This window comes from Streptomyces sp. NPDC014907 (assembly GCF_055562975.1).
In genome coordinates this window covers 146,893-259,586 of sequence record NZ_JBVHEG010000007.1, presented here as the reverse complement: position 1 = coordinate 259,586, position 112,694 = coordinate 146,893, and the positions used below count along the sequence as shown (strand labels likewise).

Sequence of the window (112,694 nt, the reverse complement as noted above, 5' to 3'; positions counted from 1 at the left end):
GGGTAAGGGCGGCCCGCTTTCGTGTCAGGGACCGACGGCGCGGACGTGGTCGGCCGAGAGATGCAGTTCGTACGGGCAGCAGCAGTCGGAGCTGAGCGTGGCGACGAGGGTTCCGCAGGAACACAGCTGGTTCATTCCGCCGGTGGGGGTCGCTCCGCAGCAAGCGGGGGACGCGTGGTGACACTCCAGGCCGTGGGCGTCGTCCGGGTTGATGACGATGTTGCCTCGCGGGCCCCGTGACACGAGCCATTGCCCGTGCTCGTCGCTCATCGTCCCGTAGCGCGGCATCGCCTGTACGGGGGTCTTGGAGACCACGAGGGGTGCACCGTACGGCTCTGTCTCGACGGCATAACAGCCTGACGGCACGGTCGGCGGCGACGGACCGGGCTCCTGGGCATCCCACCACGCGTGGTACGGCGCCTCGGGAACCGCGGGCAGCCGAGTGAGTGGACCCGTCAGGGGGACTTCACAGGTCGCGCACACGAAGACCACCGCTTCGGCCCCTGTGATGCCTTCGGTAGCGGGGGCCCGGCGCTCGGGCGCCGCCTTGCCGGTGCCCCGACCCGGGTCTCGTCGGTCGTCCATGCGCCGACCGTACGCGGCGTGCTGCCCGGCTCCGCACGGTGGCGGAAGTTGTTCGACCGGGCCACGGCCCGGATCGTGGGCCGCTTCCGACGGGTGGAACGCGGAGGGGAGGTGCGGTGCCCGCCGGTCGTCGCGCGGGCACCGCACCTCCCCTCCGTTGCTCGGTTCCGGGTTCCTACTCGGCGCCGGTCGTGATCCGGGCGCAGGCCCGTACGACCTCGTGGAGGTCCATGCCCTCGTCCCGCAGGGCCCGCTGGCGGTCCGCCCCGCCGCCGTGGGCCAGGTGGGCGGCGATCCCCTTCCGCGCCTCGTCGAGGTCGCCGATGTCCTTCAGCGCCTCTTCGACGTGGTCGAGAAGGGCTTCGAAAGCCGTCTCGGCGGAGGTCTCCCGCAGGGTGACCGGGTGGAGGAGCGGCCCCTTGAGCCCCGACCGGGCGGCGCGCCAGGACGCCAGCCGCAGGAGGCCGGTGGGGACGGGGGCGGGCGGCTCCCCGGCGCGCCAGGCGCGGGCGGCGGTCTCCACGAGGCCGCGGGCGAGGGTGGCGATCAGGACCGTCGTGTCGGGTTCCAGGCAGACGTCGGCGACCCTGATCTCGACGGTCGGGTAGTTGGCGGAGAGACGGGCGTCGAAGTAGATCATGCCGGAGTCCCGCAGGACACCGGTCTCCACCATGGCGTCGACCCGCTCGTGGTACGTGTCCGGGTCGCCGAACGGTTCGTACGGGCCGGCCGACGGCCAGCGGTTCCACACCCGGCTGCGGTAGCTGCTGTAGCCGCTGTCCTCGCCCTGCCAGAACGGCGAGTTCGCGCTGAGCGCGTTCAGGAGGTAGAGCCAGGGGCGGATGCGGTCGAGGACGGCGACCCCCTCCTCGTCGGACTCCACGGCCACGTGGACGTGGCAGCCGCACGTCAGCTGTTCCCTGGTGGTGAGGGCGAACTGTTCCGCCATCCACCGGTACCGCGCACCCAGGTGCCGGGACGGTTCGACGGGAACGGGCGAGGTCGCGAGGGCCGCGACGACCGCGTCGGACTCCTGGGCGTACCGCAGGGCCTCGCCGCGCCAGCGCACGATCTCCTTCCGCAGCTCCCCCATGTCCGTCAGCGGCCTGGTGGAGAACTCCAGCTGCTCCTGGTGCAGCTCCTTCTCGAAGACCTCTCCCGCTTCGTCGCCGCGCAGGGCCGCCGACGCCAGTACCGCCGACGACACGGCGAACGGCTCGCCCGTCCTGGCGTTGACGAGCATCAGCTCTTCCTCGACTCCTACCGTGCGCATCGACTCTCCCTGCATCAGCGAATGCCCCGCCCCTCCGGCCCCTCCGGGAGGAGGCGTCGGACGGGGCGAGACGAGAACTTTCACGCGTATGCCCAGTTCCGCGCTTGCGAAGCACCCGGATGTGGGTTACGGGCTTTCCGGTGCCCGGCCGGCCGGGCACCGCCGTGTCCCCGGCCGGGTGCGGGTCCGGGCCGCCGGCGCGGGCCGGGCGCGGGGGCGGGCCGCCGGTCCGGGGTTCCGGGTTCCGGCGGGGACCTCAGCCGTAGGTGACGGTGACCCGCTCGAATCCGAGGGCGCGCAGGAGGCCCTGGAGCATGGTGGTGGTGTTGCGTTCCGCCCTGGCGGTGAGGTCGCTCTCCGCGGCGGCCCGTCCGATGTGGCGGGCGGCGAGGACGTGGACGGCGCGCTCGCTGCCGGGGTTGTCGGAGAAGAGGTCGCCCAGCCGGTCGAGGAGTCCCCTCTGTTTGGACACGACGTAGGAACGCTCGGGGTCGAGGGAGGGTTCGGCGAGCCGGGCGTGCGGCAGGCGGAGGGTGGCCGTGGTGCGTTCCCCGTCGACGGTGACGGCGTCCCGGCCGAGGCCCGCGAGGTCGACGTAGGCGCTGACGCTGCCGCCGGCCACGTACAGGGTGCGGGTGCCGCGGATCGCGTCCGGCAGGAACCGGGCGTCCTTCTCCAGGTCGACCACGACCTGGTAGGTGCCGACGGCTCCTTCGTGGCGGTTCATGTCCTGGATCGACTTCAGCAGGACGGGACCGGAACGGTCCTTGGTCTCGGTGCCGAAGAAGTCGCCCAGGACGGGCAGCCGGAGGAAGCGGCCCCCCAGGACCAGGATCAGGATCAGTGCGAGGAGGACGGCCACGACGACGGGCCACCTGCCGGGGGCTCGTTCGCGGCGGCGCTTCTCCTGCGCGGGTCTGTTCTCCGTGTCGTCTCCCATGGGCGTCTGGTGCCCGCGACGCCCGCGAGCATGCGGAACTCCCTTGTCGCTGAAGGCGGTTGGGGCGGTCGGGGCGCCCGTTGCGGTGGGCGCGCCGTTTCCGCGCGCGGGGCCGGACCCGCCCGCACCGGCGCCCCGGTCACGGGTTGTTCCGGCGCTCACCGGGTAACCGGACCTCCTCGGAGAAGTCCTGGTCTTCCTCGTCCGAGGAGACCCGGTGACGATGATGGGGGGCGGCACATGAGGATGTGGAGACGCGGCCGGAGCGGGAGCGAGGCGGCGAAGACGGACGGCGCGCCTCCCGAGCCGCCTCGGCCGCCCGGTCCGCCCCATCCGTCCGAGCCGCCCCGGCGGCCGGGGCAGTCCCGGTGGCCCAAGCCGTCCGCGTGGTCGAAGCCGTCCCGGTGGTCGCGGCCGTCCCGGCCTCCCCGGCCCGCTCCGGTGGAGGAGGGGGCGGTACGGCGCGGACCGGGTCCGGTGGTGCGGGCGCTGGTGGCGCTGGTCGCCCTCGCGGGCATGGTGGCCTTCGCGATCGTCCTGGCCAGACTCACCCTGAACGCGTCACCGGCCTCCGTCTCCCTCACCCACAGCAATCTGACGCCGGGCAGCTCCATCCGCGCGTATCTGCGGCAGCCGGGCTTCGTGGAGACGGTGAAGCAGGTGGGCGGCAACGTGCTGCTCGGCGTGCCGTTCGGCGTCCTGCTGCCCCTGCTCTCCCCCAGAACCCGCGGTCTGGTGCGCGTGGGCCTGCTCACGGTCGTGACGATGCTGCTCGTCGAACTGGTCCAGGGCGCCCTCATCACGGGACGCGCCTTCGACATCGACGACGTCCTGCTGAACACCACCGGTGCCCTGCTCGGCTACCTGCTCGTCGGCCGCCGCATGGGCCGCGCGGTGCACCCGCGCACCCGGCGCCGGTGGTGGTCGCGCGCTCCCCGTCCGGCGCGCTGACTGCGCCGTCCGGCCCTTACGGGGGTGGGCGGCGGGGGGGGGGGGGGGGGGGCGCCGGGCGGGGCGGCGGGGGGGGGGGGGGGCGGGCCCGCGGGGGGGCGCGGGCGCGGGGGGCCGGGGGCCCGGCGGGGGGGGGGCCCCCCCGCGGCGGGGGGGGGGGGCGGGCGGGGGCCGCGGCGGGGGGGGGGGCGGGCCCCCCCCCCCCCGGCCTGTCACCCCCCCTTGCCGTCGCGCCCGCCCGCACACCGGAGCGGTGCTTCCCGGGGCGGTACGGGTGGCGACGGCCGCGGCGTCCGGTCAGGACTGCGGGACACCGGAGCGGCGCTGGTCGCTCTCGTCGCGGAGGACCTCGGTGTGCCGGGTGAGCGTGTCGACGCGTTCGGCCAGGTCCGGGTGGCGGGGGGCCAGGTGGCGCCGGGTGCGGGCGAGGGGTTTCAGGAGGAGGGCGGGGTCGCTGTCCGCGAGGGCTTCGCCGAGGTCGTGCCGGAGGGCGGCGGGGAGGGCGTCGAGGGCGGTGATCTGCCCGGCGAGCTGGCGCAGGTCGAACGCGTTGTCCCGGGCCCAGGCGGTGACCGTGCGGTCGGCCGCGCGGCGGTCGCGGGTGGCCTGGACGCGCTGCTCCCCGGTGGTGCCGGGGTGCCCGGGGCGCACCCGCAGATAACGGCGCTCGGCCGCCTGCCGGCTGGTGACGCCCAGGGGGTGGGCCAGCTCGGCCCAGCTGGCGCCCGCGTCGCGGGCGGCCTCGATGAGGCCGGGCTCCCACCCGGCGAGCTGTTCGCGCAGCTCGCGCAGGAGCAGGAGGGCCGCGAGCGCCTCCTCGGAGGACGTGTCGGGGCGGGTGTCCGGGGGCGCGTCCGGAGCGGACCGGGCCTTCCGCACGGTCTCGTCCATCGCGGTGAGGGCCGTGAGGGCCGCACGGAAGGTGACGGGGTGGTCAGCTCCTGTCATGGGATCACGCCCTCTCCATCTGTCGTCGGTCCATTGACAATGATGATGTCGTCCATCCGTTGCTTCTGGAGTTGTCGTCCATCCGTTGACATGTTACAACGGAGTCAGGTGAAGCGCATTGGCAGTCACTGCCCGACCCGACTGGAGGTGTTTCGCGATGTTGATGCGCACCGATCCGTTCCGCGAACTCGACCGCCTCACGCAGCAGATGCTGGGGACGAACGGCACGTGGTCCCGTCCTTCCGCGGTCCCGATGGACGCCTACCGCGAAGGCGACGCGTACGTGATCGTCATGGACCTCCCCGGCGTGTCGACGGACGCCATCGACATCGACGTCGAGCGGAACATGCTGACGGTGAAGGCCGAGCGGCGCCCCGTCGCGAAGTCCGACGACGTCCAGATGGAACTGTCCGAGCGGCCCCTCGGCGTCTTCTCCCGGCAGCTGATGCTGGCCGACACGCTCGACACCGAGAAGATCACGGCCGACTACGAGTCGGGCGTCCTCACGCTGCGCATTCCGATCGCCGAGCGCGCGAAGCCGCGCAAGATCGCCGTCGGCCGGGGCGACGGCCGCAAGCAGATCAGCGGCTGATCCGCACGAGGCGGGGAGCGGAGGACGGGAACCCGCCCTTCCCTCCCTCCGCCCCCGCCACCCGCCTCCCCCACCCGAAGGAAGGGGCCGTGATGAGACTGCGGTGGCACGCGTTCCTCGACCGTGTCCAGGAGCGCGGTGACTACGACACGCCCCAGGAGGCCGAGCGCGCGGCCCGTGTCGTACTGGCGCTGCTCGGCGCCCATCTGGTCGGCGACGTGCGGGCCGCGCTCGCCGCCCGCCTCCCCGAGACCTTCGCCGTCGTCCTGCTCAACCCCCTCCAGGCCGCCGAACCGCTCTCGCCGGAACGCTTCGTGCGCGCGACGGCCGCCTGGATCGAGGGGGCCACCGAACGGACCGCGGCCTGGGACGTCGGCGCCGTCCTCAGCGTCGCCGCCGACGCCGCCGGAGAGGAACTGACCGACCGGATGCTCCTCCAGCTCCCACCCGGCTACGACCTCCTGTTCGGCCGGCCCCACCCGTCCCGGTAGAGCCGGCCCGCCCCGTCGAAACCTGTTCGCTCCGCCCGGCCCGAGCGGCCGGGCCCGAAGAGAACGGCGATTCCCGTCACCATGACCCTCCAGACCGAGACCACGCCCTCCGCGCCCGCGCCCGCCCGCGGCGGAACGTCCTACACCGGCCTGCTCGAACGCGTCCGCTACGAGGGCGCCTACCCCACCCGCGAACGCGCCGAGAAGTCCGTCCGCTCCGTGCTGGCCGCCCTGGGGCGGCAGCTCGTGGGGGACGAGCGGGTCGACCTCGCGGCCCGTCTCCCCGTCGAGGCGGCCCTGGCCCTCACCGCCCAGGTCCCCGCCACCACCCCCCTCACCGGCTGGGAGTTCGTCAAGGACCTCGCCCGGCGCACCGGCGGCAGCCCCGCCACCACCCGCTGGGACGTCGGCGCCGTCCTCGGCCCCGTCGCCCAGCTGGCGGGCACCGATCTGGTCGACCGCATCGTCGGGCAGCTCCCTCCCGGCTACGCCCTCCTCTTCGGCCGGGTCGAACTCCCGGCGCCCCAGCGTCCGGGCCGCGCCGCCCGCCCCCTCGCGGACCGGAGCGCCGCAGGACGCGGGGCGGGGACCGGACCGGCGTAGGACCGGGTGCCGGCACCGGTTCCGCCGCCCCCGGCGTAGAACCGGGTACCGGCACCGGTTCCGTCACCCCCCCCCCGGAGGCGGGCCGCGGTGCGGGAGTTCCGGCGCGGCGCGGCGTGGCCGCACGTCCCGCACCATGCCGCCGGGGCGGAGATCCACGACGCGTGGACGGCCCCGGGGCCCCGGGGCCGTACGCCCGGTCCGCGACGGGACCGGTGGAGGACCTGACCACCGGGATCGCGCCGGCGCGGCCGGAGGCGCCGGCGGACCCGTCCTGGCGGGGAACGCGCGGGTCCGGGCCGGGGGGAGCGGCGCCGGGGCGGCCCGGCCCGACTGGCGGGCGGAACGCGCCGGGGGATGATGGAGGGGTCCGGCCCCGCGCGGCGGAAGGCCGGACGCGACGTGAGGGAAACGCCCGGGCGAGTCCGCGCCGGAGTGCCGTGGCGCGCGAGGGAGGCAGAGCACGAGGTGGACGACCAGATCCCGCCCTTCGCGCCGGACCACCACGGACTGCCCTTCGCCGGTGAGGCCGCCGGGGCGCTGCTCGACGCGGAGGGCCGGATCATCGGCTGGACGCCCGCGGCTGCGGAACTGCTCTCCCTGCCCGCCGACCGGGTCTGCGGACGTCACATCCGGGAACTGCTGGAGGACCCGGGCCCCCGGTCCGCGCCCTCACCCCCACCCGAACGGCGTACGGAAGCCTGGTCCGGCGAGGCCGTGGTGCGCACGGGCGGGGGCGAGGGGCTGCGGGTCGACTTCCAGGTCCTGCCGCTCGCGGACGCCGGGGAGGGCACGGGGCCGGCGCGGTACTTCGTCCTCGCGGCTCCGGAGGGAACGGCGGCCCGCTGGAGACAGGACCAGGCGTTCACCACCGAACTGTTCCTCCAGGACCGGCTGGGCCTGGCCGTGTTCGACACGGAACTGCGGCTGGTCAGGACCAACACCCATCTCCTGCCGTACACCGGGCTCGGACCGGACCTGCGCGGCCTGCGGCTGACGGACTTCCTGCACGCCGAGGACGCGGCGGTCCTGGAGCGGCACCTGCGCGAGGTGCTGCGGACGGGACTGCCGCTGGTGCGGGCGGAGGAGACGGTCCGCACGCTCCAGGAGCCGGGGGGCGGGGTGGTGATGGCCGTCTCGGCGTTCCGGCTGCAGACGCCCGAGGGACAGGTGTTCGGCGTGACCGCGCTGTTCACGGACGTCACCGAACTGCGCCGCACCGGTGAGCGCCTCTCCGTGCTGCACCGCGTGACCGCGGCCGTGGGCGGCTCGCTGTCGGTCGTCGGCACCGCCGAGGACCTGGCCTCGGCGCTCGTGCCCGCGGTGGCCGGCCTGGCCGTGGTGGAGATCGCGGAGGCGGTGTTCACCGGGGAGGAGCCCGTCCCCGCCCCGGACGGCAGCATGCCCCTGCGCCGCACCGCCGTCGCCGGCCGCGGGAGCGCGGAGGCCCCGCTCGACCACGTCGTCCTGGCCAGGCCCGACGCCCCCGGCGCGCCCTTCGATCCGCTCACCTCGATGACCGTCGCGCTGCGCGCCCGGGGCAGCGTGCTCGGGCGCGTGACCGTCCACCGCGGCACCGGCGAACCGTCCTACGAGGCGGCCGACCTGCACCTGCTGCACGAGATCGCCGGGCACGCCGCCCTGGCCCTGGACAACGCCCGCCGCTACACCCGTGAACACCGCGCGTCCGTGGGGCTCCAGCGCAGTCTGCTGCCGCCGTCGCAGGCCGAGACCGTCGCCGTGACCACCGCCGGCGTCTACCTGCCCGCCGACACCGGAACCGGCGTCGGCGGCGACTGGTTCGACGTGATCCCGCTCTCCTCCGCCCGGGTCGCCCTGGTCGCCGGTGACGTCGTCGGGCACGGTCTCGCGGCCACGGCCACGATGGGGCGCCTGCGCACCGCGGTCCGCACCCTCGCCGACCTCGATCTGGAGCCGGACGAACTGCTGGTGCACCTGGACGACCTGGTCTCCCAGCTCGGCGTGGAGACCGGCGGGAGCGACGGGGCCGACGAGCCCGGCGACGCGGCGGAACCCGTCCGCCCCCGGACCGACCCCATCGGCGCCACCTGTCTGTACGCCATCTACGACCCGGTCTCCCGGCGGCTCGCCGCGGCCTCCGCCGGACACCCCCCGCCGGCCGTGGCCGCCCCGGACGGGCCCGTCTCCTTCGTCCCCGTGAATCCGGGTCCGCCCCTGGGCGTGAGCGGGCTGCCCTTCGAGACGGCCGAGGTCGACGTGGCGCCGGGGAGCGTCCTCGCCCTCTACACCGACGGGCTGATCGGGACCCGCGAACGCGACGTCGACGAGGGCATGGCCGAGCTGGCGCGCCGCCTGTCGGCCCCGGGGGTCTTCGACACCCCGCTGCGGGACCTCGGCCGCGAGATCGTCGCCGACCGTCCCTCCCGCCGCCTCACCGACGACGTCACCCTGCTGCTCGCCCGCACCCGCGCGCTGCCGCCCGGGGACCACGTCGCCTGGCCGGTGGCCTCCGACCCGGCCGCCGTGGGCGAGGTGCGCGAGGCGGCGACCCGGCAGCTGGACGCGTGGGGGCTGGCGGAACTGGCCTTCACCACCGAACTCGTCCTGAGCGAGCTGGTCACCAACGCCATCCGCTACGCGGGCGGCCCGGTCGAGGTGCGCCTGATCCGGGCGGGCCGTCTGATCTGCGAGGTGTCCGACCCGAGCGCCACCCAGCCGCGGATGCGCCGGGCCCTGCTCACCGACGAGGGGGGCCGGGGCCTGTATCTGGTCGCCCAGCTCACCACGCGGTGGGGCTGCCGCTACACCCGGCACGGCAAGACGATCTGGGCGGAGCAGGAGATGCCGGACGGCACGGTTCCGGTGCGGTAGCGGCGGCACGGGGCGGCGGGCGCCCGGCTCCCGCGTTCACGCGCCGCGCCGTCTCGCCCGGAAGGGCCGGAGGGACCGGAGGGACCGGGGCTGGTGCGGCGGTTCGGGGACGGGAACCTCCCGGGTGCCTTCGCGGACGGCCCGGTCGGCGGCCTCGGCGTCGACGCCCGCGAAGACCAGGACGTCCTGGGCGACCAGCCGTACGTTCTCCCACACGGCGACCGTGGGCGCGGGTCCGGCGTCGGGGGCGTCGCGGACGACGTCCAGGACCCAGCGGGTCGCGTGCCGGCGCACCGCGCGGCTCCCGGGGGCGGCGGCGAGGGCGCCCAGGACGCCCGACAGGGCCCGCAGCGTCGGGGCGAACTCCTGCCGGCGGCGGGTGTCCAGGGAGAGGGCGCGGCGGATGAGGGTGAAGCAGCTGTGGCCGAGCATGTCGAGCTGCAGCGCGGTGGCCGTCTCATGGGTCAGGGGTTCCCGGCCGCGCCTCCGGTGGAGGGTGCGGCCGGTGACGTCGAGGCTGTCGCCGCGCGCCCGGTCCAGGTCGCCGAGGAGCGTGTACACCGCGCGCACCTCGTCCCAGGTGCGGAAGGTCCTCTCGTCGTCCGAGGCGTCCAGTTCGCGCGCCGTGAAGTCGAGGGCGTTCGCCAGGCCGGTCAGGGTGGCGGACTCCGCCCTCCTGAGCAGGGCGAGGGGGTGCACGGGGAAGAGGAGCTGGCTGAAGACGAGTGCGACGGCGCCGCCGAGGAGGGCGTCCAGGACGCGGTCGACGCCCGCCTGCCGCCCGCCGGCGACGCAGATGACGGCCCCCACGGCGGCCTGGGCCATGGTGATGCGTTCGCCGTCGAGGACCAGCGCGACGAGGAGCGCGCACAGCACGGCCACGCCGATGGTGACGGTGCCCTGTCCGCCGAGGGCGAAGGAGAGCTCTCCGACGACGACCCCGGTGGTGACGCCGAACAGGACCCGTACGGTGTTGGTCCCGCGTCCGCCGAGGGGGGTGTTGAGCGCCACGAGGGTGGCGATCGGGGCGAACAGGGGCACGTGGTGGTCGATGATGTCGTCGGCGATCCACCAGGACAGGGCGGCGGCCACGGCCTGCTGGGCCACCGGCCACAGGTTGTCCCCGACGCGCCTCCAGACCTTGGCCATCGTCCCCTTTCCGTCCCGGGCGGCCCGGCCCGCCCGGGGTCCGGGCGGGGTGCGGGTCCGTCAGCGGATGTCCTCGAAGAGGCGCCGTCCCGGCTGGTGCCACTGTGCGAGGCCGGGGAGCCGGTCGGCCTGTTCCGGTCCCCAGCTCCCCGGGGCGTACCGCAGGGGCGGTTCGGCGGGGTCGAGGACGGGGGTGACGATCCGCCAGCACTCCAGGATCGCGGGGAAGAAGGCGAAGCACTCGGGGTCGCCGACGACGGCGCCCCGGAGGATGTTCTCGTACGGGAGTTCCTGTCGTCCGAGGACCTTGGCGAAGTCGACGCCGATGGGCACGGTCATCGGGTGCTTCACGCCCTTCTCGGGCTTGCGGAGCACCAGGTCGGCCCGGAGGCCGGTGTCGCCGTCGATGCGGAAGCGGATGAGGTTGGGCGGGGTGTCCGCGGCGCCGACGCCGAAGAGTTCCAGCGGGGGCGTGCGGAGCTGGACGATCACCTCGGTCGCGGTCACGGCCAGGGACTTCCCGCTGCGCAGGTAGAAGGGGACGCCGGACCAGCGCCAGTTGTCGATGAACAGGCGGGTGGCGAAGTACGTCTCGGTGGTGGAGCCCGGTTCGACGCCCTTGACGTCGAGGTAGCCGTCGTACTGGCCGCGTACGGTGGCGGCGGGGTCCATCGCGCGGGTGGCGTGCAGCACCCGCCACTTCTCCAGGCCCTGGGCGCGGGCGTCGGAGGCGCTGGGCGGGTCCATCGCGAGGAAGGCGAGGACCTGGAGCATGTGGTTCTGGACGACGTCGCGCAGGCAGCCCACGGAGTCGTAGAAGGAGCCGCGGTCGGCGACGTCGAAGTCCTCGGCGAGGGTGATCTGGACGTTGTCGACGTAGGAGCGGTGCCAGATCGGGGCCAGCAGGGTGTTGGCGAAGCGGGCGACCATCAGGCTCTCCACCGCGGTGTTGCCCAGGAAGTGGTCCACCCGCAGCAGGTGGTGGTCGTCGAAGCAGGTGTTCAGGTCCTCCTGGAGCTTCCGCGCCGATTCCAGGTCGTGGCCGAACGGCTTCTCGACCACCAGGCGGGAGTCGCGGTTCAGGCCCGCCTCGGCCAGGGCGTGGGCGACGGTGGTGAACAGGGTCGGGGGGATCGCCAGGTAGTGGACCACGAAGTCGTGTCCGGAGACGGCCTCGCGCAGCCGGGCGAAGGTGTCCCGGTCGGTGAAGTCGCCGGTGACGATGGAGAGGCCCCTCGCGAACCGGTCGAAAACGTCCTGGTCGAAGTCGGGGACGGCGGCGGCGATCGACTCCCGGGCGTGCCGGCGCAGCGCGTCGTCGTCCCAGTCGCCGGCGGCCACGCCGATGACGGGGACGGTGAGCCTGCCGTCCTCGGCGAGGCGGTACAGCGCGGGGAACAGCATCTTCTTGGTGAGGTCGCCGGTGATGCCGAAGAGCACGAGGGCGTCGGCGCGTTCGAGGTCGGCGGGACCGAGGAGGGTGTCGCTCATCGCGAGCGTCCTTTCTGCGGGGAGGTCGTCCCCCGGGGCCCGTCCGACCGGTCCGGGGCGTGCTTGAAGCGGGCGTCGAGGGCCTTCTCGATCTGCTCGGCGTTCCGGCCCCTGGTCTCGGGCAGGTACCGGCCGACGAAGAGGAACGCGAGCAGGCAGATTCCCGCGAAGATCCAGAAGGTCTCGCCCTGGCCGATGAGGTTGGCCAGCGGCAGGAAGACGAGGCTGACGACGAAGTTGGACACCCAGTTGACCGCCGTGGACAGGCTCGATCCCTCGGCCCGGACGGACGGCGGGAAGATCTCCCCGATCAGCGTCCAGAAGACGGGGCCGAGACCGCCCGCGAAGGCGGCGATGTAGATCACCATGAACATCAGGGTCAGCCCCGAGTTCATGCCCACGACGAACGCGAGGCCCAGCAGGAAGATCGAGACCGCCATCAGGCCGAGCGAGACGAGGACCATGGGCCGGCGTCCCACCCGGTCCACCAGTTTGATCGCCACCAGCGTCATGATCAGGTTGATCAGGCCGATGAACACCGAGTAGAAGATGGCGTTCGACGCGTTGAGGCCGGTCTGCTGGATGATGGTCGGCGCGTAGTAGATGATCGTGTTGATGCCGGCGAACTGCTGTACGGCCGCCAGGGTGAGGCCGACGATCAGGGCGGGCCGTACGTCCGGGGCCGTCAGCCGCCGGATTCCCTGCCCGCCCGTCGCCTCCTTCCGCTCCTGCTTCCGGCGCTCCGCGTCCATGCGTTCCCGGGCCCGCCGGACCAGTTCGTCCGCCGTCGCGTCGTCCGTCAGCGCGGCGATCCCCCGGCGTGCCGCGTCCGCCTGGCCGTGGGCGATCAGCCACTGGGGCGACTCGGGCAGCAGCCACAGCGTGGCCGCGACCATGAGCAGGGCGGGGATCGCGCCCACGGCGAACATCGCCCGCCACATCTCGCTGCTCGAGAAGGCGAGGTTGACGAGGTACGCGACCAGGATGCCGATCGTGATCATGAGCTGGTTCATGGTGAGCGTCCGGCCGCGGATCTTCGTCGGGGAGATCTCCGAGAGGTAGACCGGCACCGTCGCGGACGCCGCGCCGACGGAGAGGCCGAGGACGATCCGGCCCGCCATGAGCATCAGGTACCCGTTCGCCAGGGCCGCGATCGCGGTGCCGACGAGGAACACGAAGCCGATGAGGCGCAGGGCCTTGCGCCGTCCGAACCGGTCGGCGAGGCGGCCCGCCGAGGTGGCGCCGATCACCGCTCCGATGAGCAGGACGCTGACCACGCTGCCCTGCTCGAAGGAGTTGAGGTCGAAGTCGTCCTTGATGTACAGCAGCGCTCCGGAGACGACTCCCGTGTCGAAACCGAACAGGAAACCGCCCAGCGCGATCGCGGCCGCCCAGAAGGTGATCTTCCTGGTTCCCTCCGGTCCGACCTCGGTCAGCGGGCCGTGGGTTCCCGGCTCTCTGGAAAATCCCTGAACCATGCGACGCCCTTGTCTTCTCGATGGCCGATGCGGCCATCGTCACCGCCCGGTGGTGGTGACGACACCTGTGCGGGCGATCGGGTGAAGGGCGGCGCCGCCGTACGCGGGAGGAAGCCCTCCGGCCCGGGGCCCGGAGGCGCGGGGCCGGAGACCGGAGAGCCGGGGGGCGGTGGGCCGGGGCCGGACGGGGGCGGTGGGCCGGGGTCCTTCGGGTCCTAGCCGACGGTGGGGACCAGGGTGACGAGGCCGTACGGGTCGTGGAAGACGCGCACGCGGTTCTCGTCGTACTCCATGGTGACCAGGGCCCCCTCCGGGAGGTACACGACCCTCAGGTCGGGCCGGTCCCGCAGGATCACCCTTCTGGCCCAGGCCCTCGGCAGGCCGAGCGTCTCGGGCCACCGCGTCTTCGCTTCGGCGGTCTCCCGCGCACGGGCGTCGGACGGGGCGGCGGGCCGGACGGCGGCGGGAACCGCGGTGGCGGCGGACGGGGCGATCAGGGCCGTCACGGACGCGGCCACGAGGGCCGCCAGAAGCGTCTTCTTCACGTCCGTCAGCAACGACCGGTCCGTCCGGAGGTCACCGCCGGCGGGCCTCCGGTCACCCGTACCGGTCGGTCCCCGGGGCCGGACGGCGTAACCGGGGAGCGCCGGGCGCGGGCGGCGCCGGCGTCCGGGGACCCCGTCTCCGGCCGCGCCCGGGGGTTCAGATCCGGGTCGAGAGCGGGACCGTGACCTGCTTCAGCCAGCTGCCCGCGGCGAAGTCGCGCGCCTTGACGACGACCCGGTCGTGGAAGACCTCGACCTGGAGCCCCTGGTTGAACGTGCCGGGGACGGAGACCTCGCCGCCCTTGCCGTCGTCCGTGTAACCCGTCTGCACGGCCCCCGTGTTGATCACGGAGAAGCCGTCCAGGTTGGCGGTGCCGGGGACGACCCTGCGGACGTACCAGTCCGACAGGCCGAGGTCCCAGTGGGTGTGTCCGCAGAAGAGGAAGACGTCGCGGTGGCGGCCGAGGACGCCGAGCAGCCGGTCCGCCTGGAGGTAGTCGTGCGCGTACAGGCGGTTGTGGCTGCCGGAGACGGTGTTGGGGAGCGGGTGGTGCGTGACGACCATGACGGGCTTGCGCCGGCGGGCCCAGTACGCGAGGCGCTGTTCGAGCCAGGTGAGCTGCGCGTCGCTGAGCCACACCTCGTCCCAGAGCTTCGGGTCGTGGTAGTGCATGTACTTCTCGGTGCCGAGGCTCAGCACCGGAATCCCGCCGAACGAGTGCTCCGCGTGCACCGTGTTGCGGCCGGCGAAGCGGTAGAAGCTCCGGAAGAGGGAGTCCTCCGTGGTGCCGTTGGGCCAGGTCTCCTGGGAGAGGGTCGACGGGTCGCGCCACTTGGGGACGTAGAACTCGTGGTTGCCGATGGCCCAGGCGACCGTCCGCGCGTGGGTGTGGCGGGCGAGTTCGGCCGAGACCTCCGCGTACTCGGCGTCGTACCCGCGCGGCGTGATGTCGCCGGCGACGGCGAGGCCCGCGCTCCGGGGGTTGGTCCGGTTCATGTCCTCCAGGGCCACACCGAGGTCCCGCAGGTCGCCCTGGATGTCGCTGATGACGTTGAACACGCTGACCGGGTGTCCCGGCCCGGCGTGGGCGGGGGCCGTCGCGCTCGCCGGTGTCCGGGAGACGGCGGCCATGCCCACCGCGCCCGTCGCGGCGGTGAGCAGAAACCTGCGGTCCACGGGGAGTTCCTCTCGGTTGTGGCGGCGCCGTGGGCGGGCCCCTCGGTACCGGGGCCCGCCCGGGTACCGCGCACGCGCGCCCGGGGCACCGCTCTTCCATCTGGTTCCGTCATGGGTACGCGATCCGGACGGCCCCTTGGCCGGTTTCAGGTGTCCGAAACGTGAACGGCTCCCGACGGAGCGGCGGTTGCGCGGAGGGGGCCGGAGCGGCGGGGCCGTCCCGTCCGCCACGAACGGCGGAGCTCCCGGGGCGGTGCGGCACGGGCGGGGTCGCGGGATGTTTGGGGCACCGGCCGGGGGTGAGGCGTCCTCGCGAACCTGTTCGACTCATCGACTGGGGAGCACATGGAGAGCTTTCTTCGGACGGCGGCCTCCGTCGGCGGCTCCGCGCTGGCGGCGTTCGCCGTCGTCCGCGTGGCCGACCTGCTGGCGCGGCACGCGGACGCACGTCACCACCGGACGCCCCTGTGGGGACTGCTGAGGCGCTGCCGCACGCCGTTGTTCGTCGTACTGCTGGCCGCCCTGCTCCGGTGGACCTTCCCGGAGTCGGGCGTGCCGGCGCTGGAGGAGCACGCCCGGACGGTGGGTCACCTCCTGCTCCTGGGCCTGATCGGAGGAGGTGCCTGGCTGGCGGTCCGGGCGGCCTCGGCCGTCGTGGAGTCCTCGTACGCGCGTTACGCGGGGCGGGCGCGCGACGCCGCGCGGCTGCGCCGGGTCCGCACCCAGGTCACGCTGATCACGCGGGTGGTCTCCGTCGTCGTGGGGCTGGTCGCGGGTGCCGCCGCCCTCGTCACCTTCCCGTCCTTCCGGACCCTCGGCACGTCCCTGCTCGCCTCGGCCGGGATCATCGGCATCGTGGCCGGCGTGGCGGCGCAGTCGACGCTGGGCAACCTCTTCGCCGGGTTCCAGATCGCCTTCGGCGACATGGTCCGCATCGGCGACACGGTCGTCGTGGACGGCGAGTGGGGGCTCGTGGAAGAGGTGACGCTCACCTTCCTCACGGTCCGGACCTGGGACGAGCGCCGCGTCACGCTGCCCGTCTCGTACTTCACCTCCCGGCCGTTCGAGAACTGGTCCCGGGGCGGCGCCCAGATGACGGGCTCGGTCTTCGTCCACTGCGACCACTCCACCCCCGTGGCCCTCATGCGGGAGCACCTGCGCGCCTTCCTGGCCGCCTGTCCGACCTGGGACGGGCGGGGCTGGGACCTCGCCGTCACCGACACCTCGCCGACCTCCATCACGGTCCGCGCGATCGTGACCGCCAAGGACGCCGACGACCTGTGGACGACCCGCTGCGCCGTACGGGAGGAACTCGTCCGCTGGCTCGCGCGCGAGCATCCCGGCTCCCTGCCCCGGGTGTTCACCGCCCACGCGCCCGGCGGTTCCGGCAGGGCGGCGTGATCCGCCGCGCCCCGCACGGAAGGGGCCGGCCGCCCCGGTGCCGGGCCGGCCGGCCCTTTCGTCCCTTCCTCCATCCTTCTCGCATCAGCGAGGGAGGGACGCACAGAATGGTTGTACATGCGGGCCGAAACGCCCTACCGTGACGCACATGCAGCCCCTCACCACCGGTCCGGCGGCGCACGCGCCCGACACGGGTCCCGCCACGGCGCGCCGCCGTGCCGCCGCCGTCCTCGCCGCGGCCCTGCTCCTCCCGCTCGCCGCCTGCGCGGACGGCGGCGCGAAGGGGGCCGGCGGGTCCGCGAGCGCCGCGCCGCGGGTGCACCTGACCGTGCTGGCCGCCTCGTCGCTGACCGACGCGTTCAGGACGGCCGGGGCGGCCTACGAGAGGACCCACCCGGGGACGCGGATCACCTTCTCCTTCGCCGGCTCGCAGGAACTCGTCGCGCAGGTCGTCCAGGGCGCCCCGGCCGACGCCCTGGTCACCGCCGACACCGGGAGCATGGACAAGGTGCGGGCCGACACCGGGACCCCGGTGGTCATCGCCCGGAACCGGCTGGTCATCGCCGTCGGAAAGGGCAATCCGTTCAGGATCGACGCGCTGGAGGACCTCGCGGACACCCGGCTCAAGGTCGTCCTCGCCGCCCCCGGGGTCCCGGCCGGCACGTACGGCGCGAAGATCCTCGCCGCCCGGGGGATCACGGTGCGCCCGGTCTCCCGGGAGCCGAACGTCCGGGCCGTGCTCGGCAAGGTCGAACTCGGCGAGGCCGACGCCGGACTCGTCTACGAGACCGACGCCGAGAGCGCCGGGGACGAGGTCGACGCCGTCGGGATTCCCGACGCGCGGAACGCCGTCGCCGCGTACCCGGCAGCTACCCTCAAGCAGTCGGAGAACGCCGGGGAGGCGGCGGCGTTCGTCGCGTGGCTGAGCTCGCCGGAAGCGCAGAAGATCCTCCGGGGCGCGGGGTTCCTGAAGCCGTGACCGCCCTCGCGGCCCGGCGGCCGCCCGTACCGCGGGGAGACCGGCGGCCCGCTCCCCCCTCACCCTCCCGGGACGTCCGATGAAGCGACCAGGCACCCGCACGGCCGGAGCCCGCCCGCCCGCCGTGCTGGCCGTGCCCGCCCTCCTGGCCGTGGCGTTCCTGGTCCTCCCCCTGGCCGGCGTCCTGGCGCGGACGGAGTGGGGCGAGCTGGCCGGGCACCTCGGCGCGCCCGGAACGGTCCGGGCGCTGCGGCTCTCCCTCGTCGTGTCGTTCTGGGCGCTCGGCCTCTCCCTCGTACTCGGCGTCCCGCTCGCCTGGCTGCTCGCCCGGGTGCCGTTCCCCGGCAGGACGTTCGTCCGGTCGCTCGTCCTGCTGCCGATGGTGCTGCCGCCCACCGTCGGCGGGGTGGCGCTGCTTCTCGCCTTCGGGCGGCGCGGGCTCCTGGGCCCCTGGCTGGAGGACGCCTTCGGCGTCACGCTGCCCTTCCACACCTCCGGCGCCGTCCTCGCGGCCACGTTCGTCTCCATGCCGTTCCTGGTCATCAGCCTCGAAGGCGCCCTGCGGGGGCTCCGGCCCCGGTACGAGGAGACGGCCGCCTCGCTCGGCGCGCCGCCGGTGCGGGTCTTCCTCACCGTCACGCTGCCCATGGTCGCCCCCGGTCTGGTCGCGGGCGCGGCGCTGACCTGGGCACGGGCGCTCGGCGAGTTCGGCGCCACCATCACCTTCGCGGGCAACCTGCCCGGCACCACCCAGACCCTGCCCCTCCAGGTCTATCTGCTGCTCCAGGACGAGCCCGCGGCCGCCACCTCCGTCTCGCTCCTCCTGCTCGCCGTCGCCATGGGCGTCCTCGTCGCCCTGCGCGGCCGCTGGACGGGGACTTCCCCGGAGAAGCGCGTCCGGCCGGCCCCGGCCGCCCCGGACGAGGAGGCCGCCCCGCCCGTTCCTCCGGTGCCGGTGCCGGAGGAACGGGACGGGCGCTGGCCCCTGCACGCCGAGGTCACCGGGTTCACCCGGCTCACCCTGGACGCGGCGGCGGGCACCACCATCGCGGTGGTCGGCCCCAACGGGGCCGGGAAGACCACGCTCCTCCGGGCCCTCCTCGGCCTCACCCCGAGGGCGCACGCCGTCCTCCGGCTCGGCGACACCGACGTCACCGCCCTGCCCCCGCACCGGCGGCGGGTCGCCTGGGTGCCGCAGGACGGCGCCCTCTTCCCCCACATGAGCGCCCTCTCCAACACCGCGTACGGGCTGCGGGCCCGGGGCGTCGGACGGGCGGAGGCCCGCCGGGCGGCCCGGACCTGGCTGGACCGGCTCGGTGTCGGCCACCTCGCCCACCGGCGCCCGGCCCAGCTCTCCGGGGGGCAGGCCCAGCGGGTCGCCCTCGCGCGCGCGCTGGCCGCGCTCCCCCGGCTCCTCGTCCTCGACGAGCCCCTGGCCGCCCTCGACCAGACGACCAGGGCCCGTGTCCGGCACACCCTCCGCACCCACCTCGCCGGATTCGGCGGCGTCTGCCTGATCGTCACCCACGATCCCGTGGAGGCCGTCTCCCTCGCCGACCGCGTCCTCGTCCTGGACGAGGGGCGCGCGCTCCAGGACGCCTCCCCCGCCGAGGTCGCGCGGCACCCCCGCTCCCCCTGGGTGGCCCGGATGCTCGGCCGCAACGCCTGGCCCGGCACCGCGACCGCCGAGGGCCTGGCACCGGCGGGCGGGGGCGTCCTGGTCGCCGCCGAAACCCTGCCGGCGGGCACGGAGGCGCTCGCGGTCGTCCCTCCCGAGGCGGTGTCCGTCCACCGCGAGAAGCCCGGCGGCAGTCCCCGCAACGCCTGGCCCGGCACCGTGCGCGAGATCACGGCCGGCGGCAGTCGGCTGCGGGTCCTCGTCGCCTCGGACCGGGTGCCCGACCTCGTCGCCGAGATCACCCCGCAGGCCGCCGCCGAACTCGGCCTGGCGGACGGGGTGTCCGTCTGGACGAGCGTGAAGGCGACCGAGGTCACGATCGTCCCGCTCTGAACCCTCCCGGGGCCGCTCCGCCTCCTCCCGGGGCCGTGGTGACGACGACGCGCGCCCCGGCGGCGGCCGGGCTCCGGATGGTCTCCGGGCCGGGTCCGGGGGGCGGCCGGTCAGGGGGAGCGGGGTGTTCCGCGGGGCGTCTCCGCCAGGCGGTAGGCGGTGAGGGCGGTGCCTCCGAACACCGCCTCCCGTTCGGCCGGGCCGAGGTCCCGCGTGAGTTCCCTCGCCGTCGCCAGGGTCCGCCCGTACGGGGCCGCGAGGGTGCAGACGGGCCAGTCGGAGCCGAACATCAGCCGGTCCGGGCCGAACGCGTCGAGGAGGACGCCGGCGTACGGGCGGAGGTCCCGCACCGTCCAGGTCCGCCAGTCGGCCTCGGTGAGCAGTCCCGAGAGCTTGCAGAAGGTGCGGGGCAGGGCGGCGAAGGCGCGCAGACGGGTCGCCCACGGTTCGAGTTCCCCGGTGGCGACCGGCGGTTTCGCCGCGTGGTCCAGGACGAGGGTGAGACCGGGGAGCGCCGCCGCCATCGAGGTCGCGGCGGGGAGCTGGTGCGGGAGGATCACCAGGTCGTAGGCGAGACCGGCGTCGGCCACCGCCCGCAGGCCGCGCAGGACGTCGGGGCGCAGCAGCCAGTCCGGGTCCGGTTCCGCCTGCACCTGGTGGCGGATGCCCACGAGGTGCTCGCCGCCGGGGTGTTCGCGCAGCGCGGCCAGGGCGTCCGCGACGCCGGGCGCCGTCAGGTCCGTCCAGCCCACCACCCCGGCGACGAGGTCGCCGGCGCCGGCCACGGCCAGCATCTCGGGGGTCTCGCCGGCCACGGTCACCGTCTGGACGAGGACGGTCGCCGTCACCCCCGCCGCGTCGGTCTCGGCCCGCAGGTCGCTCTCCGAGAAGGTGCGGCGCAGCGGGGCGAGGGCGGGGCCGGTGATCCAGTCCTGGTCGCGTACGGCGAGGTCCCAGAGGTGGTGGTGGGCGTCGACGAGGGGCGCGCTCACAGTTCCCACACCACGGGCAGGCCGGCGTCCGCGCCCGCGCCGGAGTAGTCGTGCACGACGTCGAGGAGTTCGGCCATGCGCGCCTGCCAGGCGACGTTGACCGGCAGCTCCTCCAGTTCGGCCAGGAGCCGGGCGTAGTCCTCGCACTCCAGGAGGTGGAAGAGGTCCGTTCCGCTGCGCCAGATGGTCCAGGAGGTGCAGCCGGCCTCCCGGATCGCCCGGGTCAGCTCGGCGGGCACCTCGCGGTGCGCCTGTTCGTAGGCGGTGACGCGGTCCGTCCGGACCCGGGTGTGCAGGGCGATTCTCATCGGTCTTCGGCTCCGGGGGTGGGGTGGGGACGTGGCGGAGGGGTGGTCGTCATCGGGCCCGCCCGTCCGGGCCGGGGACGGGGGCGTGGGCGGGCAGGTGGCCCTCGCGGCGCAGCTCGTCCCAGAGCGCGGCGGGAACGTCGCGGTCCAGCAGGTCGGCGGCGTCCGAGGCCTCCGCCGCGCTGCGCAGCCCCAGCAGGACCCCCGCCACCGCCGGGTGTGCCAGCGGGAAGCGGACCGCCGCGGCTCTCAGGGGCACGCCGTGACGCCGGCAGATCTCCTGGAGCCGCAGGGCCCGCCGCAGGGTCTCCGGCGGCGCGGCGGCGTAGTCGTAGGGGGCGCCGGGGCGGGGGTCCGCGAGGAGGCCCGAGTTGAACACCCCGCCGGCGACGACCGACACGCCCCGGTCGAGGGCGGCCGGCAGCAGCCCGGACAGGCCGCTCTGGTCGAGCAGGGTGTAGCGGCCGGCGAGGAGCACGACGTCGACGTCGGTCTCGGTGACGAAGCGGGCCGGGAGCGCCGTCTGGTTCATGCCCACCCCGACGGCCCGGACGACGCCCTCGGCGCGCAGGCGCTCCAGGGCCGGGTACGCCTCGCGCAGGGCCTGGTCCGCATGGTCGTCCGGGTCGTGCAGGTACACGGTGTCGACGCGGTCGAGGCCGAGCCGCTCCAGGCTCTCCTCCAGGCTCCGCCGGACGCCGTCGGCGCTGAAGTCCCACACCCTGCGGTACGCGGCGGGGACCGCGAAGCCGTGGGCGAGGTCGTCACCGGTCGCGCCGGGCGCGGGGACGAGGAGGCGGCCGGCCTTCGTCGAGAGGGTGTACGCGTCGCGGGGCCGGTCCGCGAGGAACGCGCCGAGCCGCCGTTCGGACAGGCCCAGGCCGTAGTGCGGCGCGGTGTCGAAGGACCGGACGCCCCGGTCCCAGGCGGTCGCGAGGGCCCGTTCGGCGTCCTCGTCGGTGACGGGACCGTAGAGGTTGCCGATGCCCGCCGCGCCGAACGCGAGCCGGGTGGTCCAGGCGCCGGTGCGGCCGAGGGGGGCGCGGTCGGGGCCGGGACGGCCGGGGGGCACGCGGCCGGAGCCGGCGGGGCCCGGGGCTCCGCCGTCCGCTTCCCCGTTCACCGGCCGGCCGGGCGCGGTCGGAGGCCCGCCATGCCGCCGTCGACGGCGAGGGCGGTACCGGTCACGGAGCCGGCGGCCGGGGAGGCCAGGTACACGACGGCCGCCGCGACCTCGTCGGCGCTCACGAGCCGTCCGGTGGGCTGGCGGGCGCCGAGGGCCGCGCGTTCGGCCTCCGGGTCGTCGGCCGCGTCGAGGAGACGGGCGACCCACGGGGTGTCCACGGTGCCGGGGTTGACGCAGTTGACCCGGATGCCCTCCCGGACGTGGTCGGCGGCCATGGCGAGGGTGAGCGAGAGGACGGCGCCCTTGCTCGCCGAGTACAGCGCCCGTTGCGGCAGGCCCGCGGTGGCGGCGATGGAGCAGGTGTTGACGACGGCCGGGTGCGGCGAGCGGCGGAGGTGGGGCAGGGCGGCCCGGGTGGTGCGGACGACGCCGAGGACGTTGACGTCGAGGACGGCGTGCCACTGGTCGTCGGGGTTGTCCTCGACCGTGCCGACGGCGCCGACGCCCGCGTTGTTGACCAGGATGTCGATGCCGCCGAGCGCGGCCGCGGCGGCATCGACCGCCGTGCGCACCGAGGCGTCGTCGCCGACGTCCGCCCGGAAGGCGCGGAGCGGTCCGGGGACCGCACCGGGGTTCAGGTCGAGGACCGCGACGGCGGTGCCCCGGGCGTCCAGCGCCCGCGCGACGGCGAGTCCGATGCCGGAGGCGCCGCCGGTGACGACGGCCCGCAGTCCGGCGAGGGGCTGTGCGGTCATGCCGTCACCTCCGCGGTGCCGCGGAGGACCGCGGCGCCGTCCGGCGCCCCGTCCGGCGGGGGGACGGCTTTCGCGGAGACGGCCAGGTCGGCGGCCCAGAAGACGCCGTCGGGGTACGCGAAGGTGGCCAGCGAGGCCGCGTGCATGTCGGCGGAGAAGCCGGGGGCGAGGGGGGCCGTGTAGTGGCCGTTCCGCACGACGGCCGGGTGGGCGAAGTGTTCGTGCAGGTGGTCGACGAACTCGATGACCCGGTCCTCGGTGGTCCCGCTGAGCGCGACGTAGTCGAACATCGCCAGGTGCTGGACCAGTTCGCACAGTCCCACCCCGCCGGCGTGCGGGCAGACGGGGACGCCGAACTTGGCGGCGAGCAGCAGGATGGCGAGGTTCTCGTTCACCCCTCCCACCCGGGCCGCGTCCAACTGGACGATGTCCACCGCGCCGGCCTGGAGGAGCTGCTTGAAGACGATGCGGTTCTGGACGTGTTCGCCGGTGGCCACCTTGACGGGGGCGACGGCCGCGCGGACGCGGGCGTGGCCGAGGATGTCGTCCGGGCTGGTGGGTTCCTCGATCCAGTACGGGTCGAACTCGGCGAGCGCGCGGGTCCATTCGATCGCCTCGGCCACGTTCCACCGCTGGTTGGCGTCGACGGCCAGGCGGATGCCGGTGCCGACGGCCGCGCGGGCGGCGCGGCAGCGGCGGACGTCGTCCGCCAGGTCGGCGCCGACCTTGAGTTTGATCTGGGTGAAGCCGGCGGCGACCGCCTCCTCGGCGAGCCGGGTCAGCTTCTCGTCGGAGTAGCCGAGCCAGCCGGGCGACGTCGTGTAGGCGGGGTAGCCCCGGGCCCGCAGGACCTCCTCGCGTTCCTCCCGCCCCTCCTTGCCGCGCCGCAGCAGGTCGAGCGCCTCCTCGGGGGTGAGCGCGTCGGTGAGGTAGCGGAAGTCCACCTGCGAGACCAGCCACTCGGGGTCGGCGTCGGCGAGGAGCTTCCACAGCGGCAGGCCCCGCCGTTTGGCGGCCAGGTCCCAGACGGCGTTGACCACGGCACCGACGGCCATGTGCATGACGCCCTTCTCGGGGCCGAGCCAGCGGAGCTGGCTGTCGCCGGTGAGGGCGCGGCTGATCAGGCCGGGGTCGGCGCAGAGTTCCTCGACGGGGCGGCCGACGACGTACGGGCGCAGGGCTTCGATCGCGGCGACCTGGACGTCGTTGCCGCGTCCGATGGTGAAGGTGAAGCCGTGTCCCGTGGGTCCTTCGGGCTCGTCGGTGCGCAGGACGAGGTAGGCCGCGGAGTAGTCGGGGTCCGGGTTCATCGCGTCGGACCCGTCGAGTTCGCGGGAGGTCGGGAAACGGATGTCGTAGGTGTCCATCGCGACGACCCGCGTGATGTCAGTGGACAACGGGGTTCCTTTCACACCTGGGCTGCCTGCTCGGTGTCCGGCTCGTCTGCCCGGCCGGCGCGGGTCAGCCCCAACCGCCCACACAGATCGGGTGATTGGCCTGTCGAGCGAGAACGATACGGCGCTCCCGAGAGACGGGGCAAGTAGACATCCGATGTTTCTTGCGCCGGGCCCGGCGCCCGGCGGGCACACCGGGAGGCCGGCCCCGCCGGTCCGGAGCCGCGCGAACGGCACGCCGACGGCACGCGGACGGCACGCGGACGCCGCGCACCGGACGGCGCGCGACGGACGGGCGCCCGCCCCCGGGAGGTCCCCGCGGGGAACGGAGGCGCGGGGCGAGGCCTTCCGCCTCAGGTCCGGCCCTCCGCCGCGGGCCGGCGGCGGGGCCGCCTCACAGCGCGCCGTCGAGCCAGCGGACCACGTTGGAGATGTGGATGGTCGCCCACGCCTCCGCCGTGCGCGCGTCGCGCGCGGCGAGCGCGTCCAGGATCGCGCGGTGCTCCGCCACGGTCCTGGCCACGGCCGTGTCCTCGGTGATGCCCCGCCACAGCCGGGCCCGCACGGTGGCCCCGGAGATGCTGTCGAGGAGCGAGCACAGCAGGGGAATCCCGGAGGCCGCCGCGATCCGGCGGTGGAACTCCAGGTCGCTGGCGACGAGTTGGTCCAGGCTCGGCGCGTCGCCGAGACCGTCGAGGAGGGCGGCGAGTTCCCGGATCTCGTCCTCGCCGATCCGCTCCGCCGCCAGGGCGGTCGCCGCCGGTTCCAGGATGCCCCGCACCTTCAGCGCCTGGAGCGCCTGGTCGTCCTGGTGGAAGTCCAGGACGAAGGAGACCGCTTCGAGCAGCAGGGGCGGTTCGAGGCTGGAGACGTACGTGCCGTCGCCCTGCCGCACGTCGAGGATGTTCAGCAGGGAGAGCGCCTTCACCGCCTCTCGCAGGGAGTTGCGCGAGAGCCCCAGCTCGGCGGCGAGGTCGGCCTCCTTCGGCAGACGGTCGCCCGGGCGCAGCGCGCCGGAGACGATCATCTCCTTGATCTTCCCGATCGCCTCGTCGGTCACGGCCAAGGCGTCCTCCTCTGCGCGGCGAAATTCATCGGATGTGTCGGTCGTTCGTCAGCCTACTCCAGGGTACGGAGGGCCCTGCCCCGGGTCGGCGGCGGACGCGAGGCGCCGCAGCGCGGCCGCTTCCCGCGCCAGTACGGCGGGGTCGTCGCCCGGTACGAACTCCAGCAGGGCGTCCCGCGCCCGGGACCGGCCGGCGAGCAGCCGGAACGCCCGGGTCCACAGTTCCTCGCGGGCGGTCAGGGGCAGCCGGTGGTTGCCCGGCCACCAGGAGAAGACGTGCACGGCGGCGACCCGGCCGGCCAGGGCGGCGAGTCCGGCGAGGGCGTCCTCGTCGGGGACGTCCTGCGGCGGCTGCCAGTAGGCGGTGAGGTTGCCGGCGGCCGTCTCCTCCAGGAGGCGGACCGTGGAGGACACCGAGTCGGTCAGCGTCCCGGCGTGGAACTCCAGGGAGAGTTCCAGACCGTGGTCCCCCGCGATCAGCGCGGCCTCCCGCAGGCACGCGGTGGTCCGGGCGCGGTCCTCCGCCGTGGCGTCCGCCGATCCGGCGGTCCCCGCCCAGACCCGGACGCGGGGCGCCCCGAGGAACGACGCGGCGCGGGCGGTCTCCGCGAACCCGGCCGCCTCGCCGGGGAGGCAGCGGAAGTACGAACCGTACGAGCAGACGGCCAGGCCGTACCGCTCGGCGGCGTCCCGGGCCGCCCGGAGGGCTCCGGGCGCGCCGGGCGGCGCGTGCACGTCGGCTCCCCATTCGACCGCCTCCAGGCCCGCGTCCGCCGCCCGCCGGGCGACCTCGACGGCGGGCAGGTGCCGGAAGGTGACGGAACAGAGGCCGGGACGGAACGGGACGGCGGCCGTTCCGGGCGGCAGGGGGCGGGGCGGGTTCTCGGGCACGGGCGGGAACGCCTCCGGGGGAGCACGGGGAGGGAGGGAAGAAGGGGGTGAGGGAGGGGAAGGGGGCGGGGAGCGGTGGCGGGGACGGCGGCGAGGGAGGGGGAAGAGGGCGAGGAGCCGTGGTGGGGACGGCGGACGGACCGGAGACGACCCGGTCCGCCCGCCGTTCCCCACCGGGGCGCGGCTCAGGGCGCGTGGGGGCCCACGTCCGCCGGGGTCAGGGGCCGGCGCTTCGGCGTGCCGGTGGCGTACTCGTCGGCGCCGACGTCCCGCCGGCTTCCGCGCGGGTCGCCGTCGATGTCGTGGGTGACGGGCGGGTTCCTCAGGGTGGCCGCTCCGATCGCGGGGCTCGTGCGGGACAGGCGGTGGACCCCGTCGGGCCCCCGCACGAGCCGGGGGTCGGCCCGCCGGAAGCCGCCGGCGGGGATGTTCCCGTCGTTCGCCGCTCCGAACAGGATGTTGCCCTGCCAGGTGAAGCGCGTCGTCTTCGCCATCTCCACGAGGTCGCCGGTCCGGCCGACAAGGAGGTTGTCGGCGACGGTGACGTCCCGGGGCTCGTGCGGGCGCTGTTCCTCGCCCGAGAGGGTCCTCGCGTTGTCGAGGAACGTGTTGTGGGCGACGAGGACGCGGTCGGGCGCGTCGTTGCCCCGGCGGTCGGCGGGCGGTTCGCCGGGGAGGTGGTCGCGTTCCGAGCCGCTGCCGATCACCATGGCCCGGCCGGACAGGCCGGCCAGGTAGTTGTTGACGACGACGTGGTCGTTGCCGTAGATCCGGATGCCCTCCTCGCCGTCGATCAGGTAGTTGCCCTCGACGCGGGTGCCGTTGCCGTGGCGCAGGACGATGCCGCCGGCGCTGTTCCGGATGGTGTTGTACCGGATGACGTTGTCGGAGCTCTTGACGGAGATGGCCTCGGGATCGCCGTCGGCCCGTTCGAACAGGTTGTACTCCACGAGCGCGTGCGCGCTGGAGAGGGCGCGGGGGCTGACGCCGAGGCGGATCGGCTCGCCGCCGTTGGAGCCGGGGAAGGTGTGGTCGGAGAAGTGGTTCCGGTGCACGTGGACGCGCTGGGCCATGGCCTCGCCGCCCGCGCCCTCGATGCCGAGGTAGATGCCGAGCGTGGTCTTGCCGTGGAAGTGGTTGCGGTCGATCACGCTGTCGTCGCCGCGCACCATGACCCAGTGCAGGCCCTCGATGTCGGCGAGCCGGAAGTCGTTGCGGGTCAGCCGGATGTGCGAGCAGGTCGGCGGGATGTCCAGGGTGGTGCTCTGCCGGAAGGAGAAGCCGCTGACGGTGACGTGGGCGGAGTCCTCGAGGACGAAGCTCCGTTCGCCGCGCAGGACGACGCCGCCCCGGGACTCGGCGACGACGGTGATGGGGGCGGTCCGGGAGCCGCGCTTGCCCCGGACGACGAGGGGTTCGGCCGCGGGGACGGTGTAGTCGCCGTCGGCGACGACGACGCGGGTGCCGGGCGTGGCGGCGTCGATCGCCTTCCGGAGTTCGTCGAGCGAGGTGACGGAGAGGGTGCGGCCGGGACGGCGCGGGTGCCCGTGCCCGGCGGCACCCGCGTGCGCCGGGCCGGTCGGGAGCAGGGTGAGGGCCGCTCCGGCTGCGGTGCCGGTGAGGAACGTGCGCCTGTGCATGGTGCCTCCGTGGGGGTCGGGGTGGGGCGGAGGGACGTGGGTCACGAGGGGTCGTCCGCCGGGTCCGTCAGGAAGAGTTCGATGACGGGCACGGGCGTGTCGGGGCGCTGGACGGGGAGCTGGAGGGTGAGGGTGCCCGCCGGTTGTCCGCCCATCTGCGTGTTGACCGCCGGGCGGTCCGGGTCGACGTGGACCCGGACGATCTCGGAGGCGTCGTTCAGGAGCTGGGCGTAGCGCACCCGCCCTGCGAGGCCGGGCAGGTGCAGGTGGCGCAGCGGCCAGGCGAAGAGGTGGACGTAGAGGCGGTCGCCCCGCAGGGTGTACCGGCAGTCGGCGGGCGGGGTGAACGGCGCGGGGCCGCAGCCGCGCACGGACCGTTCGTGCAGGTCGAGCCAGCGGCCCACCTCCGCGAGGACGGCGGTGTCGCGCGGGTCGAGGTCGCCGCGGCCGGTGGGGCCGACGTTGAGCAGGAGGTTCCCGCCCTTGGAGACGCCGTCGACGAGCATCCGGACGATGAGGTCGGGGCTCTTGCGGTCGAGGTTGTCGCGGTCGTAGCCCCAGCTTCCGTTGAGCGTCTGGCAGGCCTCCCACGGCACGGGCCGGCCCTCCGAGGTCATCGGGGCGGAGGGCTGGTACTGCTCGGGGGTGACGAAGTCGCCGGGGAGGCCGGCCCGGTCGTTGACCAGGATGTGGGGCTGGAGCGCGCGGACCGTCTCCATGAGCCGGGGGGCGTCCCAGTCGTCCGGGCCCTTGCCGCCCCACCATTCACGGCCCTCGTAGGAGAAGTCGAAGAAGAGGTAGTCGATCCGCCCGTAGCCGGTGAGGAGTTCGCGGACCTGGCCGTGCAGGTACCGCTGGTAGGCGCGGATGTCGCGGTCGGCGTGGGCGGCCCTGAACTCCTCGTCGTCGCGCCGGGGGTGGGTGCCGTCGACGGGGAACGACGGGTGGTGCCAGTCGATCAGGGAGTGGTAGAAGCCGACCTTGAGGCCTTCGGCGCGGCACGCCTCGGCGAACGGCCCGACCAGGTCGCGGCCGTACGGGGTGTTGGTGACCTTGTAGTCGGTGAGGCGGCTGTCCCAGAGGCAGAAGCCGTCGTGGTGCTTGGTGGTGAGCACGGCGTACCGCATGCCGGCGGCCTTCGCCGTCCTGGCCCACTGGACGGGGTCGTAGCGGTCGGGGTCGAAGTGGTCGAAGTACACCTGGTACTGCTCGTCCGTCATCCGCTCGCGGTTCTTGACCCATTCGTGGCGGGCGGCGAGGGAGTACAGGCCCCAGTGCACGAACATGCCGAAGCGGTCGGTGGTGAACCAGGTCGTGTCCGGTGCCGCCGGTGCGGGGCCGGCCGGGGTGGTGGTCATGGGGCATCGTTCCTCGGCGCGGGGGTCCCCGGGGGGACGGGGCGGGCGGGTCGGGCCGGTTCGTGGACGTTCTCGCGCAGGCGTACGCCGGGGGCCGTTCGGGCCAGGTAGGCGGCGTCGTCGCGGCGGGTCAGGCCGCAGGCGAGGTACCGCTCGTGCAGCCGGGCCAGCGCGTCGCGGTCCAGTTCCACGCCGAGGCCGGGGCGGCGCGGCACGGTGACGGCACCGTCGGTGAGCCGCCAGGGGTCGGTGACGACGTCGTCCTCGGGCCGCTTCCAGGGCCAGTGGGTGTCCAGTACGTGGTCGACGGCGGGGGTCGCGGCGGCGAGGTGGACCATCGCGGCGAGGCTGATCCCCAGGTGGGAGTTGGAGTGCATGGACAGGCCGATGCCGAAGTGGCGGCAGCAGGCGGCCAGGTGCTGGGAGGCCTTCAGGCCGCCCCAGTAGTGGTGGTCCCCGAGGAGGACGCCGACGGGCCGGGAGACGACGGCCTCGGCGAGCTGTTCCCAGGTGACCACGCACATGTTGGTGGCCAGCGGCATCGGGGCGGTGCGGGCGAGGGCCGCCATGGCGGGCGCCCCCTCGACCGGGTCCTCCAGGTACTCCAGCACGCCGGCCAGTTCGTGGGCGACCCGGGCGGCGGTGGCCGGGGTCCAGGAGGCGTTGGGGTCGAGCCGCAGCGGATGGTCCGGGAACGCCTCGCGCAGTGCCCGGATCGCGGCGACCTCCTGGTCCGGGGGGAGGACGCCGCCCTTGAGCTTGAAGGAGCGGAAGCCGTACAGGTCCGCCATGCGCCGGGCCTGTGCCACGAGGCCGGCGGGGTCGAGGGCGGGCCCCCAGGGGTCCGGCTCCCCGCCGGGGTGGGCGGCCCACTTCGCGAACAGGTAGCCGCAGAAGTCGACGCGGTCGCGCACGGCCCCGCCGAGGAGGTCGGAGACGGGCCTGCCGAGGTGTTTGCCCTGGAGGTCGTGGCAGGCGACCTCGAACGGGGAGGTGACGCTCGCGACCGTCTTGGCGGCCCCTCCCCCGCCGATCAGGCCGTGCGCGTCGCCCGCGACGCGCCCGCCGACGGCTCCCTCGACCCGCCGGGACAGTTCGTTGAGGTCGAAGGGGTCGAGGCCGGTCAGTTCCGCGGCGGCGCCGCGCAGCAGGTCGAGGTGGGCGGCGTCGCCGTAGCTCTCGCCCAGGCCGTACGCGCCGGTGTCGGTCCGGACCTCCACCACCGTGCGCAGGGCGTACGGCTCGTGGACGCCGACGGCGTTGAGCAGGGGCGGGTCGGCGAAGGCGACGGGGGTGACGACGACGGAGGTGACCTTCACCGTGCCACCGCCACGGGGGCGACGGCGCGCCGGGGTCCCGGGGCGCGTCCGGCCGCGCCGGCCGGGGGGTGCCCGGCGGAGGGGGCGGCGGAGGCGCGGGCGGGCCGGTCCTGCGGGCGGGCGGCGGAGGTGTCCGGGGCCGCCTCGTCGGCGGTGGACGGTGCGGGCGGGCGGGGCGTCGGGCCGGACGGGAGCACGGGGTGGTCCTTTCTGGGTGCGGACGGCGGGCCCGGTCCGGGTCGCGGACGGCCGGCGCCGGCCGGGGTGCCGGGGGTCAGCCCTTGAGGGCGCCGCTGGACAGGCCGTGGACGAAGGAGCGCTGGAAGAGGAGGAAGACGACGACGGACGGCAGCAGGGCGAGCAGGGCCGCGGCCAGGACGACGCCGGGGGTGACGAGGGGGTCGACGCGCAGGGTGCGCAGGGCCAGCGGCAGCGTGTAGGAGGAGGAGTCCGTGGCCACGAGCAGGGGCAGCAGGTACTGGTCCCAGATCATCGTGAAGCCGAAGACGCCGATCACGCCGAGCGCGGGCCTGCACATCGGGAGGATGATCTGCGCGAAGATCCGCAGGTCGCCGGCGCCGTCGATCCGGGCGGCCTCCTCCAGTTCCCTGGGCACGTCCTTCATGAACTCGGTCATGACGAGGATGGAGAACGCCCAGGCCCCCAGGGGGACGATCATGCCGGCCAGGGAACCGATCAGGTTGACGTGGATCACCGGCAGGTCGGCGAGGAGCACGGACAGCGGGACGGCCAGGATCTCCTCGGGGAGCATCAGCGTCGCCAGGATGGCGACGAAGACGAGGGTCATCCCCCGGAACCGCTTCCTGGCCAGGGCGTACCCGGCCAGGACGGAGACGGCGACCTGGAGCAGCAGTCCGAAGCCGACGACGAAGAACGAGTTGAGCAGGTACGTCAGGACCCCCTGGTCGAACGCGACCGCGAAGTTGTCCAGGGTGGGGTCGGAGGGGACCACGCTGAGCTGGGTCGGGTCCTTGACGTGGTTGAAGGCGCTCACGAGCAGGGCCAGGAGCGGCCCCGCGAACACCAGCAGGACCAGGAGGTGGATCACGGCCTTCGTCACCCGGCCGCCCACGCTGCGGCTCTCGGTCAGGCCGAGGGCGGTCTCGGTCGGTGTGCTCATGCGTCGTCCCTCCGCCGGAACAGGTGGACGCAGAGGGTCAGGACCAGCGTCGCCAGGAACAGCAGGACCGCTCCGGCCGCGCCGACCCCGAGCTTGTTCTGCTCCAGGCCCAGCTTGTAGATCAGTGTCATGACGACCTCGGTCGAGCCGTCGGGGCCGCCGTTGGTGAGCAGGAAGACCTCGGTGAAGACGCGCAGGCCCCGGATGGCGGCGAGGACGAACAGGATGGTCAGCACCGACCGCAGTCCGGGGATCGCGACGTGGCGGATGCGCTGGAGCCGTGACGCGCCGTCGACCTTGGCCGCTTCGTACAGTCCGCGGTCCACGCCGGCCAGACCGGCGAGGAAGATCATCATGTCGTAGGGGGCGCCCCTCCAGACGCCGGTGAGCACGAGGGAGGCCAGGGAGGTGTCGGGGTCGTTGATGAACCCCGAGGGCCCGAACCCCACCAGGCCGAGGAGGGAGTTGATCATGCCGTCGCCGGTGGGGTGGTACATGATCCGCCACAGTTCGGCGACGACCGCGATCGGTACCACGACCGGCAGGAAGGCCGCCGAGCGGACGAAGCCGAGCCTGCGGCCCTGCCCCTCCATCAGCAGGGCGAGGGCGAGGCCGAGCGCCATCGACCCGGCGGTCTGGCCGACCGCGAGGACGACGGTGTGCCAGGCGGCCTCGCGGAATCCGTCGGAGGTGAGGACGGCGGTGTAGTTCGCGCCGCCGACCCACTGGTCGCCCAGGTAGGGCCGCACCTCCTGGAAGGACATGGTCAGCGCGCCGGCCATGGGGATGAACTTGAAGTACAGGAAGAGGACCAGCGCCGGGGCGAGGAAGAGCCACGGCGTCCACCAGCGGCCCGCGCGGCGGCTCGCGACGGGGCGGCTTCCGGTGCGGCGGGCGGGGCGGCTCGCGGCGGGGCCGGGCGCCCCGGCCCCCACCGGGGGCGGTACGGGGCCGGGGGCGGGCCGGTCCTCCGTGCGGGGTGCGGGGGCGGTCGCCGTGCGGGGGGCCGGTTCCGCCCGGTCGGCGCTCGTCATCCGGCGATTCCCTGCTCCCGGAGGATGCCGGCGAGCTTTCCGTCCAGCTCGCGCAGCTTCGCGCCGGCGTCGAGGGAGCAGTCGGCCATGAGCGCGTTGAGGGTCTCGGCCGCGGCCTGCCGCACCGGGGTCCAGTTCGGGATGGAGGGGGCGTAGCGCCCGGAGGTCCGGTACGCCTCCGCGTACGTCTTCCAGCGGGGGTCGGAGCGCACCTCGGTGACGTCCACCGTCCTGTTCACGGGGAGCTGGACGCTGGAGCCGTCCTCGCCCCGCATGCCGAGCTTCTGGCCCTCGGCGGAGATGGTGTAGCCGGCGAAGGCGTCCTGTCCGGCGCGGTTCTCCGACCCCGCCATGAGGTAGAGGGTGCCGCCCTCGGCGAGCACGGTGGCGTCCTCGGGGCCCTTGGGCATGGGGACGACCTCGTACTTGTCCTTGCCGAGCGACTTGTCGAACCGGGACATGAGGTAGGGGCCGACGACGTACATGCCGGCCCGGCCGGACTCGAAGGTCTCGTTGGTGGGCGGGGTGTCCATGGTGACGGCGCCGGGCTGGATCGCCTTCCGCTCGCAGCCGAGGGCGCGGAACCAGCGCACGGCCTCCGCCGACTTCGCGCCGGACATCGCCGGCTTGTACGTGCCCTTGCCGGTCGCGGTGATGAAGTCTCCCCCGGCGGCCCAGAGGAAGTTGGAGAAGTACCAGGAGGCGTAGCCGCGTTTGGTCGAGAGCGGGGCGGCGAGGCCGTAGGTGTCCGGCTTGCCGTTGCCGTCGGGATCGCGGGTGGTGAACGCGTCGGCCATGGCCGCGAGGTCGTCCCAGCTGCCGGGGGTCCCGAGCTTGAGCTTCTCGCGCCAGTCCTTGCGGATCAGCAGGGCGCCGGCCTGGGCGGAGTACGGGATGCCGTACTGCTTGCCGTCGACGCCCTTGCCGGAGTCCCGGCCCTGCTGGACCAGGTCGCCGCTGTTCTCGATCCGGCTCAGGTCGATCTCCCGCAGGAGGCCCTGGCTGTGCATGGCCCCGAGCTGGGTGACGTCGTTCATGACGATGTCGGGCAGGTTCCGCTGGGCGGCGCGCTGCTGGAGCTTCGTCTCGAAGTCGTCGAAGATCGCCGTGACCTTCACCTTGAAGCCGGTGGCCTTCTCGAACCCCTCCACGAGCCTCAGCGTCGCCTTCTCGCCGGGGCCGCCCGGTGTGGTCCTGGTCCACAGTTCCAGTTCCGCCTTGGAGTCCTGCTTGGCGTCCGCCCCGGCGGGGCCGGAGGTACAGCTCGTGAGGGCCAACGCCGAGGCGAGAAGTCCCGCACCGATCCACCGCGTTCTCTGCATGACAACTCCTGTTCGCCGCCTCGGCAGCTGGCCTGTAAGCGCTTGCCGGGGACGCTAACGCGCGGCCCGATCGGGGGTCAATACTCCGATGACTGAAAAGAATTGGGCGGAATTTCCGGGGTTCGACGCCCCTTCTTCATCCATAGATCGGATGAATGGCCGGTTCACGGGATTCCGGCCACCGGGGAACGAGCCAGGAAGTGGACCTCGGTTCGGGGGCCCGCGTCCCCTCGCGCGACGGGGCGCGGGCACGGCGGGGCGGCCGGCGGGGGGAGGCCGCCGGCCGCGCGAGACCGACGAGGCGGTCCGGTCGCGAGGCCCCCGGTGGGGGCGCGCACGGCCGGGGAGGGGCCGCGGACCGGGCGGGGAGGGACCACGGACCGGGCAGGACCTCCGCCCCGGGGACGTACCGAAAGGGGCGCCGTCGGGCGGGCGGCGTCGGGCAGGCGGCGCCCTCTTCGGCGCCCGCCCTAGGCCTGGGTCGCGGCCCGGGCGGGCTCGACGGCGTGCCGCAGGGGCTCGCCGCGCACCAGACGGCCCAGTTCGTCGCGGACCAGTTCGCCCAGGCGGGCGCGCTCCCGCCCCATGGCGCCGGCGAGGTGGGGGGTGAGCAGGACGTTCGGCAGGGTGAAGAGCGGCGAGTCGGGGGCGGGCGGTTCGGACCGGGTCACGTCGAGGACGGCGGTGAGGTCGGGCCGGGCCCTGAGGACGTCGATCACCCCCGGCTCGTCCAGCACGGCGCCACGGGCCGTGTTGATCAGGGTGGCGCCCTCGGGGAGCAGCGACACCAGCCGCCCGTCCACGATCCCCTCGGTCTCGGGCAGCAGGGGGGCGTGGACGCTGACGACGTCGCACGTCTCGAACAGTTCCTCGATGCCGGTGAGGCGGGCGCCCGCCTCCCGGGCGGCGGCCGGCTCGACCACGGGGTCGCAGGCCAGCACCTCGACGTCGAAGTGGCGCAGGTGCCGGGCGACGAGCAGACCGATCCGGCCGAGTCCGAACAGCCCCACCCGGGAGCCGTACCCTCCGGGCACCGGGGGGTTGCGCGGGTACCGGCGGCCGGCGGTCGTCTCGCGGCCGAGGCGGTGGACCTGTTTGAGGCCGAGCAGGATCTGGGCCAGGCTGAACTCGGCGACCGGCACGGCGTTGGCCGCCGCGGCGGAGACGACGGGGATGCCGCGGGCCCAGAAGTCCGGTGTCGTCAGGTGCCGCACCGAACCGGCGGCCACGAGCACCGCCGTCAGGTCCGGCGCGTGCGCGAGCAGCTCCGCGTCGAGGACGGGCGCGCCCCAGCCGGTGAGCAGGACGTCGACCCCTTCCAGGACGCCGGGGTCGCGGCGGAGGGCGTCCCGGGTGAGCGCGGGGGCCCGCCAGCGCGCCAGGCGCCCGATGTCCTCCAGGACGTCCGCCGGATAGACGTCGTCCCTGCGCTCCTCCTCCATGACCAGGAGAGCGGTGGGTTTCTTCGCGTCGTACGTCTCCGGGGCGGACGCCCGCGCGGTGGGTTTCCGCACGGTGGGCGTCCCTGTCGAATCCGCCATCGGCTCGGGCCTCCTGGGGTGCGATGGTGTCGGCGCCGGTCGGCGCGCCACACGATACATCGGATGACCGTTCCCGGCGACGGAAAGAACCGCATCGCTTCCGGACTCCGGGGCACTGGACCCCCTGGCCCTCCTTCCTCCTTTCGGATAGAGGTAGTTCACCGGCGCGTACTGCCACATCGCCCCCTCGGGATCGCACAGGACCCCTGGACAAGACGGCGGATGGTTGGTTGCATGCCCGGGTCGATACATCCGATGTCTCTCCAGAGGTGGTCAAGCATGCGCGTCATGAGGGTCGGTGAGCCCGGGGCGGAACGGCCCGTGGTCCTGGACGGGTCCGGCGGGTTCCTCGACGCTTCCGGCGTCGTCCGCGACATCGACCACCGCTCCCTCGCCGGCGGGGCGCTCGGCCGTCTCGCCGGGGCCGTGGCCGAAGGGTCCCTGCCCGCCTTGGAGGTCCCGGGCGGGCACGTACGGATCGGGGCGCCGGTGGCACGGCCGGGAAAGGTCGTGTGCATCGGTCTGAACTACCGCGACCACGCGGAGGAGACGGGCGCCGCGCTCCCGGCCGAGCCGGTGGTGTTCATGAAGGACCCGTGGACGGTCACCGGCCCGTACGACGAGGTGCTGATCCCCCGGGGCAGCCTCAAGACCGACTACGAGGTCGAGCTGGCCGTGGTGATCGGCAGGACGGCGCGCTACCTGGACGACGACGAGGACGCGCTCGCGTACGTCGCCGGGTACGCGGTCTCCCACGACGTCTCCGAGCGCGCGTTCCAGCTCGAACGCGGCGGCCAGTGGGACAAGGGCAAGAGCTGCGAGACGTTCAACCCGCTGGGTCCGTGGCTCGTCACCCCGGACGAGGTCCCCGATCCTCAGGAGCTCGCCCTGCGCCTGTCGGTGAACGGCGCCGTGCGGCAGGAGGGTTCCACCGCGGACATGGTGTTCCCCGTCGCCGGGATCATCCGCTGCCTGAGCCGCTTCATGGTGCTCCACCCGGGGGACGTCATCAACACCGGCACCCCCGCCGGCGTCGCCCTCGGCCGGCCCGAGCCCCGCCCCTACCTGCGCGACGGCGACGTCGTCGAGTGCGGGATCGACGGGCTCGGCACGATGCGGCACACGTTCCGGCAGGCCTGAGGACGCCGGGCCCCGTCGGCACCGGGCGCCGGCCGGGTGGCGCCCGGTGCCGGCGGTTCCCGGCGTCCCGCTTCCGCCCCGGCTCAGGCGGTGAAGGCCTCGCCCACGGCGTGACTGTCCTCGTACATGCGGTATCCGGTGATCCTGCCCCCGGCGGTCGTGATGTGGAGGGCGAAGTGGTTGGTGAAGGTCTTGCCGGTGGCCAGGACGCCGAAGCGGTTGCGGCCGACGACCACGGCGTGGTCTCCGTCGACGAGGGTGTGGGTGACGGCGTACTCCTGGGCGGGGGCGAGGTGCCGCCCGAAGGAGGCGAAGAAGGCGGCGATGTCGTCCCTGGTGGTACGGGTGCCGGTCCACGGGACGTTCGGGGCGCCGCCGACGTGGAAGTCGGCGCCGTCGGCGAACAGGTCCAGCAGGGCGGGCACGTCACCCGCGCCGAAGCGGGCGAAGAAGGCCTCGACGACGTCGCGGGTGGTGGCCGGGGCGGCGGGAGTGCTCGTGGTGGGGGCGGCGGTTCGGGACACGGGGACGCTCTCTTTCCGGGACGTGCTCGTTGCGGTTCGCGCCGGTTCTCCCGGGCGCGCCATCAGACTGCCGGGACCCGGGAGACCCCGGGAGTGGCCCGATGGCCGCCGGATGAAAACATCTGGCCATGCATCATGTGGGCGTTCTCGCACTGGACGGCGTCGTCCCCTTCGAACTCGGCATCCCGGCGCGCGTCTTCGGCGCCGCCCGCGACGCGGCCGGCCGCCGGCTCTACACCGTGACCACCTGCAGCCTCGACGGCGGCCCGGTGCGCGCCGAGGCCGACTACGGCCTCACCGTCACCCGTGACGCCTCCCTGCTGGCGGAGGCCGACACCGTCGTCGTCCCGCCCTCCCACGCCCTCGGCCCCATCCGCGAGGAGGGCCTCCTGCCGCGTCCGCTGCGCGACGCCCTGGACGCCGTCCGCCCCGGCACCCGGATCGTGGGCATCTGCACCGCCGCGTACGTCCTGGCCGCCGCGGGGCTCCTCGACCACCGCCCCGCCACCACCCACTGGCGCGAGGCGGAACGCCTGCGGCGGATGTTCCCCACGGTCCGCGTCGACCCCGACGTGCTGTTCGTCGACGACGGGGACGTCCTCACCTCCGCCGGCGTCGCCGCCGGCATCGACCTGTGCCTGCACCTCGTACGCCGCGACCACGGCAGCCGGGTCGCCAACGACGTCGCCCGCTCCTGCGTCGTGCCGCCCTGGCGGGACGGCGGACAGGCCCAGTACATCCAGCACCCCGTCCCCGACCGGACGTCCTCCGGGACCGCCCCGGCCCGGGCCTGGGCCATGGAGCACCTGCCCGATCCCCTCACCCTGGCGGACCTGGCCGCCCGCGCGAACATGAGCGTGCGCACCTTCACCCGCCGCTTCCGCGACGAGGTCGGCACCACCCCCGTCCAGTGGCTGATCCGGCGGCGCGTCGACCTGGCGCGCCACTACCTGGAGACCACCGACTGGCCCGTCGACCTCGTCGCCCACCGCACCGGGTTCGGCACCGGCGTCTCCCTGCGCCGGCACCTGCACGCCGTCATCGGCGTCACCCCGCAGGCGTACCGCCGCACCTTCCGCCCCACCGCCGCGCCCGGGACCGACGCGGCGTCCTCCGGCCGGGCACCGGCTGTCACGCCCGGATCACGGACAGGCGAATCCTGACAACGCGGCGCACGTATTCGGCCAAGACCGGTTCCGACCCGCGTGGGCGTCCGGTACGGGCGCCCCGGCCGGCCGGCACCGCGCATGGAGACCGCCCGGCCCTTTCCCCGGAAGGCCGGGCGCGACCTCGCCGCGGACAGGGGCGGCCCGCACGTTTTCCGCTCCCCTCTCCAATTCCTCTTTTCTCATACGCGAGTTGGCGAGAGACGGCACACTTCCCCGCCCCCTCGCGACCCGGCGCGCGGCCCCCGGTGCCCGGCCGCTCCCCCATGCCCACGACCCGCCAGGAAGGGGGCACTCCGCCCGGAGAGGGGACGCGCGTGACGTCCGGCGCGAATGTCTGAAAAAGTTTTCAGAGACTTGCGCAAGATCCTGTAATCGACCCAAGGTTCGGGCATGACGAATATGTTCACTCTTCGCCGCGCATCCCGTTCCCTCGCCCTCGCCGCCGCCGCCAGCGCGGCGGGCGTCCTGGCCTCGCTGGCCGCCGCCCCGACCGCCTCGGCCGCTCCGTCCACCCCGGCCACTTCGACCGCTTCGGCCACTGCGACCACTTCGGTCACCGAAGGCACCACTCCCCCGGCGTGCGTGGAGTACTACGCGAGCTGGCGCTACACCCAGGTCGCCAACGGCTGCGACACGGCCGTCGGCGTCAGCGTCCAGTACGCCGACGGCCAGACCTCTCCCTGCCAGACCCTCCAGGCCGGCGCGTGGGGCACCTTCGCCGGTTACGGCACCGACATGAACTACGTGACGGGCCTGCTGACCTGCGTCCCCGTCACCACCCCGACCGACGGAGCCTGATCCGCGGGTCCGTCGCGGCGGCCGACGCGCCGCTGCGGCGGACCACCGGGGAAACAACGGCGGGGCCGGGGGACGAGGTACGGCCCGGAGAGGTCGCCGACCGTGCCCGCGACGAGCGGCAGCGCGCCGCGCGCCGCGCGCCGAGTTCGGTGGGCGTCGTCCGGCCGGTCCGGGGCGCGCGGGTAGCGGTCCCGGCTCCGCTCGCCGCAGGACACGGGGTCGGGACGGACGCGGCCGGAACGCGGGGAGCCGGGTGCGTCGCGAACGCTCCGCCGGGCCCGCGTCACCGCTCTCGCGGCACGCCCTAGGGTGGGCGGGTTCGACACGACGACCACCGACCACGGGCCGGGCGGGGTCGGCCGACCCCGCCCGGCCCGGAGACGAACGGAGAACACACCCGTGCGGTTCACCCAGGACGACCGGCTCCTCTTCGTCGGGGACTCCGTCACCGACACCGGCCGCGACCGCGAGGACCCCGGTTCCCTCGGCGACGGCTACGTCCGGCTGATCGCCGAGGCGCTCCGCGCCGGGACCCCGGCGGACCGGACGCCCCCGACGGTCCTCAACAAGGGGGTGAGCGGCAACCGGCTCCGGGACCTGGAGGCACGCTGGGAGACCGACGTCCTCGCTCCCGCGCCCTCGGTGGTCACCGTCCTCATCGGCATCAACGACACGTGGCGCCGCTACGACCAGGGACTGGACAGCCCGGTACCGGAGTTCGAGGCCGCGCTGGGCCGTGTGCTCGCCCTCACCGAACGGCGGTGCGCCTCGCGCCTGTTCGTCATGACGCCGTTCCTGCTCCCGGCCGATCCCGGGCAGGAGACCTGGTTCGAGGACCTGACGCCGCGCACCGAGGCGGTCCTGCGCGCCGCCGGGGAGCGCGGCGCGACGGTCGTCCGGACGGATCTGGCGCTGCTCCGCGCCGCCGGGGAGCACGGCGCGGCGGCCCTCGCCCCGGACGGGGTGCACCCGAGCCCGCTCGGTCACCGCCTCATCGCGGAGGCGTGGCTGGCGGCGGCCGGCGCCGTGCCGGACGCGGGCACGCGCGAGGACACGGGCGCGCGTACGGAACCGGGGCCGGGCACGGGCCCGGAAGCGGGTTCCGCCGCACTCTCCGGCCCCGCCTGAGCGAACGCCTCGGGGCCGGTCCACCCGCCCCGGTTCCACCCCTCCCCCCTCCGCGGTCGGCCCCCAGGGCCGGCCGCGGTTTTCGTCGTGCCCCCGCGTCGGGCCCGATCCCGGGTCCGGCCCCTCGCAGCAGTTCCGGCAGCACTTTTCCCTGTGAGGTGCGCCACACGTTAAAAGTCCTTTAAGGAGCAAAGTCGCGGTGTTTCCGATTCATCCCTATTTGTTCACAGTTGACGCTTGCTTTGAACAGCGATCAATATCTCCACGACTTCACCACACCTCCCCACGGCGTCGCCTCACCTGGAGCACTCGATGCGCAACAGGGCTGCCCTGACCACAGCAGTCACTTCCGCCACTCGTGAAACAGCGGGACCGGAACACCGGGGCGACCGCGTGTTCGGAAAGGTCGCCGGGCCCGGCCTCGACGACACCGGGGCGCGGGGTCAGGACATCGAGCTCTTCGACGTGACCGCCCGGCTGCCGGTGATCCCCTCCCGGTCCGCCGCGTCCGCCCACCCGCCGCGGAAGGCGCGGCACGGCCGTACGGCGGGCGCGGTGTGGCGCTCCGTACCGCTCCCCCTCATGCTCGCGGGCGCCCTCTCCACGGGACTCGGCGCCGGACTGATGGTGTGGTTCTCCGCCGAGCCCGATCCCACGCCGCCGTCCGACCGGTCCTTCTCGCTTCCCGACCTCGTGACGGACGCCCCGTTCCCGGCCCAGGACGCCAACGGGGCGCCCTCCTCCCCCGGGGCGAACGCCACCCGGGCGACCCCGCCCGCCACCCCCTCGGTCCCCGCCACCACCACCCCGGCCCCCACCGCCACGACCGCGACCACGGCGCCGCCGGCCTCGGCTCCCGCCACGCCGTCGGCGCCGGCGTCACCGCCGGCGACCGTCCCGGCCACCGCCTCCCCCACCCCCGCGACCAGCGTCCCGCCCTCGCGGCGGAGCACGCCCTCCCCCACACCGACGTCGCGCGACCGGGACCGGACCCCGCCCGCCGGGCGGACCGACCTCGCCCTGGGAAGCACCGGCCCCGAGGTGGCCGACCTGCAGCAGCGCCTCCGGCGGCTCCACCTGTACTTCGGCCCGGTCGACGGGGTCTTCACCGCGTCCGTGGAGTCCGCCCTGATCCGCTACCAGATCTCCCGGTACATCCCGCAGGAGAACGGGGTCTACGGCTCCCTCACCCGCGCCGTCCTGTCGGCCGAGACCTCCTGATCCCGGCCCGTCCCTCCCCGAACCACCCGTCACATCGCAGGAAACCAGAAAGGTTCACGTACATGCGCAACACCGGAAGAGCACGCATACGGCTGAGCGGGGCCGTGGCGATCGGCGTCGTCCTCGGTCTCACCACCGCGGGCACCGCCCTGGCCGCGCCCCTCGCCCCCGCCGCGGGCGACACCCGGTCGTGCCCGGCCCCCGGCAAGGAGCCCCGCATCGGACACGAGCCGCGTTTCCTCGACGCCAACGTGGCGCTCTTCGCCGGCGGCGACTACACCGCGGACGGCGCGACCGCCGAGGCCGAGGGCCTCCTCGTCATCGGCGGGAACGCCACCTTCGCCAAGGGGTCCGGCGGCGTCTTCAACGTGGGCCGCGTCGGCGCCGGTTCCGGCATCCTGCCCGCCTCGGGCTCGGTCATGCTCTCCGTCGGCGGGGACCTGACGATCGCCAAGGGCACGAGGGTCGACGTGGGCCACGGCCTCACCGCCGGTCCCCGCTACGGCGGCTCCGTCAAGGTCGGCGGCACGATCGACGAGAAGGGCGACCTGGAGACGAACGGCGGCGAACGCGCGTCCGGCCTGGGCGCGCAGAAGGCCCTCACCCCGTACGACACGTTCGGCGACACCATCCGGGGCGAGTCCGCGGCCCTCGGCGCGCTGAAGCCCACCGGCACGGCCGTGCGTTCGGGCGGGACCGTCACCTTCAAGGGCGGGAGCGGCGACGCCTCCGGCCCGCAGGTGTTCGAGATCTCCGCCAAGGACCTCGACGGCACCTCGTCCTTCGACTTCAAGGACATCCCCGGGAATTCCTCCGTCGTGGTGAACGTGACGGGCGGACAGCCGGTCGGCATCTCCCCCCTGTCCGTCGGGTTCAACGGCGACCGCGTGGACGTGTACGACTCCGCGCACTTCGGCGAGGCCGCGTCCCGCATCCTCTACAACTTCGAGGCGTCCCCGTCGATCACCCTCGGCGGCGGCGGCAACTTCATGGGGTCCATCCTCGCGCCCAAGGCGTCCGCGGACCTGACGGCCAGCACCAACGGCCGCGTGTACGTGGGCGGCAGCCTGCGGACCCACGGCACGGGCAACGAGTCCCACAACTACCCGTGGAACGGCTCCCCGAAGTTCTCCTGCAAGCCGACGCCGGACAGCCCGGGCACCGAGCCCGTCCCCACGCCCACGGTGACGACGCCCGGCGCCGAGCCGTCCGAGCCGGCCCCGTCCGCCACGACGCCCACGGGCGAGGGCACCACCCCCGCCGCCCCGGAGACGACGGCGCCCGGGGCCGCTCCCTCCACGCCTCCCGCGGAGGACGCCTCGGCCCCCGCCGCGCCCGGTACGTCGGCGCCCTCGCCGTCCGCCACCGAGGCCGGCGACGGTTCGCTGGCGACCACGGGCGCGCAGTTCACCCCGTACGCGATCGCCGCGGGTGTCCTGGCCGCCGCCGGCGCGGGAATCCTCGTGCTCACCCGTCGCCGCCGGTCCCTCGGCCGGCACTGACCCGGTGATCCGGAGGGCCGGACCGACGGACGGGAACCGTCCGCCGGTCCGGCCCTTTCCCACGTCCCGGGCGGCCGCGGCCGTTCCGGTGGATTGGCCGAACTGTGCGTAGACCGGATAGGTGCCTGAGGCATGTAGTGGAGGCGGAACCGACGTCAGAGCTCCCGATGCCCCGAGCGAGGCCCCCGTGACGAAACCCGTGGCGTTCCCCCAGAGCCGTGCCTGTCCCTATCAGCCGCCCACCGCCTACCCCCGGACCGGGGACGGGGGCCCGCTGTCGCGGGTGACCCTCTGGGACGGGCGGGAGGTGTGGTTCGTCTCCGGCCACGGGGCCGCCCGGGCGCTGCTCGCGGACCAGCGGCTCTCCACCGACTCCACCCGGGACGACTTCCCGCTGCCGACCGAACGGGCCGCGAACCTGCGCAGGAACCGGCGCGCGGCGCTGCTCGGCTGGGACGATCCCGAGCACAACGTCCAGCGCCGGATGCTCATCCCGAGCTTCACCCTCAAACGCGCCGAACGGCTGCGGCCCCGCATCCAGGAGGTCGTGGACCGGCTGCTCGACGCGATGGTCGCCCAGGGCCCGCCCGCCGAACTGGTCGGCGCGTTCGCCCTGCCGGTGCCCTCGATCGTCATCTGCGACCTGCTCGGCGTGCCGTACGCGGACCACGAGTTCTTCGAGGAGCAGTCGCGGCGGCTGCTGCGCGGACCGACCGGCGCGGACATCGAGGACGCGCTCGCCCTGCTGGAGGCCTATCTCGGCGACCTGATCGACCGGAAGCGCGAGAAGCCCGGCGAGGGCGTCCTCGACGACCTGGTGGCGCGCGGAACGGCCGGGGACGGCGGACCCGACCGGCAGGAGCTGGTGCAGCTGGCCACGATCCTGCTGATCGCGGGACACGAGACCACGGCGAACATGATCTCCCTCGGTACGTACACGCTGCTGCGCCACCCCGAGCGGCTGGCCGAGCTGCGGGCGGACCCCGGGCTCGTGCCCGCCGCCGTGGAGGAGCTGCTGCGGTACCTGTCCATCGCGGACGGGCTGCTCCGGGTCGCGCGCGAGGACATCGAGGTCGCCGGGACGCTGATCCGGGCGGGCGAGGGCGTGGTGTTCTCCACGTCCGTCATCAACAGGGACGCCGCCGTCTACGGCGATCCGGACGCCCTCGACTGGGACCGTTCGGCCCGCCACCACGTGGCGTTCGGCTTCGGCATCCACCAGTGCCTGGGGCAGAACCTGGCCCGCGCCGAGCTGGAGATCGCGCTGGGGACGCTGCTGCGCCGGCTGCCGGGGCTGCGGCTCGCCGCCCCCGCCGAGGAGATCCCGTTCAAGCCGGGCGACACGATCCAGGGGATGCTCGAACTCCCCGTCACCTGGTGAGAGGAGTGACACGCGTGCACGTTTCGATCGACAGGGACGTCTGCATCGGAGCCGGGCAGTGCGCCCTGACCTCCCCGGACGTCTTCACCCAGGACGACGACGGGTTCGGGACGGTCCTGCCGGGCCGGGAGGACGGCCGCGGGACGCTGGTCCGCGAGGCCGCCCGCGCCTGCCCCGTACGGGCGATCACCCTCGGCGGCCCCGACGGCGGTCCCGGGGAGTGACCCCGGCCCGCGCCCCGGGCCGGTCCCCCGACGGCCGGGGCCGGAGCGGGTCCGGGGTGCGCCGCCGTGCCGGGGTGCCGCGTCCGCCGGGGCGGCGGCCGGGGCCTCCCCGGTGCCGGTCGCGGCGGGACGGCCGCGTACCCTCGCCTCCGGACGGCACGCCCACCCGGGCGTTTCCGGCCACGCGGCCGGCGGGGCCGGGGCGGGCCGTCCGGCCGGCGGGAACGGCGGCCGGACGCACGGTGAGCGGGGAACGGAAGATGAGCGAGGGACCCGGGCCGGGCACGCGGTCCGGCGGGGACGAGCGGGCCCGGTCCGCGACGGTGCGCGTGTTCGTCGCCCTCGCACCGCCCGACGACGCGAAGGACGAGCTGGCCGACGCGCTCCGTCCCGCCTGCGCCGCGTATCCGGGCATGCGGTGGAACCGCGTCGAGGACTGGCACATCACCCTGGCGTTCCTCGGGGAACTCCCGGTCGCGGCCGTTCCGCCCCTCCGGCCGCCGCTCGCGGACCTCGCGGCCTCGGTCCGGCCGGTCGAGCTGGCGCTGCGCGGCGGCGGGCACTTCGACGGGCGGGTGCTGTGGAGCGGGATCGACGGCGACCTCGAAGGACTGCACGCGCTGGCGTCCCGGGTGCGCGCCGTGGTCGGGGAGTGCGGAATCCCCTTCGAGGGACGGCCGCTGCGCCCGCACCTGACGCTGGCCCGCGCCCGTCGCACCGATCCCGACTCCGTGGTGGAGGCCGCCGCCGGGCTCGCCGGCTTCACCGGGCGCCGGTGGCGGGCCGGGCGTCTGCACCTGGTCGGCAGCGACTTCGGGCGCGGTCCGGGACCGATCCGCTACCGCGACATCGAGTCCTGGGCGTTCGGCGGTCCCCGCGACGGTGCCTGAGGGCACGCGGGCGGGACCGGGTCCCGGGCGTCCGGCGGGCCCTCCGAGGAGGACCGGGGGCGCGTCCGCGCACCGGGACCGCGGCCCCGTCCCGTCACCGGCCCGGAGTCAGCGGCCGTACATCCGGCGGCAGAGGTCGGCCGCGCCCATGGGGGCCCGGATGCGTTCGGCCTGACGGCAGAGCCCGCGCAGTTCGGGCCGCCGTCCGTCGGCCGGCGGGCGGGGCCGGAGCCGGGCCGGCGGGCGGGAGCGGAGCCGGGCCGGGCGGCTCTTCCGCGGGGGCCGGGGGACGGCTCCCGTCCGGGCCCTCCCCGTCTCCGGCCCCCGGGGCCGGGCCGCCGCCGGGCGGGGGCGCCCCGGGGGCCCTCCGCGCTCCGGCGACCGGGAGGAGACCGGTGCGCGGGCGGCTCCGGGCCCGGTGGAGGCCCCGGGTGCCGCCGTCCCGAGCTCCTCGCGCGGAGCCGCCTGGGTGGGGGCGGGCAGCGGCGAGGGGGCGCGGTCGTCGGCCGGGGCGAGGGCTCCGGGCCGGACGGGCGGGGAGGACGGGGCGGGGCCGTGCGGGACGGCCACGCAGCCGGCCGCGAGGAACGCGGCGAGCAGGAGGGACGCGGTGCGGCGGACGTGCATGGGGCCACGGTGCCCGAGTCCGTACGGACGGAGGGGCCGTACGGCCCGCGTCCACCGGGACGGGTGAACCGGCCCGGCCGCTCGCGTCGCGTTCGGGACGGTCGCGCGCGAGCGCCGCGGCGACGGACCCGGCGCGCCGTTCCGCCCGGTCCGCCCGGTCCGGTCGGTCCGGGCGGTCCGGGCGGTCCGGGCGACCGGCACGGCGACCCGGACGAACGCGCTCGCGCACGCCCCCCCACCTCTTCCTAGTAGGGCTTCGCGAGGACGTGGGCGGCGCCGGGGATGCCGACCTTCAGGAGTTCGTCCTCCTCGGGCGTCGTGGGCGCGCCCATCTCCTGCTTGAGGACTGCGCGCGACAGGGCCTGCACCCACAGGGCGCGGGGCCGCCGCCGCGCCTCCCAGCTCTCCAGGGCCTCCGGCACCGAGGCGGCCTCGTCCAGGGCCCCGGCGAGGACGAGCGCGTCCTCGACGGCCATCGCCGCGCCCTGCGCGAGGTGCGGGGTGGAGGCGTGGGCCGCGTCGCCGGCCAGCACCACCCGGCCCACGTGCCACGGCTCCTCGACCGTGACCTGGGAGATCCGGGAGTACACGACGGCGGACGGGTCGGTGACGGCGGCGAGTGCCTCGGCCACGGGCCCGGAGAAGGCGGCCAGCCGGTCCGCCAGCTCCTCGTGGGCGCGCTCCGGGTCCGGGCGGAAGTCCTCCGCCTCGGCGAACACGGCGCCCAGGTACATCAGTCCGTCCGTCATGGGGGTGAGCAGGGCCTTCGCGTCCCGGCCCGCCGTGGCCATCACCACGCCCCGCACGTCGGGGTGGCGGGGCACGGTGACCCGCCAGTTGGCGAATCCGGTGTACTCGGGGACGTACCGGTCCCCGTAGAGACGGGCGCGCAGCGGGGAGCCGATGCCGTCGAAGCCGACGACCAGGTCCCAGCGGCCGGAGGAGCCGTCGGAGAGCGTCACGGTGACGCCCGCGCCGTCGTCGTCGAGTTCGGTGACGGTCGCGGCGAACCGGACCTTCGCCCCCGCGGCGACGGCGGCGTCACCGAGGATTCCGGCGAGGGCCGGCCGGGGTATGCCGTTGCCCGCGGGCACCCCGTCCATGCGCGGCTGCGGTATGCGGGCCAGCGGGTTCCCCGAGGGGTCGGCGATCGTCAGGACCTCCCACGCGAACCCCGCCGCGAGGCAGGCGTCGAGCACGCCGATCTCCCGCATGACGTGCAGGGCGTTGGAGGGCTGGATGATGCCCACGCCGAGGGCGTCGAACCGGTCGCGCAGCTCGGCCACCTCCACGGTGTGGCCGCGCCGGGCGAGGGCGGTGGCGAGCGCGAGGCCGCCGATGCCTCCGCCGTGGATCAGGACGCGCAGGGGTGATGCCATCTCGGGTGTCTCCAGGGGGTGGTGGGCGGGAAGGGGACCGGCGGGGCCGCCGGACCGGGGAGGTCGGCCTCGGGGCGGCCGTCGGGGACGGCGGTACGCCTCCGGACGGTGCCGGGCGGGACCGCCGCGACGCGCGCACGCGCGGGCCGCGCTCCTCGGGGAGGGGCGGTCCGGTGCCCGCCCGGGCAGCGGTCCGCTCCTCCGCGTGCATGATAATCGCGCGGGGCGACGGGGACTTGAGCGGTGCGGACGGGGCCGGGCCTCCGGCGGGAGGCGGGCGTCGGGAGGAGCGGGAGCCTCCCGACCCGGTCCCTCCGGCGGGAGGCGGGCGACGGGGGGACGGGCGCGTTCCCGGTCCTTCCGCCCGTCCGGCGCCGGCCCCCTCGGAGGTGCCGGAGGTCCGGAAGGCCCGCGCCCGGCGCGACGGCCCCGGCGCGCGCTCCCCGGCTCCCCGGCTCCCCGGCTCCTCGGCTCCTCGGCTCCTCGGCTCCTGATGATCCCCACGTACCCACGTCCCCGCGTCCCCGTGTCCGGCCCGAACGGGCCCCGTGGGGGTGCGGCCGTCACCGCGGTCGGCTTGGCTGGCCGGGGAAGCGGAGGGGTGTTCCGCCGCGGCGGGCGCCCAACGACGAGGAAGGACACCCCGTGGCACGGGCCGACGCGAAGAAGACCACCTCCGACCTGATCGTCGAACGCCTGCTGGAATGGGGAGTCGACACCTGTTTCGGCATCTGCGGCGACCAGATCAACGGCTTCTTCGAGGCGCTGCGCACCCACCCCGAGATGAAGTTCGTGCACGTGCGGCACGAGGAGAACGCGGCGCTGGCGTGCGTGGGGTACGCGAAGTTCACCGGGCGGCCCGCCGCGTGCGTGGCGACCGCGGGGCCGGGCGCGATCCACCTGCTGAACGGCCTGTACGACGCGCGCGTCGACGGGGCCCCGGTCATCGCCGTCACCGGCCTCGCGTACCACGACACCGTGGGCGCGCACTTCCTCCAGGACGTGCCCTCCGACCGGCTCCTCGGGCAGGCGTGCATGTTCTCCGAGCGCGTGATGGGCCCGGCCCACGCGATCACGGCCACCGACCTGGCGGTGCGCAGCGCGCTGATGAACCGCGCCCCCTCGCACCTGGCGATCCCCATCGACGTGCAGTCCTGGACCCTGGACCAGGACACCGTCTCGGACAAGAACGTGCCCGGGCACACCTCGACGGCGGGACAGCCGTTCGAGGTGATGCCGCCGCCGGAACGGATCACGGCCGCCGCGGAGGTCCTGAACTCCTGCCGCCGGATCGCGATCTGCGCCGGTGCGGGCGCCCGGGGCTCGGGAGACGTGCTGGAGCGGGTCGCGGACGTCCTGGGGGCGCCGATCGTCAAGGCCGGCCTGGGCAAGGACTGCGTCCCGGACGACAGCCCCTACACCACCGGCGGCATGGGCCTGATCGGCACCCGCGCCTCGCACGAGGCGTTCGAGGACTGCGACGGGTTCCTGATCGTGGGCTCCTCCACCCCGTACTACGACTTCTGGCCCCGGCCCGGCCAGGCGCGCGGCGTGCAGATCGACCTGAACGCCGACCGCATCGGCATGCGCTACCCGGTCGAGGTGGGTCTCGTGGGCGACGCCGGGAAGGTGCTCCACGCCCTGCTGCCGCACCTGGAGCGCAAGGAGGACCGCGCGTTCCTGGAGCGGGCCCGGAGCGGCTACCGGGCGTGGTGGGACCTGATCGGCGAACAGGCCGCCTCCTCGGGCACCCCGATGCGGCCGCAGGTGGTCACCTGGGAACTGTCCAAGGTCCTGCCCGACCGCGCGGTGGTCACCGGCGACGCGGGCACCGTCACCGCGTGGGGAGGGCGGCTGCGGCTGCGCGAGGGCATGAACTACTCCTTCTCCGGCACCCTGTGCACCATGGGCGCCGCCCTGCCCTACGCCATCGGAGCGCAGCTCGCGCACCCCGACCGCCCGGTGATCGCCCTCACCGGCGACGGCTCGCTGTCCATGGGCATGGGCGAGCTGGTCACCCTCGCCCAGTACGACCTGCCCGTCAAGGTCGTCGTGCTCCACAACAACTCCCTGGCCCTGGAGGTGTGGGAGCAGACCGCCCTTCTGGGCAACCCCCAGTACGGGTGCGAGCTGCATCCGATCGACTTCCGGTCCGTGGCGGAGGCATGCGGTCTGCGCGCCTTCCGCGTCGACGACCCGGCCCTGGCCGGACAGGTCTTCGCCGAGGCCATGGCCCACGAGGGCCCGTGTCTGGTCGAGGCGATCACCGACCCCTACGAGGCGCCGTTCGGCGAAACCCTCAAGCCCGTCCACGCGGAGCACATCGCCCGGGCCTTCGGCAAGGGCGAGAAGGCGGCCGGAGCCATGGCGCGCAACCTCCTCCAGGAGCACCGGGTCGCCATGTCCCCCGCCCTTCAGCAGCACCGGAACGAGCTCGGGCGTCATCGGTGACGGGCCGGGACGCGCGAGCGGCCGGCGCGTCCTCGCCGGCGGGCGGTACGGCCCGGACGCGGTGAGGGCGGCGGGCCGGACGGTTCCCGCGCACCGGCCGCCCCGGCAGGGATTCCGGATGCCCCGCGCACCGGCCGCCCCGCGCACCGGCCGCCCACGGGGAGGTCCCCGGGCTCCCCGGTGCCCGGTGTCTCGCACGTTTGTCCCCGGGGCCCCGTGGAAGAGGTGAATCCGACGACCGGTCGGCCGAGTCGCGGCCGGGGCGGCCGGACCTCCTCGACGCCACGACACGAACAGGAGCCCTCCGTTGCGCTTCTACGCCCAGACACCCGCACGCCGGAACCGCCAGGTGCTCGTGGACCTGATCGCCGCCGCCCTGATCGCCGCCGCCGTGTGGGTGGCCCTCGCCGTCCGCGAGACGGTCCTGCTGCTGGCCGAACCGGGGCGCAGGGTGGAGAGCTCCGGCGACAGCCTCGCCGAGGAACTCGGGAAGGCGGGGGACGCGGTGTCGGACGTGCCGCTCGTCGGCGGCGTCCTGCGGAAGCCGCTCCGGTCCGCGGCCGACGCGGGCGCGGGCTTCGCCGACGCGGGGGTGTCGCTCCAGGAGACCGTCGGCCAGGTCGCCGACGTGGTCACGGCGGTCCTCGTCGTCGTCCCGGTGGTCTTCGTCCTGCTCCTGTGGCTCCCGCCGCGTCTGCTCTGGATCAGGCGCAGCGGCGCCCTGCGTCGTCTCGCCGGGACTCCCGGGGGCGCCGACCTGCTCGCCCTGCGCGCCCTCACCGGCCCCCCGGCCGTGCTCGCCGGGCTGCCGGTCCCGGACGGCGGGTGGGCCGACGCGTGGCGCCGGGGGGACCCGCGGGCCGTCGCCGACCTCGGCGCGGCCGCGCTCCGGCACGCCGGGCTCCGTCCCTGAGGAGCCGCAGGACCGGGACCGCCGCCCGCGTACGGGCTCCGTGCCGCGCGGGGGATGATGGGCACGGAAAGACGGAACACGAGGTCAGGAGCTTCCATGGCGAAGCGGGTTCACCAGCCCCGTGAGGACGCGGAGTTCGACTTCGTCCTCGGGATGAGCGGGGTCCCGGTCCTCGCGTACTTCGTCGGGACGTGGCCCAGGGCGATCGAGCCCTGCCGGGCGATGGACCTCGTCATGGCGGGCGTCGCCGACGCGTACGCGGGCCGCCTGACGGCCGTCCGCGCCGACATGACGCGCTGCCCGGCCGCGACCGGACGGTACGGGATCACCGAGGCCGCGTCCTACGTCCTCCTGAAGGACGGGGAGGTGGTGGCGCGCGGCACGGGGCCCGTGACCGGCTCCGGGGTCCGGGAGTTCCTGGACGCCCACCTCTGAGACCCGGTCCCCCGCCCGGGACGGGCGGGGCCGTTTGCCGGGCACCTGGGGCGAGGTGGGACAAGTCGCGTGTCGTAGAGGCGACATGTCGCAAGCCCGACACCCGAGGGGCTGGTGCGTCGATCATGGGGGCCCGACTCTGGAGCCGCACCGCGTGTCCGTTTCCTTGCCCCCTGGAAAGGTTCCGATGCACATACGGCTTCGCCCTGCCGCCGTTCTGGCGGCAGGGGTCCTCATCACCACCCTGGTTCCCCTGTCCTCCGGCGCGAGCGCCGTCCCGGCGCCCGTTCCCCCCGGCACGGACTTCGCCGGCCGCCCCCAGGCCGCCTCCGTCACGCTCGTGACCGGTGACCGGGTACACCTGGAGACCTTCCCCGACGGCCGGAAGACCGTCTCCGTCGAGCCGGCCCCGGGCACTTCGGAAACCGACTTCACCCAGACGGAGATCGACAAGCAGCTGTACGTGCTGCCGCGCGCCGCGCTCCCGTACCTCTCCTCCGGCAAGCTGGACCGGCAGCTCTTCAACATCACCTCCCTGATCGAGCAGGGTTACGACGACGCCCACACCCCCGCCATCCCGCTGATCGCCCGCTACACCGGCGGTACGGACCCCACGACCAAGGCGGCACCCGCCGGTTCGCGCAAGGGCCTGGTCCTCAAGAGCCTGCGCGGCTCGGCGCTGAAGGCGGACAAGAAGCAGGCCGGTCGCTTCTGGGAGGCCATCGACGACGACGACGCGCTCGCCGGGGGCGACGCGCGGAACGTCTCCGGGAAGTCCTCGTTCAAGAAAGCCGCCTTCGAGGGCGGCGTCGAGAAGCTGTGGCTGGACGCGAAGGTCCATGCCTCCCTCGACCGCAGCACCGCGCAGATCGGCGCGCCGGAGGCGTGGCAGGCCGGCTACGACGGGAAGGGCGCGACCGTCGCCGTCCTGGACACCGGCGTCGACGCCGCCCACCCCGACCTGGCCGGGAGGCTCGGCGAGGTGCGCAACTTCTCCACCAACCCCACCGCGAAGGACGGCCACGGCCACGGCACCCACGTCGCCTCCACCGTCGCGGGCAGCGGCGCCGCCTCGGGCGGCTCGCGCAAGGGCGTGGCACCGGGGGCACGGCTGCTGATCGGCAAGGTGCTCGACGACGACGGCTCCGGCAGGCTCTCCGCCATCGTGGCCGGCATGGACTGGGCCGCCCACTCGGGCGCCGACGTCGTCAGCATGAGCCTGGGCGGCCCCGCCACCGACGGCACGGACATCCTCAGCCTCACCCTCAACGACCTCAGCGAGAAGACCGGCACCCTCTTCGTCGTCGCCGCGGGCAACACGGGCTCCGACTACTCCGTGGGCTCCCCGGGCGCCGCGGAGAAGGCCCTGACCGTGGGCGCCGTCGACCGCGACGACAAGCTGGCCGGCTTCTCCAGCCGCGGCCCGCGCGTCGGGGACAGCGGCGCCAAGCCCGACCTGACCGCTCCCGGCGTCGACATCGTCGCCGCCCGCGCCGCCGGTACGTCCATGGGCCGTCCGGTGGACGCGTCCTACACCTCCGCGTCGGGCACGTCCATGGCGACCCCGCACGTGGCGGGCGCGGCGGCGATCCTGGCCGGGCGCCACCCCGACTGGGACGCCCAGCAGCTCAAGGACGCGTTGATGAGCACGACGCGTACCGCTCCCGACCGGACGGTCCACGAGCAGGGCACCGGCCGGGTGGACGTGGCCCGCTCGGTGCGCCAGCGGGTGCGCGCCACCGGCACCACCACCTTCGGCTCCCTGGAGCCGGACGCGGGCCCGCGGAAGGCGGGCGTCACCTACACCAACGACGGCGACGCGCCCGTCACGCTCACCCTGGCCGCCACCTTCGACAAGTTCCACGGCTCCCCGGTCCCGGCGGGCACCCTGGACGTCCCCGCGCAGGTCACCGTGCCCGCCCACGGCACCGCCGACGTGGCCGTGACCCTCGACACGCCCGCGCTCGCGGAAGGGGTCTACGGCGGCCGCCTCACCGCCACCTCGGCCGACGGGCAGATCGTCGCGCACACCGTCCTCTCCGCGGCGAAGAACCCGGTCACGCACAAGGTCACGCTGCGCGGCGTCGACCGCGCAGGGCAGCCGGCCGCGATCTCGCCGCTGATCATGCAGGGTTCGCGGAGTTCGATGAGCAACCCCGACATCTACGAGGAGGTGCCGGCCGGGCAGAGCCTGACGGTGCGCCTGCCGGAAGGCACGTACTCCCTGCAGGGCCTCATCTCGCAGTACACGGAGGAGAGCGCCGCATACAGCCTGGTGGTCGACCCCCGCGTGCAGGTGAGCGGAGACATGGACCTGGTGCTCGACGCGCGCAAGGCGGTCCCCGTGGAGGTCCGGACCCCCGAGCCGGCCACGCAGCGGGGCCCGCTGCAGTTCTTCACCCACTGGAAGGACGGCGACCACGAGGTCGTCAACTCCTTCGTAAAAGAATTCAGCGGCGGGCAGTCCCTCTACGTCACGCCCACCGAGAAGGCCCCCGGGGGAACGGTCTTCGAGTTCGCCTCCCGCTGGCAGCTGGCCGCGCCCATGCTCAGCGCACGCGCGGTCTCCGGTTCCGCCGCGGCCGGTGTCCCCGTCCGCCTGCTCCACAACTCTCCCGTCGTGCAGGGCGTGCGGCGCCTGCGGGTGGTCGACGCCGGCCCGGGGCGCCCCGAGGACTACGCGGCACTGCGCGCGCGGGGGACGGACGTCCGCGGAGCGGCGGTGATCGTGACACTGGATCAGCCCCTGTACGACGAGGCGGTGGCCGAGGCCGCCCGCGCGGGAGCGGCGGCCGCCGTCATCAGCAGCGCCGACGGTGACATGTACCAGCCCTCGACCTGGCAGCCGGTGGGCACGCGGCTGCCGGTGACCGCACTGTTCGCCCCCCACACCGCCGCACAGCGGCTGCGCGCGCGGGACACCGTCCTGGAGCTGAAGGGGACCCCCGACAGCCCCTACCTCTACGACGTCCTGCAGGTCTCCGAGCAGCGCGTCCCCGAGCGCGTGGTCCACCGGGTGGGGCCGGAGAACACGGCCACCGTGGTCTCGCGCTACCCGGACACGGGCGGAGCGGGCTACGTCGCGGAGAACCGTCAGGCCTACCGCCCGTGGGAGAGCACCGGCGTCGTCCTGATGTCCCGGTACGTCCGCACCGGGCAGGCACGGACGGAGTACCTGAGCGGTCCCGCCGACACCCGGTGGTTCCACTGGGTCAACCCCCGCAACGCCTGGGCGTTCCAGGCCGTGGGAACCGGCATGCTCGGCGGCCTGCGCACCTACCGGCCCGGTGAGCACACCACGGAGAGCTGGTTCGCGCCCGTGGTGCGGCCGGCGATCCCCCGGGGCGCCGAAGGGCTCGCCTACCGCAAGGGCGACCAGCTGGGCATCGGCATACCGGAGTTCGCCGACGCCGCGTCCGACCACTACGGCTTCGCCCTGCCCGGCGAGAACGCCAAGGCCCCCTACCCCGACGAGACCCGCGCCGTACTGCGCCGTGACGGCCGGGTCCTCGCCGAGGGCCCCCGGGCGTGGGGCCTGTTCCCCGCCGGCGGGGACGACGGCCGCTACCGGCTGGACCTGGACGTGAAGCGCACCAGCCCCGAGGGCACCCTCTCGCGGGCCACCAGCACCCGCTGGTCCTTCACCGCTCCCCGCCCGGCCGAGGGCGAGGAGGCCCTGCTTCCCCTCCTCCAGCTCGACTACGACGTGGCGACCGACCTCCGGGGCGCCGCCCCCGGCCCCGGGTCCTTCGCCTTCGGGGTGAGCGCCCGCCACCAGGACGGTCTGACGGGCCGTTCCGTGAAGGGCGTGGAGGTGTCCGTCTCGTACGACGACGGCAAGCACTGGCAGGCGGCGAGGACGTCCGGCGGGGGCGACGGCGCCTACCGCGTCCGGGTCGTCCATCCTCCGGCCGCCCGCACCAGCGGGTACGTCACGCTGCGGGTCCGCGCCTGGGACGACGCGGGCAATGAGGTGACGCAGCAGATCGAGCGGGCGTACGCGCTGAGGTAGTGACGCGAGATCCGGAAGCCGCGGCCGACCCCCGGTCGCGGCTTTCGCGCGTCCCGCGACGGCCGTACCGCGCCGCCCGCCCCACCGGCCGGGCACGCGTCGCCGGCCGGACGGCGCTCCGGCGGGCTCCCTCCTCGCCCCGGCCCACGTCACCCGGACCTCACAACCTACCCGCGTTTGCATGTATAGCGCGCATGCAACTATTGTTAAGGCGTGCAAAGGGATCGATCAATCACTTCTGGAAGGGGGCGGGCCATGCCGCTCGCGCTGCTCGCTCTTGCCGTCGGAGCCTTCGGCATAGGGACGACCGAGTTCGTGATCATGGGCCTGCTGCCCCGGATCGCCGCCGACTACGGCGTCACCATCCCCACCGCGGGCCTGCTGGTCACCGGCTACGCGCTCGGCGTCGTCCTCGGCGCCCCCCTGCTCACCGTCCTCGGGACCAGGGTCAGCCGCAAGCGGATGCTGATGCTGCTCATGGGCCTGTTCGTGCTCGGCAACCTGCTCTCCGCGCTCGCCCCGAACTTCGGGCTGATGCTGACCGGCCGCGTCGTCGCCTCGCTCGCCCACGGGTCGTTCTTCGGCATCGGGTCGGTCGTGGCCGCCGACCTGGTCGCGCCCGACAAGAAGGCCGGCGCGATCGCCACCATGTTCACCGGACTGACCGTCGCCAACGTCGTCGGCGTGCCGCTCGGCACCTTCGTCGGGCAGGCCGCGGGCTGGCGCACCACCTTCGCCGCCGTCGCCGCGCTCGGCGTGATCGGACTGCTCGGCGTCGCCCGGCTCGTCCCCGACGCGCCCCGCCCCGAGGGCGCCCGGCTGCGCGGTGAGCTCAAGGCCTTCCGCAATCCCCAGGTCCTGCTCGCGATGGCCATGACCGTGCTCGGCTTCGGCGGTGTCTTCGCCGCGATCACCTACATCGCGCCGATGATGACCCACGTCGCCGGTTACGCGGACGGTTCCGTCACCTGGCTGCTCGTGCTCTTCGGCGCCGGCATGTTCCTCGGCAACCTCCTCGGCGGCCGTTTCGCCGACCGCGCGCTGATGCCCATGCTGTACGTGGCCCTCGGCGGCCTGGCCGTCGTCCTCGCGCTGTTCACCGTGACCGCGCACCACAAGGTCCTCGCCGCGGTCACCGTCCTCCTCGTCGGGGCGCTCGGCTTCGCCACGGTGCCGCCGCTGCAGAAGCGCGTCCTCGACCAGGCGCACGGCGCGCCCACCCTGGCCTCCGCCGTCAACATCGGCGCCTTCAACCTCGGCAACGCCCTCGCCGCCTGGCTCGGCGGCCTCGTGATCGCCGCCGGTCTCGGCTACACCGCCCCGAACTGGGTCGGCGCCGTCCTCGCCGCCGGCGCCCTCGGGCTCGCCCTCTGGTCGGCCGCGCTGGAGCGCCGGACCCCCACGGCCGGCACCGGCGGCGGCGCCGTCACCGCCGACGTCCGCGTCCCCGTCCACCACTGACCCCCGTCACACCCCCGCACCCCCGCATCCCCGAGGAGAAGCGCCATGAGCACCACCCCCCGCGTCCCCACCGTCCCCCTCAACGACGGCACCCGCATCCCCCAGCTCGGCTTCGGCGTCTTCCAGGTCCCCGACGACGAGACCACCACCGCCGTCGCCCGCGCCCTGGAAGCCGGTTACCGCTCCGTCGACACCGCCGCGATCTACGGCAACGAGGCCGGCGTCGGCCGCGCGCTCGCCGCGTCCGGCGTCCCCCGCGAGGAGCTGTACGTCACCACCAAGCTGTGGAACGCCGACCAGGGGTACGACTCCACCCTGCGGGCCTTCGACGAGAGCCTCGCCCGGCTCGGTCTCGACCACGTCGACCTGTACCTCGTCCACTGGCCCGCCCCGGCCCGCGACCTGTACGTCGACACCTGGCGCGCCATCGGGACGCTGGTCGCGGACGGACGGGTCCGCACCGCCGGCGTCTCCAACTTCGGGCCCGCGCACCTGGAGCGGCTGCTCGACGGCGGCGGCCCCGTGCCCGCCGTCAACCAGATCGAACTCCACCCCGCGCTCCAGCAGCGCGAACTCCGGGAGCTGCACGCCGCCCACGGGATCGCCACCGAGGCGTGGAGCCCGCTCGCCCAGGGGGCCGTCCTCACCGATCCGGTCGTCACCGGGACGGCCGCCCGGCACGGGAAGTCCCCGGCGCAGGTGGTGCTCCGCTGGCACCTCCAGCTCGGGAACGTCGTCATCCCGAAGTCCGTCACCCCCGCCCGCATCCGCGAGAACATCGACGTCTTCGACTTCGCCCTCTCCCCGGAGGAGATGGAGGCCCTGGCCGGTCTCGACCGGGGACTGCGCACCGGCCCGGACCCCGACACCCTGAACTGACCGGGACGCCCCCGTCCGGGTCCGGGGTCAGCCGGCCGCCACCGAGGCGAAGGGGCTGGTGCCGAGCCGGGCGAGGAGGTCGGCCGGGCCCTCGTAGACGGCGGCGGCGCCCGCCGCGGTGAGGTCGGCCTCCGGGATGCCGCCGCACAGCACTCCGGCGACGGCCACCCCGGCGCGGCGGGCGGCCTTCACGTCCCAGACGCTGTCCCCGACGAACACGGCCCGTTCGGCCGGCACGTCCACCAGGGAGAGGGCGTGCTCGACGGGGTCGGGGGCGGGCTTGCCCTCGTCCACGTCGTCGGAGGTGGCCGTGTCCGTGATCGCGTCGTCCGCGTCGATCGCCCGGCGCAGCGCCGCCAGCTCCCGGCTCTTGGCCGAGGTCACCAGGACCACCTTCCAGCCGTCGCCCGCGAGCTTCCGCAGCAGGTCGGCGGCCCCGTCGAAGGCCTGGAGCCGTTCGAAGTACGTCCCGTAGAGGACGTCGTGCGCGGTGCTGAGGTCCTCGTCCCCCGACCGGTCGCGCTCCTGCCCCAGCAGGTGGTCGAGGAGCCGTCCGCCCGGCAGGCCGATGGCCCGGTGCACGGCGTGCGCGGTGACCCGGTGACCGCCCTGGCGCAGCGCCTCCCACCAGGCGACGGCATGCAGGTGATTGGTGTCGGCAAGGGTTCCGTCGACATCGAAGAGCGCTGCACGGTCGCGGTCCATGGTCGGTTCTCCTCACGGGGCGCGGAGTACGGGATACGGGGGCGGAGGCGTCCGGCGGACGCCGCGGGCATCCGGCGGCTACCCGGAACGGCCCCGTTCAGTCGCCCGGACCGGTCCCAGGATTCTCGGGGCCCGTCGGCGCGTCGGCGCGCCTTCCCGGGGCGGCACCACGGAGCATCGCGGTGCGAAGACGTCGGGGCGGGTAGGCGCCGCACGGTCGCGCCCGGTCCAGGACGCGTCCCCCGCACACCGGAGGAGGAGTACGTCATGCCCCACCGCTCCGTCCCGCTCGCCGCGCTGCGTCAGTCGCGCCCGTGGCAGTGGTGGGAGCGCCAGCGGCGGGACCCCTTTGTGGTCCAGACCCTGCGTTCCACCGTGGCGGCGACGATCTCGTACGTCGTCGCCCTTCAGCTCAGCTCCGAGGCGGCGCCGCTGACCGCCCCGCTGACGGCGCTGCTCGTGGTGCAGGTGACGCTGTACTCGACGCTCGTGATGAGCCTGCGGCGGGTGAACGCCGTCGTGGTCGGCGTGCTCATCGCCATCGCGTTCAGCGTGCTCGTCGGACTGACGTGGTGGAGCCTCGCGCTGATCATCCTGGCGGCGCTGGTGGTGGGGCGGATCGTCCGGGCGGAGGAGTTCCTCGTCGAGGTGGCGATCAGCGCGATGCTGGTCCTCGGGGTCACCCAGGTCGCCAACACGGCCTGGGACCGCGTCCTGGAGACCCTGATCGGCGCGGTCGTCGGCATGCTGTTCAACGTGGTGCTGGTGCCGCCGGTCTGGGTGGACACCGCCGGGGAGTCGATCGTGGACCTGTCCCGGCGGATGCGTCAGCTGCTGCTCGGCATCGGTGAGGAGCTGACGGACCCGGACGTCCCCGCCGAGCCCAACCCGTTCCCCGACGCGGACGCCCCGTCGTCGGTGGACCTGGCGGCGGCCCGGCTCTACGAGGCGCGGCGGCTGGACAACGACGTCGCCGACGTGGACGCGGCCCTGCGGCAGGCGGAGGACAGCCTGCGGCTGAACCCGCGCGTGAAGGAGGGGGTGCTGCACCGGATCGTGCTGCGGACGGGGCTGGACACCCTGGAGATCTCCGCCGTGGTGCTGCGCGTGCTCACCCGTACCCTGACGGACCTCGCCCGGGAACGGAACGGAGCGGTGCTCTTCCGCCGGGAGACCTCCCTCGCCCTCCAGGAGGCGGTGCGGTACCTCGGGGACACCCTGGTCAGTTTCGCGGTGCTCGTCACCTCGCACTCCAGCTCCGGCGCGGAGACGGCGGAGCACCGGCTCGCCGAGCAGCTCGACGCGGCCCGCGACGCCCGCGACCGCGCCGCCGGGCTCCTGAAGGCGGAGGCGGCGGACGATCCGGAGCGCTGGCAGCTGTACGGCGCGCTGCTGACCGAGATCGACCGGGTCCTCGACGAACTCGATCCGGACCATCGCGGCCGCCGTCTCATGGAGGAGCTGGACCGGCACACGCGCGAGCGGCAGGAGCGCCGTCAGAAGGTCGTCTCCCTCGCGGCACGGGCGCGCCGCCCGTCCTGACCCTCCCCCTCCCGGCCCGGTTTCCGCGGCCACGCGGCTCGCGGTCCGGCGGACCGGCGCGCGGGAACGTGATGATGGAGGGATGACACGGACTTTCGAAGAACTCGTCGCGGAGGCCGTCGAGGCGCCGGTGGACGGCTGGGACTTCTCCTGGCTCGACGGGCGGGCGACCGAGCAGCGTCCTTCCTGGGGCTACCACCGGCTCCTCGCCGACCGGCTCGCGAGGGCCTCGGCGGCGCTCGACGTCCAGACCGGCGGCGGCGAGGTCCTGGCCGGGGTGCCGGTCCTCCCGCCGACGACGGCCGCCACCGAGTCGTGGCCGCCGAACGTCGCCAGGGCCACCGAACTCCTCCACCCGCGCGGGGTGGTGCTCGTCGCCGATCCCGACGAGCCGCCGCTGCCCTTCGGCGACGCCGCCTTCGACCTGGTGACCAGCCGTCACCCGGCCACCGTGTGGTGGACGGAGATCGCCCGTGTCCTGCGGCCGGGCGGCACCTACCTCGCCCAGCACGTCGGGCCCGCCAGCGTCTGGGAGGTGGTGGAGCACTTCCTCGGGCCGCAGCCGGAGGCGGCCCGGAAACGCCACCCCGACGACGAGGCCGCGGCGGCCCGGGCGGCCGGTCTCGACGTCGTGGACCTGCGCGCCGAACGGCTGCGGATGGAGTTCCACGACATCGGCGCGGTCGTCTGGTTCCTGCGCAAGGTGGTCTGGATCGTGCCGGGCTTCACGGTCGGGGCCCATCTGTCCCGGTTGCGGGAGCTGGACGCGCTGATCCGCGCGGAGGGGCCGTTCGTCGCCCACTCCGCGCGGACCCTGATCGAGGCCCGGAAGCCCGCGTCGGCCCCGGACGGTCCGGTGCGGGGCGTCAGCCGGTGACGGGGGTCCAGTCGCCGAGCCAGTGCGCGGTGTCCTGGGTGGCGGCGCGGGCGGCCGTCAGGTGGGGGCGGTCGCCGCTCGCCGGGCGGGAGCCGGGACCGGTGTTGCGGTACTCGGCGAAGCGGTCGCCCTTCCAGGAGAAGCCGCCCATGTCCGCCCACGGGGCGGCCTTGACGCCGGCGCCGAGGACGCTGTCGCGGACCGTGGTCTGCGGGTCGAGGGTGGCGTCGCCCCCGGCGTGCCAGGGGCGTCCGAGGTGGAAGCTCCCGGCGGCGACGTCGCCGTTCACGGCGGAACGGGTGATGAGGAAGCCCTTCCGCCCGGCGGGGGTGCTCGGCGCCGTGACGTATCCGGCGGAGGTTCCGTCCCAGCGCTTCTTCAGGGTGAGGACGGACTTGTCGATCACGGCCGTGGCGCGGCCGAAGACGAAGTCGACGTTGCCGGTGACGTAGGAGTCGGTGACGTACACGCGGCCCGGCCGGTCCCGGCCTGCGGTGTCGAGGAGGAGGGTGTCCTGGTCGCCCTCGACGATGACGCCGGCCAGGACGATCCGGTCGGCGGCGGTGCGCAGGGCCACCGCCTGGTGCCCGTTCAGGTGCTGGTTCCGGGCCTCGTCGAAGTCGTTGGAGACGGTGAGGTTGCGGACGGCGGTGTCGTCGGCCTCGATCGCGACGGTGGCGCTGCCGCCCGTGCCGTACGTTCCCGGACCGTCGGGCCGGGGCGTGCCGGAGGCGTGGCCCTCGACGATGACGGTGTCCTTGCGGCTGGTGCCCGTTCCCTCGATCGTGACGTGGGGCTTGTTCGACGGGACCCGGACCGTCTCGCGGTACACGCCGGGAGCCACCCGGATCACGACGCGGGAGCCGTTGCCCGCCGGGACGGCGTCGACGGCCTTCTGGACGCCGGTGAACCGGCCGCTGCCGTCCTTGGCGACCGTGAGGACGGTGGGGGCGGCGGGGGCGGCCGTACCGGTCGTGCCGATCGAGGAGCGCGGTCCCGCGCCGGCCCTGAGCAGGGCGGGCACCCGGTCCGCCGGGTCGGGGGCGTACGGGTAGTACGTCCTGGGGTCGAACGCCGTGCCGCCGCTCTCGTTGCGGCCCGTGGTGCCGGAGAAGACGTTGCCGCGCTGGACGAGGGAGGCGGTGGCGTCCTTGGTCACCGGGTTGTTCACGCCCTGGAAGTAGCTGTTCTCCAGGAGCATCCGGGTCCTGCCGCGGGCGTAGTTGCCGTAGGAGGAGGTGACGGCCGTGCCGGGGTCGTCCTGGAGGTAGTTGTTGTAGAGGTGGGCGTGGGCCGCGTTGTCGGTGGACGGGTTGCGTTGCTCGGTCTCGCGGAACCAGTTGTGGTGGACCGTCAGGTCCGCGGTGACGTTCCCCGTCCAGCCGATGCCGAAGGTCTTGTTGTTGTGGCCGAGCCGGTTCCAGGACACGGTGACGTACGTGGTGTCCTTGCGGCTGTCGATCAGCCCGTCGGCCATGTGCCGCAGGTCGTTGTGGTCGATCCACACGTGGTGCGCGCCGTCCATCTGGACCGCGTCGAAGTCGTGTTCCTTGTCGTTCCAGACGCCCTGGTACGCGTCCCGGATCGTCAGGTTCCGGATGATGACGTTGTGGACGCCGGGGCCGAGGAAGAAGCCCCCTCCGACGATGTGGCCCGAGGTGCCCGAGCCGACGATCGTCTTGTCGGAGGCGACCTTGATCTCCTTGCCCACGGGCTTCACGTCGATCGTCCCGGCCACGACGACGACGTACGGCTCCGGGGCCGCGGCGTACTTCTCCAGGTCGGCGAGGTTCCGCACGGTGACGGTCCTGCCGTCGCGCCCGCCGTACGTGCCCTTCTGGCCCAGCGCGTCGACGGACGCGAAGCCGTCGGCGACGGCGCTCGCCCACGCGGGTGCGGACGCGGCGCCGGCCCGGGGGCTCGCGTCCGTACCGAACAGGTCGAAGGCCGTGCCGTAGGCCAGGACCCCCGCCGCGGCGAGGGCCGCGGGGACTCCGATCACCAGGGCCCTGCCCCGCCTGCGGTGCCTCGCTCTGCTCCGGGTCTCGCTCACGTCGTGCTTCCTTCCGTCCGTGGGGGTGTCCGCGCCGGAAGCGGCGGACGTTCCCCAGTCGCCGCCGGGGCGCGGAAGGTTGCCGCCGGGACGGAGGAGATCGCGGAGCCTCCCGGGGGCCGGTCCGGTGCGGCCCGGTGCCGTCGCCGTACGTCCGGCCCGCCGGGAAGGGAGGGCGGCTCAGCCGTTCGGGTCGAAGGCGATCCCGGCCGGCAGGGCCTTGGCGAGGTGGGCGGCGAAGCTGCCGTCCTCGAGGCCGAAGTGCGCGCTGCCGAAGTCGGCCGGGACGAGCTTCTCCCGGATTCCGGCGGGGTAGCCGTTCCAGCCGACCAGGGCCGGGTACTGCCAGGTGTGCAGGTGGTTCTCCGACGGTTCGTCGTTGCCGTTGGCGAGGCGGAAGCAGTGGGTGCCGATGCCGTCCTTGTGGTAGACGATCTTGGGGTGGTCGCCGTCCCAGCGGACGCGGTCGCGGGCGTGCACCCGGAAGTCGCCGTGGGCGGAGGTGGAGACGTACTCCGCCCGGCCGTCGCGCACCCACACCACGACGTGCTCCCAGTCGTGCCGGTGGCCGCCGAGGCCGCTGCCGGCCACCGCCTGGTCCTTCTCGAAGTAGAGGCCGTAGACGATCGCGCACCAGCCGTTGTTGCACTTCGCGCGCGCGTAGCCGTTGGTGTGGGTGAGGTCGGAGGCGTCGCGGCACTGGCCGTCGAGGGCGCCCGACGGCTTGAGGCCGCCGTTGAGCGTGCCGTCCGGACCGATGGCGGGAGTGGGGTAGCAGCCGTCCGTGTCGTAGTCGAAGGCCGGCTGGAAGGCCCGTTCGAGGGCGTCGGCGTTCGCGGGCAGCGCGGGGGGCGGGGCGGCGAGCGCGCTGCCCGGGAGGGCGACGAGCAGCGTGAGGGCGCCGGCGAGGGCGAGGGCGCTCCGGGTGGCGTACGCGGGTGTCTTCACTGCGTCCCCTTGGGTCGGGCGGGCGGCGTCGTACGGTACGCGCCATCGTGGCATGCACACGTCACCATGGGGAGACGCCGGCGCCTCCGGACGGCGAACGCCACGCGGACGGGAAGTTGCCGCCCCGGTGGCGCGGACGGCCGCGCCCGGGACCGCGCGCCCCGGACCCCTCAGTCCAGGGCGGCCGCCACCAGGCGGCGGATCTCCTCGGCGGACACGGTCCCGCCGTTGACCAGGCGGTCGAAGACCAGGCCGTCGACGCAGACGAGCAGGGTGACGGTGCGTTCGCGGGCGTCCGGGAGGCCCCGGGCCGCCAGGAAGTCCCGGACCGACCGCAGGGCCGCGTTCTCGCGCGGCACGAGGATCTCCCGCAGTTCGGGATGGCGCACGGCTTCGAGGGCGCACGCGTAGCGCGCGAGGGAGCGGCGGCGGCCCTCGCCCGTGAGCCGGCCGGCGGCGAAGGCGGTGAGTCCGGCGACCAGTTCCCCGGCGTCGCGCGGAACGCCGTACCGCTCCCCCGCCTCCTGGATCTCCGCCTGGTCGCGCTCCACCAGGCGCCGCACGAGCGCGGTCAGGAGGGACTGGCGGGTGCGGTGGTACGCGGAGGTGGTGCCGTCCGGCAGGCCGGCGGCCCGGTCCACCGCGCGGTGGGTGAGTCCCCGCACCCCGTGTTCGGCGAGAACGTCGATGGCGGTGTCGGCGAGGAGGGCGCGTCGGGTGGCGGACATCCCCCTTTTCTACACCGGGTTTTCCACACCGGGGCGGAAGGGCGTACGATCTTCTACACCTGTAGAAGACCGGGAGAGGGGCCCGCATGAAGGGGAACGCCGTGGTGGTCGGCGGAGGGATCGGAGGGCTCGCCGCCGCGATCGGACTGCGGCTCGCCGGATGGGAGGTGACCGTCCTCGAACGCGCCGGCACCCTCGACGACGCCGGCGCCGGCATCTCCCTGCACGCCAACGGCATCCGCGCCCTGGACGCCCTCGGCGTCGGCGCGGCGGTGCGCGGGGCCGCCCGGCTCCAGTACACCGGGGGCACCCGCACGCCGGACGGCGGGTGGCTGGCGCGGATGGACGGGGCCGCCCTGGAGCGGGCGCTCGGCACGCCGATCGTCGGCATCCCGCGCGCCGTGCTGCACCGCCTGCTGCGCGCCGCGCTGCCCGCCGGACGCCTGGTCACCGGGGCGGAGGTGACCTCCCTCGTCCGCACGGGCCCCGGCCGGGCGGGCGTGGCCACCGGGGACGGCGTGCGGGAGGCGGACCTGGTCGTGGCGGCCGACGGCGTGAACAGCGCGCTCCGCGCCCGCCTCTTCCCCGGCCATCCGGGCCCGGCCTACAGCGGGGCCACCGTGCTGCGCGCCGTCACGGAGACGGCGCTCCCCCTGGAGTCCGACTTCGAGCTGACGTGGGGCGGGGGCGCCGAGTTCGGGCACATCGTCTTCGCCGACGGCCGGGCGGAGTGGCACGCCGTGCTCAACTCCCCGGCCGGGATACGCCACCCGGACCCCCTGGCCGTGCTGCGCCACCGCTTCCGGGACTGGCACGCGCCGGTCCCCGCGCTGCTCGCCGCGACCGATCCCGGGGCCGTGCTGCACCACGACGTCCACGAACTCGCCGCCCCTCTGCCGTCGTTCGTGTCCGGCCGCGTCGTCCTGCTCGGCGACGCGGCCCACGCCATGACCCCGAACCTGGGGCAGGGCGCCTGCCAGGCCCTGGAGGACGCGGTGACCCTGGCCGCCGCGCTCTCCGCCGGGCCGACCGTGGACGCCGCACTGACCCGGTACGACGCCGAACGCCGCCCGCGCAGCCAGGCCGTCGCCCGCGCGGCCCGCCGGGCCGGCCGGATGGGACAGGGACTCTCCCACCCCCTCGCGGTCTCCCTGCGCAACGCGGCCCTCCGGGCGGCACCGTCCCGCGCCGCCCTGCGCGCCGTCCTGCGGCACGCCGACTGGAGGCCGCCGGGCCCGGTCCGGCCGGACGGCGGGGAGGAGGCGCACCGGGGCTCCTGACGACACCACCGGGGCGTGTCCCGCCGATCCGGCCGACTGGAACAAAACCAGGTGCGGCCGGTCGCCCCGCCGCTGTGGAATACGGGACATGACGATCGTTCTGAACGAACCCTGCGTCGACGTGCTGACCGGGGCCGTGGACGCCCTCCGTCTGTGGCAGGACGACCGCACGCCCCTGCAACTCCATCCGGGAGACCTCGGCTGGGCCTGGGCGCTGGGCGGGGAGAGGCTGGCCGCGGCCGTCCGCACCTGGAGCGCGGACGGACGGATCATCGCCGTCGGATACCTGGACGCCCCTGATCTGCTGCGCCTGACGACAGCGCCGGACCTGCGCCGGGACGGCGATCTGGCACGCCGGCTGCTGGCGGACCTCGACGATCCGGAGCGCGGGGTCCTGCCGGCCGGGAAGGCCTGCCTCGAAGTACCCGACGGCGCCCTGCTCCGCGAGGTGCTCCTGGAGGCGGGCTGGACTCCGGACGAGCCGTGGACGCCGCTGCGCCGCGACCTCGCCGGGCCGGTGCAGGACTCCGGCCTGCGGATCGAGACGGCCGGTCCGGAGACGGCGGGGGTGCGGACCGCCGTGCATCGCTCGGCGTTCGGCAGCCCGGCGTTCACCGAGGAGGCCTGGCACGTCCTCGCGGCGGGGCCGGTCTACGCCGACGCCCGCTGTCTGATCGGCTACGACGACCAGGACAACGCGGTGGCCGCGGCGACGGTCTGGTCGGCCGGACCCGGCAAGCCCGGCCTGCTGGAGCCGGTGGGCGTGCACGCCGACCATCGCGGTCGCGGCTACGGGACGGCGATCGCCGTCGCCGCCGCGGCCGCGTTGCGCGCGCTGGGCGCGTCGAGCGCGCTCGTCAGCACCCCGAGCTCGAACACGGCCGCCGTCGCCGCCTACAGGGCGGCCGGATACGAGCCGTCGCCCGAAAGGCTGGACATCGCCCGCGCCGCCTGAAGAGGATCGGGCGGCGGTACCGGGTGCCACGGCCGGGACCGGGGCGTCCCCGGTCCCGGCCGGATCGGGTCGTCGTCGGCACGGCGCGCCCGCGTCCGTCCACCCGCGCCCCGGTCCCCGCCGGCCGGCGGGGACCCGGACGCCCGGGACACGCGGCGCGCCGCCGGCCCGACCGGGGCCGAACCGGGCCGGGCCCGCCGCCCCGCCCGTCGCACGGGAAGCGCGGGAAAGGGCGGGGCGGCGGACCCCCGGGATCAGACGACGGCACCCACCCGCCCGCGCGGCGCGGGAACGGGCGCGGGAGCCGGATGGCGGGCCTCCAGGGTGACGGCGAGCGGGATCGCGGTGAAGACGGTGGACCCCATGCCCAGGACGACGCCCGCGAGGAGCGCGATCGAGAAGTCCGTGAGCGAGTCGCCGCCCAGGACGGCGAGCGCCACCAGGACGAAGAGCGCGCCCATGCCCGTGTTGACGGTGCGCGGCAGGGTCTGGGCCACCGCCCGGTCGGCCAGGTCGGGCAGCGGTACGCCGCCGCCGCGCCGCCGCAGCTCCCGCAGCCGGTCGAGCACCACGACGGAGTCGTTCACCGAGTAGCCGACGACGGTCAGCAGCGCCGCCAGGAACACGCTGTCCACCGGCTTGCCCAGCCAGGCGAACAGGCCGACCACGAGCAGGACGTCCTGGGCCATGGCCGCGACGGTGGCCGTGGCGTACGTCCAGCGGAAGCGCACCGTCAGGTAGAGGAGCTGCGCCGCCACGGCCAGGCCGAGCGCGATCAGGGCGTGGGTGCGCAGTTCGTCGCCCAGGCTCGGGCCGATCAGGTCGTCCCGCTCCACCGTCACCGGGCCCGCGGCCTCGGCGAGCGCCTTCTCGATCTTCTCCTGCTCGCTGTCCCCGGTCTCCTTCACCCGGACCGACACGTCGCCGTCGCCGGTCGACTGCACGACGGCGTCGGGGAAGCCGGCGGCCGTGACGGCCGCGCGGGCGGCGTCGGCGTCCACGGGGCGTTCCGCCGCGTACTGGACGACCCGGCCGCCGGTGAACTCGACGCCGAACTCCATGCCCCGGACGCCGATTCCGGCGAGGGCGACGAGCAGGAGCGCGGCGCAGCCGGTCAGCCAGCGGCGGCGGTGGGCCGTCAGGCGCGGGACGCGGCGGTTCAGCCGGGTCCGCAGCCGGCCGAGCGCGGCCATGCCGGTCACCGCGGGGCGCCTGCGCACCGCGGGCAGCCGGAGCGTCAGGTCGGCGAGGAGCCGGGTGATCACCATGGCGGTGAGGACCGAGGTCACCACGCCGATGGCGAGCGTCACGCCGAAGCCCTTGACCGGGCCCGTGGCGAAGACGAACAGCAGGCCGGCCGCGAGCAGGGTGGTGATGTGGGAGTCCGCGACCGCGCTCCACACCTTGCCGAACGCCGTCGTCACCGGCCGCCGCAGGTCGCGCCCGGCGGTCCGGCCCAGGGCGGCGTACTCCTCCCTGGCCCGTTCGAAGACCAGGACGTTCGCGTCGACGGCGATGCCGATGGCGAGGACGAAGCCGGCGAGGCCGGGCAGGGTGAGGGTGGCGCCCAGGGCGACGACGGCGGCGTACGAGATCAGTCCGTACAGCAGCAGGGCGACGGTGGCGAGGAGGCCGAGGAGCCGGTAGACGACGATGACGAAGAGTCCGGTGCAGGCGAGGCCGATCACCGCCGCGAGGGCGCTGGCCCGGATCGCCTCCGCGCCGAGCGTCGGGCCCACGGTGCTCTGCTCGACCGTCGTCACGGGGACGGGCAGCGCGCCGCCCTGGACGAGGGCGGCGAGGTCGCGCGCCTCCTGGCCGGAGAAGCCGCCGGTGATCTGCGCGGAGCCGCCGCCGATGCCCGCCCCGCAGGGGACGCCCGCCTCCATGCCGGGGGCGGAGACGATCCTGTCGTCCAGGACGATCGCGACCCTGCGGGCCGGGTCGCCCTGGGCGGCGCAGGCGGCGTCGCCGGTGATCCGCGCCCAGTCGCCCGCGGCCCCGTCCCGGAAGGAGAGGTCGACGGTCCAGCCCCGGCCGCTCGTGCTGTCCAGGACGGCTTCCGCGCCCTTGACGCCGTCGCCGGTGAGGGCGGGCGCCGCCAGGGAGAGGAAGCGGCCGGGCGCGTCGGGGTCGGCGAGGACGCGCGTCCCGCCGGCGGCCGGTCCGGCCGGTCCCGGTGCCTCGCCGGTGACGGCGTGGAAGGTGAGCTGTGCCGTACGGCCGATGGTCGCGGCGGCCCGGCGCGGGTCGCGCAGGCCCGGCAGTTCGACGACGATGCGCCGTTCGCCGGAGCGGGCGAGCGACGGTTCGGCGACGCCGAGGCCGTCGACGCGCCTGCGGAGGACCTCCAGGGCGCGGTCGGTGGCGGCGGCGTCGGCGCGGACGGTGGGGCCGTCCTCGGTCTGGAGGACGATGCGGGTGCCGCCCCGCAGGTCGAGTCCGAGGCGGGGCGGGGTGGTGAGGGTGATCCAGAGGGAGAGCGCGACGACGGCGAGCGCGAGGAGCGCGCGCCACAGCGCGGCACGAGAGGACATGGGTACTCCACAGGCAGCGCACGGGCCGGCGCGGACCGCCCCGGAGGGCGCGCGGGCCGTTCCCGTGCCGGACGTACGGTCGGATGCGCGTCGGCGACCGGTCCGTGGACATGCCGGTGTCCCGGACGGCGACGCGGGGAACGTCAGCTGTGCCGGGTGGAGGGAGGGCCCCGGGGGTCCCTCGGGACGTGGGGGCCGCCGGGCGGTGCCCGCTCGCGGCGGGGATCGCCCGTGAAAAGGCCCCGTGCGGGCGGGGAGGGGCCGGCGGGCACGGCCGCGGGGGCGGCGGGGGGCGCCGGGAACCGTACGGAGTGCTCGACGGCGGCCGGGAACCCGGCGACGGCGACGGGCGAGAGGTGCGGTTCCGGCGGTGCCAGGTGGTGGGCCGGTCCGGTGGCCGGGGCCGCGCGGTCCGGCGGGCCCGTGACCGTGACCGGGGCCGGGATCGGGATCGGGACGGCCGCCCGGACGGAGACGGGAGCCGGGGGGGCCGTGTCCGCGTCCGCGACGGGGGCGGGGAACAGGGACCAGAGCACGCAGAGCAGCACGGGCAGGAAGGCCGCGAGCCGCCGCGTGGAACGCTCCACCGCCCGCACCTCCCCCGTGCCGCCCCTCGTGCCGGGCGTTCGCGCCGGACCTCGGGTCAGCCTAGACCGGTGGGCGGCGGGCCCGGTCACCGGCTCCCGCCGGGGGTGAGTACGGAAGCTGAGTACGGCCGCTCATGCCGGGGTTCCGGCGGCCCGCGACGATGACGGCGTCAACGCATCGTCCTCGGCTCCAGGGGGCCCTTCCGTGCTCAGCCGCATCGCCGCCCGCGTCGTCCCGTTCTTCGGTCGACTGACCGTCACCGCCGACCCCGGGGTCCGCCTCTCGCCCGGCAGCATCCTGGTCGTGAACCACACCTCGCTCGCGGACCCGGCGCTCGTGCTCGCCGCGCTCCGGCGGCGGCTGGCGGTCGAGCCGGTCCTGATGGCCACCTCGGGGCTCTGGAGGGTCCCGGTCCTCGGCCGGGCCCTGACCCGGGAGGGTCACGTGCCCGTGCACCGGGGGTCGGCACGCGCGGCGGCCGCCCTCGACCACGCGGCGGTCGCACTCGCGTCGGGGCGGCACGTGATGCTGTACGCGGAGGGCCGCATCCCGCCGCGCCGGGACGCCGCCGAGAACCCGCCGGAGGCGTTCCGGACCGGGCTCGCCCGGCTGGCCCTGGCCACCGGGGCGCAGGTCGTGCCCGTCGGGCAGGCGGGTGCCCGGCGGATCACCTCCGGCGGACGGGCGAAGCAGCTCGCCGGGGTGCTGACGGCGCCCGTCCGCAGGCCGGGCCTGCACGTGCACATCGGGGCGCCGCTGACGCTGCCCGCCGACGTGGCCGAGGCGACGGCGCTCGCGCACGGGGCCGTCACCGAGGCCTGGCGGACGGCGGCCGGCACCCTGGGCGAGCCGGCGGCCCTCGGCGGCTGCGGGGGCCCCGTCGGGGCGCCGCGGGCGCGCCGGCGCCGGGGCTGAGGCCCCGCCGGGCCGCCGGGCCCGTGTCAGAAGACGGACAGGCCGGTGATGGTGGTGAACCGGTCGAGGGCGGCGACGCCCGCCACCGAGTTGCCCCGGCTGTCCAGGCCGGGGCTCCAGACGCACAGGGTGCAGCGGCCCGGGACCACGGCGACGACGGCCCCGCCGACGCCGCTCTTGCCCGGGAGGCCGACGCGGTAGGCGAAGTCTCCGGCCGCGTCGTAGGTGCCGCAGGTGAGCATGACGGCGTTGACCTGCTTGGCCTGGCTGCGGGTGAGCAGCCGGGTGCCGTCGGCGCGCAGTCCGTGCCGGGCGAGGAAGCCGGTGGCGAGCGCCAGGTCGGCGCAGGAGGCTTCGAGGGAGCACTGGCGGAAGTACTCGCGCAGCAGGTCGGGGACGGGGCCCGTGATGTTGCCGTAGGAAGCCATGAAGTGGGCGAGGGCCGCGTTGCGGTCGCCGTGGGCGGCTTCGGAGGCGGCCACGGCCGGGTCGAAGGCGAGGTCCGGGTTGCCGCTCTCGGCGCGCAGGAAGGCGAGGAGGCTTCCGGAGGCGTCGCCGGTGAGGCGGTGCAGGCGGTCGGTGACGACGAGGGCGCCGGCGTTGATGAACGGGTTGCGCGGGATGCCGTTCTCGTACTCCAGCTGGACGAGCGAGTTGAACGGGTCGCCGGAGGGCTCCCGGCCGACGTGGGCCCAGAGGGCGTCGCCCTCTCCGGCGAGGGCGAGCGCGAGCGTGAAGACCTTGGTGACGGACTGGGTGGAGAAGGGGCGCCGCCACTCCCCCACCCCGTAGACGCCGCCGTCGGCTTCGGCCACGGCCATGCCGAAGTCGGCCGGGTCTCCGGCGGCGAGGGCGGGGATGTAGTCGGCGGGGGCGCCCCGGTCGGCGAGTTCCGCGATCTCCTCGGCGATGCGGTCGAGCACGGGCCGGAAGGAGGCGGCCGCGGTCACGCGCGGTCCCCGGGAGGCCGGCCGGTCTCCTCGGCGGCGACGGCGGTGGTGACGGTGGTGGCGAGGCCCAGGTCTCCGCCGGGCGGCGGCGCGAAGCAGCGGGCGACGTCGGCGTCCGTGACCGCTTCGAGGGCGGCGGGGCTCCAGCGCGGGTCGCGGTCCTTGTCGACGACCTGGGCGCGGATGCCCTCGACGAGGTCGGGGGTGGTCAGGGCGGCGCAGGAGACGCGGTACTCCAGGTCCAGGACCTCCTCCAGGGTGGCGAGGGCACGGGAGCGGCGGAGGACGGCCAGGGTCGTCTTGAGGGCGGTCGGGGACCGCGTGAGGAGGGTGGTGGCCGTCTCCTTGGCGGCGGGCACGCCGGTGTCGAAGAGGCGCCCGACGATCTCCTCGACGGTCGGGGCGGCGTAGCAGGCGTCGATCCACTCCCGCTGCCCGGCCAGGACGCCGGGCGGGGGCGTGGCGGCGTGCCGGGCGAGGGCCTCGTCGGCCGGCAGCCGCGTCAGGTCGCCGGCCAGGGCGGGGAGCCCGGCGGCGGGGACGTACCGGTCGGCGAGGCCGGTGAGGATCGCGTCGGCGGCCCCCACCGGGTTCCCGGTGAGGGCGAGGTGGGTGCCGAGTTCGCCGGGGGCGCGCCCGAGGAGGTGGGTGCCGCCGACGTCGGGGACGAAGCCGATGCCGGTCTCGGGCATGGCGACCCGGGAGCGTTCGGTGACGACGCGGTGGGAGCCGTGGGCGGAGAGACCGACGCCGCCGCCCATGACGATGCCGTCCATGAGGGCCACGTACGGCTTGGGGTAGCGGGCGATCCGGGCGTTGAGCCGGTACTCGTCCCGCCAGAAGGCCGTCGACGCGGTGCCCCCGGCACGGGCGTCGTCGTGGATGGCGCGGATGTCGCCCCCGGCGCAGAGGCCCCGTTCCCCCGCCCCTTCGAGGACGACGGTGGTGACGGCCGGGTCGTGTTCCCACTCCGTGAGGGCCGCGTCCACGGCGAGGACCATGGCGTGGGTGAGCGCGTTGATGGCGCGGGGCCGGTTCAGGGTGACGAACCCGGCGCGTCCCTCCGTCCGGAGGAGTACGTCGGGGGTTCCGGTCGGCACGGTCACTCGGTCCCTTCGGGTGGTGCGGCTCGCTGTCCCGGTCACCGTACCGGGCCCGCCGGGAGGGCCCCGGAGCGCCCGTGACCGCCGCCCCGGGAGAGCGGGGCGGCGGTCACGGGTCCTCAGGCCGGGAGCAGGTCGTGCGGGGCGCGGACCCGGCGCGGGGCGGTCATGCGGAGTTCGAGGACGTCGCGGACGGCGGGCCACTCCTCGTCGAGGACCGAGTAGAAGGCCGTGTCGCGGACGGCGCCGTCGAGGCCCCGGGAGTGGGCGCGGCGGACGCCCTCGCAGGTCGCTCCGAGACGTTCGATCGCGATTCTGGAGCGGGTGTTGCGGGCGTCGGCGCGCAGGGTGACGCGCCGGACGCCCCAGACGTCGAAGGCGTGCCGGAACATGAGGTACTTGGCCTCGGTGTTGACGCCGGTGCCCCGCGCGGCGCCCGCGATCCACGTGTTGCCGATCTCGGCCGCGTCGGGGACGGCGGTCAGGGGATCGCCGTGGGGCATCCCCGGGACGGGGGGCCAGACGAGCGGGCCCCGCCAGTAGTCGAGTTCGAGGAACCGGGTCGAACCGACGACCCGTTCGTCGGCCGTACTGACCAGGGCGAAGGGCAGGCAACGGCCTGCCGCCTGATCGGTCAGGGCACGGGCGATGTAGTCGAGGGCCGATTCGAGGCCGTCGGGCACGGGGGTGAAGGCGTAGGCCGATCGGTCCGCCCCGCCGGCCCGGGCGAGGGCTTCGGCGTGCCGCATCGCCAGCGGCTCCAGGCGCACGGAGCGCCCGGTCAGGAGAACAGGTACTGGCACGGAACCTCGGGTCTTTCACGGGCAGGGAGGCTTCCGCCACGGAGAGTCCACGGCGGAGCTGGAGGGAGGTTCTCGCCGGTGCCGACCAGGTCGTGAGAACGACGAATGAGCAGGTGAGAGCGGTTCGTCACCGGTGCGAGGAGGACAGTATGCAGCCACAACCGCTCGGAGAACAGAACCCCGGGCGAACCCGGGCGCACGCGCGGGTGAAGCCTCCCGCGCGACCCGGTTCCGCCGTCTCGGACAACGGACGGCGCCGCCCGCCAGTCGGACGGCGCGGTCGTTCAGACGCAGGTGGGATGGCCCCAGCCGTCGGGGTTCCTGCTGATGGTCTCGCCCTTGTCGTAGGCCTTGCCGCAGCGGCAGCGGCCCGCGAATCTCGCCTTCAGCGTGCCGCCGGACGGGCGTGTCCGGCGGGTGGCGGAGCCGTTCGCGGACGTCTCCCGGGGACGCGGGGGCGCGGAGGAGCGCGAGCGGGGCGCGGAGGCCCGCGCGGACGCCTCGGGCGGGGGGAGCGGGGCGCCGGAGGCGGAACCCGTGGCCTCCTGGGTGCGGGCGGTGTGGCCGGCCGCGCGGTCGGCGGCGTCGTTGAGGGGGTCGCCGTCCGCCCGGTGCGCGGGGGTGTACACGAAGTCGACGTCGCGGCCGGTGAGCAGCGCGTCGATGCGGACCACCAGGTCCTTGTTGGCGACCGGGCTGCCGGACGCGGTCCTCCAGCCCTTGCGGCGCCAGCCGGGGAGCCAGGTCGTGACCGCCTTCATGGCGTACTGCGAGTCCATGCGGACCTCGACGGGCACGTCGGGGTCGAGGACCTCCAGGAGCCTCTCCAGGGCCGTGAGTTCGGCCACGTTGTTGGTCGCCCGGCCGAGCGGGCCCGCCTCCCAGCGGTCGACCGACCCGTCGGCCCGGCCGATGACCCATGCCCAGGCCGCGGGACCGGGGTTTCCCTTCGACGCGCCGTCGCACGCCGCGATGATCTTCTCCACCATCCCACGATCCTGACACGGCGCCGGGAGCGGCCGGTGCCGCCCCCGGCGGGAGGGGCCGGGGACGGTACGGGGCGCTTCGTGGCCGGTCCGCTCAGAAGGCGCCGTAGTTGACCTGCCAGGTGGGCAGGCCGATGCGGCGCCAGAGGGCGACGACGCGGTCGCGGTCGTCGAGGGAGACGCGCACGGCGTAGCGGTGGCGCACGTGGGCGTCGAAGAGCTCCGCCTTGACGAGGTCGTCGCCCCGGCCGTCGCCGGAGGCCCGCATCCACAGTTCGTCGTAGGGCACCCCGTGGCGGGCGAGCCAGGCCTCGGTGAGGGCGCGGTGGTCCTCGCTGCGCCCGGAGAGCAGGACGATCCGGTCGTCCTCGGCGTCCCGGAAGGCCTTCAGGGCGTCGCGCACGGAGACGTTGAGCACGTCGCGGTCGCAGCGGGTGAAGTCGTACGGGCCGCGGTCGACGCGCAGGGCGAGGGTGCCGTCGATGTCGCACATGACGGCGGTGGGGAGCGCCGGGTCGGGAACGTAGGGCTCGACGGCCGGGCGGTCGTTGAGCCAGTCGGCGGTGAGGCGCCAGCCGCCCCGGACGGCCTTGGCGTGCTTGCCGGCGAGGACGCGGATGATCTCCTCGCCGACGGACCGCTCGCGGGCGGCGTCGCGGCGGACGCACTCGTCGACGGGCACGGCGGTGAAGTCGTGGACGGCGAAGGTGACGTCCAGGCCCGCGACGGCGGCCTTGAGCCGCTTGGGGATGTGCGGGGTCAGGTGGGTGTTGTCGACGACGACGTCGAAGCCGCCGTCGACGGCCGCGCGGACGGCGGCGTCCTGGACGGCGAGGACGGTCTGTTCCCGCGTGTGCGAACGGCCGTTCTCCGGGTCGGGCAGGTCGAGCATGGCACGCAGGTCGTCGAGGTTGACGCGGCGCACGCGTCCCTCGGCGCCGGCCTGGAGGGCGCGGGCGGCCGTCGTCTTCCCCGAGGCGGGAAGGCCGGTCATGACGTGGACGACGGGCACGGTCTCAGTTCTCCTCGTCGTGGGCGAAGGGGTCGGTGGCCTCGGGGCGGACCTGCCGCCAGACGAGGAGGTCGGTGGGGCGTCCGTCGAGGCGCTGGAAGAGGGCGGCGCGCAGGCCCCGGTCGGGCAGGGCGGCGGCCGCGCGGGCGAAGGCGGCCCGGTCGCCGGCGAGGTGGGCCAGGCGGGCGTACTCCTCGTCCACCGCCCGTTCGCGGTCGGCGGCGGCGGCCTCCAGGCGGTCGATCACCCCGCGCACCCAGTGGTCGAACTCGTCGGGGACCTGCTCCAGGAGGGCGTCGAGGGGCTTGCCGCCGGAGGCCTCGACGTCGGTGACGGCGCAGCCGAGGCCCTTGGCGAGCCGCGTGGCGGGCAGGCCGGCGAAGCGCTGGATGCCGTGGCCGCGCCAGATGTCCCGCTCGGTGACCCCGGTGAGCACCTTGTGGAGGCGGACGTACTCGCCGAGCTTGGCCTTGGCGCGCAGGCCGGAGGCGAAGCGCAGGACGAATCCCTCGGCTTCGGTGCCGGTGGCCGGGCGGCCGCCCGGCAGGGTGCTGGACTCGGTGAGGGCGACGAGTTCGGCGACGCTCGCGACGGACCAGGTGCGGACGACGCTGCCGAGGGGCGCCCAGGAGGCGGCGGCCTCGGCCAGCGGCACCTCGGCGCCGTCCGGGCCGAAGGCGGCGAGCAGGACGAGGTCGCGGCGCTCGCCGTAGTTCACGACGACGCGGTTGCCCGGGTAGACCATCTCCGCGAGGTAGGTGACGCCGGGCGTCAGGCCCGTGGTGTCGGCGGCGTCGAGCCGGCGCTGCGCCCAGACGGCCTGGGAGCTGGTGAAGGAGCCCTTGGAGGCGGCGTGCCAGCGGTCCGCGTAGTGGAAGACCACGGCGAGGCTGCCGTCGACCTTGTCGTACACCTCGAAGGGTTCGTCGGGCAGCGGGGGCGCGTAGGGGCTGCCGGTGGTGTGTTCGGCGAGGTTGAAGAACTTGGGGAGCGGCAGCGCGACGACGCGCCCGGTGTCGTCGGCGACGAGGCCGCGGCAGCGGAGGGTGGCCCGGTTCCAGTGCTGGGCGTACTGGCACGCGCGCGTGTACGTGTAGATCGACAGCGGCAGCGCGGGGTGCGGTTTCCGCGTCACGTGCCCGTCGGCGAGGGCGTCGGCGAGCTCGTCGGACGGCATCAGGTCGTGCAGAGTCAGGGTGTCCTGGCTCATGGGGTCCCCTCCCGTGGTGTTTCGATGATCCATTCTTGGCGAAGAGGACCGGGAAGGACAGTGATTATCGGACCGGCGGCCGTCGGCGGAGGTCACGGCGGACTCCCGATCCCGGGCGTGTCGGCGGCGCCCCGTAGACTCGCCGTCGCCCTGCCGGTGACGGAACCGGCGCAGACGAAAGAAGCGAACCCCATGAACCACGCGGACGGCACGGCACCGATCTACGCCGAGCTCATACGGGAGCGGGGGGATGTTCCCGGTGACGTCCGCCAGGTCGCGGAGGAGGTCCTGCGGGACCTGAGCCGGGTCATCCCGGCGCCCCCGCAGGGCGGTCCCGCCCCGCAGGGAGCCGCCTCGCACGCGCGCGCGGGCGCGCCCCACGCCGGTCCCGGCGGCCCGGCGGGGCCGAACGCCCCGCTGGGCCCGCGGGGCCAGGCCGGGCCGGGCGGCCAGGCCGGGCCGGGCGGCGCCGGGGGCCCGATGGGCGTCACCGGCCCCATGGGCGTCATGGGCCAGGCGGGCGCCGTCGTCCCGCACCGGCCGCTGCGATAGCCGGACCGGGCGCTGTCGGTGCCGTGCGCCATGCTGCCCACCGGGACGGCCCGCGCCGCGAGGGGGCGGGACACGCACGGAGACAAGGGGACGGCGACATGGCCGAAGTACTGCTCTTCCATCACTCGCTCGGGCTGACGGAGGGCGTGGAGGCGTTCGCCGACGGGCTGCGACGGGCGGGGCACACGGTGCACGTGCCCGATCTGTACGGAGGGCGCACCTTCGGGGATCTGGCGGAGGGGGTCGCCCACGCCTCGCGGACCGGCTTCACGGAGCGCGCCGGCCGGATCGCCGACGAGCTGCCGGAACGCCTCGTCTACGCCGGGTTCTCGCTCGGCGTGATGCCCGCGCAGAAACTGGCGCAGACCCGGCCCGGAGCCCTCGGCGCCCTTCTGATCGGCGGCTGCCTGCCGGTGGACGCCTTCGCGGAGGAGTGGCCGGAGGGCGTGCCCGTCCAGGTGCACGGGATGGACGCGGACCCGTACTTCACCGACGACGGAGACCTGGCGGCCGCACGCGAGCTGGTGGCGGGCGCGGCGAACCGGGAGCTGTTCCTGTATCCGGGGAGCGCGCACTTGTTCGCGGAGCGCGGCACGCCGTCCTTCGTGCCGGAGGCGACGGCGCTCTGCGCCGAGCGGGCGCTGCGCTTCCTGGACGGCCTCGCGACGGCGTGACCCGGCCCGGCCCACCGCCCTCCGGGCACACGGCCGCCGGACCCGCGACCGTCCGCGATCGCCGGGCCGGCGGCCGGCCGGGACGGCCGGCCGGGCTTCCGGACGACCCCCGTGTCGTCCGAACGGCGGACCCCGGGGACGCGGACGCGGGCGGAGGATCGGGGCAGGGCGCGGGCCCGCCCCCGCGCGGCCGCCGCACCGAGGAGTCCGTCATGACGAAGTTCCGCCGTCCGTCCCGCGCCGCCCGTGCCCTCGTGCCCGGGGCGGTGGCGGCCGTCCTGCTGGCGGGGTGCGCCCCGGGGGCCGGGGGCACGGCCCCCGGGGCGGCCGGGGAAGGGTCCGTGGCCGGTTCGTCCGCGCCGGGCCCGGCGGGCACCGCTCCCTCCGGCGCGGCGTCGCCCTCCTCCGGCGGAGGGGCCGCGCCCGGCACGCTGCTCGTCACCGACTTCGGCTCCGACACGGTCACCTTCGTGGACCCCGGGCGGGGAGCCGTCGGGTCCGTGGAGGCGGGTGCCGCGCCGTACGGCCTGGCCCTCGGCGCCGACGGGCGCGCCTGGGTGGCGACCGCCGAGGGGGTGGCGGTGGTGGACGTCGCGGCCCGGAAACGGCTCGCGCTGATCCCGTACCGGACGGCGACCGGGCCCGTGACCACGGGCGAGTACCGGGGCGGCGGCATGGGCATCGCGCTCGCGCCGGACGGGCGGCGGGCGTACGTGGGGGTCCACGTGCCCGGCGGGAACGGCGTCCTGGAGGTGATCGACACGGCGGCGGCGCGGGTCGTCGGCACGGTGCCGGCCGGACGGCGCCCGTTCGACGTGGACGTGTCGCGGGACGGCGCCGAGGTGTACGTGACGAACCACGACTCCTTCGACGTCACGGTCGTCCCGGCGGGGACGCTGGAACCCCGGCGGGTGGAGGTGGCCCCGTACGGCACGGAGGGCGGGCTCGGTTCCTGGCTCAAACCGCACTACGCGGCGGTGCGGCCCTCGGACGGGAAGCTGCTGCTGCCGTTCGAGGGCGAGCGGCTCGCCGTGGTCGATCCCCGGACGGGCCGGACGGCGGTCGAGCCGATGACGGCGAACACGCACCAGCACGGTGTCGCCGTGACCGCCGACGGGAGGCTGCTCGCCGTGGGCACGGGTCCGGTCGACCCGGCGGCGGACGACGGCCCCTCCCTGACCGTGCGCGCGCCGGACGGGACCGAGCGGATCCATCCGCTGGAGGGGCCGCACGAGGACGTGGCCGTGTCCCGGGACGGCCGCACCGCCTATGTGACCGGCGGGTTCACCCGGGACGGCCACTGGGACGGCCTGACCGTCGTCGATCTCGTCACGGGCGCCACCCGCCGGGTCGCGGCGGGTGCGCGGCCCCTGGGGATCGTGGTCCTCTGACCCGCGCGCCCGCCCCGTGGCGGAGAAGCCGGTGAGAACGGCCGTGAGCGGGTAGCCGGGATCATGGACCGGTGGCGTACGGCACCGGGCCGGGGCGGATCGCGTCGAAGAGCGATTCGGCCGCAATGGCGATAAAAAGAGTGAACAAGGGTTATCCAGCGAAAAAGTCTTACATGATTGCCCTCAGGCACGACCCATGGCTCCCTGCACGCTCATACGGAAGGCGGACAGCGTGACGCGACCGAGGATTCTCGTGGTGGGCGCCGGCTTCGCCGGAGTCGCCTGTGTACGGAGGCTCGAACGGCGGCTGGCGGAGCGGGAGGCGGTCATCACGCTCCTCTCGCCGTTCTCGTACCAGCTCTACCTCCCCCTGCTCCCCCAGGTGGCCGCGGGGGTCCTGACCCCGCAGTCGGTCGCCCTGTCGCTGCGGCGCAGCCAGCGGCACCGGACCCGGATCGTCCCCGGGGGCGTGGTCGGGATCGACACGGCGGCGAAGGTCTGCGTGGTGCGGACGATCTCCGGCGAGTACGTGAACGAGCCGTACGACCACCTCGTGCTCGCGCCCGGCAGCGTGACCCGCACGTTCGACATCCCGGGTCTCACCGAGCACGCGCGCGGGATGAAGACGCTCGCGGAGGCCGCGTACATCCGCGACCACGTCATCGCCCAGCTGGACCTGGCGGACGCGAGCAACGACGAGGCGGAACGGGCCGCGCGGCTGCAGTTCGTGGTCGTCGGCGGCGGTTACGCCGGGACGGAGACCGCGGCCTGTCTCCAGCTCCTCACCCGGAACGCGGTCGAGCGGTACCCCCGGCTCGACCCGTCCCTCATCAAGTGGCACCTGGTGGACATCGCGCCGAAGCTCATGCCCGAACTGGGCGACAAGCTGGGCAGGGCGGCGATGGACATCCTCACCCGGCGCGGCATCGAGGTGTCGCTCGGCGTGTCGGTGGCCTCGGTGGACGAGAAGGCGGTGACGCTCACGGACGGGCGGGTGCTGCCCAGCCGGACGCTGATCTGGACGGCCGGAGTGGCCGCGAGCCCCCTGATCGGGACGCTCGGCACGGAGACCGTCAAGGGCCGGGCCGCCGTCTCGCCCGAGATGGCCGTGCCGGGCCTCGACGGGGTGTGGGCGCTCGGGGACGCCGCGGCGGTGCCCGACCTCGCCAAGGGCGAGGAGGGCGCGATCTGCCCGCCGACGGCCCAGCACGCGATGCGGCAGGGCAAGGCGGTCGCCGACAACCTGGTCTCGACCCTGCGCGGCGAGCCGACCCACCCGTACCGGCACAAGGACCTGGGGCTGGTGGTGGACCTCGGCGGAATGGACGGGGTCTCGAAACCGCTCGGCGTGGAGCTGCACGGGATGCCGGCGCAGGCCGTGGCCCGCGCCTACCACTGGGGCGCGCTGCGGACCAACGTGGCCAAGACCCGGGTGATGACGAACTGGCTGCTCAACGCCGTGGCCGGGGACGACTACGTGCGGACCGGGTTCCTGGCCTCCAAGGCGGGGACGCTGCGGGACTTCGAGTACACCGACGCCTACCTGACGCCGGAACAGGTCCGTGACCACACGGCCTCGTTCCGGGGCGCCGTCACGTCCGGCGGCAACTGAGCGGAGAGGACGGGCGGCGGGACTCCCGGCGGTGGCCGGGAGTCCCGCCGTCGTCGTGGCCGGGCTCCTCGCGCCGGACTCCTCGCGCCGGGACCGGACGTCACGGGCCGGCGCGTCGGGGGCGGCTCGTCGGGCCCGCCCCTCGCGACGGGTGCCCGGCGACCGGCGGGAGTCCGGCACGCCGCGGCGGTCCGGCACCCCGCCGAGAACCGTCGCGCCGTTGCGAGCCGCCGCCGTCCGGCCGGGCCGCGTCAGCGGGCCAGTTCGGTCGCCGGGCCCATGAGCACGACGGGCTGCCGGGCCGGGTCGAGGGCACGGAGCAGTTCGCGCATGGCCCCGCGCTCCAGGGACACGCAGGCCTGGGTGGGGCCGCCGTGGTCGACGTGGACCCAGATGCCGCCGCCCTTCTCCGCGCCGAGGGGGCGTTCCCTGTCCAGCGGCGTGCGGCCGGGCACCCGGTTGTAGTCGATGGCGATCACGTGGTCGAAGGAGCCTTCGAGGGGTTCGCCCGCGAAGCCGGTGCCGCTGACCGCGAACCGCTCGTCCTGGTCGTACGGGAGGCGGGTGCCGGGATCGGGCAGCCGGCCGCCCGCGTCGCCCAGCCGGAAGACCCCGATCGGGGTGCGCAGGTCGCCCGCGTCGTGGTCGGCGGTCCAGCCCCGGAGCGCGTTGTGGGCGGGCCAGGGCCCGGCCTGCGTCTTCCAGCGGCCGGCCCGGTCCCGTACGTGGAGCGTCGCGGTGGAGGTGTTGGAGTCGGGGGTGGCGCCGGTGACCAGGAGGACCTGGGAGGTGCCGGCGGGGACGGAGGCGTGGGTGACGGGTCCGGTGCCCGGGAGCCGGGAGGCGGGGGCCGGGACGGAGGCGGGGCCGCCGGGCGCTCCCGGCGGGCCCGGGTGGGGGTGGGCGCCGCCGGCGGGCGCGGCGGCTGCGGTGGTCGGGGCGGTCGCGGGCGGAGTGGCGGGGCCCGCGCAGCCGGTGAGCAACAGGGCCGCGCACAGTGTGCCGGCGCTCAGCAGCGCGGGGGCGCCCTTGCGGACGGGCATGGGACGGCTTCCTCCTGGCCGGGAACAGTGCAGCGATCCGTACCCGTTCGGGGGCCGGGGCCGCCGCGGGGGCCCCGCCCCCACCCGTACGGACGCGCCCTCCCGGGTGCGCGCGGGCCCGGAAAGGGGTTGACCGGCCGCGTTCCGTCGCGGTTGTCCGCCGGGATGAACGATCTTCGTGTCGAGCGGGCGCGGAGCGGGGCGCGGCTCGCGGACTGGCGCACCGTCCACAACACGGTCGTCCCCACGGCCGTGCTCTCCCCCGGCGAGGTGCGCGAGCGCGCGGGCCGGAACCTGCTGGACGTCGCGTACCTCGGGGACGTGGCGGTGGGCTGTTCGACGGTGCGTCCGCCGGACGGGGAGACCCCGGCGGCGACCGTCATCGCCAGGACGCTGCCCGGGTTCCGGGGACGGGGCATCGGGACCGTCCTGTACGAGCGGGGACTCGCGCACGCGCGGACGCTGGGCGGCGAGGGCGTGGAGACGGTGGTCCTGGCCTCCAACGAGGAAGGGCTGCGGTTCGCCCTGGCGCGGGGCTTCGCGGAGGTGGAGCGGTACGTCCTGCCGGGCGACACGGTCCCGTTCGTGACCCTGCGGCTCGCCTGACGGGCCCCGCACGGGGGGGGTTGGTTCCGGCTCGCGGGCGGGCTGGGGGGCTCCGCCCGCGAGCCGGGTTCTCGGGGCGCCGGTCAGGCGCGGGCGGCGACGGCCGAGGCCGAGCGGGAGCCGCCGGTGGCGAGGGCCGGTTCCGCGCGGACCGGGCCGTCGAGGAGGCGTCGCAGCAGGACGGTGGCACGGGCCGGGTCGCCCGCGCCGCCCTCTTCCGCGAGGAGCGCGGCGAGGACCGCGATCCGGGCCTGGCCGGCGCGGAGGGTGCCGGTGAGGAGCGCTCCGGCGGCGACCAGGTCGACCGCGCCGCCGCCGGTGTAGATCTCGGCCAGCGGTCCGGCGGGGACGCGGGTGGTCACGGCGACGAGGACTCCCCCGGCGACCGCGTCCGCGACGGCGGCGGCGATCTCGGGGGTGGCGTTGCCCGCGCCGGTGGCGACGAGGACGACGCCCCGGGCGCCGGCGGCGACGGCCGCGTTCAGGAGGAGAGGGTCGCCGTCGGAGTGGTGCGTCACGATGTCGACGCGGGGCAGCGGGACGGCCCCGGGGGCGCCGGGCGACGCCGTGCGCGCGGCGGCGGGCAGGGGGAGCGGGGCGGTGCGTTCCGGCTGCCGCTCGATGTCGACGCGGGAGAACCCGACGCGGCCCAGGCGCTCCCCGGACGGGTCGGAGAAGGCGTCGGCGGCGAGGGTGTGGGACTTCACGGTGCCGCGCGCCGCGTGGACGCGTCCGTCGAAGACGACGAGGACGCCGAGGTCGCGGACGGTGGAGGCGACCTGGAGCGCGTCGTACAGGTTGCCGGGGCCGTCGCCGTCGCCGGTGCCGAAGGGGCGCTGGGCTCCGGTGAGGACGACCGGGCGGGCGTCGGTGTGGTGCAGGTCCAGGAGGAAGGCCGTCTCCTCCAGGGTGTCGGTTCCGTGGGTGACCACGACGCCGTCGACGCCGGGGTCCGCGAGCGTCTCGTGGACGGTGCGCAGGAGGGCGAGCTGGTGGGCGGCCGTCATGCGCGAGCTGTTGACGTTGAAGAGGTCCACGACCTCGACGGCGACGCCCTCGGGGAGGGGTGCGGTGGCCAGGACGTCGTCGCCCGAGGCATCGGCCGCGTAGCCGGTGCCCTGCCAGCGGCTGGCGATCGTGCCGCCGGTGCTGATGACGACGATCCTGCGCGTCTCCCCGTCGTGCGTCCGCTTCATGGCTGCCGTCCCGACTCCCTGCCCGGAGGTCTTCGACCCGTACTGGTGGGCCCCGTCCGGCGCCGGCGGTTCTCCGTCCGGCGGGGTGGGCCCCTGTGCAGCCGCAAGGATAGGACAAAGGGTGCGCAAGGCGATTGCAAAAGAAGCCGGGAAAAGGTTTCAGCGTGGTAGAAAATTGCTCCATGGACCGAATTGACCTTCACATCTTGCGCGAGCTCCAGAACGACGGCCGGCTGAGCAACCAGGAGCTGGCCCAGCGGGTCGGCCTGAGCCCCTCCCCCTGCCTGCGGCGGGTGCGCCAGCTGGAACAGGACGGGGTGATCCGGGGCTACCGGGCGGTCATCGACCCGGAGGCGGTCGGGCGGGGGTTCGAGGTGCTGGTCTCGGTGGAGGTGCGGCGGGACCGGGAGACGGTGGAGGCCTTCGAGGAGGCGCTCCAGGACGTGCCGGACGTGATCGAGGCGTACCGGCTGTTCGGCAGCCCGGGATGCCTGCTGCGGATCGCGGTGGCGGACCTCGCGGCGTACGAACGGCTGTGGATCGAGCGGCTGACGACGCTGGCCGGGGTCACGGAGGTCAACTCGCAGATCATCATGAAGCGGATCAAGGAGCCGAAGGGGATGCCGGTGGACGTCCGGGGCGGATGACGCGCCCCGGACGGGCGGGGCGGACGTCCGGTGCCCGCGTATGCGAGAACGTCACGGAAACGCCTCCTCCCGGTTACACGAAGGACCGCTCCCCCGTGCCACGCTCCCCGCTGACAAGAAGTCAACACGCGTAGAACACGGTGCCCTTGAGCCCGGCCCCGTGCTCCACCGCGTGACGTCCCCGGGAAAGGGCACCCCCATGTCCGCTGCACAGCCCCGCCGTCGGAAGGCCTGGGCGGCATCCATAGCCGCCGCCCTCGTCACCCTCACCCTCCCCGCCGTCACCGCGACTCCCGCGAGCGCCACGACCACCGCCCACGACAGCACGTACTACAAGAACGCGATCGGCAAGACGGGCCCGGCCCTCAAGTCCTCGCTGCACACGATCATCGGCAACCAGACCAGGATCTCGTACGACGCGGTCTGGAACGCGCTGAAGACCCTCGACCAGGACCCGAACAACTCCGCCAACGTGCTCCTGCTCTACAGCGGCGTCTCGCGCGCCAAGTCCCTCAGCGGCGGCTCCGTCGGCAACTGGAACCGCGAACACACCTGGGCCCAGTCCCACGGCGACTTCGGCACCTCGGCCGGTCCCGGAACCGACCTGCACCACCTGCGCGCGACGGACGTCCAGGTCAACAGCACGCGCGGCAACAAGGACTTCGACATGGGCGGCAGCCCCGTCGGCGGCGCGCCCGGCAGCTACACGGACGCCGACTCCTTCGAGCCGCGCGACGCCGACAAGGGCGACGTGGCCCGCATGATCCTCTACATGGCGGTCCGCTACGAGGGCGACGACGGCCGGCCGGACCTGGAGCCCAACGAGTCGACCTCCAACGGCGGCACCCGCTTCCACGGGCGCCTCTCGGTCCTGAAGCGCTGGAACGAGCAGGACCCGCCGAGCGCCTTCGAGGAGCGCCGCAACGACATCGTCTTCGGCACCTACCAGGGCAACCGGAACCCGTTCATCGACCACCCGGAGTGGGTCGAGGCGATCTGGTAGTCCGGACCGGACGCGTGGGGCCGGCCGGGACGCGCCCCGGCCGGCCCCACGCGTGACCGCCGTTCACTTCCCGGTGCCGGACTCCGCCAGCATCCCCTCGCGCAGCCGGTTCAGGCTGCGGGCCAGGAGCCGCGAGACGTGCATCTGGGAGACGCCGAGCCGCTCGCCGATCTGCGCCTGCGTCAGCTCCTCGACGAAGCGGAGGTGCAGCAGCAGCCTGTCGCGCTCGTCGAGGGCCACCACGAGCGGGGCCAGGGTGTGGAAGTTCTCGAACAGTTCGAGAGCCGGGTCCTCCTCGCCGATGAAGTCGGCCAGGGCCGCCTCGTCCTCCTCGTCGCCGCCGATCGCGGCGTCCAGCGACGTGGAGTTGTACCCGTTGGAGGCGAGCTGGGCCTCGACCACCTCCTCCTCGGAGAGCCCCATCAGCACCGCCAGCTCCGCCACCCGGGGAGCCCGGCCCAGCCGGGAACTCAGCTCGTCGGTCGCCTTCGCCAGCTCGACCCGCGCCTCCTGGAGACGGCGGGGGACGTGCACCGCCCAGGTGGTGTCGCGGAAGAACCGCTTGATCTCCCCCACGATGTACGGCACCGCGAAGGTGGGGAACTCCACCTCGCGCGCGAGGTCGAAGCGGTCGATCGCCTTGATGAGGCCGATCATGCCGACCTGGACGATGTCCTCCATCTCGTCGGCACGCGCCCGGAAACGGCCCGCCGCGTACCGCACGAGCGACATGTTCATCTCGATGAGGGTGTTCCGGACGTACTGGTACTCCTCGGTGCCCTCCTCCCGCTCCGCCAGTTCGCGGAGGAACACCTTCGTCAGAGCCCGCGCGTCCTGCGGGGCGACCTCGTGGGGGGCCTCGACAACGGGCAGGTCCTCATGCGCATCGTCCGTCGCGTGCGTCGTCTTCGCCTCGGCCATCTCGGTCCGCACGGGACAACCTCCTTTTTCACCGTGTCCGTTGAGCGGTCCCGGCCCGCGTACCCCCGCTTCCCGTCCCCATTCCTGTGAGAACGGCGACTTCACCCCCGGGAGTGGCGCGCATCACTTCTGTGCGACCGGGCAGGCGAATTGCATCACCTGTTGATGAATCAGGAAGAAAGGGACCCGTGATGAACACCCGGAGCGACACCCGGTCCCGCGGGCCGGTGGCCGCGACACCCCCTCCCGGCACCGGAACCCACGGCCCGCCGGCGGTCAGCACGCCCGCCGAGGCGCGGGAACTGGTCTGCCACACCCTCGCGGCCCTCGGCCCGCTGCCGTCGGACCAGGTCGAGGACCTGCTGCTCGTCACGTCGGAACTGGTGACGAACGCGCACCGGCACGGAGGCGGGGTGACCGACTTCGGGATCGCCGTCGGGGAGGACCGCGTGACCGTGTCCGTGGCCGATTCCAGCGGGCAGGCTCCCCGGTACGACCTCCGCGACGAACTGCGGACCGGCGGCTTCGGCTGGCCGATCGTGCTGCGCCTGTGCCGCGAGGTCACCGTGGACACCCGGCCGGACGGCAAGGTCATCCACGCGGCGGTGACGGTGGACCGGTGAGCGGCGGCGGCACCCCGGTCCCGGAGCGCAAGGGGCGGGAGACGCGGGAGACGCGGAACGGGCGGGAGCACGGAGAACGGGGAAGGGAGTGGGCATCCGGAGACGGACGGCGGAAGAGACGGTGGAAGAGCGAGAGGGGCGACCACGTCCTGTCCGTGGTCGCCCCTCTCGCGTCGCGCTTCCCGGAGGTGAGTGCGGGCCCGTCCACTCAGAGCAGGTCCCGCCGGTCGTCCTGGGCCACCGTGGGGGCGACCGGGGGAACGACCATCCGGCGGCGGCGCAGCACGCTGACGTAGGCCGCCGTACCGATGATGCCGACGGCCATGAGGATCAGGCCGACCAGGTCGAGGTTGACCCCGTCCATCTGCCAGTCCGACGCGAACGTGAGAATCGCCCCCACCGCGATCAGAATGATGAAAGCTCCGAGACCCATGATTCCTCCCTAGTGGGTGTGATGGGCTTCGGCTACCCCGGACCCGCGTCCTCATCCCCGATGTCCGCCCGCGGTCGCGGCCGGTGACGGGAGATCAGGGATTCTCCCGCCGGCCGGGAGGCCGTCGTCCGCGCACACGGCCGGAGCGGTCGCGCGCCCCCGCCTCGGCCCGGACGGCCGTCGTCCGCCCACGCGCGCGACCGGAGGACGTGGGGTCGCCCGGCCGGGCCGGGCGGTGCCGCCTCCCGGCTCACCATCAGCGGGCGGGGTGCTTCGCGGGCGCGGGACGCCACGGAGGCGGTCGGACCGGGGAGAGCGGCCGTCGTGGCGCCGGACGCCGGGGAAGGCGGCTCAGGGCGCGGGACGGGCCGGACCCCGCACCCGCCCGCCCCGCACCCGCCGCCCGCCCCCGTGAAGGCCGTCGCACCGCCCCCTTCCGCGTGCCGCGCCCCTTGCGTACGGTGCCTGCGGGTACGACTGACGGAGGGCACTGCAAAGGGGCGTAAAATAGGGCAAATGAGCATATCCAGATACGAGCTGGTTTTCACGGACGTCACGGGTGCCACCCAGGACGTGGTGGTCGTGGAGCGCACGACCTACAAGGGCTCCGGGGGCCACCCCATCTACACCGACGCGACCGGCATCATCCGCGCGGAGATCAGCGACCGCGGCGAGGTGCGCGTCATGCCCTCGGGAGGACACCAGGACCCCGCCCACGCCGTACGGGTCCGGCCCCTCCCCGACGGTGACGCCGAGGACTCCGGCCCCTCCTCCTGACGGCGCGGCCCCCGGACCACCCCGACCGCGCCCCGGACCTCCGCCGCCCCTCCGGTTTTGGTTTGTCGGACGATCATCAATACGATCCGGCGATGATCACGAGAAAACGGCTGGCGACCGGGGCCTGCGCGCTGCTCGCCGCCCTGGGCGCCGCGCTCCTGCCGACGGGCGCGGCCGCGGACGCGCCCGCGGCGAAGGAACCCCCCAAGGTCGAGCTGGTGCTCGACGTCAGCGGCTCCATGCGGGCCCAGGACATCGACGGCAAGTCCCGCATGGCCGCCGCCAAACAGGCCTTCAACGAGGTGCTGGACGCGGTGCCCGCGGAGGTGCGGCTCGGCATCCGCACCCTGGGGGCCGACTACCCGGGACGGGACCGCAAACAGGGGTGCAAGGACACCCGGCAGCTCTATCCGGTGGGGCCGCTCGACCGGACCGAGGCCAAGACGGCGGTGGCCACCCTGGCTCCCACCGGCTGGACCCCCATCGGTCCGGCGCTGCTCGGCGCCGCGAAGGACCTGGAGGGCGGGGACGCCACCCGCCGGATCGTGCTCATCACGGACGGCGAGGACACCTGCGCCCCGCTCGACCCCTGCCAGGTGGCGCGGGAGATCGCGGCGAAGGGCATCCACCTCGTCATCGACACCCTGGGCCTGGTGCCGGACGCCAGGACCCGGCAGCAGCTCACCTGCATCGCGGAGGCGACCGGCGGGACGTACACCTCGGTCCACCGCACCGAGGAACTCTCCCGGAGAGTCCGCCAGTTGGTCGATCGTGCGGCCGACCCGGTCGTCACGCCCGTCGCGGCCCGGGGCACCGCGCGGTGCGCCGACGCGCCGGAGCTGAAGCCCGGCCTGTACACGGACCGCGAGGCGTTCGGCGAGCACCGCTGGTACCGGGTGGAGCTGCTGCCCGGGCAGGAACTGCGCGCCTCCGTCAGCGTGTCGGCCGACCGCGCCGTCCACAACGACTACGGGGTGCTGCTGCGCGCCGTCACCCGCCACGGCCGGGAGATCACCCGCGGCTCCGAGGCGGGCGACGGCCGTACGGACGTGATATCGACCGGACTGCGCTACCCGAAGGCGGAGGTGGACGGCTCCGGCTCCGGCTCCGAAGACAAGCCGGTCGCGGAGACGGTCTGCCTCCAGGTCAGCAACTCCTTCTCCGCTCCCCCGTCGGTCAGGACGACGCCCGGCATGCCGATCGAGCTGGCCGTGGACGTCGTCGACGGTCCCGCGTCCGCCTCGGACGTGGCCTCGTTCGGGCTCGGCCGGGGCTGGTGGCTGCTCGGCACGCTGGTGCTCGCCGGCTTCCTGGCCGGTCTGCTCTGGGGCTGGCTGTCCCGCTGGCGCTTCGCCGTCTGGAGGACCCACTGATGCGCACCGCACGCACGCTCGTCACGGCCGCGCTCGCGGGCGCGGCGCTGCTCGGGCCCGCGGGCCCGGCCGCCCCCGCCGACTCCCCGTCGCCCACGGCGGGCGACCGTCCCGCCGGGGGGCCGACGGAGGCGGGCACCACCTTCCGCACCGCCGCGCGGTTCCTGCCGGGGCAGCAGGCGACGGCGACGGCCGCCACGGGTGACTACCTGTACTGGGTGTTCCCCGCCGACACCGGGCAGCGGCCGACGGTGAAGGCCACGGTCACCCTGCCCGACACGGCCCTGCGGCACGGGCCCTCCACCTGGCGGATCGACGTGTACGACGGGCTGCGCCGCCGCCAGTCGTGTGCCTACGGCACGCAGGCGCGCACGGCGGCGAAGGAGGCCGCGACCGTGGAACTCGCCTGCGCGCTGCGCCCGGTCCGCGCCTCGGCCGACGCCTGGTCGAACGATCCGCTGCCCGGCAGCTACCACGTGCGCCTGACCGTCGTGAACCTGCCGGACGAGGACCTGGGCCAGCCGTTCGGCGCCCGGATCGGCGTGGACGTCCGGGACAGGGGCGGCGCCCACGCCACGGACGGGGCGCTCGCCGTGCCGCTGGTGCCGGGGGCGACGACCGCCGAGCGGGCGGAGGCCGACGCCGACGCGGGCCGGCCCTCCGCCGTCGAGGCGGCGGCCCCGGAGGACGGCTGGGCCTCCGGATGGTGGTCCGACCGCTGGCTGTGGACCCTCGCGGGCGGTGTCCTCGGCGCGCTGGCGGGCATCGGCGGCTACGTCCTGACGCGCGGCTCGGGCCGCCCGTCCCGGGTCCCGCCGGCCGCCTGACCTCCTCCCGGCTCCACCGGAACCCCGAAGGCTCCCACCGCGCGGCGGTGGGGGCCTTCGCGCGCACCGGACCCGAAGAGTTGATCCATCAACATAATTAGATTGATTTATGCCGTTTCCAACTGGTTCGAGTGGTAAGAGGCTCCGGTGAACGTGACGAGAGAGAGCAGGAGGGTCGACATGATCGCCCGAGAGCAGATCCACGCCGTGCTGGACCACCCCGTCTACGACGCCGAGGGGAAGAAGGTCGGCGAGGCGAAGCACATCTTCGTCGACGACGCGACCGGCCTGCCGGAATGGGTCACGGTGAAGACCGGCATGTTCGGCACCAGTGAATCCTTCGTCCCGATCAAGGACGCGAACCTGGTCGACGACCACCTGGAGGTCCCGTACCCCAAGTCCACCATCAAGGACGCGCCCAACGTGGACGTCGACGCGGGCGGCCACCTCTCCGAGAACGAGGAGCACCGCCTCTTCGAGCACTACGGCATCGCCTGGGACGACGCCTGGCAGCAGGCCAACCAGCCCGGCCAGGGCGGATGGGCGCACTCCGGGACCGGAACCGGGACCGGGACCGCCGCCGGGACCGGGACCACGGGCACCACGGAGGGGTACGCCGAGGGCGGCACCGCCGGACGGACCGCGGGCAGGCGCGACGACGACGCGATGACCCGTTCCGAGGAGCAGATGCACGTCGGCGTCGAGCGCACCGAGACGGGCCGGGTCAGGCTGCGCAAGTACGTGGTGACGGAAGAGGTCCAGCAGACCGTGCCCGTGCGCCACGAGGAGGTACGGATCGAGCGGGAGCCGATCACGGACGCCAACCGCGACGAGGCCATGTCCGGCCCGGAGCTCACCGAGGACGAGCACGAGGTCGTCCTCCACGAGGAGCGTCCGGTGGTGGAGACCCGGACCGTCCCGGTGGAGCGGGTCAGCCTCAAGGCGGACGAGGTCACGGAGGAGCAGACCGTGTCGGGCGAGGTCCGCAAGGAGGAGATCGAGGTCGAGGGTCTCGACGACCCCGACGACCCCGGCAGGCGCGGGCGGAGGCACTGACCGCGCGATGACGTCCGGACGCCTTCCCGCGCACCGGGGCGGCACTCACCGGCACGGGAGCCCGCGCTCCCCGGCATGACGGCGGAGCCGCGCCGGCGGCGGCCCGTCCCCCTCGGGGGGCGGGCCGCACGGCTCCTTCCGTACGAGGACGGCGGCCCGCCCCCCCCGGGGGGGGGGCGCCGGCCCCGGGGGGGGGGCGCCCCCCCCCGGGGGGGGCCCCCCCCGGGGGGGGGGGGGGGGGGGGGGGTGGGGGTGGGGGGGGGGGGGGGGGCCCCCGCCGGGGCCCCCCCCCCCCCCCGCCCCGGCGTCTCCCCCTCCGCCCGGGGCCTTCTCCCCCGGCCCCGCGCCCGCCCCGCCCGGCGCCCCTCCCCTCAGGTCGTCCGCCCGAAGACCCGGTCCGACGCGTCCACATGGGCCAGGCGGCGCAGCGCGGCGAAGACGGCGTCACCGATGACCGTGCCGACGACCACGCTCTCCACCAGTTCCTCGCGGGCCACATGCCGCGCCACGTACTCCAGGTCGGCCCGGGCCACCCGTTCCGCCGCGTCCGCGTACGCGTCCAGGACCGTCACGAACCCGCCGTGGCCGGCTTCCTCGAGAGCGGTGAGCGCCACGGCCAGCGCCTCCGCCGCCGGGTTCCCCTCGTACGTGCGCCATCCCCGTTCGGCGATCAGGGCGGCGACCCTCTCCCCGGCCCGTTCGGTCCCGTCCCCGTCCGCGCCGTCGTCCCCGCTCCCGTTCCCCCGCTGGTAGCGCGGCACCACCTGGCCCGCCGCCTCGCCGAGGACCGTGTGCAGCGGCCGGTCCGGGTCGTCGACCGCCCCCAGCACCTCGCGGATCGCCGCCACCGACAGGCCTCCCACGTCGAGGAGCGCCCGGATCAGACGGAGCCGCCGTTCGTGAGCCTCTCCGTACGAAGCCTGGTTCGGGCTCGTCAGCTCTCCGGGCGGAAGCAGTCCTTCCCGCACGTAGAACTTGATCGTCGGCACGGACACTCCGGTCCTGCGGCTCAACTCTCCGATGCGCAACGGCTTCTCGCCTTTCTGATGACCCGCCGGCCTTGCCGACTCACTCCCCCATCATAGATAGTGGCGCTATCAGATAGCGGCTAGTGCCACTATCCATACTTCCCACGGGGGGACACGCATGTCTTTACCTGCCCCGCTCGCCCGGCCGCACCGGCCCCTGGTCCGGTTCGCCGCCTCGATGGCCGTTCTCGCCCTCGTCTCCGCCGTCGGCCTGGTGACCGACGACCGCGTCCTGGCCGGCGTGCCGATCTGGACCAAGCCGCTCAAGTTCTCGCTCTCCTTCGTCGCCTACGCCCTCTCCCTCTCCTGGATGCTCTCGCTGCTCCCCCGGGGCCGCCGCGCCGGCTGGTGGGCCGGAACGGTGGTCGCCCTCGCGAGCACGATCGAGATGGCGCTCATCACCCTCCAGGTGGTGCGGGGCACCCGGAGCCACTTCAACCAGGCGACCCCCTTCGACTCCGCCGTCTTCCGGATCATGGGGGCGACCGTGGTCGTCCTGTGGCTCGGCGCCCTCGTCATCGCCCTGCTCCTGCTGCGCGCCCGGATGCTCGACCGGGCCATGGCCTGGACCGTCCGCCTCTCCTCGCTGATCGCCCTGGCGGGCGCGGCCGCCGGCTTCCTGATGGTGATCCCGACACCGGAACAGCGCGCGGCCGACGACCCGCCGGTCGTCGGCGCGCACGGCGTCGGCGTCCCGGACGGCGGCCCGTCCATGCCGCTGACCGGCTGGGCCACCACCGGCGGCGACCTGCGCGTGGCGCACTTCTTCGGCATGCACGCGCTCCAGCTGCTCCCGCTGCTCCTGGTCGTCCTGACCGCCCTCGCACCGCGCTCCGCCCGCTTCGCGCGACTCGCCGGCGAACGGGTCCGGCTGCGCCTCGCCCTCACGGCCTCCGGGACCTACGCGGCGGTCTTCGTCCTGCTGACCTGGCAGGCCCTGCGCGGTCAGGCCCTGTTCGCGCCGGACGCCGCGACGCTGGCCGGCGCGGGGACGATCGCGCTGCTCGGCGCGGCGGCCACCGTCCTCTCCCTCCGCGCGGACGCCCCCTCCGCGTCCGCCGTTCCCGTCGGGGAACTCCGCGCCTGACCGGCTCCCCTCCGGGCAGGCGTCCTTCCCCGCGGCGCCCGTCCTTCCCCGCGGCGCCCGGCCGGCCCCGACGGTCCCGCGCCCCGGTGACCGCCGCGCGGAGGCTCCGGAAACACGACGACGGCCCGGTGCCCGTGGCGCGGAGGCTCCGGAAACACGACGGCCGGGTGCCCGTGGCGCGATCACCACGGACACCCGGCCGGAACCCCTCGCGGGGAGACGGGACGTCAGCCCACCGAGCTGTAGGCGACGACTCCCCTCAGCAGCGAGTCGACGGCCTTGCGGGCGTTCTTGGCGACGGTGCTGTTCTCCTTGGGCGCGGCGGCGGCGATCTGCCCCAGGACGTCGATGACCTGCTTGCACCAGCGGACGAAGTCCCCGGCCGGCATCTCCGCCTCGCGGAGCACCTCGTCGAGGCCCTTGTCGGAGGCCCACTGGTAGGCCGCCCAGGCGAACCCGAGGTCCGGCTCGCGCTGCCCGACCCCCTCCGCCTGGTTGATCTTGAACTCCTCCTCGAGGGCGTCGAGGCGGCCCCAGATCCGGACCATCTCGCCGAGCGCCGCCTTGGCGTTGCCCGTGGGCAGCTTGGGCGCCACGGCGTCGTCGGCCTGACGGGACTCGAACACGAGCGCGGAGACGCAGGCGGCGAGTTCCGGCGGGGTGAGCCCCTCCCAGACGCGGTCGCGAAGGCACTCGCTCGCCAGCAGGTCGAGTTCGCCGTAGAGCCGGGCGAGCCGCTTCCCGTTGTCCGTGACCTCGTCGCCGCGCAGGTAGTCCAGCTCGGTGAGGAGCGCGACGATCCGGTCGAAGGTGCGGGCGATGGTGTTGGTGCGGCCCTCGATGCGCCGCTCCAGCTGCTGGGTGTCCCGCTGGAGGCGGTGGAGGCGCTCGGCCCAGCGGGCGTGGTCCTCGCGCTCGTCGCAGCCGTGGCAGGGGTGGGCGCGGATCTCGGTGCGCAGCCGGGCGATCTCGCGGTCGTCGGCGGCGGCGGAGCGGTCCTTGCGGTGCCGCTCGGGGTTGATGTGCCCGGCCTTGCTGCGCAGCGCCGAGGCGAGGTCGCGGCGCGACTGCGGGGAGCGCGGGTTGAAGGTCTTGGGAATCCTCATCCGGTCCAGCGCCTCGACCGGCACCGGGAAGTCGATGGAGGCGAGCCTCTTGACCTGCCGCTCGGCGGTGAGGACGAGCGGGCGCGGGCCGTCGTGGTGCTCGAACCCCCGGTGGCCGTTGGTGCGGCCCGCCGGGATGCCCGGGTCGAGGACGAGGGCGAGACCGGCGAACTTCCCGGTGGGGACGTGGATGACGTCGCCGGGCTTCAGCTTCTCCAGGGAACCGGCCGCCTGGGCACGGCGCTGGGCGGCGCCCTGCCGGGCCAGCTCGGTCTCGCGGTCCTTGAGGTCGCGGCGCAGCCGCGCGTACTCCTCGAAGTCGCCCAGGTGACAGGTCATGCCCTCGCGGTAGCCCCGGAGGCCCTCTTCGTTCCGCTGGACCTGGCGGGAGATCCCGACGACGGAGCGGTCGGCCTGGAACTGGGCGAAGGAGGTCTCCAGGAGTTCGCGGGACCGGTGCCGGCCGAACTGGTCGACGAGGTTGACCGCCATGTTGTACGACGGCCTGAAGCTGGAGCGCAGCGGGTAGGTGCGCGTGCCGGCCAGACCGGCGAGGTGGCCGGGGTCGAGACCGCGCTGCCAGAGGACGACGGCATGGCCCTCGACGTCGATGCCGCGGCGCCCCGCGCGTCCGGTGAGCTGCGTGTACTCGCCGGGGGTGATGTCGGCGTGCTGTTCGCCGTTCCACTTGACGAGCTTCTCGAGCACGACGGACCGTGCCGGCATGTTGATGCCGAGGGCGAGCGTCTCGGTGGCGAAGACGGCCTTGACGAGGCCGCGCACGAACAGCTCCTCCACGACCTCCTTGAAGGTGGGGAGCATGCCCGCGTGGTGCGCGGCGATTCCCCGCTCCAGGGCCTCCAGCCACTCGTAGTAGCCGAGGACGTGGAGGTCCTCGGCGGGAATGGAGGCGGTGCGCTCCTCGACGATCTCGCGGACCCGCTGCCGTCCCTCGTCGTCGTTGAGGCGGAGTCCGGCGTGGAGGCACTGCTGCACGGCGGCCTCGCAGCCGGCCCGGCTGAAGATGAAGGTGATGGCCGGCAGGAGCCCCTCGGCGTCGAGGCGGTCGATGACCTCGGGCCGGCCGGGGGTCCAGATGCGGGAGCGCTGGCGGCGCTCCCGCTCGCGGTCGGCCTCGCGGACCATCTTGCCGCGCCGCCGGTCGCGCGGGTTGTACGTGCGCGTGTTCTCGGTGCGGGCGAGGCGGAGGAGGTCGGGGTTGACCTCGCGCCGGGAGGCGCCGCGCCCCCCGTGGTCGGTCTCCTCCTCGAAGAGGTCGTACATCCGGCGCCCGGCGAGGACGTGCTGCCAGAGCGGCACCGGGCGGCTCTCGGAGACGATGACCTCGGTGTCGCCCCGGACGGTGTCCAGCCAGTCGCCGAACTCCTCGGCGTTGGAGACGGTCGCGGAGAGCGAGACGAGGGTGACGGACTCGGGGAGGTGGATGATCACCTCTTCCCAGACGGCGCCGCGGAAGCGGTCCGAGAGGTAGTGCACCTCGTCCATGACCACGTGTCCGAGGCCGGAGAGGGCCTGTGAGCCCGCGTAGAGCATGTTGCGGAGGACCTCGGTGGTCATGACGACGACCGGCGCGTCGCCGTTGACGCTGTTGTCCCCGGTGAGCAGGCCGACCTTGCCGGGGCCGTACCGCTTGACCAGGTCGGCGTACTTCTGGTTCGACAGCGCCTTGATGGGGGTCGTGTAGAAGCACTTGCGGCCCTGCGTGAGGGCGAGGTGGACGGCGAACTCGCCGACGATGGTCTTGCCGGAGCCCGTCGGCGCGGCGACGAGCACCCCCTTGCCCGCTTCGAGTGCCTTGCACGCCTCGATCTGGAAGGGGTCCAGGTCGAAGTCGTACATCTCGCGGAAGGGGGCCAGCGCGGTGGCCTGCTCGGCGTTGCGGGCGCGGGCGGCCGCGTACGCCTCGGCTGGTGTGAGGTCCTCTGTCATCTTGTTGTCGAGCCTACCCGCCCCCTCCGACAGTGACGCGGCCTTTATCGCGGGACCCGGGGGCGGCGGCGCGGCCCGGGGACGGTGGCCGGCGGCGGGCCCGGCACCGCCGGGCGCCGCGGCCCCCGGACGGGGTCCGGGGGCCGCGCGGGATCAGGTGATGTCGTCGTACCCGTTGAGGCGGTGCGCGCCGCCGGGCTCCCCGGTGGCCTGCTCGGGCAGGGCGCGGGCGGCGCCCACGGGCTCGACGGCGCCGACGGGCCCGGGCACGAGGTCGAGCGCGGAGGCCTCGTCGTCGCCGAGTTCGGCGTCGGGGTCGTTGCGCCTGCGCCGCCGGTCGTTGAGGAGGGAGAAGCCGACGGCCCCGAAGTACAGGACGGTGATCGGCCCGGCCAGGGCGATCATGCCGATCGGGTCGGTGGTGGGGGTGATGACGGCGCCGAAGACGAAGACGCCCATGATCACGCCGCGCCACCAGCCGGCCATCCGGCGGCCGGTCAGCACCCCGGTCAGGTTGAGCATGACCAGGACGAGCGGCAGCTCGAAGGCGAGGCCGAAGACGAGCACCATGCGCAGGGTGAAGTCGAGGACGTCACCGAGCGAGAGGATGTTCGCGGAGCCCTCGGGCGTGAGGCTGATGAGGACCTTCACGCTGACGGGCAGGATGAGGTACGCCAGGTAGGCGCCGGCGCTGAAGAGCGGCACGGCGGCGGCGACGAAGGCGTACGTGTACTTCTTCTCGTTCTTGTGCAGTCCGGGCGCGACGAAGGCCCACAGCTGGTAGAGCCAGACGGGACTGGCGACGACGAGGCCCGCCGTCAGGGAGAGCTGGATGGTCGTGCTGAACGGGGCCATCAGCGTGTTGAAGGAGACGATCGCGCAGTTTCCGCCGTTGCTGACGACGTCCTTCGGGCAGGTGGGGACGGACTTCGTCAGGAACTGCATCAGCTCCTCGCTGTACACGAGGGCCACGATCGTCACCGCCGCGACGGCGAGGAGACCCTTCGCCAGTCGGTTGCGGAGTTCGCGCAGGTGCTCCACGAGGGGCATGCGCCCCTCGGGGTCCTTCTCCTGCTTGCGGGCAGACTTGAGCAACCCACGTCCTCATCTCGTGCGGCGGCCGCCGCACGGTGCGGCAGCCGCGGCGGACCGGGTCAGCGCTTGGTGGTGTCCGTGGGCTCGGCGACGGGACGCGCGCTGGTCACGTCGCCGGGAGCGGCCTGGATGGTGCGCGGGACGGTCTGGTCCGGCGTTCCGGTCGCGGTCCCGGGGTGCGGCGGGTCGGCGGGGGCGCTCTGCTGGTCCTCCGCCTTCATCGCCTTGGCCTCGCTCTTGAGGATGCGGGCCGACTTCCCGAGGGAGCGGGCCATGTCCGGGAGCTTCTTGGCGCCGAACAGCAGGATGATGACGACGAGGATGAGAATGATCTCGGTGGGGCCGAGCCTACCCATAGCTGTTTACCTTCTTCACCGAGGCGACATGGAGGTGCGTGCCCGGCGGATCGGACAGGCGTCCGGCCACCGCGCTGTCTGCGATCGTAACCCGCAGGAGTAAACGCGGGGCAATGCCCGTGCGTACTCCCGGTTGCGTCCCGCGATCCCCGGCGGCGGCCTTTTCCGGCAGCGTACGGCACGGGTTCAGCGGAGCGTCTCGCCGGTCCGGGCGAGGTCGGTGGCGGCCGTTTCGAGGTCCTCGGCGGCCCGGGTGATCCGCTGGGTGGTGAGGGCCACCTGGCGGCCGAGGCGCCGGACCTCCGTGAAGACCCTGACGGCGAGGACGCCGAGCACGGCGAGGCCGAGGAAGCCGAGGGCGATGGCGAGCATGGGCCAGAACATGGGGCGAGCCTAGACGCTGGGCGACGGGACGTTCAGACGGTGGTGTGGAGGCGCAGCGTCCGGACGCCGCCCCCGGTGAGGAGTTCGACGATGCGTTCGCCGGCGGGCTTGCGGACGGAGCTTCCGCACTCGGGGCAGGTGAACGAGTAGAAGGTGGTGCGGCGGCTGGCCCCGATGGCGAGGCGCAGGGCGCTCGCCGAGAGTTCGAAACGGGAGCGGCAGTCGGGGCAGGCGGCCTTGAAGAGGACCGGCGCCATCGTTGCCGCAAAACCGTGCATCACGGACATCTACCTCATCTCTCTCGCATCCGGCGTCCCGCCGTCACCGTCTTCCCCGGCGGGACGAACCCCGCCCGCGCGGGCGTCCGCGTCCGCGGAGCGCCGCGGGGGCCGGGGACGCGGGGAGGGTCCGGCCCGTCCCCGCGACCGTCTCACCCGCCTTCGTACGCGGCGAGCGCGGCGGCCGCCGCCGTCCTGGCGCTGTCGGCGAGCGCGGCCGGGGCGACGATCCGCCCGTCGCTGCCGAGCCGGAGCGCGAGCCGGCGCAGCGAGGCGGGGTCCGGTGTCCGCAGGGTGATCCGCAGCCCGCCGTCCTCCAGCTCGTCGGCCCGGTCGTGCGGGTAGTACTCGGCGACCCAGCGGCCGCCGGGACCGACCTCGACCACGACCTCGGGGTCGTCGGCGGAAGGATGGACCAGGCCTTCGGAGAGGTCCCGCAGCTCCAGCTCCGGGGGCGCGGCGGGCTCGTCGAGGATGCGGATCTCCGCGACCCGGTCGAGCCGGAAGGTGCGGCGCGCCTCGGAGAGGCGGCACCACGCCTCCATGTAGGTGTGGCCGACGGCGAAGAGCCGGATCGGGTCCACCTCGCGCTCGGTCAGCTCGTCGCGCGCCGGCGAGTAGTACCGCACCCACAGCCGGCGGCGCTCGGAGATCGCCCGGTCGACCTCGGCGAAGACCCCGCCCTCGGACTCGAAGGTCACCGAGAGCCGGGAGCTGGCCCCGGCGGCCTCGCCGGCCGCGGCCTCCAGCTTGGCGGTGGCGCGGAGCAGCGCCTCCCGGTCGCTCTCGCGGAGCCCCGGCAGGGTGGCGACGGCGCGGGCGGCGACGAGCAGGGCGGTCGCCTCGTCGGCGGCCAGCCGCAGCGGGGCGGCGACGTCGTCGGGGTTGTGCCACCAGATCCGGTCGCCGTCGGTGTCGATGTCGAGGAGGTCGCCGCCCCGGAAACTGGTGCCGCACATGGGCAGCACGTCCAGGTCGGAGATCAGCTCGTCCTCGGTGATCCCGAAGGCGCGCGCCACGTCGGCGACGTGGGCGCCGGGGCGCTCGCGGAGGTAGGTGACGAGGGAGAGCATCCGCCTCGTCTGGTCGATCGCGTTGGCAGCCATGCGTCCGTCTTCCCCTCAGCCCTTGGCCACGGCGCGCAGCCGCTCCACCACGTCGGCCCGCAGATCGGCCGGTTCCAGTACGACGACGTCGGGGCCGAACTCGACGAGCCAGGCGTCGAGGCCGTGCCCGTACGGGATCTCCAGCTCGTCCCAGCCGTCGGCGCCCTCCCGTACGGACTGGGCGCGGGCCCGCAGCGGATAGCCGCTCCCCGCGCGGAGGCGGATGCGCGCGGAGCGGGTGGCGGTCTCGCCGGCCCAGCTCTCGACGGTCTCGCGGACGGTGACGACGTCGGGCACGGGCGCGGTGAAGGCACCGGCCCGGGAGCGGACCTTGCCGGTGATCCGGGAGAGCCGGAAGACGCGCTCGGCGCCGCGGTCGCGGTCCCAGCCCGCGAGGTACCAGTGCCCGCGCCAGCACTCGAGGGTCCAGGGCTCCACGTGGCGGGTCCCGGGACGCGCGGCGTTGGCCTTGCGGTAGTCGAAGACGACGGGGCGCCGGTCGCGGCAGGCCAGCATGAGGGGCTCGAAGGCGGCCTCGTGCACCGGGATGCGCGGTTCGAGGGCGCTGGGGTGGGTGTCGTACGAGTCCTCCGCCTCGGGCATGCCGGCGGCGCGGAGCTTCTGGAGGGCGCCGCTGGCGGCCCCGGCGAGGCGGGCCTGCTGCCAGACCCTGGCGGCGAGGCCGAGCGCGGCGGCCTCCTCGGCGTCGAGGGTGATGGGCGGCAGCCGGTTGGAGTCGCGCCGGGCGAGGTAGCCGGTCTCGCCCTCCAGGTTCTCGACGGTCTCGATGACGAGACCGAGCTCGCGGAGGTCGTCCTTGTCGCGCTCGAACATGCGGTTGAAGGCGTCCTCGCCGCTCGCCTCGAGGTACGCCTCGATGGAGCCGCGCAACTCGCGCTTGCTCAGCGGGCGGCGCGTCCCGAGCAGGCACAGCGCGAGATTCATCAGCCGCTCGGACTTGGCAATCGCCATCGACGCCCTGCACCTCTTCAGCCGGTTCCACTTCTCGGACGTCCGACCGTACCGTCCCGGAGTGCCGGGACAAAAGCCGAGGGCCCCCGCCGTGGACGGCGGGGGCCCTCGGGGCCCCTCACCGGCCGGGACCGCGCCCGGCCGGGTACCGGGTCAGCGCTTGGTGACGCCCACGAGGTCGCAGACGAAGATCAGCGTCTCGCCCGGACCGATCTTGCCGCCGGCACCGCGGTCGCCGTAGGCGAGGTGCGCGGGGATGATCAGCTGGCGACGGCCGCCGACCTTCATGCCCTGGACGCCCTGGTCCCAGCCCTGGATGACCTGGCCGACACCGAGCTGGAAGTCGAGCGGGGCGCCGCGGTTCCAGGAGGCGTCGAACTCCTCGCCGGAGTCGAAGGACACGCCCACGTAGTGGACCTTCACGAAGTCGCCGGCCCCGGCGACCTCGCCGTCGCCCTCCCAGACGTCCTTGATCTCCAGGTCCTTCGGCGGCTCGCCGCCCGGGAAGTCGACCTCGGGCTTCTCGATGCTCACTGAACTGCTCCTCATGCTGAACACTGCTGAACTGCGCGAACGGGACAGTCTTACATCTTCGTCAGGATGTCCACGGCGAAGACCAGCGTGGAGTTCTTCGGGATGCCCTGCTTCTCCTGGTCCCCGAACGCCTCGGACGGCGGGGCCACGATGAGGACGCGGCTGCCGATCTTCTTGCCGACGAGACCGTCCTTGAGGCCCTTCAGCGTGAGCTGGGGCAGCGGGAAGTTCGCGGGCTTGCCCGCGGTGTACGTCGAGTCGAACACCTTGCCGTCCTTCCAGAGGGCGGCGACGTAGTTCACGACGACGGTGTCGGTGGCCTTGACGGCCTCGCCCTTGCCCTCGATCACGTAGTTCGAGACCAGCTTGGCCGGCGCGGCGCTCTTGGGGACCGTCAGGGAGGGGGCCTTGCCGTCGGTGTTCGTCCCGACCTTGGGCAGGTCCTTGTTCTCCTGGGCGACCTCGGTGCCCTCGGCGGTCTTCGGGATCGTGACGGCCTTCAGGATGTCCACGACGAAGACGAGGGTGGCGTTGGGCTTGATGTCGCCCTGCCCCTGCGCGCCGTAGCCGAGCTCCGGCGGGATGCCGATCTCGATGCGGCTGCCGACCTTCTGGCCCTCCAGGCCCTGGTCCCAGCCCTTGATGACCTGGCCGGCGCCCAGCGTCAGGTCGAAGGGCTGGCCCCGGTCGAAGCTGTTGTCGAAGGGCTTGGTGGAGTCCCAGGCCTGGCCCAGGTAGTTCACCTGGAGCGCGTCGCCCTTCTTCGTCACCTGGCCCTTGCCCTCGCTGATGACGTTGACCTTGAGTTCCTTGGGCGGATCGCCCTCGCCCTTGGCGAGGGTCGGCTTCTCCCCGAACTTCTGTCCCGCGGTGATGGCGGGCAGTCCGTTCGTCATCGAGGCGGTGGAGGCGGATTCGGAGCCCTTGGTGTCGCTGCCGCACGCCGCTGTGGAGAGCAGCAGCAGCGGGACGACGAGAAGGCCGGCAAGTCGGCGCACGTGTTCCTCAGATCTCAGACGGCACAGTGGTTGTCCCGACACTCTAGGGGGTGCCCCCGAGACGCAGGGGGCCCCGCACGCCGAACGTGCGGGGCCCCGCTGCTTCGTGCGACCGGTCCTACATCCCGGCGATCAGCTTCTCCACCCGGTCGTCGACGGAGCGGAACGGGTCCTTGCACAACACCGTCCGCTGCGCCTGGTCGTTCAGCTTGAGGTGGACCCAGTCGACGGTGAAGTCCCGCCGCTGCTCCTGGGCGCGGCGGATGAAGTCGCCGCGGAGCCTGGCCCGCGTGGTCTGCGGGGGCACCGACTTGCCCTCGAAGATCTTCAGGTCGTTGCAGATCCGGGCCGCCTGCCCGTTCCTCTGCAGCAGGTAGTACAGCCCACGACGGCGGTGGATGTCGTGGTAGGCGAGGTCTATCTGCGCGACCCTCGGGTTCGACATGGTCATGTTGTGCTTGGCCCGGTACCGCTCGATGAGCTTGTACTTCATGACCCAGTCGATCTCGGTCTCGATGCGGTCCAGCGCCTCGGCCTCGATCGCGTCGAGCGTACGGCCCCAGAGCTCCAGGACCTGGGCGACCGTCCCGGTCCGGATGCCCCGGCGGTCCACGAAGTCGACGGCCTTGTCGTAGTACTCGCGCTGGACCTCCAGGGCGGAGGCCTCGCGGCCGCTGGCGAGCCGGACCTTGCGCTGGCCGGTGATGTCGTGGCTGACCTCGCGGATCGCCCGGATGGGGTTCTCCAGGGTCAGGTCGCGCATCACGGTGCCGGCCTCGATCATGCGGAGCACGAGGTCGGTGGCGCCGACCTTGAGCAGCGTGGTCGTCTCGGACATGTTCGAGTCGCCGACGATGACGTGCAGCCGGCGGTAGCGCTCGGCGTCGGCGTGCGGCTCGTCCCGGGTGTTGATGATGGGCCGGGACCGGGTGGTGGCGGAACTGACGCCCTCCCAGATGTGCTCGGCGCGCTGGGAGACGCAGTAGACCGCGCCCCGCGGGGTCTGGAGGACCTTACCCGCGCCGCAGATGAGCTGCCGGGTGACGAGGAACGGAATGAGGATGTCCGCGAGCCGGGAGAACTCCCCGTGCCGGGCGACGAGATAGTTCTCGTGGCAGCCGTAGGAGTTTCCGGCCGAGTCGGTGTTGTTCTTGAAGAGGTAGACGTCGCCCGCGATTCCCTCCTCGTGCAGGCGGCGTTCGGCGTCGACGAGCAGTCCTTCGAGAATGCGCTCGCCGGCCTTGTCGTGGGTGACCAGTTCGGTCACGTCGTCGCATTCCGGTGTGGCGTACTCCGGATGCGAACCCACGTCGAGGTACAGACGGGCACCGTTCCGCAGGAAGACATTGCTGCTGCGGCCCCATGACACGACACGGCGGAAGAGGTAGCGCGCCACTTCGTCAGGAGACAGTCGGCGCTGTCCCCTGAACGTGCACGTGACGCCGTACTCGTTCTCCAGCCCGAAAATGCGGCGGTCCATGTCTGAACATTACGCCTGAGGGCCTGTGCTGAAACCGGGTTGGACGTTCCCGTTTCGATCATTTTCTGAACAGGGCGCGTTCTTTTCGGTGTGTACGGCGGTGGAGCCTTCCCCGTCGACGGCGTGTCGCGCGCCGGTGCCGGGGGCCGCCGGGGCGGCCAGGACGCGGGCCGTCGCCAGGAGGACGAGGAGGGCGGCGAGACCGCCCGCCCCGGCGACGGCGAAACCGGAGGCGGTCCCCGCGAGTTCGACGGTCGGCCCGGCGACGGCGGAGCCGAGGGCGGAGCCGACGCCGAAGGTGGTGACGAGCCAGGAGAAGGCCTCGGTCACGGTGCCGCGCGGCGCGTGGCGGTCGACCACGATGAAGGCGCAGGCGAGGGCGGGGGCCAGGAAGACCCCGGAGAGGACCGAGAGGCCCGTCATGGCGACGGGTCCGGGGACGAGGACGAGCGGCAGGTAGCAGACCGCGAGGAGCAGGACGAGGACGCGCAGGCGCTTCTCGGGAGCCCCCGCCCACTGCCGGGCGCCGTAGGCGACGCCGCCGAGGAGGGCGCCGAGGCCGAGGGCGGCCATCAGCCAGCCGTAGACGGCGGGGGCGTTCCGGTCGTCGGCGTAGGCGACGGCGGCGACGGTGATGGAGCCGAGGGCGAGGCCGACGAAGAAGAAGGAGCCGAGGAGGGCGAGGAGGCCGGGCGAACGCAGGGCGCCCAGCCAGTGGGCCTCGCGGGGCGCGGAGCGCCAGGCGCGGGAGGGGGCGGAGAGGACCACGGCGAGGGCGCCGAGGACGCCGAGGGCGTTGATGACGAGGAGGGCGGCGGCGGGCGACCACAGGGCGACCAGGAGGGTCAGCAGCAGCGGGCCCGCGGTGAACATGACCTCCTGGGCGACCGCGTCGAGGGCGTACGCGCGGTGGACCCGGTCCTCCCGGCCGAGGACGCTCGGCCACAGGGCCCGCAGGCCGCCCTCCAGGGGCGGGGTGAAGAGTCCGGCGACGACGACGGCCGCGTACGCCACGGCGAGGGGGCCGATGCCGGTGAGGGCGAGCAGGGCCATGCCGAGGGCGGAGAGGACCGCCGCGGGGAGCTGGACCCGGGGCTGCCCCTTGAGGTCGACGGCGCGGCCCAGGAGGGGCTGGCCGAGGGCCGTGGCGACGCCGTAGGCGGCGATGAGGCCGCCCGCGAGGGTGTAGCTGCCGCCCTGGTCGCGGACGAAGAGGGTGAGGGCGACGGGGCCGGTGCCGTTGGGCAGGCGCCCCACGAGCGTCCCGGCGAGCAGCCGGGCCGCGTGCGGCGCCCGGAGTATGTCCAGATAGCCCCCGCGTGCCGGTGCCTCGGTGGCCATGCCGGTCTCCCCTCACCCCGGGGTCCACCGAGGTTTTACGTATAACTTCCGCCTCCATACGTACCATGGCGGCTGTGCGCGGGTCCACCCCGCGCCCCCGACCGTCCGACGCGGAGGCTTGTGTGCAGACCCCGGAGCCGCTCGGCGGCACGCGCCCGACCAGCCGGGACGTCGCCCGGGCCGCGGGCGTCTCGCAGGCCACGGTCTCCCTGGTCCTCGGCGACAAGTGGCGCGGCCGGGTCTCCGAACGCACCGCCGGCACCGTGCGGGAGGCCGCCCGGGGCCTCGGCTACCGGCCCAACCTGGCCGCCCGCAACCTCCGGCTCGGCCGCACCCGGACGGCGCTGCTCGTCGTCCCGGCCCTCACCAACGAGTTCTTCGCCCGGGTCTACACCGGGGCCGCGACCGTCGCCGCCCGGCACGGCTTCGGCGTCGTCCTGTACCCCTCCCCCGACGGCATCGGCCCCGCGAAGGACCCCTTCGCCTCCGCCCGCGCCGCCCTCGACGGCGTGATCGCCTCCTCGATGGCCACGGACGCCCTGAAGGCCTTCCGGGGCACCGACCTGCCGCTGGTGATGCTGGACAGCGACCCGGCCGGCAGCGCGGCCGCCCACGTCAACCTGGACGTCGCCGACGGCATGCGCCAGGTGACCGGACACCTGCTCGCGCTCGGCCACCGGCGCTTCGTCCACCTCGCCTCGGCCGTGCCCTCCTGGACCTTCGACGTCCGGGCCGCCGCGCTCGCCGACGCCCTGGCCGGGGACGGCGTGTCGGTGCGGACCGTCCGCGCCCCGCTGGACGTGCACGGCGCGACGGCCGCCACCGAGCGGGCCCTCGACGCGCCGGGGCCCCGCCCCACCGCCCTGGTGTGCGACGACGACATCCTGGCGGCGGGCGCCTGCAAGGCCCTGCGGCGGCGCGGGCTGCGCGTCCCCGAGGACGTCTCGGTCACCGGCTTCGACGACCTGGCGCTCGCGACCGCCGTCGAGCCCGAACTGACCACCGTCGCCCTGCCCGCCGAACGCATCGGGGAGCGGGGCATGGCCGCCCTCCTCGCCGTCCTCGCGGGCGAGCCCGCACGGCCGGACCTGCTGCCGGTCTCCCTGGTCCCCCGCGGCTCCTCCGGCCCCGCGCCGGCCGCCTGAGCCGCTTCCCGGACGCGCGGCGGAACACGGCGGGAGGCGCGAGGGCAGGGGCACGGCGGACACGGGGCACGGACACGCGAAGGCACCGGGCACGGCGGGCACGGGGCACCGCGGGCACGGGCACGGCGGGCGAGGGGCGCGGACACGCGAAGGGTCCCGGCCCGCTCGCGCGCGCCGGGACCCCTGGGGCGGTACCGCCTACTCCTCGGGAGCCTCGTCGGAGGGCTCGTCCGTCTTCGCCACCGCCGCGTTGTCCGCCTCCAGGAGGCGCGACAGCTGCCGGCCGACGATCCGCTTGAACTTGCGCTGCTGCGGACGCGTGCGGTCCAGGACCGCCACCTCCAGGCGCTCGGCGGGGATGTCCCGCTCGCTGCCGTTGGTGTCCCGCGAGAGCGCCTGCACGGCCAGCTTCAGGGCCTCGGCCAGGGACATGCCGTCCCGGTGCCGCTGGTCCAGGAAGGAGCCGATCTGCTCCGCGTTGCCGCCGACCGCCACCGAGCCGTGCTCGTCGACGATCGAGCCGTCGTGCGGCAGCCGGTAGATCTGGTCGCCCTCCGGCTCGGTGCCGACCTCGGCGACGACCAGCTCCACCTCGTACGGCTTCTCCCCCGCGCTGGAGAAGATGGTGCCGAGGGTCTGCGCGTAGACGTTGGCCAGGCCGCGCGCGGTGACGTCGCCCCGGTCGTAGGTGTAGCCCCGCAGGTCGGCGTAGCGCACGCCGCCGATGCGGAGGTTCTCGTACTCGTTGTACTTTCCGGCGGCCGCGAAGCCGATCCGGTCGTAGATCTCGCTGAACTTGTGCAGGGCGCGGGACGGGTTCTCGCCGACGAAGACGATGCCGTCGGCGTACTGGAGGACGACGAGGCTGCGGCCCCGGGCGATGCCCTTGCGGGCGTACTCGGCCCGGTCGGCCATGGCCTGCTGGGGTGAGACGTAGAACGGAGTGGACACCGGCGGTCCGTCCCTTTCTTCTGGGCTTCTGGAGCGACGGGTGGTCAGAGCAGGGCGGCGCGCGGCCCGTCGGGCTGCTCGAGGCGTCGCTCGGTGACCGATCGGGCCAGCGCTGAGGACTCGGCCTCGCTGAGCCTGCGGAAGCCCTCGTCGGTGATGACGGTGACGATGGGGAAGATCCTGCGGGCCATGTCGGGGCCGCCGGTCGCGGAGTCGTCGTCCGCCGCGTCGTAGAGCGCCTGCACGACCAGCGTGGTGGCCTGCTGCTCGTTCAGGTCGTCGCGGTAGAGCTTCTTCATCGAGCCGCGCGCGAAGATCGAGCCCGATCCGGTGGCGGCGAAGCCGTGCTCCTCGGAGCGGCCGCCGGTCACGTCGTAGGAGAAGATCCGGCCCTTCTCCCTGCCCTCGTCCCAGCCGGCGAAGAGCGGGACGACGGCGAGGCCCTGCATGGCCATGCCGAGGTTGCCCCGGATCATGGTGGACAGGCGGTTCGCCTTGCCCTCCAGGGAGAGCGTGGTGCCCTCCACCTTCTCGAAGTGCTCCAGCTCCAGCTGGAAGAGCTTGACCATCTCCACCGCCAGGCCGGCGGTGCCGGCGATGCCGACCGCGGAGTACTCGTCGGCCGGGAACACCTTCTCGATGTCCCGCTGCGCGATCATGTTCCCCATGGTGGCGCGGCGGTCGCCGGCCAGCACCACCCCGCCGGGGAACGTGGCGGCCACGATGGTGGTGCCGTGAGGGGCCTCGACGACGCCCTCCGGCAGCCTCCGGTTGCCGGGCAGGTGTTCCGGCGCGTGCGCGGACAGGAAGTCCATGAACGAGGACGAGCCCGGCGTCAGGAAGGCCGCCGGCAGACGCCCGGTGCTACGAGGGTTGGCTTCCACGCGATTCCTTCCGGGTGGGAGAGTCGGACCGCCGTGGGGCGCGCGGGCCGATCTTGCTTGCTGTGCACGGACCTTACCCGTGCCACAGCCTGTCACCCGTCCCCGGGCCCACGGCTTTCTCCGGGGCTCCGGGGACGGAGGACGACAGGTGTGCGAAGCGGTTACTCGCCGCCCTTTTGGACGAAGGAGCGCACGAAGTCCTCGGCGTTCTCCTCGAGCACGTCGTCGATCTCGTCGAGGACGGAGTCCACGTCCTCGCTCAGCTTCTCCTGGCGCTCCTGGAGGTCGGAGCTCGCCTCCGTGGTGGTCTCCTCGACCTCCTCCGTGGAACGCGTCGCCTTCTGCTGTCCGCCGCCGGTGTCCTTGGTCGCCATATCCCTCACCCCGCTCGAATCGGCCCGCTCGGTTGAGTCCTTACAAGATCAGACCCTATAGGTCGGGTCCGACTTCGGCCTCGTGGTTTCCACAACGCCCGGGCGCTGATTCCATGATTCCCAGCACCGGGGCGTTTCAGGCCCGTCCCGGGCCCCCTGTTCATTCGCCCGAGAGCACGCGCACCAGTTCCTCGGCCGTACGGCAGCGGTCCAGGAGCGACTTCACGTGCGCCTTGGTGCCCCGCAGCGGTTCCAGGGTGGGGACGCGCTGGAGGGAGTCCCGGCCGGGCAGGTCGAAGATCACGGAGTCCCAGGAGGCCGCGGCGACGTCGTCGGCGTACTGCGCCAGGCAGCGTCCCCGGAAGTAGGCCCTGGTGTCCTCGGGAGGAGCCGTCTCGGCCCGCTCCACCTCGGACTCGTCCAGGAGCCGCTTCATGCGTCCGCGTGCCGCCAGACGGTTGTAGAGGCCCTTGTCGGGGCGCACGTCGGCGTACTGGAGGTCGACCAGGTGCAGCCGGGCGGCGTCCCAGTCGAGGCCGTCGCGGCGGCGGTAGCCCTCCATCAGCTCCCGCTTCGCGACCCAGTCGAGTTCGCCGGCCAGGCTCATCGGGTCGTTCTCGAGCCGGTTGAGGGTGTCCTCCCAGCGGCCGAGGACGTCCTTCGTCTGCTCGTCCGCGTCGCTGCCGTACCGCTCGTCCACGTACTTCCTGGCCAGCTCGAAGTACTCCATCTGGAGCTGGACGGCGGTGAGCGTGCGGCCGCTGCGGAGGGGGACGAGGTACTGGAGCGACGGGTCGTGCGAGACCTGGTGGAGGGTGCGCACCGGCTGGTCGACGGAGAGGTCGACGGTGATGAAGCCGTCCTCGATCATCGACAGGACCAGCGCGGTGGTGCCCAGCTTGAGGTAGGTCGAGATCTCCGACAGGTTGGCGTCGCCGATGATCACGTGCAGGCGGCGGTAGCGCTCGGCGTCGGCGTGCGGCTCGTCCCGGGTGTTGATGATGGGCCGTTTGAGGGTGGTCTCCAGGCCCACCTCGACCTCGAAGTAGTCGGCGCGCTGGCTGATCTGGAAGCCGTCCTCCCGCCCGTCCTGGCCGATGCCGACCCGGCCCGCCCCGGTGACGACCTGGCGGGAGACGAAGAAGGGGGTGAGGTGGCGCACGATGTCCGAGAAGGGGGTCTCCCGCTTCATCAGGTAGTTCTCGTGCGTGCCGTAGGAGGCGCCCTTGTTGTCCGTGTTGTTCTTGTAGAGGTGGATGGGCTGGGCCCCGGGGAGCTGGGCGGCGCGCTCGGCCGCCTCGGCCATGATCCGCTCGCCGGCCTTGTCCCAGAGGACGGCGTCGCGCGGGTTGGTCACCTCGGGCGAGCTGTACTCCGGATGGGCGTGGTCCACGTAGAGGCGGGCCCCGTTGGTGAGGATCACGTTGGCGAGGCCGATGTCCTCGTCGGTGAGCTGGCTGGAGTCGGCCACCTCGCGGGCGAGGTCGAAGCCCCGGGCGTCCCGCAGCGGGTTCTCCTCCTCGAAGTCCCAGCGGGCGCGGCGCGCCCGGTGCATCGCCGCCGCGTAGGCGTTGACGATCTGGGACGAGGTGAGCATGGCATTGGCGTTCGGATGTCCCGGGACGGAGATCCCGTATTCCGTCTCGATGCCCATTACTCGCCGTACGGTCATGCGGCCCTCCTTGCCCGGCGGCGCTCACTGTGCGCGACTCGGCGGTACCGAAGAGCCTAGATCGGCTCCGCGCTCGTGGGGAGATCGTTCGAGGTATTTCCCCGCGCTGCCGGAGAAACACCGGGTGGAATGCGACGGCTGCGGATGCCCGTTTTCCGGACATCCGCAGCCGGCGGGCGTTCTACAGGTACTGGCCGGTATTGGCCACCGTGTCGATGGAGCGTCCGGTGTCCGCGCCCTGCTTTCCGGTGACGAGCGTACGGATGAACACGATCCGCTCGCCCTTCTTTCCGGAGATGCGGGCCCAGTCGTCCGGGTTGGTGGTGTTGGGCAGGTCCTCGTTCTCCTTGAACTCGTCCACGCACGCCTGGAGGAGGTGGGAGACCCGGATGCCCTTCTGGTTGTGGTCGAGGAAGTCCTTGATGGCCATCTTCTTGGCCCGGTCCACGATGTTCTGGATCATCGCGCCGGAGTTGAAGTCCTTGAAGTACAGGACTTCCTTGTCGCCGTTGGCGTACGTGACTTCGAGGAAGCGGTTCTCCTCGGATTCCGCGTACATCTGCTCGACCACGGACTGGATCATTCCGTGGGCGGCGGCGGCCTTGGAACCGGCGTGCTCGGAGACGTCGTCCTCGTGCAGCGGCAGGTTGCCCGTGAGGTACTTGGCGAAGATGTCCTTCGCCGCCTCCGCGTCCGGACGCTCGATCTTGATCTTGACGTCGAGCCGGCCGGGCCGCAGGATCGCGGGGTCGATCATGTCCTCGCGGTTGGAGGCGCCGATGACGATGACGTTCTCCAGGCCCTCCACACCGTCGATCTCGGCGAGCAGCTGGGGGACGATGGTGTTCTCCACGTCCGAGCTGACACCGGAGCCACGGGTGCGGAAGAGGGATTCCATCTCGTCGAAGAAGACGATGACGGGGGTGCCCTCGCTCGCCTTCTCCCGGGCACGCTGGAAGACGAGGCGGATGTGCCGCTCGGTCTCACCGACGTACTTGTTGAGGAGTTCGGGTCCCTTGATGTTGAGGAAGTAGGACTTCCCCGCGGGCCGGCCGGTCACCTCGGCGACCTTCTTGGCCAGGGAGTTGGCGACGGCCTTCGCGATCAGCGTCTTGCCGCAGCCGGGCGGCCCGTAGAGCAGGATGCCCTTGGGCGGCCGCAGTTCGTGCTCCTTGAAGAGGTCCGGGTAGAGGTACGGGAGCTCGACCGCGTCACGGATCAGTTCGATCTGGTTGCCCAGGCCGCCGATCTTCTCGTAGTCGACGTCCGGGACCTCTTCGAGGACGAGTTCCTCGACCTCGCTCTTGGGGACCACCTCGTAGACGTAGCCGGAGCGGGAGTCGAGCAGCAGGGCGTCGCCCGAGCGGATGGTGATGCCCAGCAGGGGCTCGGCGAGCCTCACCACCCTCTCCTCGTCGGTGTGCCCGACCACCAGGGCGCGCTCGCCGTCCTCCAGGATCTCCTTGAGGGTGACGATGTCGCCGGCGCGCTCGAACTCCATGGCCTCGACCACGTTGAGCGCTTCGTTGAGCATGACTTCCTGGCCGCGCTTGAGCCCGTCGAGCTCGACGCTCGGGCTGACGTTCACCCGGAGCTTGCGGCCACCGGTGAAGATGTCGCACGTGCCGTCCTCGTTGGCCTGCAGGAAGACACCGAAGCCGGCCGGCGGCTGCGCGAGCCGGTCGACCTCCTCCTTGAGGGCCACGATCTGGTCGCGGGCCTCACGGAGCGTGTTCGCGAGACGTTCGTTCTGCGCGGACACTCCGGCCAGGTTGGTCTGCAGCTCGACGATCCGCTCCTCGAGAATCCTCGTGTGACGCGGAGAGTCGGCGAGCTTGCGGCGCAGGACGGCGATTTCCTGCTCGAGATAGGCAACCTGGCCGGCGGGGTCCTCAGACCCTCGCCCCGGCCGGATGCCGCGGTTGATGTCGTCGTCGTGGGCTGCCACGGTCCTCACCTCCTCCAAGGGGAGCTGGACGCTTCCTGACCCTACCTGCGTGGGTGGTGATTGAAACCCCTAGATCAAAAAGACTCCGGGGTGTCTCCGATCTTCACCCTTGCGCTTCCCCTCTCGCCAGGGGAATACCCACCCTTCACCGTCTGAAAGCGGGCGGTTGTATCGTCGTCTGTGGCCAACACCCGCCACGGGTGGCCCGACTTATCGCGCGAAGCGGAAACGGCAGGAGAAATGACCGTGCAGAACGAGGCTCCGGCGACGGGCGCCGGCGAGGCGCTCGAGGTCTGGATCGACCAGGACCTGTGCACCGGGGACGGGATCTGCGCGCAGTACGCCCCCGAGGTGTTCGAGCTGGACATCGACGGGCTCGCCTATGTGAAGAGCCCCGACGACGAGCTCCTCCAGGACACCGGCGCCACCACCCCGGTGCCGCTGCCGCTGCTCCAGGACGTGGTGGACTCCGCGAAGGAGTGCCCGGGCGACTGCATCCACGTCCGCCGGGTCGCCGACAAGGTCGAGGTGTACGGCCCCGACGCGGACTGAGGGCGGACCGTCCCGGGAACGGCGGACGGGCGGACCGGG

The 112,694-nt window shown here is 74.1% G+C and carries 103 protein-coding genes; 43 read left to right on the top strand and 60 right to left on the bottom strand.

Going from position 1 to position 112,694, the window contains the following annotated elements; genetic code table 11:
- Positions 1-24 precede the first annotated feature (24 nt).
- The 3 genes from ACZ3IL_RS20630 to ACZ3IL_RS20620 all read right to left on the bottom strand — a co-directional run bounded on the left by ACZ3IL_RS20630 (position 25) and on the right by ACZ3IL_RS20620 (position 2,798).
- The gene (locus ACZ3IL_RS20630) at positions 25-315 is read right to left on the bottom strand and encodes a hypothetical protein (protein ID WP_467391934.1); all 291 of its coding nucleotides are present in this window, start codon (positions 313-315) and stop codon (positions 25-27) included.
- A gap of 445 nt (positions 316-760) precedes the next feature.
- Positions 761-1,858 carry a glutamate--cysteine ligase 2 gene (locus tag ACZ3IL_RS20625; RefSeq protein WP_467391932.1) on the bottom strand — a complete coding sequence of 366 codons (1,098 nt, stop codon included), beginning with the start codon at positions 1,856-1,858 and terminating at the stop codon, positions 761-763.
- A gap of 256 nt (positions 1,859-2,114) precedes the next feature.
- On the bottom strand, positions 2,115-2,798 hold the full coding sequence (locus tag ACZ3IL_RS20620) for a DUF4230 domain-containing protein (protein WP_467391930.1): 684 nt from the start codon (positions 2,796-2,798) through the stop codon (positions 2,115-2,117).
- A gap of 240 nt (positions 2,799-3,038) precedes the next feature.
- On the opposite strand from ACZ3IL_RS20620, the gene ACZ3IL_RS20615 reads away from it, so the two are divergent.
- Positions 3,039-3,749, top strand: coding sequence for a VanZ family protein (locus ACZ3IL_RS20615; protein WP_467391928.1), 711 nt, complete (start codon positions 3,039-3,041; stop codon positions 3,747-3,749).
- Between the two features lie 297 nt (positions 3,750-4,046).
- Here the strand turns inward: ACZ3IL_RS20615 and ACZ3IL_RS20610 are convergent, their stop codons facing one another.
- Positions 4,047-4,697 (bottom strand): type III effector protein, encoded by a 651-nt coding sequence (locus ACZ3IL_RS20610; RefSeq protein WP_467391926.1) that lies wholly within the window; start codon positions 4,695-4,697, stop codon positions 4,047-4,049.
- A gap of 157 nt (positions 4,698-4,854) precedes the next feature.
- Here ACZ3IL_RS20610 and ACZ3IL_RS20605 point away from each other — a divergent pair, with 157 nt between their 5' ends.
- The 4 genes from ACZ3IL_RS20605 (at position 4,855) to ACZ3IL_RS20590 (ending at position 9,236) form a co-directional block, all read left to right on the top strand.
- Entirely contained in the window at positions 4,855-5,289 is a 435-nt protein-coding gene (locus tag ACZ3IL_RS20605; RefSeq protein WP_467391924.1) for an Hsp20/alpha crystallin family protein, read from the top strand.
- Between the two features lie 92 nt (positions 5,290-5,381).
- Positions 5,382-5,780, top strand: a complete 399-nt coding sequence (locus tag ACZ3IL_RS20600; protein ID WP_467391922.1) for a DUF2267 domain-containing protein — start codon at positions 5,382-5,384, stop codon at positions 5,778-5,780.
- An 81-nt stretch (positions 5,781-5,861) separates the two neighbouring features.
- Positions 5,862-6,383 carry a DUF2267 domain-containing protein gene (locus ACZ3IL_RS20595; protein WP_467391921.1) on the top strand — a complete coding sequence of 174 codons (522 nt, stop codon included), beginning with the start codon at positions 5,862-5,864 and terminating at the stop codon, positions 6,381-6,383.
- A 468-nt stretch (positions 6,384-6,851) separates the two neighbouring features.
- Positions 6,852-9,236 carry a SpoIIE family protein phosphatase gene (locus ACZ3IL_RS20590; protein WP_467391920.1) on the top strand — a complete coding sequence of 795 codons (2,385 nt, stop codon included), beginning with the start codon at positions 6,852-6,854 and terminating at the stop codon, positions 9,234-9,236.
- A gap of 36 nt (positions 9,237-9,272) precedes the next feature.
- Here ACZ3IL_RS20590 and ACZ3IL_RS20585 read toward each other — a convergent pair whose 3' ends face one another.
- The 5 genes from ACZ3IL_RS20585 to ACZ3IL_RS20565 all read right to left on the bottom strand — a co-directional run bounded on the left by ACZ3IL_RS20585 (position 9,273) and on the right by ACZ3IL_RS20565 (position 15,076).
- A complete protein-coding gene (locus ACZ3IL_RS20585) occupies positions 9,273-10,385 on the bottom strand; it encodes an FUSC family protein (protein WP_467391918.1) in 1,113 nt (370 codons plus the stop codon).
- A gap of 60 nt (positions 10,386-10,445) precedes the next feature.
- Positions 10,446-11,876, bottom strand: a complete 1,431-nt coding sequence (gene zwf, locus ACZ3IL_RS20580; RefSeq protein WP_467391916.1) for a glucose-6-phosphate dehydrogenase — start codon at positions 11,874-11,876, stop codon at positions 10,446-10,448.
- The gene (locus tag ACZ3IL_RS20575; RefSeq protein WP_467391914.1) at positions 11,873-13,354 is read right to left on the bottom strand and encodes a sugar porter family MFS transporter; all 1,482 of its coding nucleotides are present in this window, start codon (positions 13,352-13,354) and stop codon (positions 11,873-11,875) included. The genes zwf and ACZ3IL_RS20575 overlap by 4 nt, the downstream gene beginning before the upstream one ends.
- 215 nt (positions 13,355-13,569) lie before the next feature.
- Entirely contained in the window at positions 13,570-13,899 is a 330-nt protein-coding gene (locus tag ACZ3IL_RS20570; RefSeq protein ID WP_467391912.1) for a serine protease inhibitor, read from the bottom strand.
- A 157-nt stretch (positions 13,900-14,056) separates the two neighbouring features.
- Positions 14,057-15,076, bottom strand: a complete 1,020-nt coding sequence (locus ACZ3IL_RS20565) for a metallophosphoesterase family protein (protein WP_467391910.1) — start codon at positions 15,074-15,076, stop codon at positions 14,057-14,059.
- Positions 15,077-15,421: 345 nt separating this feature from the next.
- On the opposite strand from ACZ3IL_RS20565, the gene ACZ3IL_RS20560 reads away from it, so the two are divergent.
- The 3 genes from ACZ3IL_RS20560 to ACZ3IL_RS20550 all read left to right on the top strand — a co-directional run bounded on the left by ACZ3IL_RS20560 (position 15,422) and on the right by ACZ3IL_RS20550 (position 19,467).
- Positions 15,422-16,477, top strand: a complete 1,056-nt coding sequence (locus tag ACZ3IL_RS20560) for a mechanosensitive ion channel family protein (protein WP_467391908.1) — start codon at positions 15,422-15,424, stop codon at positions 16,475-16,477.
- A 148-nt stretch (positions 16,478-16,625) separates the two neighbouring features.
- Complete coding sequence (modA, locus tag ACZ3IL_RS20555) at positions 16,626-17,456, top strand: molybdate ABC transporter substrate-binding protein (RefSeq protein WP_467391906.1); 831 nt, start codon at positions 16,626-16,628, stop codon at positions 17,454-17,456.
- Positions 17,457-17,535: 79 nt separating this feature from the next.
- A complete protein-coding gene (locus ACZ3IL_RS20550; RefSeq protein WP_467391904.1) occupies positions 17,536-19,467 on the top strand; it encodes an ABC transporter permease in 1,932 nt (643 codons plus the stop codon).
- Between the two features lie 110 nt (positions 19,468-19,577).
- Here the strand turns inward: ACZ3IL_RS20550 and ACZ3IL_RS20545 are convergent, their stop codons facing one another.
- The 15 genes from ACZ3IL_RS20545 to ACZ3IL_RS20475 all read right to left on the bottom strand — a co-directional run bounded on the left by ACZ3IL_RS20545 (position 19,578) and on the right by ACZ3IL_RS20475 (position 35,354).
- Entirely contained in the window at positions 19,578-20,459 is an 882-nt protein-coding gene (locus tag ACZ3IL_RS20545) for an amidohydrolase family protein (RefSeq protein WP_467391902.1), read from the bottom strand.
- Entirely contained in the window at positions 20,456-20,767 is a 312-nt protein-coding gene (locus ACZ3IL_RS20540; RefSeq protein ID WP_467391900.1) for an L-rhamnose mutarotase, read from the bottom strand. The genes ACZ3IL_RS20545 and ACZ3IL_RS20540 overlap by 4 nt, the downstream gene beginning before the upstream one ends.
- A gap of 49 nt (positions 20,768-20,816) precedes the next feature.
- A complete protein-coding gene (locus ACZ3IL_RS20535; protein ID WP_467391898.1) occupies positions 20,817-21,839 on the bottom strand; it encodes an aldo/keto reductase in 1,023 nt (340 codons plus the stop codon).
- Positions 21,840-21,886: 47 nt separating this feature from the next.
- Positions 21,887-22,648, bottom strand: coding sequence for an SDR family NAD(P)-dependent oxidoreductase (locus ACZ3IL_RS20530; RefSeq protein WP_467391895.1), 762 nt, complete (start codon positions 22,646-22,648; stop codon positions 21,887-21,889).
- Positions 22,645-24,015, bottom strand: coding sequence for an enolase C-terminal domain-like protein (locus ACZ3IL_RS20525; RefSeq protein ID WP_467392057.1), 1,371 nt, complete (start codon positions 24,013-24,015; stop codon positions 22,645-22,647). Before ACZ3IL_RS20525 ends, ACZ3IL_RS20530 begins: the two co-directional genes overlap by 4 nt.
- Before the next feature lie 421 nt (positions 24,016-24,436).
- The gene (locus tag ACZ3IL_RS20520; protein ID WP_467391893.1) at positions 24,437-25,108 is read right to left on the bottom strand and encodes a FadR/GntR family transcriptional regulator; all 672 of its coding nucleotides are present in this window, start codon (positions 25,106-25,108) and stop codon (positions 24,437-24,439) included.
- A gap of 48 nt (positions 25,109-25,156) precedes the next feature.
- Positions 25,157-25,999, bottom strand: coding sequence for a sugar phosphate isomerase/epimerase family protein (locus ACZ3IL_RS20515; protein WP_467391891.1), 843 nt, complete (start codon positions 25,997-25,999; stop codon positions 25,157-25,159).
- A gap of 185 nt (positions 26,000-26,184) precedes the next feature.
- Positions 26,185-27,639, bottom strand: a complete 1,455-nt coding sequence (locus ACZ3IL_RS20510; RefSeq protein ID WP_467391889.1) for a polysaccharide lyase 6 family protein — start codon at positions 27,637-27,639, stop codon at positions 26,185-26,187.
- A 41-nt stretch (positions 27,640-27,680) separates the two neighbouring features.
- Positions 27,681-28,997: an alpha-L-fucosidase gene (locus ACZ3IL_RS20505; RefSeq protein WP_467391887.1), complete on the bottom strand. Its 1,317-nt coding sequence runs from the start codon at positions 28,995-28,997 to the stop codon at positions 27,681-27,683.
- Positions 28,994-30,316, bottom strand: coding sequence for an enolase C-terminal domain-like protein (locus tag ACZ3IL_RS20500; RefSeq protein WP_467391885.1), 1,323 nt, complete (start codon positions 30,314-30,316; stop codon positions 28,994-28,996). The genes ACZ3IL_RS20505 and ACZ3IL_RS20500 overlap by 4 nt, the downstream gene beginning before the upstream one ends.
- Positions 30,313-30,513 carry a hypothetical protein gene (locus ACZ3IL_RS20495; RefSeq protein WP_467391883.1) on the bottom strand — a complete coding sequence of 67 codons (201 nt, stop codon included), beginning with the start codon at positions 30,511-30,513 and terminating at the stop codon, positions 30,313-30,315. Before ACZ3IL_RS20495 ends, ACZ3IL_RS20500 begins: the two co-directional genes overlap by 4 nt.
- 77 nt (positions 30,514-30,590) lie before the next feature.
- Positions 30,591-31,457: a carbohydrate ABC transporter permease gene (locus tag ACZ3IL_RS20490; RefSeq protein ID WP_467391881.1), complete on the bottom strand. Its 867-nt coding sequence runs from the start codon at positions 31,455-31,457 to the stop codon at positions 30,591-30,593.
- Complete coding sequence (locus tag ACZ3IL_RS20485; RefSeq protein WP_467391879.1) at positions 31,454-32,491, bottom strand: carbohydrate ABC transporter permease; 1,038 nt, start codon at positions 32,489-32,491, stop codon at positions 31,454-31,456. The genes ACZ3IL_RS20490 and ACZ3IL_RS20485 overlap by 4 nt, the downstream gene beginning before the upstream one ends.
- A complete protein-coding gene (locus ACZ3IL_RS20480; RefSeq protein WP_467391877.1) occupies positions 32,488-33,813 on the bottom strand; it encodes a sugar ABC transporter substrate-binding protein in 1,326 nt (441 codons plus the stop codon). The genes ACZ3IL_RS20485 and ACZ3IL_RS20480 overlap by 4 nt, the downstream gene beginning before the upstream one ends.
- A gap of 470 nt (positions 33,814-34,283) precedes the next feature.
- Positions 34,284-35,354, bottom strand: coding sequence for a hydroxyacid dehydrogenase (locus tag ACZ3IL_RS20475; protein ID WP_467391875.1), 1,071 nt, complete (start codon positions 35,352-35,354; stop codon positions 34,284-34,286).
- Between the two features lie 279 nt (positions 35,355-35,633).
- Here ACZ3IL_RS20475 and ACZ3IL_RS20470 point away from each other — a divergent pair, with 279 nt between their 5' ends.
- Positions 35,634-36,494 (top strand): fumarylacetoacetate hydrolase family protein, encoded by an 861-nt coding sequence (locus ACZ3IL_RS20470; protein WP_467391873.1) that lies wholly within the window; start codon positions 35,634-35,636, stop codon positions 36,492-36,494.
- 83 nt (positions 36,495-36,577) lie between these two features.
- Here the strand turns inward: ACZ3IL_RS20470 and ACZ3IL_RS20465 are convergent, their stop codons facing one another.
- Complete coding sequence (locus ACZ3IL_RS20465; protein ID WP_467391871.1) at positions 36,578-37,018, bottom strand: nuclear transport factor 2 family protein; 441 nt, start codon at positions 37,016-37,018, stop codon at positions 36,578-36,580.
- 128 nt (positions 37,019-37,146) lie between these two features.
- Here ACZ3IL_RS20465 and ACZ3IL_RS20460 point away from each other — a divergent pair, with 128 nt between their 5' ends.
- From ACZ3IL_RS20460 to thpR, 8 genes are all read left to right on the top strand, one after another.
- Positions 37,147-38,181, top strand: coding sequence for a GlxA family transcriptional regulator (locus ACZ3IL_RS20460; RefSeq protein ID WP_467391869.1), 1,035 nt, complete (start codon positions 37,147-37,149; stop codon positions 38,179-38,181).
- 396 nt (positions 38,182-38,577) lie between these two features.
- On the top strand, positions 38,578-38,985 hold the full coding sequence (locus ACZ3IL_RS20455; RefSeq protein ID WP_467391867.1) for an alpha-amylase: 408 nt from the start codon (positions 38,578-38,580) through the stop codon (positions 38,983-38,985).
- A gap of 399 nt (positions 38,986-39,384) precedes the next feature.
- Entirely contained in the window at positions 39,385-40,113 is a 729-nt protein-coding gene (locus ACZ3IL_RS20450; protein WP_467391865.1) for a GDSL-type esterase/lipase family protein, read from the top strand.
- Between the two features lie 393 nt (positions 40,114-40,506).
- The gene (locus tag ACZ3IL_RS20445; protein ID WP_467391863.1) at positions 40,507-41,334 is read left to right on the top strand and encodes a peptidoglycan-binding domain-containing protein; all 828 of its coding nucleotides are present in this window, start codon (positions 40,507-40,509) and stop codon (positions 41,332-41,334) included.
- Between the two features lie 62 nt (positions 41,335-41,396).
- Positions 41,397-42,836: a choice-of-anchor A family protein gene (locus ACZ3IL_RS20440; RefSeq protein ID WP_467391861.1), complete on the top strand. Its 1,440-nt coding sequence runs from the start codon at positions 41,397-41,399 to the stop codon at positions 42,834-42,836.
- Positions 42,837-43,023: 187 nt separating this feature from the next.
- The gene (locus tag ACZ3IL_RS20435) at positions 43,024-44,217 is read left to right on the top strand and encodes a cytochrome P450 (protein WP_467391859.1); all 1,194 of its coding nucleotides are present in this window, start codon (positions 43,024-43,026) and stop codon (positions 44,215-44,217) included.
- 14 nt (positions 44,218-44,231) lie between these two features.
- Positions 44,232-44,441: a ferredoxin gene (locus tag ACZ3IL_RS20430; RefSeq protein WP_467391857.1), complete on the top strand. Its 210-nt coding sequence runs from the start codon at positions 44,232-44,234 to the stop codon at positions 44,439-44,441.
- A gap of 260 nt (positions 44,442-44,701) precedes the next feature.
- Positions 44,702-45,331, top strand: coding sequence for an RNA 2',3'-cyclic phosphodiesterase (gene thpR / locus ACZ3IL_RS20425; protein WP_467391855.1), 630 nt, complete (start codon positions 44,702-44,704; stop codon positions 45,329-45,331).
- 108 nt (positions 45,332-45,439) lie between these two features.
- Here the strand turns inward: thpR and ACZ3IL_RS20420 are convergent, their stop codons facing one another.
- Positions 45,440-45,958, bottom strand: coding sequence for a hypothetical protein (locus ACZ3IL_RS20420; RefSeq protein WP_467391853.1), 519 nt, complete (start codon positions 45,956-45,958; stop codon positions 45,440-45,442).
- Positions 45,959-46,203: 245 nt separating this feature from the next.
- Positions 46,204-47,337: an FAD-dependent monooxygenase gene (locus ACZ3IL_RS20415; RefSeq protein ID WP_467391851.1), complete on the bottom strand. Its 1,134-nt coding sequence runs from the start codon at positions 47,335-47,337 to the stop codon at positions 46,204-46,206.
- Positions 47,338-47,982: 645 nt separating this feature from the next.
- Between ACZ3IL_RS20415 and ACZ3IL_RS20410 the strand changes: the two genes are divergently transcribed.
- From ACZ3IL_RS20410 to ACZ3IL_RS20385, 6 genes are all read left to right on the top strand, one after another.
- Positions 47,983-49,788, top strand: coding sequence for a thiamine pyrophosphate-dependent enzyme (locus ACZ3IL_RS20410; RefSeq protein WP_467391849.1), 1,806 nt, complete (start codon positions 47,983-47,985; stop codon positions 49,786-49,788).
- A gap of 307 nt (positions 49,789-50,095) precedes the next feature.
- Entirely contained in the window at positions 50,096-50,701 is a 606-nt protein-coding gene (locus ACZ3IL_RS20405) for a hypothetical protein (protein ID WP_467391847.1), read from the top strand.
- Between the two features lie 96 nt (positions 50,702-50,797).
- On the top strand, positions 50,798-51,136 hold the full coding sequence (locus ACZ3IL_RS20400) for a thioredoxin family protein (RefSeq protein ID WP_467391845.1): 339 nt from the start codon (positions 50,798-50,800) through the stop codon (positions 51,134-51,136).
- A 187-nt stretch (positions 51,137-51,323) separates the two neighbouring features.
- Positions 51,324-55,148: a S8 family peptidase gene (locus ACZ3IL_RS20395; protein WP_467391843.1), complete on the top strand. Its 3,825-nt coding sequence runs from the start codon at positions 51,324-51,326 to the stop codon at positions 55,146-55,148.
- A 255-nt stretch (positions 55,149-55,403) separates the two neighbouring features.
- Positions 55,404-56,609 carry an MFS transporter gene (locus ACZ3IL_RS20390; protein ID WP_467391841.1) on the top strand — a complete coding sequence of 402 codons (1,206 nt, stop codon included), beginning with the start codon at positions 55,404-55,406 and terminating at the stop codon, positions 56,607-56,609.
- A gap of 45 nt (positions 56,610-56,654) precedes the next feature.
- The gene (locus tag ACZ3IL_RS20385) at positions 56,655-57,488 is read left to right on the top strand and encodes an aldo/keto reductase (RefSeq protein WP_467391839.1); all 834 of its coding nucleotides are present in this window, start codon (positions 56,655-56,657) and stop codon (positions 57,486-57,488) included.
- Positions 57,489-57,515: 27 nt separating this feature from the next.
- Here the strand turns inward: ACZ3IL_RS20385 and ACZ3IL_RS20380 are convergent, their stop codons facing one another.
- Positions 57,516-58,193 carry an HAD family hydrolase gene (locus ACZ3IL_RS20380; RefSeq protein WP_467391837.1) on the bottom strand — a complete coding sequence of 226 codons (678 nt, stop codon included), beginning with the start codon at positions 58,191-58,193 and terminating at the stop codon, positions 57,516-57,518.
- Between the two features lie 267 nt (positions 58,194-58,460).
- On the opposite strand from ACZ3IL_RS20380, the gene ACZ3IL_RS20375 reads away from it, so the two are divergent.
- Together ACZ3IL_RS20375 and ACZ3IL_RS20370 are read left to right on the top strand one after the other, a co-directional pair.
- A complete protein-coding gene (locus ACZ3IL_RS20375; RefSeq protein WP_467391835.1) occupies positions 58,461-59,735 on the top strand; it encodes an FUSC family protein in 1,275 nt (424 codons plus the stop codon).
- An 82-nt stretch (positions 59,736-59,817) separates the two neighbouring features.
- On the top strand, positions 59,818-60,612 hold the full coding sequence (locus ACZ3IL_RS20370; RefSeq protein WP_467391833.1) for a class I SAM-dependent methyltransferase: 795 nt from the start codon (positions 59,818-59,820) through the stop codon (positions 60,610-60,612).
- Here ACZ3IL_RS20370 and ACZ3IL_RS20365 read toward each other — a convergent pair.
- The 3 genes from ACZ3IL_RS20365 to ACZ3IL_RS20355 all read right to left on the bottom strand — a co-directional run bounded on the left by ACZ3IL_RS20365 (position 60,602) and on the right by ACZ3IL_RS20355 (position 64,341).
- A complete protein-coding gene (locus tag ACZ3IL_RS20365; RefSeq protein WP_467391831.1) occupies positions 60,602-62,665 on the bottom strand; it encodes a pectinesterase family protein in 2,064 nt (687 codons plus the stop codon). The two genes, ACZ3IL_RS20370 and ACZ3IL_RS20365, sit on opposite strands and share 11 nt — an antisense overlap.
- A gap of 180 nt (positions 62,666-62,845) precedes the next feature.
- Entirely contained in the window at positions 62,846-63,613 is a 768-nt protein-coding gene (locus ACZ3IL_RS20360; RefSeq protein WP_467391829.1) for an NPP1 family protein, read from the bottom strand.
- A 170-nt stretch (positions 63,614-63,783) separates the two neighbouring features.
- A complete protein-coding gene (locus ACZ3IL_RS20355) occupies positions 63,784-64,341 on the bottom strand; it encodes a TetR/AcrR family transcriptional regulator (RefSeq protein WP_467391827.1) in 558 nt (185 codons plus the stop codon).
- An 86-nt stretch (positions 64,342-64,427) separates the two neighbouring features.
- On the opposite strand from ACZ3IL_RS20355, the gene ACZ3IL_RS20350 reads away from it, so the two are divergent.
- Positions 64,428-65,621, top strand: coding sequence for an FAD-dependent monooxygenase (locus ACZ3IL_RS20350; RefSeq protein ID WP_467391825.1), 1,194 nt, complete (start codon positions 64,428-64,430; stop codon positions 65,619-65,621).
- Between the two features lie 88 nt (positions 65,622-65,709).
- Entirely contained in the window at positions 65,710-66,576 is an 867-nt protein-coding gene (locus tag ACZ3IL_RS20345; protein ID WP_467391823.1) for a GNAT family N-acetyltransferase, read from the top strand.
- Positions 66,577-66,830: 254 nt separating this feature from the next.
- On the opposite strand, the gene secD is transcribed toward ACZ3IL_RS20345, so the two are convergent.
- Together secD and ACZ3IL_RS20335 are read right to left on the bottom strand one after the other, a co-directional pair.
- Positions 66,831-69,113 (bottom strand): protein translocase subunit SecD, encoded by a 2,283-nt coding sequence (secD, locus tag ACZ3IL_RS20340; protein ID WP_467391821.1) that lies wholly within the window; start codon positions 69,111-69,113, stop codon positions 66,831-66,833.
- A gap of 143 nt (positions 69,114-69,256) precedes the next feature.
- A complete protein-coding gene (locus tag ACZ3IL_RS20335) occupies positions 69,257-69,700 on the bottom strand; it encodes a hypothetical protein (RefSeq protein ID WP_467391819.1) in 444 nt (147 codons plus the stop codon).
- A 205-nt stretch (positions 69,701-69,905) separates the two neighbouring features.
- Between ACZ3IL_RS20335 and ACZ3IL_RS20330 the strand changes: the two genes are divergently transcribed.
- Entirely contained in the window at positions 69,906-70,616 is a 711-nt protein-coding gene (locus ACZ3IL_RS20330; RefSeq protein WP_467391817.1) for a lysophospholipid acyltransferase family protein, read from the top strand.
- Between the two features lie 26 nt (positions 70,617-70,642).
- Here ACZ3IL_RS20330 and ACZ3IL_RS20325 read toward each other — a convergent pair whose 3' ends face one another.
- From ACZ3IL_RS20325 to ACZ3IL_RS20300, 6 genes are all read right to left on the bottom strand, one after another.
- A complete protein-coding gene (locus ACZ3IL_RS20325) occupies positions 70,643-71,566 on the bottom strand; it encodes a glutaminase (RefSeq protein WP_467391815.1) in 924 nt (307 codons plus the stop codon).
- A complete protein-coding gene (locus tag ACZ3IL_RS20320; protein ID WP_467391814.1) occupies positions 71,563-72,666 on the bottom strand; it encodes an enoyl-CoA hydratase/isomerase family protein in 1,104 nt (367 codons plus the stop codon). The genes ACZ3IL_RS20325 and ACZ3IL_RS20320 overlap by 4 nt, the downstream gene beginning before the upstream one ends.
- A gap of 122 nt (positions 72,667-72,788) precedes the next feature.
- On the bottom strand, positions 72,789-73,472 hold the full coding sequence (locus ACZ3IL_RS20315; RefSeq protein WP_388689562.1) for a GNAT family N-acetyltransferase: 684 nt from the start codon (positions 73,470-73,472) through the stop codon (positions 72,789-72,791).
- 284 nt (positions 73,473-73,756) lie between these two features.
- Complete coding sequence (locus ACZ3IL_RS20310) at positions 73,757-74,461, bottom strand: ribonuclease H family protein (RefSeq protein ID WP_467391812.1); 705 nt, start codon at positions 74,459-74,461, stop codon at positions 73,757-73,759.
- Between the two features lie 91 nt (positions 74,462-74,552).
- Positions 74,553-75,470 (bottom strand): phosphatase domain-containing protein, encoded by a 918-nt coding sequence (locus ACZ3IL_RS20305; protein ID WP_467391811.1) that lies wholly within the window; start codon positions 75,468-75,470, stop codon positions 74,553-74,555.
- 4 nt (positions 75,471-75,474) lie between these two features.
- Entirely contained in the window at positions 75,475-76,680 is a 1,206-nt protein-coding gene (locus tag ACZ3IL_RS20300) for an RNA ligase (protein WP_467391810.1), read from the bottom strand.
- Positions 76,681-76,872: 192 nt separating this feature from the next.
- Here ACZ3IL_RS20300 and ACZ3IL_RS20295 point away from each other — a divergent pair, with 192 nt between their 5' ends.
- The 4 genes from ACZ3IL_RS20295 to ACZ3IL_RS20280 all read left to right on the top strand — a co-directional run bounded on the left by ACZ3IL_RS20295 (position 76,873) and on the right by ACZ3IL_RS20280 (position 80,909).
- Positions 76,873-77,232, top strand: coding sequence for a hypothetical protein (locus tag ACZ3IL_RS20295; protein WP_467391809.1), 360 nt, complete (start codon positions 76,873-76,875; stop codon positions 77,230-77,232).
- A 98-nt stretch (positions 77,233-77,330) separates the two neighbouring features.
- Positions 77,331-77,906, top strand: a complete 576-nt coding sequence (locus ACZ3IL_RS20290; RefSeq protein ID WP_467391808.1) for a dienelactone hydrolase family protein — start codon at positions 77,331-77,333, stop codon at positions 77,904-77,906.
- Between the two features lie 212 nt (positions 77,907-78,118).
- Positions 78,119-79,297 carry a YncE family protein gene (locus ACZ3IL_RS20285; RefSeq protein WP_467391807.1) on the top strand — a complete coding sequence of 393 codons (1,179 nt, stop codon included), beginning with the start codon at positions 78,119-78,121 and terminating at the stop codon, positions 79,295-79,297.
- A gap of 232 nt (positions 79,298-79,529) precedes the next feature.
- Positions 79,530-80,909, top strand: coding sequence for an NAD(P)/FAD-dependent oxidoreductase (locus tag ACZ3IL_RS20280; protein WP_467391806.1), 1,380 nt, complete (start codon positions 79,530-79,532; stop codon positions 80,907-80,909).
- Positions 80,910-81,160: 251 nt separating this feature from the next.
- On the opposite strand, the gene ACZ3IL_RS20275 is transcribed toward ACZ3IL_RS20280, so the two are convergent.
- Positions 81,161-81,952, bottom strand: coding sequence for a hypothetical protein (locus ACZ3IL_RS20275; RefSeq protein ID WP_467391805.1), 792 nt, complete (start codon positions 81,950-81,952; stop codon positions 81,161-81,163).
- A gap of 165 nt (positions 81,953-82,117) precedes the next feature.
- Between ACZ3IL_RS20275 and ACZ3IL_RS20270 the strand changes: the two genes are divergently transcribed.
- Entirely contained in the window at positions 82,118-82,558 is a 441-nt protein-coding gene (locus ACZ3IL_RS20270) for a GNAT family N-acetyltransferase (protein WP_467391804.1), read from the top strand.
- Positions 82,559-82,641: 83 nt separating this feature from the next.
- Here ACZ3IL_RS20270 and ACZ3IL_RS20265 read toward each other — a convergent pair whose 3' ends face one another.
- Complete coding sequence (locus ACZ3IL_RS20265) at positions 82,642-83,754, bottom strand: asparaginase (protein ID WP_467391803.1); 1,113 nt, start codon at positions 83,752-83,754, stop codon at positions 82,642-82,644.
- A 182-nt stretch (positions 83,755-83,936) separates the two neighbouring features.
- Here ACZ3IL_RS20265 and ACZ3IL_RS20260 point away from each other — a divergent pair, with 182 nt between their 5' ends.
- Together ACZ3IL_RS20260 and ACZ3IL_RS20255 are read left to right on the top strand one after the other, a co-directional pair.
- A complete protein-coding gene (locus ACZ3IL_RS20260) occupies positions 83,937-84,401 on the top strand; it encodes an Lrp/AsnC family transcriptional regulator (RefSeq protein WP_467391802.1) in 465 nt (154 codons plus the stop codon).
- A gap of 199 nt (positions 84,402-84,600) precedes the next feature.
- Positions 84,601-85,404 carry an endonuclease I family protein gene (locus tag ACZ3IL_RS20255; RefSeq protein ID WP_467391801.1) on the top strand — a complete coding sequence of 268 codons (804 nt, stop codon included), beginning with the start codon at positions 84,601-84,603 and terminating at the stop codon, positions 85,402-85,404.
- A 63-nt stretch (positions 85,405-85,467) separates the two neighbouring features.
- Here ACZ3IL_RS20255 and ACZ3IL_RS20250 read toward each other — a convergent pair whose 3' ends face one another.
- Positions 85,468-86,325 (bottom strand): RNA polymerase sigma factor SigF, encoded by an 858-nt coding sequence (locus tag ACZ3IL_RS20250; RefSeq protein WP_467392055.1) that lies wholly within the window; start codon positions 86,323-86,325, stop codon positions 85,468-85,470.
- A 191-nt stretch (positions 86,326-86,516) separates the two neighbouring features.
- On the opposite strand from ACZ3IL_RS20250, the gene ACZ3IL_RS20245 reads away from it, so the two are divergent.
- Positions 86,517-86,948: an ATP-binding protein gene (locus ACZ3IL_RS20245; RefSeq protein ID WP_467391800.1), complete on the top strand. Its 432-nt coding sequence runs from the start codon at positions 86,517-86,519 to the stop codon at positions 86,946-86,948.
- A 208-nt stretch (positions 86,949-87,156) separates the two neighbouring features.
- Here the strand turns inward: ACZ3IL_RS20245 and ACZ3IL_RS20240 are convergent, their stop codons facing one another.
- On the bottom strand, positions 87,157-87,381 hold the full coding sequence (locus ACZ3IL_RS20240) for a DUF6458 family protein (protein ID WP_467391799.1): 225 nt from the start codon (positions 87,379-87,381) through the stop codon (positions 87,157-87,159).
- 516 nt (positions 87,382-87,897) lie between these two features.
- On the opposite strand from ACZ3IL_RS20240, the gene ACZ3IL_RS20235 reads away from it, so the two are divergent.
- The 4 genes from ACZ3IL_RS20235 to ACZ3IL_RS20220 all read left to right on the top strand — a co-directional run bounded on the left by ACZ3IL_RS20235 (position 87,898) and on the right by ACZ3IL_RS20220 (position 91,414).
- A complete protein-coding gene (locus ACZ3IL_RS20235) occupies positions 87,898-88,158 on the top strand; it encodes a DUF6296 family protein (RefSeq protein WP_467391798.1) in 261 nt (86 codons plus the stop codon).
- A gap of 92 nt (positions 88,159-88,250) precedes the next feature.
- Positions 88,251-89,531 carry a VWA domain-containing protein gene (locus ACZ3IL_RS20230; RefSeq protein WP_467391797.1) on the top strand — a complete coding sequence of 427 codons (1,281 nt, stop codon included), beginning with the start codon at positions 88,251-88,253 and terminating at the stop codon, positions 89,529-89,531.
- Positions 89,531-90,358, top strand: a complete 828-nt coding sequence (locus ACZ3IL_RS20225) for a hypothetical protein (RefSeq protein ID WP_467391796.1) — start codon at positions 89,531-89,533, stop codon at positions 90,356-90,358. The genes ACZ3IL_RS20230 and ACZ3IL_RS20225 overlap by 1 nt, the downstream gene beginning before the upstream one ends.
- 180 nt (positions 90,359-90,538) lie before the next feature.
- Positions 90,539-91,414, top strand: coding sequence for a DUF2382 domain-containing protein (locus ACZ3IL_RS20220; RefSeq protein WP_467391795.1), 876 nt, complete (start codon positions 90,539-90,541; stop codon positions 91,412-91,414).
- Positions 91,415-91,785: 371 nt separating this feature from the next.
- On the opposite strand, the gene ACZ3IL_RS20215 is transcribed toward ACZ3IL_RS20220, so the two are convergent.
- A complete protein-coding gene (locus ACZ3IL_RS20215; RefSeq protein ID WP_467391794.1) occupies positions 91,786-92,403 on the bottom strand; it encodes a MerR family transcriptional regulator in 618 nt (205 codons plus the stop codon).
- Between the two features lie 157 nt (positions 92,404-92,560).
- On the opposite strand from ACZ3IL_RS20215, the gene ACZ3IL_RS20210 reads away from it, so the two are divergent.
- Positions 92,561-93,529 carry a hypothetical protein gene (locus ACZ3IL_RS20210; protein WP_467391793.1) on the top strand — a complete coding sequence of 323 codons (969 nt, stop codon included), beginning with the start codon at positions 92,561-92,563 and terminating at the stop codon, positions 93,527-93,529.
- Between the two features lie 227 nt (positions 93,530-93,756).
- Here the strand turns inward: ACZ3IL_RS20210 and ACZ3IL_RS20205 are convergent, their stop codons facing one another.
- From ACZ3IL_RS20205 to ACZ3IL_RS20155, 11 genes are all read right to left on the bottom strand, one after another.
- Positions 93,757-96,585 carry a DEAD/DEAH box helicase gene (locus ACZ3IL_RS20205; RefSeq protein WP_467391792.1) on the bottom strand — a complete coding sequence of 943 codons (2,829 nt, stop codon included), beginning with the start codon at positions 96,583-96,585 and terminating at the stop codon, positions 93,757-93,759.
- Between the two features lie 153 nt (positions 96,586-96,738).
- Entirely contained in the window at positions 96,739-97,635 is an 897-nt protein-coding gene (gene tatC, locus ACZ3IL_RS20200; protein ID WP_467392053.1) for a twin-arginine translocase subunit TatC, read from the bottom strand.
- Positions 97,636-97,739: 104 nt separating this feature from the next.
- Positions 97,740-98,036 carry a Sec-independent protein translocase subunit TatA gene (gene tatA, locus ACZ3IL_RS20195; protein WP_467391791.1) on the bottom strand — a complete coding sequence of 99 codons (297 nt, stop codon included), beginning with the start codon at positions 98,034-98,036 and terminating at the stop codon, positions 97,740-97,742.
- A 186-nt stretch (positions 98,037-98,222) separates the two neighbouring features.
- Positions 98,223-98,420 (bottom strand): hypothetical protein, encoded by a 198-nt coding sequence (locus ACZ3IL_RS20190; RefSeq protein WP_467391790.1) that lies wholly within the window; start codon positions 98,418-98,420, stop codon positions 98,223-98,225.
- A 32-nt stretch (positions 98,421-98,452) separates the two neighbouring features.
- On the bottom strand, positions 98,453-98,698 hold the full coding sequence (locus ACZ3IL_RS20185) for a CpXC domain-containing protein (protein ID WP_376592161.1): 246 nt from the start codon (positions 98,696-98,698) through the stop codon (positions 98,453-98,455).
- 152 nt (positions 98,699-98,850) lie between these two features.
- On the bottom strand, positions 98,851-99,804 hold the full coding sequence (locus tag ACZ3IL_RS20180; RefSeq protein WP_467391789.1) for a helix-turn-helix transcriptional regulator: 954 nt from the start codon (positions 99,802-99,804) through the stop codon (positions 98,851-98,853).
- A gap of 15 nt (positions 99,805-99,819) precedes the next feature.
- Positions 99,820-100,776, bottom strand: coding sequence for a helix-turn-helix transcriptional regulator (locus ACZ3IL_RS20175; RefSeq protein WP_467391788.1), 957 nt, complete (start codon positions 100,774-100,776; stop codon positions 99,820-99,822).
- Between the two features lie 153 nt (positions 100,777-100,929).
- Positions 100,930-101,310 carry an FKBP-type peptidyl-prolyl cis-trans isomerase gene (locus ACZ3IL_RS20170; RefSeq protein ID WP_388693692.1) on the bottom strand — a complete coding sequence of 127 codons (381 nt, stop codon included), beginning with the start codon at positions 101,308-101,310 and terminating at the stop codon, positions 100,930-100,932.
- 50 nt (positions 101,311-101,360) lie between these two features.
- Positions 101,361-102,308, bottom strand: coding sequence for an FKBP-type peptidyl-prolyl cis-trans isomerase (locus ACZ3IL_RS20165; RefSeq protein WP_467391787.1), 948 nt, complete (start codon positions 102,306-102,308; stop codon positions 101,361-101,363).
- A 118-nt stretch (positions 102,309-102,426) separates the two neighbouring features.
- Positions 102,427-103,788: a Pup--protein ligase gene (pafA, locus tag ACZ3IL_RS20160; protein ID WP_467391786.1), complete on the bottom strand. Its 1,362-nt coding sequence runs from the start codon at positions 103,786-103,788 to the stop codon at positions 102,427-102,429.
- A gap of 9 nt (positions 103,789-103,797) precedes the next feature.
- The gene (locus ACZ3IL_RS20155; protein ID WP_467391785.1) at positions 103,798-105,129 is read right to left on the bottom strand and encodes an MFS transporter; all 1,332 of its coding nucleotides are present in this window, start codon (positions 105,127-105,129) and stop codon (positions 103,798-103,800) included.
- A 122-nt stretch (positions 105,130-105,251) separates the two neighbouring features.
- On the opposite strand from ACZ3IL_RS20155, the gene ACZ3IL_RS20150 reads away from it, so the two are divergent.
- Entirely contained in the window at positions 105,252-106,274 is a 1,023-nt protein-coding gene (locus ACZ3IL_RS20150) for a LacI family DNA-binding transcriptional regulator (RefSeq protein ID WP_467391784.1), read from the top strand.
- A gap of 198 nt (positions 106,275-106,472) precedes the next feature.
- On the opposite strand, the gene prcA is transcribed toward ACZ3IL_RS20150, so the two are convergent.
- The 5 genes from prcA to arc all read right to left on the bottom strand — a co-directional run bounded on the left by prcA (position 106,473) and on the right by arc (position 112,103).
- Positions 106,473-107,225 carry a proteasome subunit alpha gene (gene prcA / locus ACZ3IL_RS20145; RefSeq protein WP_388693700.1) on the bottom strand — a complete coding sequence of 251 codons (753 nt, stop codon included), beginning with the start codon at positions 107,223-107,225 and terminating at the stop codon, positions 106,473-106,475.
- Between the two features lie 44 nt (positions 107,226-107,269).
- On the bottom strand, positions 107,270-108,109 hold the full coding sequence (gene prcB / locus ACZ3IL_RS20140) for a proteasome subunit beta (RefSeq protein WP_467391783.1): 840 nt from the start codon (positions 108,107-108,109) through the stop codon (positions 107,270-107,272).
- Between the two features lie 161 nt (positions 108,110-108,270).
- Positions 108,271-108,483 carry a ubiquitin-like protein Pup gene (locus ACZ3IL_RS20135; RefSeq protein ID WP_030213091.1) on the bottom strand — a complete coding sequence of 71 codons (213 nt, stop codon included), beginning with the start codon at positions 108,481-108,483 and terminating at the stop codon, positions 108,271-108,273.
- Positions 108,484-108,643: 160 nt separating this feature from the next.
- Entirely contained in the window at positions 108,644-110,155 is a 1,512-nt protein-coding gene (gene dop, locus ACZ3IL_RS20130; RefSeq protein ID WP_467391782.1) for a depupylase/deamidase Dop, read from the bottom strand.
- 181 nt (positions 110,156-110,336) lie between these two features.
- Positions 110,337-112,103: a proteasome ATPase gene (gene arc, locus ACZ3IL_RS20125; RefSeq protein ID WP_467391781.1), complete on the bottom strand. Its 1,767-nt coding sequence runs from the start codon at positions 112,101-112,103 to the stop codon at positions 110,337-110,339.
- A gap of 240 nt (positions 112,104-112,343) precedes the next feature.
- Between arc and ACZ3IL_RS20120 the strand changes: the two genes are divergently transcribed.
- Positions 112,344-112,655, top strand: coding sequence for a ferredoxin (locus ACZ3IL_RS20120; RefSeq protein ID WP_467391780.1), 312 nt, complete (start codon positions 112,344-112,346; stop codon positions 112,653-112,655).
- Positions 112,656-112,694: the final 39 nt, after the last annotated feature.

Bases quoted from the DNA above. Each gene is read 5' to 3' on its own strand.
- ACZ3IL_RS20605 (WP_467391924.1), top strand. From the start codon at position 4,855: ATGTTGATGCGCACCGATCCGTTCCGCGAACTCGACCGCCTCACGCAG.
- ACZ3IL_RS20530 (WP_467391895.1), bottom strand. From the start codon at position 22,648: ATGACCGCACAGCCCCTCGCCGGACTGCGGGCCGTCGTCACCGGCGGC.
- ACZ3IL_RS20230 (WP_467391797.1), top strand. From the start codon at position 88,251: ATGATCACGAGAAAACGGCTGGCGACCGGGGCCTGCGCGCTGCTCGCC.
- ACZ3IL_RS20585 (WP_467391918.1), bottom strand. From the start codon at position 10,385: ATGGCCAAGGTCTGGAGGCGCGTCGGGGACAACCTGTGGCCGGTGGCC.
- ACZ3IL_RS20480 (WP_467391877.1), bottom strand. From the start codon at position 33,813: ATGCAGAGAACGCGGTGGATCGGTGCGGGACTTCTCGCCTCGGCGTTG.
- ACZ3IL_RS20370 (WP_467391833.1), top strand. From the start codon at position 59,818: ATGACACGGACTTTCGAAGAACTCGTCGCGGAGGCCGTCGAGGCGCCG.
- ACZ3IL_RS20620 (WP_467391930.1), bottom strand. From the start codon at position 2,798: ATGGGAGACGACACGGAGAACAGACCCGCGCAGGAGAAGCGCCGCCGC.
- ACZ3IL_RS20255 (WP_467391801.1), top strand. From the start codon at position 84,601: ATGTCCGCTGCACAGCCCCGCCGTCGGAAGGCCTGGGCGGCATCCATA.
- ACZ3IL_RS20225 (WP_467391796.1), top strand. From the start codon at position 89,531: ATGCGCACCGCACGCACGCTCGTCACGGCCGCGCTCGCGGGCGCGGCG.
- ACZ3IL_RS20550 (WP_467391904.1), top strand. From the start codon at position 17,536: ATGAAGCGACCAGGCACCCGCACGGCCGGAGCCCGCCCGCCCGCCGTG.
- ACZ3IL_RS20205 (WP_467391792.1), bottom strand. From the start codon at position 96,585: ATGACAGAGGACCTCACACCAGCCGAGGCGTACGCGGCCGCCCGCGCC.
- ACZ3IL_RS20260 (WP_467391802.1), top strand. From the start codon at position 83,937: ATGGACCGAATTGACCTTCACATCTTGCGCGAGCTCCAGAACGACGGC.
- ACZ3IL_RS20610 (WP_467391926.1), bottom strand. From the start codon at position 4,697: ATGACAGGAGCTGACCACCCCGTCACCTTCCGTGCGGCCCTCACGGCC.
- ACZ3IL_RS20390 (WP_467391841.1), top strand. From the start codon at position 55,404: ATGCCGCTCGCGCTGCTCGCTCTTGCCGTCGGAGCCTTCGGCATAGGG.
- ACZ3IL_RS20295 (WP_467391809.1), top strand. From the start codon at position 76,873: ATGAACCACGCGGACGGCACGGCACCGATCTACGCCGAGCTCATACGG.
- ACZ3IL_RS20270 (WP_467391804.1), top strand. From the start codon at position 82,118: ATGAACGATCTTCGTGTCGAGCGGGCGCGGAGCGGGGCGCGGCTCGCG.
- ACZ3IL_RS20540 (WP_467391900.1), bottom strand. From the start codon at position 20,767: ATGAGAATCGCCCTGCACACCCGGGTCCGGACGGACCGCGTCACCGCC.
- ACZ3IL_RS20420 (WP_467391853.1), bottom strand. From the start codon at position 45,958: ATGCACGTCCGCCGCACCGCGTCCCTCCTGCTCGCCGCGTTCCTCGCG.
- ACZ3IL_RS20245 (WP_467391800.1), top strand. From the start codon at position 86,517: ATGAACACCCGGAGCGACACCCGGTCCCGCGGGCCGGTGGCCGCGACA.
- ACZ3IL_RS20185 (WP_376592161.1), bottom strand. From the start codon at position 98,698: ATGCACGGTTTTGCGGCAACGATGGCGCCGGTCCTCTTCAAGGCCGCC.
- ACZ3IL_RS20490 (WP_467391881.1), bottom strand. From the start codon at position 31,457: ATGAGCACACCGACCGAGACCGCCCTCGGCCTGACCGAGAGCCGCAGC.
- thpR (WP_467391855.1), top strand. From the start codon at position 44,702: ATGAGCGAGGGACCCGGGCCGGGCACGCGGTCCGGCGGGGACGAGCGG.
- ACZ3IL_RS20440 (WP_467391861.1), top strand. From the start codon at position 41,397: ATGCGCAACACCGGAAGAGCACGCATACGGCTGAGCGGGGCCGTGGCG.
- ACZ3IL_RS20240 (WP_467391799.1), bottom strand. From the start codon at position 87,381: ATGGGTCTCGGAGCTTTCATCATTCTGATCGCGGTGGGGGCGATTCTC.
- ACZ3IL_RS20525 (WP_467392057.1), bottom strand. From the start codon at position 24,015: ATGGACACCTACGACATCCGTTTCCCGACCTCCCGCGAACTCGACGGG.
- modA (WP_467391906.1), top strand. From the start codon at position 16,626: ATGCAGCCCCTCACCACCGGTCCGGCGGCGCACGCGCCCGACACGGGT.
- ACZ3IL_RS20395 (WP_467391843.1), top strand. From the start codon at position 51,324: ATGCACATACGGCTTCGCCCTGCCGCCGTTCTGGCGGCAGGGGTCCTC.
- ACZ3IL_RS20220 (WP_467391795.1), top strand. From the start codon at position 90,539: ATGATCGCCCGAGAGCAGATCCACGCCGTGCTGGACCACCCCGTCTAC.
- ACZ3IL_RS20595 (WP_467391921.1), top strand. From the start codon at position 5,862: ATGACCCTCCAGACCGAGACCACGCCCTCCGCGCCCGCGCCCGCCCGC.
- ACZ3IL_RS20615 (WP_467391928.1), top strand. From the start codon at position 3,039: ATGAGGATGTGGAGACGCGGCCGGAGCGGGAGCGAGGCGGCGAAGACG.
- ACZ3IL_RS20475 (WP_467391875.1), bottom strand. From the start codon at position 35,354: ATGGCGGATTCGACAGGGACGCCCACCGTGCGGAAACCCACCGCGCGG.
- ACZ3IL_RS20415 (WP_467391851.1), bottom strand. From the start codon at position 47,337: ATGGCATCACCCCTGCGCGTCCTGATCCACGGCGGAGGCATCGGCGGC.
- ACZ3IL_RS20575 (WP_467391914.1), bottom strand. From the start codon at position 13,354: ATGGTTCAGGGATTTTCCAGAGAGCCGGGAACCCACGGCCCGCTGACC.
- ACZ3IL_RS20285 (WP_467391807.1), top strand. From the start codon at position 78,119: ATGACGAAGTTCCGCCGTCCGTCCCGCGCCGCCCGTGCCCTCGTGCCC.
- zwf (WP_467391916.1), bottom strand. From the start codon at position 11,876: ATGAGCGACACCCTCCTCGGTCCCGCCGACCTCGAACGCGCCGACGCC.
- ACZ3IL_RS20210 (WP_467391793.1), top strand. From the start codon at position 92,561: ATGTCTTTACCTGCCCCGCTCGCCCGGCCGCACCGGCCCCTGGTCCGG.
- ACZ3IL_RS20175 (WP_467391788.1), bottom strand. From the start codon at position 100,776: ATGGCGATTGCCAAGTCCGAGCGGCTGATGAATCTCGCGCTGTGCCTG.
- ACZ3IL_RS20290 (WP_467391808.1), top strand. From the start codon at position 77,331: ATGGCCGAAGTACTGCTCTTCCATCACTCGCTCGGGCTGACGGAGGGC.
- ACZ3IL_RS20485 (WP_467391879.1), bottom strand. From the start codon at position 32,491: ATGACGAGCGCCGACCGGGCGGAACCGGCCCCCCGCACGGCGACCGCC.
- tatC (WP_467392053.1), bottom strand. From the start codon at position 97,635: ATGCCCCTCGTGGAGCACCTGCGCGAACTCCGCAACCGACTGGCGAAG.
- ACZ3IL_RS20460 (WP_467391869.1), top strand. From the start codon at position 37,147: ATGCATCATGTGGGCGTTCTCGCACTGGACGGCGTCGTCCCCTTCGAA.
- ACZ3IL_RS20455 (WP_467391867.1), top strand. From the start codon at position 38,578: ATGACGAATATGTTCACTCTTCGCCGCGCATCCCGTTCCCTCGCCCTC.
- ACZ3IL_RS20190 (WP_467391790.1), bottom strand. From the start codon at position 98,420: ATGTTCTGGCCCATGCTCGCCATCGCCCTCGGCTTCCTCGGCCTCGCC.
- secD (WP_467391821.1), bottom strand. From the start codon at position 69,113: ATGTCCTCTCGTGCCGCGCTGTGGCGCGCGCTCCTCGCGCTCGCCGTC.
- ACZ3IL_RS20310 (WP_467391812.1), bottom strand. From the start codon at position 74,461: ATGGTGGAGAAGATCATCGCGGCGTGCGACGGCGCGTCGAAGGGAAAC.
- ACZ3IL_RS20180 (WP_467391789.1), bottom strand. From the start codon at position 99,804: ATGGCTGCCAACGCGATCGACCAGACGAGGCGGATGCTCTCCCTCGTC.
- ACZ3IL_RS20625 (WP_467391932.1), bottom strand. From the start codon at position 1,858: ATGCGCACGGTAGGAGTCGAGGAAGAGCTGATGCTCGTCAACGCCAGG.
- ACZ3IL_RS20155 (WP_467391785.1), bottom strand. From the start codon at position 105,129: ATGGCCACCGAGGCACCGGCACGCGGGGGCTATCTGGACATACTCCGG.
- ACZ3IL_RS20275 (WP_467391805.1), bottom strand. From the start codon at position 81,952: ATGCCCGTCCGCAAGGGCGCCCCCGCGCTGCTGAGCGCCGGCACACTG.
- ACZ3IL_RS20250 (WP_467392055.1), bottom strand. From the start codon at position 86,325: ATGGCCGAGGCGAAGACGACGCACGCGACGGACGATGCGCATGAGGAC.
- ACZ3IL_RS20300 (WP_467391810.1), bottom strand. From the start codon at position 76,680: ATGAGCCAGGACACCCTGACTCTGCACGACCTGATGCCGTCCGACGAG.
- ACZ3IL_RS20400 (WP_467391845.1), top strand. From the start codon at position 50,798: ATGGCGAAGCGGGTTCACCAGCCCCGTGAGGACGCGGAGTTCGACTTC.
- ACZ3IL_RS20510 (WP_467391889.1), bottom strand. From the start codon at position 27,639: ATGCACAGGCGCACGTTCCTCACCGGCACCGCAGCCGGAGCGGCCCTC.
- ACZ3IL_RS20470 (WP_467391873.1), top strand. From the start codon at position 35,634: ATGCGCGTCATGAGGGTCGGTGAGCCCGGGGCGGAACGGCCCGTGGTC.
- ACZ3IL_RS20265 (WP_467391803.1), bottom strand. From the start codon at position 83,754: ATGAAGCGGACGCACGACGGGGAGACGCGCAGGATCGTCGTCATCAGC.
- ACZ3IL_RS20385 (WP_467391839.1), top strand. From the start codon at position 56,655: ATGAGCACCACCCCCCGCGTCCCCACCGTCCCCCTCAACGACGGCACC.
- ACZ3IL_RS20380 (WP_467391837.1), bottom strand. From the start codon at position 58,193: ATGGACCGCGACCGTGCAGCGCTCTTCGATGTCGACGGAACCCTTGCC.
- ACZ3IL_RS20355 (WP_467391827.1), bottom strand. From the start codon at position 64,341: ATGTCCGCCACCCGACGCGCCCTCCTCGCCGACACCGCCATCGACGTT.
- ACZ3IL_RS20375 (WP_467391835.1), top strand. From the start codon at position 58,461: ATGCCCCACCGCTCCGTCCCGCTCGCCGCGCTGCGTCAGTCGCGCCCG.
- ACZ3IL_RS20505 (WP_467391887.1), bottom strand. From the start codon at position 28,997: ATGACCACCACCCCGGCCGGCCCCGCACCGGCGGCACCGGACACGACC.
- dop (WP_467391782.1), bottom strand. From the start codon at position 110,155: ATGACCGTACGGCGAGTAATGGGCATCGAGACGGAATACGGGATCTCC.
- ACZ3IL_RS20345 (WP_467391823.1), top strand. From the start codon at position 65,710: ATGACGATCGTTCTGAACGAACCCTGCGTCGACGTGCTGACCGGGGCC.
- ACZ3IL_RS20560 (WP_467391908.1), top strand. From the start codon at position 15,422: ATGGAGAGCTTTCTTCGGACGGCGGCCTCCGTCGGCGGCTCCGCGCTG.
- ACZ3IL_RS20350 (WP_467391825.1), top strand. From the start codon at position 64,428: ATGAAGGGGAACGCCGTGGTGGTCGGCGGAGGGATCGGAGGGCTCGCC.
- ACZ3IL_RS20135 (WP_030213091.1), bottom strand. From the start codon at position 108,483: ATGGCGACCAAGGACACCGGCGGCGGACAGCAGAAGGCGACGCGTTCC.
- tatA (WP_467391791.1), bottom strand. From the start codon at position 98,036: ATGGGTAGGCTCGGCCCCACCGAGATCATTCTCATCCTCGTCGTCATC.
- ACZ3IL_RS20235 (WP_467391798.1), top strand. From the start codon at position 87,898: ATGAGCATATCCAGATACGAGCTGGTTTTCACGGACGTCACGGGTGCC.
- pafA (WP_467391786.1), bottom strand. From the start codon at position 103,788: ATGGACCGCCGCATTTTCGGGCTGGAGAACGAGTACGGCGTCACGTGC.
- ACZ3IL_RS20600 (WP_467391922.1), top strand. From the start codon at position 5,382: ATGAGACTGCGGTGGCACGCGTTCCTCGACCGTGTCCAGGAGCGCGGT.
- ACZ3IL_RS20120 (WP_467391780.1), top strand. From the start codon at position 112,344: ATGACCGTGCAGAACGAGGCTCCGGCGACGGGCGCCGGCGAGGCGCTC.